Annotated in this window: 97 protein-coding genes, 2 tRNA genes, 3 rRNA genes and 2 pseudogenes (1 of these 104 running past the window's edge); 38 read left to right on the top strand and 66 right to left on the bottom strand. The window is 63.6% G+C overall.

Annotated features, from left to right (window positions below; all coding sequences use genetic code 11):
• Positions 1-692, top strand: the 3' portion of a protein-coding gene (gene cysW, locus PCLY_RS05850) for a sulfate ABC transporter permease subunit CysW (protein WP_061238345.1). 175 nt of this gene lie to the left of the window's left edge; the window shows 692 of its 867 coding nt (coding positions 176-867); its start codon lies beyond the left edge, outside the window; its stop codon occupies positions 690-692.
• A 55-nt stretch (positions 693-747) separates the two neighbouring features.
• Positions 748-1740, top strand: a complete 993-nt coding sequence (locus PCLY_RS05845; RefSeq protein WP_061238344.1) for a sulfate/molybdate ABC transporter ATP-binding protein — start codon at positions 748-750, stop codon at positions 1738-1740.
• A gap of 5 nt (positions 1741-1745) precedes the next feature.
• Here PCLY_RS05845 and PCLY_RS05840 read toward each other — a convergent pair whose 3' ends face one another.
• Positions 1746-2438: an ArsR/SmtB family transcription factor gene (locus tag PCLY_RS05840; RefSeq protein WP_061238343.1), complete on the bottom strand. Its 693-nt coding sequence runs from the start codon at positions 2436-2438 to the stop codon at positions 1746-1748.
• An 81-nt stretch (positions 2439-2519) separates the two neighbouring features.
• Here PCLY_RS05840 and PCLY_RS05835 point away from each other — a divergent pair, with 81 nt between their 5' ends.
• Together PCLY_RS05835 and PCLY_RS05830 are read left to right on the top strand one after the other, a co-directional pair.
• On the top strand, positions 2520-2879 hold the full coding sequence (locus PCLY_RS05835) for an antibiotic biosynthesis monooxygenase family protein (RefSeq protein ID WP_061238342.1): 360 nt from the start codon (positions 2520-2522) through the stop codon (positions 2877-2879).
• Entirely contained in the window at positions 2876-3613 is a 738-nt protein-coding gene (locus PCLY_RS05830; RefSeq protein ID WP_061238341.1) for a sulfite exporter TauE/SafE family protein, read from the top strand. Before PCLY_RS05835 ends, PCLY_RS05830 begins: the two co-directional genes overlap by 4 nt.
• 10 nt (positions 3614-3623) lie before the next feature.
• On the opposite strand, the gene PCLY_RS05825 is transcribed toward PCLY_RS05830, so the two are convergent.
• Complete coding sequence (locus PCLY_RS05825; RefSeq protein WP_061238340.1) at positions 3624-4025, bottom strand: hypothetical protein; 402 nt, start codon at positions 4023-4025, stop codon at positions 3624-3626.
• Between the two features lie 122 nt (positions 4026-4147).
• Between PCLY_RS05825 and PCLY_RS05820 the strand changes: the two genes are divergently transcribed.
• Positions 4148-4936, top strand: coding sequence for an MmyB family transcriptional regulator (locus tag PCLY_RS05820; protein ID WP_061238373.1), 789 nt, complete (start codon positions 4148-4150; stop codon positions 4934-4936).
• A gap of 130 nt (positions 4937-5066) precedes the next feature.
• Complete coding sequence (locus PCLY_RS05815; protein ID WP_061238339.1) at positions 5067-5813, top strand: hypothetical protein; 747 nt, start codon at positions 5067-5069, stop codon at positions 5811-5813.
• A gap of 202 nt (positions 5814-6015) precedes the next feature.
• Here PCLY_RS05815 and PCLY_RS05810 read toward each other — a convergent pair whose 3' ends face one another.
• Positions 6016-6540, bottom strand: a complete 525-nt coding sequence (locus tag PCLY_RS05810) for an Mpo1 family 2-hydroxy fatty acid dioxygenase (protein WP_061238338.1) — start codon at positions 6538-6540, stop codon at positions 6016-6018.
• A 123-nt stretch (positions 6541-6663) separates the two neighbouring features.
• Between PCLY_RS05810 and PCLY_RS05805 the strand changes: the two genes are divergently transcribed.
• Positions 6664-7347 (top strand): Crp/Fnr family transcriptional regulator, encoded by a 684-nt coding sequence (locus tag PCLY_RS05805; RefSeq protein ID WP_061238337.1) that lies wholly within the window; start codon positions 6664-6666, stop codon positions 7345-7347.
• A gap of 61 nt (positions 7348-7408) precedes the next feature.
• Entirely contained in the window at positions 7409-9361 is a 1953-nt protein-coding gene (locus PCLY_RS05800) for a metallophosphoesterase family protein (RefSeq protein WP_061238336.1), read from the top strand.
• A gap of 33 nt (positions 9362-9394) precedes the next feature.
• On the opposite strand, the gene PCLY_RS05795 is transcribed toward PCLY_RS05800, so the two are convergent.
• From PCLY_RS05795 to PCLY_RS05775, 5 genes are all read right to left on the bottom strand, one after another.
• A complete protein-coding gene (locus PCLY_RS05795) occupies positions 9395-10708 on the bottom strand; it encodes an NAD(P)/FAD-dependent oxidoreductase (RefSeq protein WP_061238335.1) in 1314 nt (437 codons plus the stop codon).
• A 125-nt stretch (positions 10709-10833) separates the two neighbouring features.
• A complete protein-coding gene (locus PCLY_RS05790; protein ID WP_061238334.1) occupies positions 10834-12201 on the bottom strand; it encodes a glutamine synthetase family protein in 1368 nt (455 codons plus the stop codon).
• A gap of 455 nt (positions 12202-12656) precedes the next feature.
• Entirely contained in the window at positions 12657-14228 is a 1572-nt protein-coding gene (locus PCLY_RS05785) for a methyl-accepting chemotaxis protein (protein ID WP_061238333.1), read from the bottom strand.
• Positions 14229-14594: 366 nt separating this feature from the next.
• On the bottom strand, positions 14595-15671 hold the full coding sequence (locus PCLY_RS05780; protein WP_061238332.1) for an FAD-dependent oxidoreductase: 1077 nt from the start codon (positions 15669-15671) through the stop codon (positions 14595-14597).
• The gene (locus tag PCLY_RS05775) at positions 15668-16681 is read right to left on the bottom strand and encodes an AraC family transcriptional regulator (protein WP_061238331.1); all 1014 of its coding nucleotides are present in this window, start codon (positions 16679-16681) and stop codon (positions 15668-15670) included. The genes PCLY_RS05780 and PCLY_RS05775 overlap by 4 nt, the downstream gene beginning before the upstream one ends.
• A gap of 103 nt (positions 16682-16784) precedes the next feature.
• Here PCLY_RS05775 and PCLY_RS05770 point away from each other — a divergent pair, with 103 nt between their 5' ends.
• The gene (locus PCLY_RS05770) at positions 16785-17843 is read left to right on the top strand and encodes a fatty acid desaturase (protein ID WP_061238330.1); all 1059 of its coding nucleotides are present in this window, start codon (positions 16785-16787) and stop codon (positions 17841-17843) included.
• A 198-nt stretch (positions 17844-18041) separates the two neighbouring features.
• A complete protein-coding gene (locus PCLY_RS05765; protein WP_061238329.1) occupies positions 18042-20921 on the top strand; it encodes an EAL domain-containing protein in 2880 nt (959 codons plus the stop codon).
• Here PCLY_RS05765 and PCLY_RS05760 read toward each other — a convergent pair.
• From PCLY_RS05760 to rpmB, 3 genes are all read right to left on the bottom strand, one after another.
• Positions 20909-22123: an HDOD domain-containing protein gene (locus tag PCLY_RS05760; protein ID WP_061238328.1), complete on the bottom strand. Its 1215-nt coding sequence runs from the start codon at positions 22121-22123 to the stop codon at positions 20909-20911. The two genes, PCLY_RS05765 and PCLY_RS05760, sit on opposite strands and share 13 nt — an antisense overlap.
• A 264-nt stretch (positions 22124-22387) precedes the next feature.
• A complete protein-coding gene (gene rpmG, locus PCLY_RS05755; RefSeq protein ID WP_003464575.1) occupies positions 22388-22543 on the bottom strand; it encodes a 50S ribosomal protein L33 in 156 nt (51 codons plus the stop codon).
• A 10-nt stretch (positions 22544-22553) separates the two neighbouring features.
• Positions 22554-22790, bottom strand: a complete 237-nt coding sequence (gene rpmB / locus PCLY_RS05750; RefSeq protein ID WP_003242523.1) for a 50S ribosomal protein L28 — start codon at positions 22788-22790, stop codon at positions 22554-22556.
• Positions 22791-23135: 345 nt separating this feature from the next.
• Here rpmB and PCLY_RS05745 point away from each other — a divergent pair, with 345 nt between their 5' ends.
• Positions 23136-24713 (top strand): ABC transporter substrate-binding protein, encoded by a 1578-nt coding sequence (locus PCLY_RS05745; RefSeq protein WP_061238327.1) that lies wholly within the window; start codon positions 23136-23138, stop codon positions 24711-24713.
• Between the two features lie 115 nt (positions 24714-24828).
• Here PCLY_RS05745 and radC read toward each other — a convergent pair whose 3' ends face one another.
• Positions 24829-25503, bottom strand: a complete 675-nt coding sequence (gene radC, locus PCLY_RS05740) for a RadC family protein (protein ID WP_061238326.1) — start codon at positions 25501-25503, stop codon at positions 24829-24831.
• 197 nt (positions 25504-25700) lie between these two features.
• Here radC and coaBC point away from each other — a divergent pair, with 197 nt between their 5' ends.
• The 4 genes from coaBC to argB all read left to right on the top strand — a co-directional run bounded on the left by coaBC (position 25701) and on the right by argB (position 30925).
• The gene (gene coaBC / locus PCLY_RS05735) at positions 25701-26909 is read left to right on the top strand and encodes a bifunctional phosphopantothenoylcysteine decarboxylase/phosphopantothenate--cysteine ligase CoaBC (RefSeq protein WP_061238325.1); all 1209 of its coding nucleotides are present in this window, start codon (positions 25701-25703) and stop codon (positions 26907-26909) included.
• A 2-nt stretch (positions 26910-26911) separates the two neighbouring features.
• A complete protein-coding gene (gene dut, locus PCLY_RS05730; RefSeq protein ID WP_061238324.1) occupies positions 26912-27367 on the top strand; it encodes a dUTP diphosphatase in 456 nt (151 codons plus the stop codon).
• A 1233-nt stretch (positions 27368-28600) separates the two neighbouring features.
• Entirely contained in the window at positions 28601-29995 is a 1395-nt protein-coding gene (gene algC / locus PCLY_RS25005; RefSeq protein WP_197432149.1) for a phosphomannomutase/phosphoglucomutase, read from the top strand.
• A 24-nt stretch (positions 29996-30019) separates the two neighbouring features.
• Positions 30020-30925, top strand: a complete 906-nt coding sequence (gene argB, locus PCLY_RS05720) for an acetylglutamate kinase (protein ID WP_061238322.1) — start codon at positions 30020-30022, stop codon at positions 30923-30925.
• A 232-nt stretch (positions 30926-31157) separates the two neighbouring features.
• Here argB and PCLY_RS05715 read toward each other — a convergent pair whose 3' ends face one another.
• Together PCLY_RS05715 and pyrE are read right to left on the bottom strand one after the other, a co-directional pair.
• Positions 31158-31760 (bottom strand): DUF4124 domain-containing protein, encoded by a 603-nt coding sequence (locus PCLY_RS05715; RefSeq protein WP_061238321.1) that lies wholly within the window; start codon positions 31758-31760, stop codon positions 31158-31160.
• Between the two features lie 20 nt (positions 31761-31780).
• Positions 31781-32422, bottom strand: a complete 642-nt coding sequence (gene pyrE, locus PCLY_RS05710) for an orotate phosphoribosyltransferase (protein WP_061238320.1) — start codon at positions 32420-32422, stop codon at positions 31781-31783.
• Positions 32423-32502: 80 nt separating this feature from the next.
• Between pyrE and PCLY_RS05705 the strand changes: the two genes are divergently transcribed.
• On the top strand, positions 32503-33282 hold the full coding sequence (locus PCLY_RS05705) for an exodeoxyribonuclease III (RefSeq protein WP_061238319.1): 780 nt from the start codon (positions 32503-32505) through the stop codon (positions 33280-33282).
• 52 nt (positions 33283-33334) lie between these two features.
• Here the strand turns inward: PCLY_RS05705 and PCLY_RS05700 are convergent, their stop codons facing one another.
• Positions 33335-33706 (bottom strand): DUF4870 domain-containing protein, encoded by a 372-nt coding sequence (locus tag PCLY_RS05700; RefSeq protein ID WP_061238318.1) that lies wholly within the window; start codon positions 33704-33706, stop codon positions 33335-33337.
• Between the two features lie 28 nt (positions 33707-33734).
• Complete coding sequence (gene rph, locus PCLY_RS05695) at positions 33735-34454, bottom strand: ribonuclease PH (RefSeq protein WP_061238317.1); 720 nt, start codon at positions 34452-34454, stop codon at positions 33735-33737.
• A 140-nt stretch (positions 34455-34594) separates the two neighbouring features.
• Between rph and PCLY_RS05690 the strand changes: the two genes are divergently transcribed.
• The 6 genes from PCLY_RS05690 to PCLY_RS05665 all read left to right on the top strand — a co-directional run bounded on the left by PCLY_RS05690 (position 34595) and on the right by PCLY_RS05665 (position 39997).
• Positions 34595-35458: a YicC/YloC family endoribonuclease gene (locus tag PCLY_RS05690; protein ID WP_061238316.1), complete on the top strand. Its 864-nt coding sequence runs from the start codon at positions 34595-34597 to the stop codon at positions 35456-35458.
• Positions 35459-35606: 148 nt separating this feature from the next.
• The gene (gene gmk, locus PCLY_RS05685; protein WP_061238315.1) at positions 35607-36224 is read left to right on the top strand and encodes a guanylate kinase; all 618 of its coding nucleotides are present in this window, start codon (positions 35607-35609) and stop codon (positions 36222-36224) included.
• 94 nt (positions 36225-36318) lie between these two features.
• Entirely contained in the window at positions 36319-36582 is a 264-nt protein-coding gene (rpoZ, locus tag PCLY_RS05680) for a DNA-directed RNA polymerase subunit omega (RefSeq protein ID WP_061238314.1), read from the top strand.
• A gap of 63 nt (positions 36583-36645) precedes the next feature.
• On the top strand, positions 36646-38757 hold the full coding sequence (gene spoT / locus PCLY_RS05675) for a bifunctional GTP diphosphokinase/guanosine-3',5'-bis pyrophosphate 3'-pyrophosphohydrolase (protein WP_061238313.1): 2112 nt from the start codon (positions 36646-36648) through the stop codon (positions 38755-38757).
• 69 nt (positions 38758-38826) lie between these two features.
• Complete coding sequence (locus tag PCLY_RS05670; protein ID WP_061238312.1) at positions 38827-39207, top strand: RidA family protein; 381 nt, start codon at positions 38827-38829, stop codon at positions 39205-39207.
• Positions 39208-39265: 58 nt separating this feature from the next.
• Complete coding sequence (locus PCLY_RS05665) at positions 39266-39997, top strand: hypothetical protein (RefSeq protein WP_061238311.1); 732 nt, start codon at positions 39266-39268, stop codon at positions 39995-39997.
• A 37-nt stretch (positions 39998-40034) separates the two neighbouring features.
• Here PCLY_RS05665 and PCLY_RS05660 read toward each other — a convergent pair whose 3' ends face one another.
• Complete coding sequence (locus PCLY_RS05660; protein WP_061238310.1) at positions 40035-40652, bottom strand: LysE family translocator; 618 nt, start codon at positions 40650-40652, stop codon at positions 40035-40037.
• A 79-nt stretch (positions 40653-40731) separates the two neighbouring features.
• Between PCLY_RS05660 and PCLY_RS05655 the strand changes: the two genes are divergently transcribed.
• Entirely contained in the window at positions 40732-41310 is a 579-nt protein-coding gene (locus PCLY_RS05655) for an AAA family ATPase (protein WP_061238309.1), read from the top strand.
• Here the strand turns inward: PCLY_RS05655 and PCLY_RS05650 are convergent.
• Together PCLY_RS05650 and PCLY_RS05645 are read right to left on the bottom strand one after the other, a co-directional pair.
• Entirely contained in the window at positions 41273-42073 is an 801-nt protein-coding gene (locus PCLY_RS05650) for a helix-turn-helix transcriptional regulator (protein WP_061238308.1), read from the bottom strand. The genes PCLY_RS05655 and PCLY_RS05650 overlap by 38 nt on opposite strands.
• Position 42074: 1 nt before the next feature.
• Entirely contained in the window at positions 42075-42932 is an 858-nt protein-coding gene (locus PCLY_RS05645) for an NAD-dependent epimerase/dehydratase family protein (protein WP_061238307.1), read from the bottom strand.
• Positions 42933-43147: 215 nt separating this feature from the next.
• Between PCLY_RS05645 and PCLY_RS05640 the strand changes: the two genes are divergently transcribed.
• The 3 genes from PCLY_RS05640 (at position 43148) to PCLY_RS05630 (ending at position 47662) form a co-directional block, all read left to right on the top strand.
• A complete protein-coding gene (locus tag PCLY_RS05640; RefSeq protein ID WP_061238306.1) occupies positions 43148-44077 on the top strand; it encodes a hydrogen peroxide-inducible genes activator in 930 nt (309 codons plus the stop codon).
• An 8-nt stretch (positions 44078-44085) separates the two neighbouring features.
• A complete protein-coding gene (gene recG / locus PCLY_RS05635) occupies positions 44086-46161 on the top strand; it encodes an ATP-dependent DNA helicase RecG (protein ID WP_061238305.1) in 2076 nt (691 codons plus the stop codon).
• A 91-nt stretch (positions 46162-46252) separates the two neighbouring features.
• Positions 46253-47662: an aminoacyl-tRNA deacylase and HDOD domain-containing protein gene (locus PCLY_RS05630; protein ID WP_061238304.1), complete on the top strand. Its 1410-nt coding sequence runs from the start codon at positions 46253-46255 to the stop codon at positions 47660-47662.
• Positions 47663-47682: 20 nt separating this feature from the next.
• Here PCLY_RS05630 and PCLY_RS05625 read toward each other — a convergent pair whose 3' ends face one another.
• From PCLY_RS05625 to PCLY_RS05535, 19 genes are all read right to left on the bottom strand, one after another.
• The gene (locus PCLY_RS05625) at positions 47683-48435 is read right to left on the bottom strand and encodes a hypothetical protein (protein WP_197432148.1); all 753 of its coding nucleotides are present in this window, start codon (positions 48433-48435) and stop codon (positions 47683-47685) included.
• Positions 48436-48517: 82 nt separating this feature from the next.
• Positions 48518-48913 (bottom strand): hypothetical protein, encoded by a 396-nt coding sequence (locus PCLY_RS05620; RefSeq protein ID WP_061238302.1) that lies wholly within the window; start codon positions 48911-48913, stop codon positions 48518-48520.
• 150 nt (positions 48914-49063) lie between these two features.
• Positions 49064-49336, bottom strand: a complete 273-nt coding sequence (locus PCLY_RS05615; RefSeq protein WP_003242571.1) for an HU family DNA-binding protein — start codon at positions 49334-49336, stop codon at positions 49064-49066.
• 188 nt (positions 49337-49524) lie between these two features.
• Positions 49525-50673 carry an FAD-dependent oxidoreductase gene (locus PCLY_RS05610; protein ID WP_061238301.1) on the bottom strand — a complete coding sequence of 383 codons (1149 nt, stop codon included), beginning with the start codon at positions 50671-50673 and terminating at the stop codon, positions 49525-49527.
• Between the two features lie 189 nt (positions 50674-50862).
• Positions 50863-51618: an outer membrane beta-barrel protein gene (locus PCLY_RS05605; protein ID WP_061238300.1), complete on the bottom strand. Its 756-nt coding sequence runs from the start codon at positions 51616-51618 to the stop codon at positions 50863-50865.
• A gap of 213 nt (positions 51619-51831) precedes the next feature.
• Entirely contained in the window at positions 51832-53172 is a 1341-nt protein-coding gene (locus tag PCLY_RS05600) for a hemolysin family protein (RefSeq protein WP_061238299.1), read from the bottom strand.
• Between the two features lie 62 nt (positions 53173-53234).
• Positions 53235-54554 (bottom strand): phosphate regulon sensor histidine kinase PhoR, encoded by a 1320-nt coding sequence (gene phoR / locus PCLY_RS05595; protein WP_061238298.1) that lies wholly within the window; start codon positions 54552-54554, stop codon positions 53235-53237.
• A gap of 36 nt (positions 54555-54590) precedes the next feature.
• Positions 54591-55280 carry a phosphate regulon transcriptional regulator PhoB gene (gene phoB, locus PCLY_RS05590; RefSeq protein ID WP_024310067.1) on the bottom strand — a complete coding sequence of 230 codons (690 nt, stop codon included), beginning with the start codon at positions 55278-55280 and terminating at the stop codon, positions 54591-54593.
• Between the two features lie 85 nt (positions 55281-55365).
• Positions 55366-56259 carry a 4-hydroxybenzoate octaprenyltransferase gene (ubiA, locus tag PCLY_RS05585; protein WP_061238297.1) on the bottom strand — a complete coding sequence of 298 codons (894 nt, stop codon included), beginning with the start codon at positions 56257-56259 and terminating at the stop codon, positions 55366-55368.
• 164 nt (positions 56260-56423) lie between these two features.
• Positions 56424-56975 carry a chorismate--pyruvate lyase family protein gene (locus tag PCLY_RS05580; RefSeq protein WP_061238296.1) on the bottom strand — a complete coding sequence of 184 codons (552 nt, stop codon included), beginning with the start codon at positions 56973-56975 and terminating at the stop codon, positions 56424-56426.
• A gap of 157 nt (positions 56976-57132) precedes the next feature.
• Complete coding sequence (flgN, locus tag PCLY_RS05575; RefSeq protein ID WP_061238295.1) at positions 57133-57579, bottom strand: flagellar export chaperone FlgN; 447 nt, start codon at positions 57577-57579, stop codon at positions 57133-57135.
• Entirely contained in the window at positions 57576-57854 is a 279-nt protein-coding gene (gene flgM, locus PCLY_RS05570; RefSeq protein WP_061238294.1) for a flagellar biosynthesis anti-sigma factor FlgM, read from the bottom strand. Before flgM ends, flgN begins: the two co-directional genes overlap by 4 nt.
• Before the next feature lie 77 nt (positions 57855-57931).
• Positions 57932-58357 (bottom strand): flagellar FliJ family protein, encoded by a 426-nt coding sequence (locus tag PCLY_RS05565; RefSeq protein WP_061238293.1) that lies wholly within the window; start codon positions 58355-58357, stop codon positions 57932-57934.
• Positions 58354-59670, bottom strand: a complete 1317-nt coding sequence (fliI, locus tag PCLY_RS05560) for a flagellar protein export ATPase FliI (protein WP_061238292.1) — start codon at positions 59668-59670, stop codon at positions 58354-58356. Before fliI ends, PCLY_RS05565 begins: the two co-directional genes overlap by 4 nt.
• Before the next feature lie 18 nt (positions 59671-59688).
• The gene (fliH, locus tag PCLY_RS05555; protein WP_061238291.1) at positions 59689-60381 is read right to left on the bottom strand and encodes a flagellar assembly protein FliH; all 693 of its coding nucleotides are present in this window, start codon (positions 60379-60381) and stop codon (positions 59689-59691) included.
• A gap of 1 nt (position 60382) precedes the next feature.
• A complete protein-coding gene (locus tag PCLY_RS05550) occupies positions 60383-61447 on the bottom strand; it encodes a FliG C-terminal domain-containing protein (RefSeq protein ID WP_061238290.1) in 1065 nt (354 codons plus the stop codon).
• Entirely contained in the window at positions 61422-63116 is a 1695-nt protein-coding gene (gene fliF / locus PCLY_RS05545; protein ID WP_061238289.1) for a flagellar basal-body MS-ring/collar protein FliF, read from the bottom strand. Before fliF ends, PCLY_RS05550 begins: the two co-directional genes overlap by 26 nt.
• A gap of 19 nt (positions 63117-63135) precedes the next feature.
• A complete protein-coding gene (locus PCLY_RS05540; protein WP_061238288.1) occupies positions 63136-63471 on the bottom strand; it encodes a flagellar hook-basal body complex protein FliE in 336 nt (111 codons plus the stop codon).
• A 12-nt stretch (positions 63472-63483) separates the two neighbouring features.
• Complete coding sequence (locus PCLY_RS05535) at positions 63484-64893, bottom strand: sigma-54 dependent transcriptional regulator (protein WP_061238287.1); 1410 nt, start codon at positions 64891-64893, stop codon at positions 63484-63486.
• Between the two features lie 479 nt (positions 64894-65372).
• On the opposite strand from PCLY_RS05535, the gene PCLY_RS05530 reads away from it, so the two are divergent.
• Genes PCLY_RS05530 through flhA form a run of 7 tightly spaced genes read left to right on the top strand, consistent with a single transcriptional unit; the run spans position 65373 to position 71643 of the window.
• Positions 65373-66212, top strand: a complete 840-nt coding sequence (locus PCLY_RS05530; protein WP_061238286.1) for a FliM/FliN family flagellar motor switch protein — start codon at positions 65373-65375, stop codon at positions 66210-66212.
• Positions 66209-66580 (top strand): flagellar motor switch protein FliN, encoded by a 372-nt coding sequence (gene fliN, locus PCLY_RS05525; protein ID WP_061238285.1) that lies wholly within the window; start codon positions 66209-66211, stop codon positions 66578-66580. Before PCLY_RS05530 ends, fliN begins: the two co-directional genes overlap by 4 nt.
• Positions 66580-67332 carry a flagellar type III secretion system pore protein FliP gene (gene fliP / locus PCLY_RS05520; RefSeq protein ID WP_061238284.1) on the top strand — a complete coding sequence of 251 codons (753 nt, stop codon included), beginning with the start codon at positions 66580-66582 and terminating at the stop codon, positions 67330-67332. Before fliN ends, fliP begins: the two co-directional genes overlap by 1 nt.
• A gap of 12 nt (positions 67333-67344) precedes the next feature.
• Entirely contained in the window at positions 67345-67617 is a 273-nt protein-coding gene (locus PCLY_RS05515) for a flagellar biosynthetic protein FliQ (protein WP_036998720.1), read from the top strand.
• A gap of 5 nt (positions 67618-67622) precedes the next feature.
• Positions 67623-68417: a flagellar biosynthetic protein FliR gene (gene fliR / locus PCLY_RS05510; protein WP_061238372.1), complete on the top strand. Its 795-nt coding sequence runs from the start codon at positions 67623-67625 to the stop codon at positions 68415-68417.
• A complete protein-coding gene (flhB, locus tag PCLY_RS05505; protein WP_061238283.1) occupies positions 68410-69543 on the top strand; it encodes a flagellar biosynthesis protein FlhB in 1134 nt (377 codons plus the stop codon). The genes fliR and flhB overlap by 8 nt, the downstream gene beginning before the upstream one ends.
• Before the next feature lie 3 nt (positions 69544-69546).
• The gene (gene flhA, locus PCLY_RS05500) at positions 69547-71643 is read left to right on the top strand and encodes a flagellar biosynthesis protein FlhA (RefSeq protein ID WP_061238282.1); all 2097 of its coding nucleotides are present in this window, start codon (positions 69547-69549) and stop codon (positions 71641-71643) included.
• 67 nt (positions 71644-71710) lie between these two features.
• On the opposite strand, the gene PCLY_RS05495 is transcribed toward flhA, so the two are convergent.
• The 10 genes from PCLY_RS05495 to PCLY_RS05450 all read right to left on the bottom strand — a co-directional run bounded on the left by PCLY_RS05495 (position 71711) and on the right by PCLY_RS05450 (position 88164).
• Positions 71711-72052: a PilZ domain-containing protein gene (locus PCLY_RS05495; RefSeq protein ID WP_061238281.1), complete on the bottom strand. Its 342-nt coding sequence runs from the start codon at positions 72050-72052 to the stop codon at positions 71711-71713.
• 457 nt (positions 72053-72509) lie between these two features.
• Positions 72510-72625: ribosomal RNA gene (rrf, locus tag PCLY_RS05490) — 5S ribosomal RNA — on the bottom strand.
• Positions 72626-72764: 139 nt separating this feature from the next.
• A 23S ribosomal RNA gene (locus PCLY_RS05485) occupies positions 72765-75657 on the bottom strand.
• Positions 75658-75916: 259 nt separating this feature from the next.
• Positions 75917-75992 (bottom strand) — tRNA-Ala (locus PCLY_RS05480).
• Between the two features lie 22 nt (positions 75993-76014).
• Positions 76015-76091 (bottom strand) — tRNA-Ile (locus tag PCLY_RS05475).
• Positions 76092-76176: 85 nt separating this feature from the next.
• Positions 76177-77713: ribosomal RNA gene (locus tag PCLY_RS05470) — 16S ribosomal RNA — on the bottom strand.
• The 16S, 23S and 5S rRNA genes sit together here with 2 tRNA genes alongside, the layout of an rRNA operon.
• A gap of 556 nt (positions 77714-78269) precedes the next feature.
• Positions 78270-80300: an exodeoxyribonuclease V subunit alpha gene (gene recD, locus PCLY_RS05465; RefSeq protein WP_061238280.1), complete on the bottom strand. Its 2031-nt coding sequence runs from the start codon at positions 80298-80300 to the stop codon at positions 78270-78272.
• On the bottom strand, positions 80297-83926 hold the full coding sequence (recB, locus tag PCLY_RS05460) for an exodeoxyribonuclease V subunit beta (RefSeq protein WP_061238279.1): 3630 nt from the start codon (positions 83924-83926) through the stop codon (positions 80297-80299). Before recB ends, recD begins: the two co-directional genes overlap by 4 nt.
• Positions 83923-87336, bottom strand: a complete 3414-nt coding sequence (gene recC / locus PCLY_RS05455; RefSeq protein ID WP_061238278.1) for an exodeoxyribonuclease V subunit gamma — start codon at positions 87334-87336, stop codon at positions 83923-83925. The genes recB and recC overlap by 4 nt, the downstream gene beginning before the upstream one ends.
• 90 nt (positions 87337-87426) lie before the next feature.
• A complete protein-coding gene (locus PCLY_RS05450) occupies positions 87427-88164 on the bottom strand; it encodes an SDR family oxidoreductase (protein ID WP_061238277.1) in 738 nt (245 codons plus the stop codon).
• A gap of 115 nt (positions 88165-88279) precedes the next feature.
• Between PCLY_RS05450 and PCLY_RS05445 the strand changes: the two genes are divergently transcribed.
• Positions 88280-89167 carry a LysR family transcriptional regulator gene (locus PCLY_RS05445; protein ID WP_061238276.1) on the top strand — a complete coding sequence of 296 codons (888 nt, stop codon included), beginning with the start codon at positions 88280-88282 and terminating at the stop codon, positions 89165-89167.
• Between the two features lie 86 nt (positions 89168-89253).
• Here the strand turns inward: PCLY_RS05445 and PCLY_RS05440 are convergent, their stop codons facing one another.
• Complete coding sequence (locus PCLY_RS05440; protein WP_061238275.1) at positions 89254-90111, bottom strand: helix-turn-helix domain-containing protein; 858 nt, start codon at positions 90109-90111, stop codon at positions 89254-89256.
• Positions 90112-90236: 125 nt separating this feature from the next.
• On the opposite strand from PCLY_RS05440, the gene pobA reads away from it, so the two are divergent.
• Positions 90237-91421 (top strand): 4-hydroxybenzoate 3-monooxygenase, encoded by a 1185-nt coding sequence (gene pobA / locus PCLY_RS05435; RefSeq protein ID WP_061238274.1) that lies wholly within the window; start codon positions 90237-90239, stop codon positions 91419-91421.
• A 43-nt stretch (positions 91422-91464) separates the two neighbouring features.
• Here the strand turns inward: pobA and PCLY_RS05430 are convergent, their stop codons facing one another.
• From PCLY_RS05430 to mhpT, 6 genes are all read right to left on the bottom strand, one after another.
• On the bottom strand, positions 91465-93174 hold the full coding sequence (locus tag PCLY_RS05430; protein WP_061238273.1) for an acyl-CoA dehydrogenase: 1710 nt from the start codon (positions 93172-93174) through the stop codon (positions 91465-91467).
• 11 nt (positions 93175-93185) lie between these two features.
• Complete coding sequence (locus PCLY_RS05425; protein WP_061238272.1) at positions 93186-94418, bottom strand: thiolase family protein; 1233 nt, start codon at positions 94416-94418, stop codon at positions 93186-93188.
• Entirely contained in the window at positions 94415-96283 is a 1869-nt protein-coding gene (locus tag PCLY_RS05420) for a feruloyl-CoA synthase (RefSeq protein WP_061238271.1), read from the bottom strand. Before PCLY_RS05420 ends, PCLY_RS05425 begins: the two co-directional genes overlap by 4 nt.
• A 131-nt stretch (positions 96284-96414) precedes the next feature.
• Positions 96415-97857 (bottom strand): aldehyde dehydrogenase, encoded by a 1443-nt coding sequence (locus PCLY_RS05415; RefSeq protein WP_061238270.1) that lies wholly within the window; start codon positions 97855-97857, stop codon positions 96415-96417.
• Between the two features lie 61 nt (positions 97858-97918).
• A complete protein-coding gene (locus PCLY_RS05410) occupies positions 97919-98749 on the bottom strand; it encodes a p-hydroxycinnamoyl CoA hydratase/lyase (protein WP_061238269.1) in 831 nt (276 codons plus the stop codon).
• Positions 98750-98938: 189 nt separating this feature from the next.
• The gene (gene mhpT / locus PCLY_RS05405) at positions 98939-100141 is read right to left on the bottom strand and encodes a 3-(3-hydroxy-phenyl)propionate transporter MhpT (RefSeq protein ID WP_061238268.1); all 1203 of its coding nucleotides are present in this window, start codon (positions 100139-100141) and stop codon (positions 98939-98941) included.
• A 296-nt stretch (positions 100142-100437) separates the two neighbouring features.
• Here mhpT and PCLY_RS05400 point away from each other — a divergent pair, with 296 nt between their 5' ends.
• Positions 100438-101736 carry an OprD family porin gene (locus tag PCLY_RS05400; RefSeq protein ID WP_061238267.1) on the top strand — a complete coding sequence of 433 codons (1299 nt, stop codon included), beginning with the start codon at positions 100438-100440 and terminating at the stop codon, positions 101734-101736.
• A gap of 239 nt (positions 101737-101975) precedes the next feature.
• On the opposite strand, the gene PCLY_RS05395 is transcribed toward PCLY_RS05400, so the two are convergent.
• From PCLY_RS05395 to PCLY_RS05380, 4 genes are all read right to left on the bottom strand, one after another.
• Positions 101976-102929, bottom strand: a complete 954-nt coding sequence (locus tag PCLY_RS05395; RefSeq protein WP_061238266.1) for an aldo/keto reductase — start codon at positions 102927-102929, stop codon at positions 101976-101978.
• Positions 102930-102998: 69 nt separating this feature from the next.
• Positions 102999-104081, bottom strand: a complete 1083-nt coding sequence (locus PCLY_RS05390; RefSeq protein ID WP_231740113.1) for a polyamine ABC transporter substrate-binding protein — start codon at positions 104079-104081, stop codon at positions 102999-103001.
• A 36-nt stretch (positions 104082-104117) separates the two neighbouring features.
• On the bottom strand, positions 104118-105446 hold the full coding sequence (locus PCLY_RS05385; protein ID WP_061238264.1) for an alginate export family protein: 1329 nt from the start codon (positions 105444-105446) through the stop codon (positions 104118-104120).
• Positions 105447-105588: 142 nt separating this feature from the next.
• Positions 105589-106860 carry a serine hydrolase domain-containing protein gene (locus tag PCLY_RS05380; RefSeq protein ID WP_061238263.1) on the bottom strand — a complete coding sequence of 424 codons (1272 nt, stop codon included), beginning with the start codon at positions 106858-106860 and terminating at the stop codon, positions 105589-105591.
• Positions 106861-107014: 154 nt separating this feature from the next.
• On the opposite strand from PCLY_RS05380, the gene PCLY_RS05375 reads away from it, so the two are divergent.
• Positions 107015-107629, top strand: a complete 615-nt coding sequence (locus PCLY_RS05375; protein ID WP_061238262.1) for a TetR/AcrR family transcriptional regulator — start codon at positions 107015-107017, stop codon at positions 107627-107629.
• 15 nt (positions 107630-107644) lie between these two features.
• Here the strand turns inward: PCLY_RS05375 and PCLY_RS05370 are convergent.
• The 5 genes and pseudogenes from PCLY_RS05370 to PCLY_RS24370 all read right to left on the bottom strand — a co-directional run.
• Positions 107645-109363: pseudogene (locus PCLY_RS05370) on the bottom strand (methyl-accepting chemotaxis protein); the annotation flags it as partial.
• Between the two features lie 507 nt (positions 109364-109870).
• The gene (locus PCLY_RS05365) at positions 109871-110989 is read right to left on the bottom strand and encodes an extracellular solute-binding protein (protein WP_061238260.1); all 1119 of its coding nucleotides are present in this window, start codon (positions 110987-110989) and stop codon (positions 109871-109873) included.
• Positions 110990-111520: 531 nt separating this feature from the next.
• Positions 111521-111889: a hypothetical protein gene (locus PCLY_RS05360; RefSeq protein ID WP_061238259.1), complete on the bottom strand. Its 369-nt coding sequence runs from the start codon at positions 111887-111889 to the stop codon at positions 111521-111523.
• A 106-nt stretch (positions 111890-111995) separates the two neighbouring features.
• Positions 111996-112310, bottom strand: a complete 315-nt coding sequence (locus PCLY_RS24375; RefSeq protein WP_082768024.1) for a YdeI/OmpD-associated family protein — start codon at positions 112308-112310, stop codon at positions 111996-111998.
• Positions 112311-112589: 279 nt separating this feature from the next.
• Complete coding sequence (locus tag PCLY_RS24370) at positions 112590-112883, bottom strand: hypothetical protein (RefSeq protein ID WP_197432147.1); 294 nt, start codon at positions 112881-112883, stop codon at positions 112590-112592.
• Between the two features lie 142 nt (positions 112884-113025).
• Here PCLY_RS24370 and PCLY_RS05355 point away from each other — a divergent pair.
• Positions 113026-114070, top strand: a pseudogene (locus PCLY_RS05355) (IS110 family RNA-guided transposase).
• Between the two features lie 270 nt (positions 114071-114340).
• Here PCLY_RS05355 and PCLY_RS05350 read toward each other — a convergent pair.
• Positions 114341-114697 carry a hypothetical protein gene (locus tag PCLY_RS05350; RefSeq protein WP_061238258.1) on the bottom strand — a complete coding sequence of 119 codons (357 nt, stop codon included), beginning with the start codon at positions 114695-114697 and terminating at the stop codon, positions 114341-114343.
• Between the two features lie 84 nt (positions 114698-114781).
• Positions 114782-115270: a hypothetical protein gene (locus PCLY_RS24795; protein WP_156458562.1), complete on the bottom strand. Its 489-nt coding sequence runs from the start codon at positions 115268-115270 to the stop codon at positions 114782-114784.
• Between the last annotated feature and the right edge of the window lie 73 nt (positions 115271-115343).

Raw genomic sequence — 115343 nt, 5'->3', positions numbered from 1 at the left:
TCCGCGAGCCGGATGCTATCTCGGCGCTGCAACTGACCCTGCTGGCCACCGCCATCTCGGTGCCGCTGAACCTGGTGTTCGGCGTCGCTGCGGCCTGGGCAGTGACCAAATTCGAGTTTCGCGGCAAGAGCATTCTGGTCACCCTGATCGACATGCCGTTCTCGGTGTCGCCGGTGGTCGCCGGCCTGATCTACGTGCTGCTGTTCGGCTCGCAGAGCGTGCTCGCGCCCTATCTCGACTCGCACAACCTGCAGATCATCTACGCCGTACCCGGCATCGTGCTGGCGACGATCTTCGTCACCTTCCCCTTCGTCGCCCGCGAGCTGATCCCGCTGATGGAGCAGCAGGGCAGCACCGAGGAAGAGGCCGCGCGCCTGCTCGGTGCCAACGGTTGGCAGATGTTCTGGCATGTCACGCTGCCTAACGTAAAATGGGCGCTGATTTACGGCGTGGTGCTGTGCACCGCCCGTGCGATGGGCGAATTCGGCGCAGTATCGGTGGTCTCCGGGCATATCCGCGGGTACACCAACACCCTGCCGCTGCATATCGAGATTCTCTACAACGAGTACAACATCGTCGCCGCCTTCAGCGTGGCGATCCTGTTGCTCGTCATGGCCCTGGTGGTGTTGCTGCTTCGCCAATGGAGCGAGGCGCGTCTGAGCCGCCAGCTACAAGCCGATCGAGAAGACTGACAGCCGTAGCGCCGCCTGAAAGCGGCCCGGCCCACGGAACCACCAGGAATAAGCCATGAGTATCGAAGTCACAGGCGTCAACAAGCAGTTCGGCCAGTTCAAGGCGCTGAACGAGATCAACCTGAGCATCCTGAGCGGCGAGCTGGTCGCCCTGCTCGGCCCGTCCGGCTGCGGCAAGACCACCCTGCTGCGCATCATCGCCGGCCTGGAAACCCCGGACAGCGGCAGCATCGGCTTCCACGGCGAGGACGTCTCCGAGCACGACGTGCGTGATCGCAATGTCGGCTTCGTGTTCCAGCACTACGCGCTGTTCCGCCACATGACCGTGTTCGACAACGTCGCCTTCGGCCTGCGCATGAAGCCCAAGCGCGAGCGCCCGAGCGAAGAGGTGATCAAGCAGAAGGTGCACGAGCTGCTCGACCTGGTGCAGCTCGACTGGCTCGGCGACCGCTACCCGGAGCAACTCTCCGGCGGCCAGCGCCAGCGTATCGCCCTGGCCCGCGCCCTGGCGGTGGAACCGAAAGTGCTGCTGCTCGACGAACCCTTCGGCGCGCTGGATGCCAAGGTGCGCAAGGAGCTGCGCCGCTGGCTGGCGCGCCTGCACGAGGAAGTGCACCTGACCAGCGTGTTCGTCACCCACGACCAGGAAGAAGCCATGGAAGTGGCCGACCGCATCGTGGTGATGAACAAGGGCGTGATCGAGCAGATCGGCACCCCGGCCGAGGTCTACGAAAACCCGGCCAGCGACTTCGTCTACCACTTCTTGGGTGACGCCAACCGCCTCTACGTCGGCAACGACCACCACGTGCTGTTCCGCCCGCACGAAGTCGACCTGTCTACCGAACCAGGGCCGGAGCACAAGGCCGGTGAAGTGCGTGACATCCGCCTGCTCGGCGCCATCACCCGCATCACCCTCAAGGTCGAAGGCCAGGACGAGCTGATCGAGGCCGAGGTAGCCAAGGATCACGTCAGCCTGGACAACCTCGCACGCGGCACCACCCTGTACTTCAAACCCAAGGGCGGCAAGCCGGTCAGCGCCCAGGCCTGAGCGGCCTAATCCAGGGCGATCGCCATGATCGCCCTGCGCCCCTGTGGGGAAACCTGCAGCGCACGCGAACCCTGGCTGCGCCGCAGCCAACCCTGGCCTTCGCACAGACTCAGCAACGCCGCGCCCAGCGCTCCGCCCAAATGCGGCTTGCGCTCGCTCCAGTCGGGGCAGGCGCACAGACGCTGGCGGCGTTGACGGCCGACCTGCTGCAGATCGATGCCCAATGCCTGCAGGCCCTGCTCGCCGCGCGCGGTCAGGGTCAGCGCAGCGCCCTCCTCGCTCAGCCAATCGGCGGCACGCATGCGCGCGAACACGCCGACTGCCAGCTCGCCGGCCAGGTGGTCATAGCAGGTACGCGCCTCGCGCATGGGCTGCGGCGTGCCGCGCGAGCTTGGTATAGCGCGAGCTTGCCGGGGCTGTGCAGCCAGTGCAGCACTGGCCAGCGCCTCGACCAGTTGCCCGACTTCCGGCCCGGCCAGGCGGTAATAGCGATTGCGCCCATGGCGCTGCTGGGCCAGCAGGCCGCCCTCTACCAGCTTGGCCAGGTGCGCGCTGGTCGACGACGGAGACAGCCCCGCCAGCAAGGCCAATTCACCGGCCGGCCGCGCGCTACCATCCATCAGTGCCCAGACCATACTCGCGCGCCCGGCATCGGCGAGCAGGGCAGCAATCGAACTGAAACCCGGTGCGTATTCCATAGTTCACCTCATGACGAAACATGGCATGCAACAAATGTGGATACTGGCAGGCAACTTCAGCCAGAGCCAGGGAGAAAGCCGATGCTCGCCGTGATCTTCGAAGTCGAGGCCAAACCGGACCAACAGCAGGACTATCTCGACCTCGCCGCAGAGCTGCGCCCGCTGCTCGCCGAACAGCCAGGTTTCATCTCCATCGAGCGCTTCCAGAGCCTTACCCTGCCAGGGAAGATCCTGTCGCTGTCGTTCTGGCAGGACGAGGCCTCGGTCCAGGCCTGGCGCCAGCGCGATGAACACCGACGCGCACAGACGGCAGGACGCGAGGAGGTTTTCAGTCACTATCGTCTGCGCGTGGCCCAGGTACTGCGCGACTACGGCATGCACGAACGCGACGAGGCGCCCGCCGACAGCCGGGCGATCCACGAACAGGGGGCTGCACGATGACCGATCATCTATCGCTGATCCTCGCCACCTTTCTGCTCGCCGGCATGGTCAAGGGCGTGGTCGGCCTCGGCCTGCCGACCATCGCCGTCGGTTTGCTCGGCCTGGTGATGGCGCCGCTGCAGGCCGCTGCGCTGCTGATCATCCCGTCGATGGTGACCAACATCTGGCAACTGTGCGACGGCCGCAGCCCACTGCCGATGTTGCGCCGCCTGTGGCCGATGCTGCTGGGCATCCTGTTCGGCACGCTGCTGATCGCCGGCCTGCTGCAGAGCCTCGATCTGCCCGGCGCCAGCCGCTGGCTGGGCGCCGCCCTGGTGCTCTACGCGCTGCTCGGCTTGGCCAAGGTGCACTTTCGCGTGGAGCGCGCCAGGGAAGCCTGGCTAGGCCCGGTGATCGGTGCGATCACCGGCGCGATTACCGCAGTCACTGGCGTGTTCGTGATTCCCGCCGTGCCCTACCTGCAGGCCATCGGCCTGGAGAAGGACGATCTGGTCCAGGCCCTGGGGTTGTCGTTCAGCGTCTCGACGCTGGCGCTGGCGGCCGCGCTCGGGCAAAGCGGTGAACTGCTGCAACCGGCGGTCCTCGGCTTCTCTGCCCTGGCCCTGCTACCCGCCTTGCTGGGCATGGCCGCCGGCCAGTGGCTGCGCAAACGCATCAGCCCGGAGCGCTTCAAACTCTGGTTCTTCATCGGCCTGTTGCTGCTCGGGGCCGAGCTGGCGTTGCGCGGCCTTTGAGCCAGGCCCATCAGATCACGGCGGCCGACGAGTGCTTGAGGCCCAGCCATTGCAATCCGGCCAGCAGTCCTACCGCCAGCGCCTGGGTGATGACGAAGCAGTAGCCGAACAGGTTCGGCGACACCCAACCGATCACTAGCAACAGCAGGCTGTCGAGCACCCAGATGAGATTGACCGCGATCACCGCCCAGATGACCTGACGGCTGATCTCGGCACGGTTGGACAACCACACCAGCAGCGCGGCGAATGGCAACAGGGCGCTGCCGGCGACCAGCAACAGCAGGCGCGGCAGTTCGAGGAAGGCGCCCAGCCAGCCGGCAGCCAGGACCAGCAGCAGGCCGGTGACACCGCTGAGCAGGCCATCGAGCAAGAGGGCGTTGCGCAGCATCGGGGTGGGTTGTAGTGCGTTCATGGCGAATCCTCCGTAAGGGCACCGGGGTGGTACCTGGCCTACAGGTTTCGCTGAAACGCTCGGGGCGTCGATTACCTCCCAGGTAATGGCTGACATGACCTGGCTGGACTATCGTGCTGGCCATGAATACGAACGCCCAGACCGCCGGCACGCTGTTGCGCCAATGGCGCCAGCGACGCCGTTTGAGCCAGCTCGACCTCGCCTGCGAGGCCGATATTTCCACGCGCCACCTGAGCTTCGTCGAGACAGGACGCGCTCAACCCAGCCGCGAGATGCTGCTACACCTCGCCGAACAGCTGGAGATCCCTCTGCGCGAGCGTAATCGCCTGCTCAGCGCCGCAGGTTTCGCCCCCCTGTATAGCCAGCATGACCTGGCCGACCCGGCGCTGGCTCCGGCCCGCCAGGCCATCGAGCAGTTGCTCCAGGCCCATGAGCCTTACCCGGCCCTGGCCATCGATCGGCAGTGGAACCTGCTGGCGGCCAACGCCTCGGTCGCTCCCTTTCTCGATGGCGTGGCGGATTTTCTGCTCGGCCCGCCGCTCAACGTGCTACGCCTGTCCCTGCACCCGCAGGGGCTGGCGCCACGCATCGTCAACCTGGCGCAATGGCGCGCGCATCTGTTGCTACGCCTGCATCGAGATGCCGAGGTCAGTGGCGACCCGCAGCTCTTCGCCCTGCACGAAGAACTGCTGACCTACCCCGCCCCCGAGGATCAAGGCGACCCGCTGGCCGAGGCGGTACTGATGCCGGTGCAGCTGCGTACCGAGGCCGGCGTGCTGAGTCTGATCAGCACCACCACGGTATTCGGCACGCCGAACGACGTGACCCTGGCCGAACTGGCGCTGGAAACCTTCTTCCCCGCTGACGCCTTCAGCACCGACTACCTGCGCAATCTGACGAAAAGCCCCTGAACGGTAGCGATTTCCGACGAAATCACTCTTTCGGGTCATGCTCCGCTACGCGTGGCGCAGTAGTCTTGGCGCTGCGTCGTTGACGCTGCCAATGCATACCTGCTCAAAACAATAACAAGGAGCACCCCGGATGCGCTGTAAAGCACTGTTGCGCCATGCTTTTGTCTGGTCGCTCGGACTCTTCGTCGGGCTCTCGCCAATGGCCTTCGCCGAGGCCGTCAGCCCACAGGAACAGATTCAGATACACGCCAGCCGCGCCACCAGCAGCCTGATGCTGTTACGTGGCGAAGGTTTCCAGAAGACTCATCAGCAGCGCCTGGACGCCGACCTGGCCGCGCTGGCCGGCGCCATGCAGAGCCTGCCGCAGGGCAACGCCGCGCTCACCAGCGCCCATCTGGCCCTCGTTACCCAACTGCGCAACGGTGTTTCCTATGGCCCCGGTGACGAGAACGTGCCCTGGCGCTTCCCCGAGGATCTCAGCCGTGCCCTGCGCGATTTTCTCAGCGCAGCCCGCGCCTTACCGGGCGCCGAAGACCAGAGTGAGCTGGCAGCCAAGGTCGAGTACCTCTGCGTGCAGTACCTCAGCCGCTCCTATCTGGGCACCTTCGAGATCGCCCGCGAGCAGCCCGGCACCTATCTCGGCCAGGACGAACGCCTGCTGCTGCCGGCCATCGATAGCGAACTGCAGGCGCTCAAGGATCAATCCGACCCGCAGGTGAGCAAGCTGCACACGCGCTGGAGCTATCTGCGCGCCGCACTGGCCGACATGAACAGCCAGAGCAACACCCTGCAAAGCGTCTCTGGCCGCCCCTTCGCCCCCATCACCGTGGACCGCCACGCGCGCGCGATGACAGCGCAGTGGATGACGATGTTCTAGCCCCGCGACCGTGCAAAGCAATCGTAGGAGCCGGCTTGCTGGCGATGCGTTTCGTCAGATCGTTACGCTACGGGGTCGCCAGCAAGCTGGCTTCTGCTTTTCATACAGAACCCAGAAAAGCTCGCGGCTAAAGCCCCTCCCACGGTCTCTCGGGATTGTGGGAAGGGTTTTAGCCGCGACGAACAGCAGAAGCGGTACGTGCTCAGGCCAGCGCCTTCTTCTCGCGGATGCAGGTCGGGCCGGCGATTTCCACCACGGCATGCTCGACCTCCTTGCGCAGGCCAAGCAGGAAGACCAGCTCAGCGACTACGAACAGCGGGCCGATGATCAGCCCCGTGATGTCGTCGACGAACGCCGGCTTGCGCCCTTCGTAGTAATGACCGACAAACTGGATGATCCAGCCGACCACGAACAGGCCAAGCCCTGCCGTCAGCCACAGGCCGGTACTCGCCAGCGCCAGCTTGGCCGCGACCCACAGGGACAGCGCCAGCAGAGCGCTCATGAGCAGGCCGAAGCGGGTATCCAGGCGCAGGTAGAACCATGCCGACGCCAGCGCCACCAAGGTCGCCGGCGCCAGCCACAGGCCGGCGAACTGGAACCCCGGGCGCGACAGCAGCACGGCGACGGCCAGCACGATCATCGGGATGCCGATGAAATGGCTGGCGATGTTGCGCCGGTCGCGGTGGTAGGCGGCATACTGCGCCAGGTGATCGACGAGGGTTTTCATGGTTATCGTCCTCACGTGTGAAACGGGCCCGAGCATCATCACCTTGCCGTGGCTCTTCGCACTGTCGGCTAGCCGACAATGGCAACGATGGCCTCGGCGCCGCGTAACCTCACAGGAGCCGCAATGCTCGATCCCCGTGACTATTTCAGCCATCTGAACCAGGGCCACTGGTTCGCCGCACTGCCCCAACCGCTTGGCCAGAGCCTGCTGGCGATAGCCCAGGTGCAACGCCTGGACGCCGGCCAGCGGCTGTTTCGCCGTGGCGACAAACCCAGCGGGCTGTATGCGGTAGTCGAAGGCGCGGTGCGCGTCGGCGCGGTCAGCGAGAGCGGCAAGGAGGCGCTGCTGACGCTGGTCGAGCCGCCCTACTGGTTCGGCGAAATTTCCCTGTTCGATGGCCTGCCGCGCACCCACGATGCCTTCGCCGAGAGCGCCAGCACCCTGCTGCTGCTACCCCAGCATGAGCTGCTCGCCCTGCTCGAACGCGAGCCGCAGTACTGGCGCGATTTCGCCCTGCTGATGAGCCACAAACTGCGCCTGACCTTCCTTACCCTGGAGGACATGAGCCTGCTGCCGGCCGCGCCACGCCTGGCCCGGCGCCTGCTGCTGATCGCCGAGAACTACGGCGAGAGCGAACCACGGCGAGTGCTGCACCTGGCCCAGGAACAACTGGCGCTGATGCTCTCGCTGTCGCGCCAGACCACCAACCAGATCCTCAAGGAGCTGCAGGCACAGGGCGTGGTGCAGCTGACCTACGGCGAAATCGAGATTCTCGATATCGAACGCCTGCGCCAGCTGGCCTCCTGAACCGCTGGCGCCCTGCCACTGTCCAACCCCTGTCAATTTTCCTGCAGGAAGCGCCGCAACGATGCCTGACAACACCCATGCCCCGCTGCCCGATGTGCTCGCCGGCCCGCTGCTGCGGCGCCTGGAACCCGGCCGCCTGGTGCTGTGGCTGGTAGCCAGTCGCGAGCTGACCCTGCAACTGTGGCTGCAACCCGAGGGCCAGGCGCAACAACGCCACAGCCTGGGTGACGAGCATTGCCAGCAGCTGCCGCTCGGCCAGCATGCCGTGCTGCACCTGATCGACCTGCCCCTCTCGCAAGCGCTGCCGCAGGACGCGCGCATCGCTTACGACCTGCAGATCGTCGACGACGCGGGCGCGAAAGGCATGCGCGACTGGGCACCGCACTTGCTGCATGACGGCGCCGAGCATGCCGATTTCGTCCTGCGCTCACGCGTCGATCAGCTGCTCCACGGCTCCTGCCGCAAGCCGCACCACGCCGCCGACGATGGCCTGCTGTGCGCCGACCGTCTGCTCGCCGAACCACACGACGCCACGCAGCGCCCGGCCCTGCTGCTGATGAGCGGCGATCAGGTCTACGTGGACGACGTCGCCGGGCCGATGCTCTGCGCCATCCACCAGTTGATCGCCCGCCTCGGCCTGTTCGACGAGTTCCTCGAAGGTGCGGTAGTCGAGAACAGCCAGTCGCTGTACGCCAACCCGGTCGGCTACTACCAGCGCGCCGAACTGCTGCCGGCGGTGAAGAGCAACCAGACCCTGCGCGACAAGTTCTTCGGCGGTGTCGAGAAGCCGGTATTCACCAGCAGCAGCGCCGACAACCACCTGGTGACCTTCGCCGAGATGATCGCCATGTACCTGCTGGTCTGGTCGCCGCTGCCCTGGACGCTGATCAGCGAAAAGCAGCCAGCGCTGGATGACGAACAGCAGCAGCGCTACGCCAGCGAGCGCGAACGTATCGATGCCTTTCGCCAGAATCTGGGCCAGGCCGCGCGGGTGTTCGCTCACCTGCCGACGCTGATGATCTTCGACGACCACGACGTCACCGACGACTGGAACCTCTCCGCACGCTGGGAGCAGACGGCCTACGGCCACCCGTTTTCCAAGCGCATCATCGGCAACGCCCTGCTCGCCTACCTGCTGTGCCAGGGCTGGGGCAACAACCCGGACGTATTCGAGGAGCCGCTGCAGGTCTTTCGCGAACTGCTTGAGCAGCGCCAGGACGACCATCTGCAGGCCACGGCACATGACGCGCTGATCGATCAGTTGCTGGCCTTCGAACAGTGGCACTACGTACTGCCGACCACCCCCGCGCTGCTGGTGCTGGACACCCGCACACGCCGCTGGCGCAGCGAAGGGCATCAGTCGAAGCCCTCGGGGCTGATGGACTGGGAGGCGTTGTGCGATTTTCAGCAGGCGCTGCTCGACCATCCCAGCTGCATCATCGTCTCGCCTGCGCCGATGTTCGGCGTGAAGCTGATTGAGGGCATCCAGAAACTCTTCACCCTCGCCGGGCACCCGCTGATGGTCGATGCCGAGAACTGGATGGCCCACCGCGGCGCAGCCAGCGTGATGATGAACATCTTCCGTCACTCGCGCACACCAGGCGACTTCGTCATCCTCTCCGGTGACGTGCACTACTCCTTCGTCTATCGCGTGAGCATCCGCCACCGTCGCGCCAGCCCGACCATCTGGCAGATCACCAGCAGCGGCATCAAGAACGAATTCCCGGCCCAGCTGCTGGACTGGTTCGACCGCCTCAATCGCTGGCTCTACGCGCCGTGGTCGCCACTCAACTGGCTGACCAAACGTCGGCGCATGCGCGTCACCCCGCTGATCCCCGATCGCAGCCGCTCAGGCGAACGACTGTGGAACAGCGCGGGCCTCGGCCAGGTGTTTTTCGACGAGCAGGGCCGCCCCACACGCATTCTTCAGCTCAATGCCGACGGCTCGCCGCCAGCCGCGTTCGTGGCCGAGCGTGAAGCGGGCGCAACAGAGGCAGCGCTGCTCAGCGAATGAGCAGCGCCACGGTCCGATCCCGGGGGCCAGCGGTCAGCGCAGCTTCTCCAGCATCTGGTAGTACCACATGCCCGCCGCCAGCATCGGGTTGCCGAGCTGATCGCCCAGCGGCACCTTGATGTGCTTGCAAGCGGCGAAGGTGTCGAACTGCTCCAGGTCGCCGGTAATCGCCTTGGCCATGATCTCGCCCATGATATGGGTGGTGGCCACGCCATGGCCGGAGTAGCCCTGGCAGTACCAGACGTTGGACGAGAGCTTGCCCAGTTGCGGGATGCGGTTCATCACGATGCCCATGGCGCAGCTCCACTGGAAGTCGATCTGCACGCCCTTGAGCTGCGGGAAGGTCCTCTCGATGCACGGACGCAGCTCGCCGGCGATGTCGCGTGAATCGCGGCCGGAGTAGTTGGCGCCGCCGCCGAACAGCAGGCGGCCATCGCCGGTGAGACGGTAGTAGTCGAGCACGAAGCGGCAGTCGTAGACCGCCAGGTCCTGCGGGTTGATCTCTTGCGCCAACTCGCCCAGCGGCGCGGTGGTGACGATGCCGCCCATGGCCGGGAAGATCATGCCCTTGAGCTTGCGCCGCTCCAGCTTGTGGTAGACGTCACCGGCCAGCAGCACCTGCTTGGCCTCGATCCGCCCGCCTGTGGTGACCACCGCCGGACGCGGGCCGTGGACGATATCCAGCACCTCGGAATGCTCGAAGATCAGCGCGCCCAGGCTCTCGGCTGCCCTGGCTTCGCCGAGGCACAGGTTGAGCGGATGCAGGTGCATGTTGCGGGTGTTCTTCAGTGCGCCGCAGTACAGCTCGCTGCCCAGTTGCGCACGCACACCGGCGGCATCGAGCAGGGAGACATCGGCCGCCATGCCACGGCGCAGCGCTTCATCGTAGGTCGCCTTGAGCTCGTCCATATGACTGGCTTTCATCGCCGTGTGCAGATGGCCGTGCTTGAGGTCGCAGGCGATGCCGTACCTGGCCACGCGATTCTTGATGATCTCGTGGCCGCGCCAGCGCAGGTGCCAGATGAAATCGTCCACCTCCTCGCCCAGGGTATTGCGCATCTGCTTGCGCATGGCCTCGTCGCCGGACAGGCTGCCGGTGACCTGGCCGCCGTTGCGCCCACTGGCGCCCCAGCCGATCTTGTGGGTTTCCACCACGGCCACCTTGAGGCCGCGCTCGGCCAGCTCCACCGCCGTGGCGATGCCGGTGAAGCCGCCGCCGATGATGGTCACATCGACGGTCACGCTGCCCTGCAGCGTCGGGTAATCGCTCTCGAAGTTGAGCGAGGCCGCGTAGTAGGACGGCGCGCGCTCGACGGCGGGTTTGACGGGTTGCTTGATCGTATTCATTGCATGTCCTTGGGGTGCGTTTGCACCGATAAATCTATTGTCGCGGCTAAAGCCCCTCCCACGAACGGGAGGTATGGGTGCCCTGTGGGAGGGGCTTCAGCCGCGACTTCTGCAAATCAGGGCCATCAGGCGTTGCTCAGGTACCAACGCCAATCCTGCTCGCCGACCTCGCCCATGAACTGGCGATACTCGGCGCGCTTGACCGCAAGAAAGACCTTGAGGAAGTCGCCACCCAAGGCTTCGCGCGCCCAGTCGGAGTCTTCCAGCGCCTGGATCGCCGCCGACCACTGGGTCGGCAGATATTCCGTGGCCTGGGCGTAGCCGTTGCCTTCGATTGGCGCACCGGGGTCGAGCTCTTCGCGAATGCCCCGGTGAATCCCGGCGAGAATCGCCGCCGCGGCGAGATAGGGGTTGGCGTCGGCGCCGCAGATGCGGTGTTCGACGTGGCGGGTATTGGCCGGGCCGCCGGGTACGCGCAGGCTGACGGTGCGGTTATCCACACCCCAGGTCGGCGCCAGCGGCGCGTAGCTGTTGGCCTGGAAGCGCCGGTAGGAATTGGCGTTGGGGCAGAACAGCAGCAGCGAGTCGAGCAGGCTGGCGAGCATGCCGCCCACTGCTTGGCGCAGCAGCGGCGTGCCTGCAGGATCTTCGCTGGCGAACAGGTTGTTGCCCTGCGCATCGGCCAGGCTGACGTGCATATGCATACCGGTACCGGCCAGGTGATCGAACGGCTTGGCCATGAAGCAGGCCTGCATGCCATGGGCATGGGCCACGCCCTTGACCAGGCGCTTGTAGCGCACCGCCTGATCCATCGCCGCCAGCGCCGGGCCGTGCTCCAGGGTGATTTCCACCTGGCCGGGGGCGTATTCGGAAATCGCCGTGCGCGCGGGAATGCCCTGCGCCTTGCAGGCGGCATAGAGATCGCGCAGGAACGGCTCGATCTGCTCCAGCTCGCGCAGGCCATAGACCTGGGTCTGCCGTGGGCGGCCACCGTCGGCGTCCAGCGCCGGCTGCGGGCGACCCTCAGCATCGCGCTTCTGGTCGAGCAGGTAGAACTCCAGCTCGCAGGCCATTACCGGGTGGTAGCCGTCGGCTTCAAGCTGCTCGATCACCCGCACCAGCAACTGCCGTGGATCGGCCGGGGTGGCCGGCAGACCTTCGCTGGGATGCATGGACACCTGCACGGCGGCGGTCGGAATCTGCCGCCAGGGCAGGCGTACCAGGCTGCCGGGCAACGGGTAGGCGCGGCAGTCGATATCGCCCACCTCCCACACCAGGCCGGTGTCCTCGACATCCTCACCCTGGATGGACAGGCCAAGCATGGTGCTCGGCAGCGGCCGGCCACTCTGGTACAGCGCCAGCAGCTCTTCGCGGTGCAACAGCTTGCCGCGTGGTACGCCATTGGCGTCGAGGATGAACAGCTCGATCAGTTCGATATCGGGGTTATCGCTCAGGAAGTTCTGAGCTTCCTGCACGGGGGCGAAACTCGTCATATTGCGCTCGCTTGCGCCAACGGGGCGCTCGGTGTCCGCACGGCCCGTTCGCTTCTCGAACGGGTTGCACAGGCAGACGAAGTGATAGCAGCGGCTGCGGGCATGGCACAGCCATCGGTATTCAGCGGGCGGGGACGACGTCCGGCGGGCGCGCGTGGCGGCAGTGCCACAAGGCCCAGAAGGCGAGAATGATGGTCAGCAGCGGGTTGAGCCGCTGCAACGGACGCCTGCGCGCCGGGGCGCGGTAGAGCGGAACATGGACTTGGCAGGCCAGGGAGATCATGGCTTGGCAGCGTCGCACAGGGTTTGACGTGCGTTAAATCGGGTTTTTCATACGCTTGGTTATGCGCTAGCTAAACAATCGTGCCGATTCAAACCACGCCGAGCGGCAGGAGGCCGTGGCGTACCGCCGCTCAAACCGCGCCACCCACGCAGTGACGGCGCGCACGGTGGCCCTATGGCTCCGGCTTGTAGCCCAGGCGCAAGCCGCCCCAATGCTTGCCCTGCACCATGATCGGCACCGACAGGTCGTGCATCAGCTCACCAGTATCGCGCATGTAGGTCTGCAGCAGCAGCGCCTGCGTGTGGCTGCCGCAACGGATGCCGGTTCGGTCATTGAACAGGCGCTTGCCACGGCTGCGGGTGGCGTCTGCCGCCGGGTCACCGCTGGGCGGATGGTTGAAGGCGGCGTTATGGGTCGGCACGTAGCCTTCCGGCGTGGTGGAAATGGCGAAGACCAACCCCTCATGGCGCTTGAGCAAGGGTTCCTGCAAGGCCGGCAGCACCTGGTCGGCATACTGGTCGAAGCGCGTGCGGTACTTCTGCGGGTGGGTGCCGGCAATCGGCTGGTAGTGGCGGTCGAACAGATCGTCGAGGCTGATGCGACCGGCCTGCAGATCGTCTTCGAATTGCGCCGCGATGGCCGCTGCGCCTTCGCGGGCCAGGTCATAGGCACGCTGGTGGTAGTCATCCAGGCCCACTTCGGCGAGCTGCTCGCTGACGGTCTCGGCCTGGCCGACCAGTTGCTCGGCAGCATCGGCCAGTTGCCGCGTCTGCCCTTCGCTGCCCTGCACATCGTCCTGCAATTGCAAGGCAGCCGCCGACAGGCTGGCCAGGCGCTGGTGGTTGTCTGCCGTACCGGCGCTGATCTGCGCCACCTGTTGCTCGACTTCCTCGGCCTGCTCGGCGATGCCGTGCAGGCCACTACCGGCCGTCTCGACCTGGCGCGCCGCCTGCTCCAGCTCGACGCTCTGGCGCTGGATATGGGCGACCACTGCCGTGCTCTGCTGGCGGATGTCGGCGATCATCTGGCTGACTTCCTCGGTGGCGCTGGCGGTGCGTGCAGCGAGGTTGCGCACCTCGTCAGCGACCACTGCGAACCCCCGGCCCATCTCACCGGCGCGGGCTGCCTCGATGGCCGCGTTGAGCGCCAGCAGGTTGGTCTGGCTGGCGATGGACTGAATCACCTGGGTGACCTGTTCGATCTGTTCGGTACGGCTGCCGAGCCCGTCGATCAGCTCACGGCTGGCCAGGGTCTGGGCGCTGAGCTGCTGCATGCGCTCGATGGCCTGGTTGAGCTCGGCCTGGCCATCGGCGCTGGCGGCCCGCACATGCTGCGCAGCGGCCAGGGTGTGCTCGGCGCGGGTGGCGCTGTCCTGCTCGGTATGGGTAATGGCTTCGGCCGCCTGGCTGACCTGCTGCACCGCCGCCAGTTGCGACTGCAGGCGCTCGGCCAGGTGCTTGACGGCATGGGCCACCTTGGCGGCCGACAGCGCGTTGTGGCAGGTGTGTCGCGACAGCCCACGGCTGAGCTCGACGAAGTCGCCGCCCAGGCTCTGCTGGGCAGCGTGCTCCGGCTCGTCGCGGCGCTGCCACGGCCCGAGCCAGGGCCATAAGGCCAGCAACAGGAAGGACACCACGCTGACATAGACCGGCAGTTGCACCTGCTGGTAGACCAGCATCAGCGCGGCCAGCCCCAGGGCGTGAAGAAGACAGGCAACGGGGGAACGGACAAAGGCAGCTTGCATGACCGACCTCAGAGTTCTTGTTCTGGTGCGCGGCGAGGCGCTGTAGGCGGACGGGGTCACGGCGGGTTCTCTCCTTGAATATCCCACGCAACCTGGGCAGCAGGCTACGTGTACGACAGGCCCGACGAAAAATCAGCGTATGCAGAACGGGCACCATGACCGGGATTCGAGCAGCTTGGAAGCGCCAGCACCATAAAACTTTGGTAGCACACTGCCACGAATTTAGACGGTCAACCTTTGGCAGGCCGAGCGCAAACAGGCCTCCAGCGCAGTCTTTGCCAGGGACCCAGCCACTGTATCGACGCCTAATCGGGTGGCATTAGCAAACCGTTGCAAAACCACGCTGGCTTTGGCCTCAACGGCAGGCTAGCCGGCCATGCGATGGCGTTTGACGAAGCGCCGGTCCAGCCAATCCTTGCAATGCCCGTAAAGTTGACCACCAGCACTCCAGTCGTGCCAACCGAGCAAGGCGCCGCCATCGCCAGTGGCCAACAGCGCCAGACTCTGCCACTGCGCCCGGTAATGTTGCAGTGGCCGCTCATGCAACGCGGCATACAGATTGGCGGCAAGCACGGGCGCCTGGCGTACGGCGAAGCGCCCACTGCGACGCATGCCATCGAGGCTGGCGCAATCGCCAACCGCGAAGATCTGCGCATGGGACTCGCACTGCAGGGTCGGGCGGATGGCGACGAAACCGGCGGTGTCCTTGGCCAGCTCACTGGCCGTCAGCCAGAGCCAGGGCCGTGCGCCGCTGGCCAGCAGCAGGCGCCGCCCGCGCCAGACCGGCTCGTCGCCGCTGAGCAACCAGTCATCCTCGATGCGCCCGATCGGACAATACTCGCGCACCTGCACGCCGCGCTGGCGCAGGTGCCCCAGCGCACGCAGCCGCAGCCCCGGCGCCAGCCCGTCGAGCAAGGAGCCGCCGCAGAATAGCGCCAGCGCCGGCACCTTGTCGGCCAGCGCCAGAGACAGCTCCACACCGCCGGCGCCACCGCCGAGAATCGCCATGCGCCGCGGCTCGGCCTGCCACTGCTGCCAGCCTTCGAGCAGCCGCTCGATGGGGCGAGCCGCCAGTACCTGCATGCCATCTCCCTGCTGCGGTGGAATGGCCATACCAGCCCCCACGTTGAGCGACAACCACTCACCCTGCAGCTGGCGGCCGTCGCCCAAGTTCAGGATGCGCGCATCGGCATCGAGCGAGGCGATCTCGCCTTCGATCAGGTCGACCTTGGCCGCCCGGCACAGCGGCTGCAGTTCAACCCGGCAGTCCGCCGCACTGAAACGGCCGCTGATCAGCCCGGGCAGCATGCCGGCGTACCAGGCTTCCGGGCCAGGACTGAGCAAGGCGATACGCCCCGGCGGACGCTCCACCAGTGCCCAGCGGCGCAGCACACCAAGGTGGGCATGGCCGGCCCCGGCCAGGATCAGGTCGTACTGGGTCATGCGTTCTTGAATCCGTCGCGGTATTGGCTCGGCGTCTGGCCGGTCCAGCGTTTGAAGGCTCGGCCGAAGCTGCTGCTATCGCTGAAGCCGAGTAGATAGGCAATTTCACTGATCGAGCAGCGCGGGTCGCGCATGTGCCGGAGCGCCAGGGCGTGGCGCGTATCACCCAACAGTTGCTCGTAACTGCTGCCCTCCTCGGCAAGGTGGCGCTGCAAGCTGCGCAGGCTCAGGTGCAGGGCCTGGGCGATGCGCTCGGCGGACGGCTCGCCATCCGGCAACTGCGCCTCCAGGCAAGCGCGCACCCGTTCGCTGCAACTGGCGGCCTGCAGTTGCTGGAGGTTGCGCCTGAGCACCGCCTCGTTGTGTTCGGCAAGCTCCGGGTTGCCATCGTCCAGGCGTTGCTCGAAGGCGGCGCGGGGGAAACGCAGCAGGCTCTCCTCGGCATCGAACTGCACAGGCGCGCGAAATACCGCCTGCCACGGCGCCGGGTCGGCTGGCCGAGGTCGTTGCAGCCGCACCAGCAATGGCGAGAAGTCGCGGCTCAGACGATTCCGGCAACTGCGCACGTAGATCGCGGCGAAGGCATCCAGCGCTTCAGGTGCGGGCGCCGGACTGCCTGGCGGTACACGAAAACGAAATTCGTAGACCTCCTCCAGCGCGCACAGCTCCAGCTGCAGCGCATCACTGACCACGCGGTGATAGCGCACGATGCGCTCGAACATCTCGCGCAGGCTACTGCTGGCAACCAGTGCATAGCCCAGGGCATGGAAGGTGGTCGGGCTGACGAACTGTGAGGTCTTCAACCCCAGCGCGGGGTCACCACTGGCGGCCACTGCCAACTGCCACAGGCGTGTGGTCAACGACAGCGGGCAGCGCGCATTGGGGTCGTCGAGCGCTGCCGGATCGAGCCCCGCCTGGCGACACAGCTCTGCGCTGTCCAGGCCAAGCGCATCGAGCTGCTTGCGCAGGGCGCGGGTCCAGCTGGCCAGGGTTGAGGGTTCGGCGGTCATGCAGATTGGCGTATCCGGTAGGCAGGTTGGCGTGCACGGTCGGGCGCTCTGACGACCGTCACGGCACAGTGAAGTCACAACCCGATAACAAGAGGATGTCGGCATGTCGCCCTCTCCCGCAAGCCTTAATGACCAGCAACGCGCCGCTTATATCCGTGAACAGGTGATGGCCCATGGCAACACCCTGCGTCAGCGCTATCCGATCCTGCAGCATCAGGACGCGTTGGGTGCCGGTATTCTGGCCTTCGCCCTGCTCGGCATGTTCGCTTCGGCGGCGCTGTATATCGGCGATTACCTACCCTGGTGGGCGTGCCTGCTGCTCAATGCGTTCTTCGCCTCGCTGACTCATGAGCTGGAGCACGACCTGATCCACTCGATGTATTTCCGCAAGCGAGCGCTGCCGCACAACCTGATGATGGCGCTGGTCTGGCTGGCGCGGCCCAGCACCATCAACCCCTGGGTACGCCGCCATCTGCACCTGAACCACCACAAGGTGTCCGGCAGCGAAGCGGATACGGAGGAGCGCGCCATCACCAACGGTGAACCCTGGGGCATCGCGCGCCTGCTGATGGTGGGTGACAACATGATGAGCTCGTTCATCCGCTGGCTGCGCGCGAAGACCCCGCAACACCGCAGGCTGATCCTCACCCGCACGCTAAAGGTCTACGCGCCGCTGGGCCTGCTCAACTGGGCGACCTGGTACCTGTTTCTCGGCTTCCATCTGCTGGACTGGGCCAGTGCCGCGCTCGGCGCTCCCATCACCTGGTCGGCCGGCACCCTGAAGGTGATGGCCGTGGTGAACGTTGCCGTGGTGGTGCTGGTAGGTCCCAACGTGCTGCGCACCTTCTGCCTGCACTTCGTCAGCTCCAACATGCACTACTACGGAGACGTCGAGCCGGGCAACGTGATCCAGCAGACCCAGGTGCTCAATCCTTGGTGGCTGTGGCCGCTGCAAGCCTTCTGCTTCAACTTCGGCAGCAGCCACGCGATCCACCATTTCGTGGTCAAGGAGCCCTTCTACATTCGCCAACTGACGGTGCCCTTCGCCCACCGGGTGATGCGCGAGATGGGGGTGCGCTTCAACGACTTCGGCACCTTCGCCCGCGCCAATCGCTGGACGCGCCAGCAAAAATCCAGAGAGGGGCGCACGCAGACCGCCTGAGCATTGCCCGAGCGCGGCGCAGCGGTGCGCCGCCGTCTCGGCCAAGCAGTCATTCGTCGCGCCATCCTGGCAGATGAGACTCGCAACGCAATCATCCCGCCAGCAGTCGGCTAGAATCCTCAAGCGCCCGAGCGCTCCCCACAAGGGGACGCGTCCACCGGACTTCGGCGCCCTCGTAGTAGCCATGAGGCGCTCTGGATGCTCCACCCGTTTCGCTCACTGCTATTTCTGCTGTGCCTGGCCTGCGCCCTACCGGCCTGGGCAGCTGGCGCGCTGCCTCTGCTAAAGCTCGGTGCAGCCGACCTGGCCGAGCCAGTGAGTATCGAGCGCAGCCTGGTGCTGGAAGACCCCAGCGGCCAACTGACGGCCAGCGAGGTGCTGCAACGCATCCGCGAGCAAGGCCATGAGGTGCAGGGCACCGCACGCATCGGCTACACGCGCAGCGCCTGGTGGCTGGCCGTGCAGTTGCAAACGCCTCCGGCCGAACGCCTGCAACTGATCATCGGCCAGACCTTCCTCGACGACCTGGAAATCTGGCTGTTCGACGGTGACACCCCGCTCGCCCCCCTGTACAGCGGGGCCACTCGTCCATTCGCCGAGCGCGGCGAGCCCTACCCGCAGTTTCTCCTCAACCTACCGCGCCTGGGCCAAGGCCCGCACAGCCTGCTGCTGCGTGTGCAGAGCCATTCGGCGATCAACCTGCCGCTGCAGGTGGTCGGTGCCGCACAGGGTCAGCAACTGATCGCCCACAGCTGGCTGCAGAGCGGCCTGTTGATTGGCGCGCTACTGGCCCTGGCGCTGTTCTATCTGGTCAAGTACAGCACCCTGCGTGAAGCGCAGCTGGCCTACTTCAGCCTCACCTCATTGTGCGTGGCGCTCTACAACGCCAGCCTGTACAACCTGGCCGGGCTGCTCTGGCCGCAGTGGCCGCTGCTGCCCAAGTTGCTGATCAATCTGCCCACCGCCGGGATGATGATCTTCAGTTCGTTGTTCATCGCCAGCGCCCTGGGCCTGCGCCTGGGGCGCCTGCGCTGGCTGCGCGACGCCTTGTTCGCGGCCACCTTGCTGGTCAGCCTTGGCGGCGTCTTCGTCGATCACCCTCAGGCCTACCAGATCCTCAATCTTCTGACGCTGGCCACCGGGCTGTATCAGCTGCTGCTGATGATCCTCGGCGTCTATCAGCGGCGCCCTTATGCACCTGGCTACCTGCTGTGCTGGAGCGCCGCGCTGGTGCTGATGCTGCTGGTGCCGCTGAGCCGCGCCGGGCTGATCCCGCTGCCCGGCGGATTCTATGCGCTGTACGCCTACTTGCCGGCCATGAGCATGCTGCTGTTCGGCGCCCTGCTCGACAAACAGCTGGAGCGGGTGCGCCGTGTGCTGCTGAGCAGCCAGGAACAGGCCATCGACAATCTGGAGCAGTACCAGGCGCTGTTCCGTCACAGCGGCGAAGGCATCTTCCGCTGCCATCGCGACGGCCGCCTGAGTGAGGCCAACCCGAGCCTGGCGCGCCTGCTCGGTAGCGAGACCCTGCCGGACGACCTCAGCAAACTGTCCCTGCAAAGCCTGGTGGGGGAAACCCAATGGCGCTGGCTGCTGTTGCAGCTCGACGTGCAGACCGGCGCAGTCAGCTGCGAGTGCCAGCTGTACGACCTCGAACAGCGGCCCCGCTGGGTTTACCTGTCACTGCACCTGCGCCCGCATCAGGAGTTCATCGAAGGCATCGTGGTCGACCTCAGCGAGCGCCGCGCGCTGGAAGAACGCCTGCAACAGCTGGCCGCCCACGACGCCCTGACCGGCCTGCTGAACCGTCGCGAGCTGGAAAGACTGCTTTCGGAAACCCTCAACGGCACAGCCAAGCGGCGCTTCAGCCACTTGCTGCTGCTGGGGCTGGATCGCTTCAAGCAGGTCAACGACCTGTTCGGCCACTCAGCAGGTGACCAGTTGCTGAAGCAGCTGGCCAGCCAACTGCTGCATCAGCTTGCCCGTCATGCCGAGCTGGCCCGCGTCGGCGGCGATGAATTCGCCATTCTCCTGCGCGAAGTCGATGACGAAGCCGCGCTGAGCCAGGCCGAGCAACTGCGCCGCGCCGTCGAGCAGTTCGTCTTCACCTGGCAGGGACGGCCGTTTCGCCTGCACGCCAGTATCGGCATGCTGGCGCTCAGCTCCGGCGTCAGCGACTGGGAAACCGCGCTGAACTGGGCCAGCAGCGCCAGCCAGCTGGCCAAGCATCAAGGCCGCAACCGCGTGCAGCAGTTCAACCCGGCCGACGGTGCGCTGCTCGAACATCAGCGCCAACTGCAATGGATCACCCGCCTGCGCGAAGCCACCGAGCGCGGTCATTTCGAGCTGTTCTTCCAGCCGGTCCAGGCACTGCAAAGCACCACCAGCGGCCTGCATTACGAAGTACTGCTGCGTTATCGCGATCCGCAGAGCGGCGAGTGGATCAGCCCGGCGCAGTTTCTCGATGCGGCGGCGCGCTACGACTTTCTCGGCGCCATCGACCGCTGGGTGATCCAGCACCTGTGCGCCTGGCTGGCCGCCAACCCGCGGCACCTGGCGCAGCTGGCCCAGGTCAACGTCAACCTCAGCGCCAGCTCGCTGCTCGACTGCAACTTCCATCGCCTGCTGCAGGACGAACTGCAGCGCTACGGCCTGCCGCCCGGCAAGCTGTGTATCGAAGTGACCGAAATGGTGGCCCTGGGCGAGCTGGGCGTCTCCGCCCAGTGGATCGAGACGCTGCGCAGCAAGGGGCTGAAGGTCGCACTGGATGACTTCGGCAGCGGCTTCGCGTCCTACGCCTACCTGCGCCACCTGCCGCTGGACATTCTCAAGATCGACGGCAGTTTCATCAGCGGCATCGAGCACGACCCGATCAACCAGGCCATGGTCGGCTCGATGCGCCAGATCGCCGGGCAACTGGGACTGCTCACCGTTGCCGAATTCGTCGAGACCCAGGCCAGCCTGGACTGCCTGCGCCGCCTCGGTATCGACTACGCCCAGGGCTACTTCGTCGGCCGTCCGCAACCCTTGCGGCAGTTGGCCGACGACGCCCGTCGCCACGGCACTCAGGAAGCCTGATAGAGCTCCGCTGGCAGGCGTTCGAGCAGCGCCGGATGCAGACGCAGCATGCGTACGCAGCGTGCCTCGACCAGGCTCGTCGGCGCTTCGCGGGCCGGCAGCGCCAGCAGCAGACCGCTGAGGTTGAGCACCAGTGCCTCGCGTGAGAAAACACCGCTGCCCAGGCCGTAGAACGCTGCGATCAGCTCGCGCAGACCGAATGGCAGACGCCAGCGAATGCGCAAGGCCGAACCGAAGCTCGCCGCCCTGCGCTGCAGGGTCTGCTCGATCTGCTCGTTGCTCAGCTCACCGCCGGCTTCCAGCCAATCCTGCAGGCTGCGCAGCAGCGCCAGCTCCCCCAGGTTGTGCAGCAGGCCGGCGGTGTAGCACAGCTCGGCATCCAGCTTCAGCTCCAACGCCAGCCAGCGCGCCAGGTCGGCACTGCGCCGCGCCTGTTGCCAGGCGTGGCTAGCCAGCTCGGCCAGGCGCGGATCACGCAGCTGTGCGTTGCGCTGCACCGCCAGGCCCAGCACCAGGTTCAGCGTGCGCGCCACACCCAGGCGATGCAGCGCCTGAGTCAGGGTATGGCAGGGCGCGCCCTGATGCTGCGCAGCGCTACTGGCCGCAGCGATCAGCAACGCGGTGATCTGCGGGTCGCTACCGAACACCGCCTCCAGCTCGCCCAGGTCCTGTTCGCCGGACTGCAGCCCCTGACTGACCGCATTGCGCACATCGCTGAGCAGCGGCGCGCCCTGCCCCTCTTCACGCAAGGTATCGAGAAAGTCGCGCAGCTCGTTCACCAGCAGCGGCTGGCGCACCACCATCGCTGACGCAGGCGAAGGCAACAGGGCCTGCAAGCGCTGACGCAGGCTTTCGGCATTGAAGGGTTTGGCCAGGTAAGCACTCGGCGCCAGTGGTCGCGCAGCGCGCACACTGCTGGCATCCAGGCGACCACTGATGAGCACGAACGGCAGTGCCGGCGTACGCGGGTGACGGCGCAGCTGACGCAGCAGCTCCAGACCATCGAGCCCAGGCAACTCGCCATCGGCAATCACCAGATCAGGTAGGCGGCGCTTGCAGCGCGCCAGTGCCGCCTGGCCATCGCTGACCTGCAACACGCGAGCATCGCCGCGCACATCGAGCACCAGCTGCTGCAACAGGTTGGAGGTCCAGGGGTCAGCCTCGGCGATCAGAACTTCCACACAATGAGCTGAAGCAGTCATGCGAGCCTCTGGGCAAATGACGAACGGAGAGTGCCCGAACTGCATGTGCCCAAATCCACCAAAAAGCTGATGGATGAGTCAGGTCCACGGCAACGCCGCAGTCTAAACCGGGGGCTTTTGTGACGTAAGTAACAGAAGGTCGAGTTGCCCATGAAACAACCGCGACCAATGGTCGCGCCGCCCAGCACACGCGAGAACAGCAGAAACGCAGGCAACAAAAAAGCCCGCCATAAAGGCGGGCTTCTTCGACAGGTAGCCGATCAATTACTTGATCTTGGCTTCCTTGTACATCACGTGCTTGCGTACGACCGGATCGAATTTCTTGATTTCGATCTTGTCGGGGGTGGTGCGCTTGTTCTTGTCGGTGGTGTAGAAGTGGCCGGTACCGGCGCTGGACACCAAACGGATCAGTTCACGCATGACTCTCTCCTTAAACCTTTTCGCCGCGAGCGCGCAGCTCAGCCAGCACTACGTCGATGCCACGCTTGTCGATGACACGCATGCCCTTGGCAGATACGCGCAGACGCACGAAGCGCTTCTCGGACTCGACCCAGAAGCGATGGTGCTGCAGGTTCGGCAGGAAACGACGACGGGTTTTGTTGTTTGCGTGGGAAATGTTGTTCCCGGTTACCGGACCCTTACCGGTAACTTGACAGACTCTCGACATGCCTCAGCCCTCTAAAACCACATGCCCAACCCGGCATGGGTTGGCCGCTTAAACTCAATGTCATTGGCGCTCAGCGCCGCGTTTCTCGAGGGTCTTACCGGGCGCACTGGATAGCGCAAGAACCGGGCCCCTAGAAAAGAGCGCTGCTTTATACCAGAAAGCCCAGGGAGCAACAAGGAAAACTGCAGGATAAAACACAAGCCCGGGCTAGCAGACCGGCCAGGGACCGGCCCCTGGGGGCCTGATCAAGATTCGACCGCTCGTCGCCTCGCCCAGGTATTCAGCGCCCGACAAATCGACTAGGGTTGCAAGCTTGCCGTCAACGCCAGGAATGAGGAATCAACCATGCGCCTGTTGCTCGCCACTCTGCTGTGCACCCCGATTCTAGCTCAGGCCGCCACCCTCAGCGTTTGCACCGAAGCCAGTCCGGAGGGTTTCGACGTGGTGCAGTACAACTCGCTGACCACCACCAACGCCTCGGCCGACATGCTGATGAATCGCCTGGTGGAGTTCGACGCCGAGCAGGGCAAGCTGCTGCCGAGCCTGGCAAGCAGCTGGTCGATCTCCGCAGACGGCCTGACCTACGACTTCAGCCTGCGCGACGACGTGCAATTTCACCACAGCGCAGACTTCACGCCCAGCCGTAACCTGGACGCCCAGGACGTGCTGTTCAGCTTCCAGCGCATGCTCGATCCGCAGCACCCCTGGCATGCAGTCGCCACCAGCGGTTATCCACACGCCCAGTCGATGCAGTGGCCGAGCCTGATCGCCAAGGTCGAGGCGCCGGATGCGCACAGCGTGCGCATCACCCTGAACCGACGCGACGCCACCTTCCTTGCCACCCTGAGCATGGGGTTCGCATCGATCTACTCGGCCGAATATGCCGACCAGCTGATGGCCGCCGGCACCCCGCAGAAACTCAACAGCGCGCCGGTGGGCAGCGGCCCGTTCGTCTTCGAGCGCTTCCAGAAAGACGCGGTGGTGCGCTACCGCGCCAACCCGGAGTACTTCGCCGGCAAACCGGGTGTGGACCGGGTGATCTTCGCCATCACCCCGGACAGCAACGTGCGCCTGCAGAAGCTGCGCCGCGGCGAATGCCAGATCGCCCTGTCGCCGAAACCGCAGGACGTACAGGCCATCGCCGACGACGCCAAGCTGAAAAGCGCGCAGACCGCCGCCTTCATGACCGCCTTCGTCGGCATCAACAGCCAGCATGCGCCGCTCGACAAGCCGCAGGTGCGCCAGGCGATCAACCTGGCGTTCGACAAGGCCAGCTACGTCAAGGCCGTGTTCGAAGGCAGCGCCGAGCCGGCCAACGGCCCCTACCCGCCGAACACCTGGAGCTATGCCAGCGAACTGCCCGGCTACGCCCATGAGCCGGAAAAGGCCCGCGCCCTGCTGGCCGAAGCGGGCCTGAAGGACGGCTTCAAGACCACCATCTGGACGCGCCCGAGCGGCAGCCTGCTCAACCCCAACCCCAGTCTCGGCGCGCAGTTGCTACAAGCTGACCTGGCCAAGATCGGCATCGACGCCGAGATCCGCGTGATCGAATGGGGAGAGCTGATCCGCCGCGCCAAGGCCGGCGAGCATGACCTGCTGTTCATGGGCTGGGCCGGCGACAACGGCGACCCGGACAACTTCCTCACCCCGCAATTCGCCTGCGCCTCGGTGCAATCGGGCCTCAATTTCGCGCGCTACTGCGACGAAACGCTGGACAAGCTGATAGCGGACGGCAAGGCCAGCAGCGACCAGGCCGAGCGCAGCCGCCTCTATCATCAGGCGCAGAAGATCATTCAGGAGCAGGCGCTGTGGGTGCCGCTGGCCCACCCCACCGCCTTCGCCCTGCTCAGCGAGAAGGTCGAGGGCTACAAGGTCAGCCCCTTCGGCCGGCAGAATTTCGCCTCGGTGCAGATCGCACCATAAGGCGCCATCGTGGCGGACTAAAGCCCAGCCTACAGATGGCAGACTACGACACGCAGGGCGGGGGCAACCCGCCGCATCGATAACGGCGGGTACACCCGCCCTGCGCCTGTCCCAGCTACATCCAGCCCAGCTCGGCCATCGATAGCGGCTCGCCATCGCCGACGATGAAATGATCGAGCACGCGCACCTCGACCAATGCCAGCGCGTCCTTGAGCCGCTGGGTCAGCACGCGGTCGGCCTGGCTGGGCTCCGACACGCCAGATGGGTGGTTATGGGTGAGGATGACGGCCGCGGCATTGTTGCCCAGCGCTCGCTTGACCACCTGCCTGGGATAGACGCTGGCGCTGTCGATACTGCCGCGAAACAGCACCTCGAAGGCCAGCACGCGGTGCTTGGCGTCGAGAAACAGACAGCCGAACACCTCATGCGGCTCGTGACGCAGCTGCGCCTTGAGGTAATCACGCACCGCCTGCGGGCTCTCCAGCGCGGAATCGCGGCGCAGGCGCTCGGCCAGGTGACGCCGCGACATTTCCAGCACCGCCTGCAACTGCGCATATTTGGCCGGGCCCAGGCCGAGGTGCTGGCTGAAGCCGGCCAGATCGGCTTCGAGCAGGGCCCTCAGGCTGCCGAACTCGCTCAGCAGATAGCGCGCCAGGTCCACCGCACTCTTGCCGGTCACCCCGGTACGCAGAAAGATCGCCAGCAGCTCGGCGTCGGTCAGCGACGCGGCGCCCTGCTCCAGCAATTTCTCCCGCGGACGCTCTGCCGCGGGCCAATCACGAATGCTCATGTACACCTCCTTGTGCGGCGCCTCTAAAAACTACCTGCGTTGTCATCCCCAGGTTTTTCAGAGGTGCCTAGTCGAGCCAGGCGCCCACTGTTCCGCTGCGGGCGCTGTGCTATCGTAGCCCATCTTTTTACACGGGGCCGGCCTGGGGAGGCGTTGGTCACGTGGCGCACATCCACCGGTATATAAAAGGCAGGCCTATGCAGCGGCTGTATCGCAAACGCATCATTGTCGGCGTAGGGGGCGGTATTGCTGCCTACAAGAGCGCCGAACTGGTTCGCCGACTCAAGGATCAAGGCGCCGAAGTCCGCGTGGTAATGACCCAGGGCGGACGCGAGTTCATCACCCCGCTGACCCTGCAGGCCCTCTCCGGGCACCCCGTGCATCTAGATCTGCTCGACCCGGCCGCCGAAGCGGCGATGGGCCATATCGAGCTGGCGCGCTGGGCCGACCTGATCCTGATCGCCCCGGCCACCGCCGACCTGATCGCGCGACTGGCCCAGGGCGTGGCCAACGACCTGCTGACCACTCTGGTCCTGGCCACCGACGCCCCCGTCGCACTGGCGCCGGCAATGAACCAGGCCATGTGGCGCGACGACGCCACCCAGGCCAATCTCGATCTGCTGCAACAGCGCGGTATGCGCCTGTTCGGCCCGGCGTCCGGTAGTCAGGCCTGCGGCGACGTCGGCCTCGGCCGCATGCTCGAACCCAACGACCTGGCCCTGCTGGCAGCCGACTGCTTCCAGCGCCAGGCGCTCGATGGCCTGCACATCCTCATCACCGCCGGGCCGACACAGGAAAACATCGACCCGGTGCGTTACATCACCAACCACAGCTCCGGCAAGATGGGCTTCGCCCTGGCCGAGGCCGCAGCCGAGGCTGGCGCGCGCGTGACGCTGGTCAGCGGCCCGGTGCACCTGCCGACGCCGGACCGGGTCAGCCGCATCGACGTGGTCAGTGCACGTGACATGCTCGCCGCTTGCGAAGCCGCGATGCCCTGCGACGTGCTGATCGCCGCCGCAGCGGTGGCCGACTATCGCCCGGAAGTGGTCGCGCAGCACAAATTGAAGAAAGACCCCACCAGCGGCGAGGGTATGCTCCTGCAAATGGTGCGCAACCCGGATATTCTCGCCACCATCGCCGGCCGTGAGGATCGCCCGTTCAGCGTGGGCTTCGCCGCCGAAACCGAGAACCTGCTGGAATACGCCTCGCGCAAACTGCGCGACAAGAATCTCGACCTGATCGTCGCCAATGATGTGGCCAACCCCAGCATCGGCTTCAATAGTGAAGAGAACGCCATCACCGTGATCGACCGTGGGTTGCAGCCAACCAGCTTCGCCCAGACCAGCAAGGGCAAGATCGCCCGCCAGTTGATCACCCTTATCGCCGAACGACTGAACAAGAACTGACCATGCACGCTCTGCAAGCCAAGATCCTCGACCCCCGCCTCGGCCAACAATTCCCGCTGCCGCAGTACGCCACGCCCGGCTCCGCCGGCCTCGACCTGCGCGCCATGCTCAAGGAGGAGATCGTCCTCGAGCCGGGCCAGACCGTGCTGATTCCCACCGGCCTGTCGATCTACATCGGCGACCCCGGCCTGGCGGCGATGATCCTGCCGCGCTCGGGACTCGGCCACAAACACGGCATCGTCCTCGGCAACCTGGTCGGCCTGATCGATTCGGACTACCAGGGCGAGCTGATGGTGTCGTGCTGGAACCGTGGCCAGACGCCGTTCACCATCGCCATCGGCGAGCGTATCGCGCAGCTGGTGCTGGTACCCGTGGTGCAGGCGCATTTCGAATTGGTCGAACAGTTCGACGAGACCCAACGTGGCGCAGGTGGCTTTGGCCACTCCGGTAGCCACTGACTCATCCCACCGTAGGACGACCCGCCGAGGAGCACCGACGTGAAACTCTTCAAGCGTAGCGCCAAGGAAGCCGACACTGCCGCCAGCCCGGCGCCGAGCAAGTCCAGGAGCAAGGCCGCCCAACTCTCGCTGGGCCCGCTCCTGCCTGGCCTGCTGGCCGCACTGCTCGGCGTCGGCGCAGGGGGCGCACTGCTGTGGTTCGCCGATAGCAGCGGCAGCCAGGCGCGCCAGGCCGAACTGACCCAGGCCATCGGCAGCAACCAGGCCGCTGCAGTGCAACAGGCACTCAAGCAACTGCAGGCCGACAGCCTCGCGGCGGCGCGCAACCCGGAACTGCTGCAGGCACTGCAAAGCGGCGACAACCTGCAGGTCAGCGAAGCGGAACGGCGCCTGGGCTATTGGGATGGCGTGATCGATGCCCACCTCAATCGCCGTGGCGAAGCCGTCCAGAACACCTCGCGCGCCGCGCCGATGAACTTCGCCGGTCTGGATATGCTGCGCCGCGCCGAAAGCGGTCAGCAGCCGGCTGTCGAAGCCTATCGCGTCGGCAAACGCTGGTTGGCCTACAACGCCGTGGTGCTGCGCACCAGCGACAGCCAACCGCCCCAGGGCACGCTCATGCTGGCGTTCGACCTGCAACGCCTGCTCGCAGCCCTGCCGGCGCTTCCTGCCGAGTACGGCCAGGTGCAGCTGGTGCAGCAGTTCGCCAACACTCCGGCACAAATCCTGCTGCAACGCGGCCAACCAGGCGAGGGGACTACGCAGACCTTCACCACCGGCAACCCCTACTGGAAGCTCAGCTTCACCCCGGGTCCCGGCCTGACAGGGGGCGGCCTTCCGCTACCGCTGCTCGGCCTTGCGGCATTGCTGGCGCTCGGCGGCGCCCTGATCGGCCTGATTCTGGTGCAGGGTGCCCTGCAACGGCGCGTCAATGGCGATGCCCAGCAGCTTGGGCAGATGCTCAAAGAACTCTCTGCCGGTAAGAACGTCAAAGCCTTCAGCCTCAGCGTCCCGGCGCTCGATGTCCTGGCCCAGAGCCTGGCAAGACTGCCGCGTCGTAGCAGCCCTGAAGGCAGTAGTACCCCCGTTAAAGGAACAGCAGCGGCCCCCGCCGCTCAGCCGGCCGCCAAACCGGCCGAGCTGGTCGACCCGCTGTTTCAGGACACCGATATCCTCGATATCGACATTCTCGATGAAGACCAGGATCTCCTGGGACTGGAGCAGAGCCCCGCAATGAGCAAAAGCCAAAGCGCCCCGAAACTTCCCGCCGACATCTTCCGCGCCTACGACATTCGTGGCGTGGTCGGTGACACCCTGACCGCCGAATACGCCTACTGGATTGGCCGCGCCATCGGTTCGCAAAGCCTGGCCCAGGGCGAACCCAAGGTCATCGTCGGCCGTGACGGTCGCCTGTCCGGCCCGGAACTGCTGCAACAGCTTGTGCAAGGCCTGCTCGACTGCGGCTGCGAAGTCACCGATATCGGCATGGTGCCAACCCCGGTGGTGTACTTCGCCGCCAACGTGCTGGAAGGCCGCTCGGCCGTGATGCTCACCGGCAGCCACAACCCGCCGGACTACAACGGTTTCAAGATCATCATCGCTGGCGACACCCTGGCCAACGAGCAGATCCTCGCGCTGAAGAGCCGCCTGGACAACAACGACCTGGCCAGCGGCGTCGGCAGCGTGCAGCAGGTCGACGTGCTGCCGCAGTACTTCAAGACCATCCGCGACGACATCGCCCTGGCCAAGCCGCTCAAGGTGGTGGTGGACTGCGGCAACGGCGCCGCCGGCGTGATCGCCCCGCAACTGATCGAAGCCCTGGGCTGCAGCGTGATTCCGCTGTTCTGCGAAGTGGATGGCACCTTCCCCAACCACCACCCGGATCCGGGCAAGCCGGAGAACCTGGTCGACCTGATCGCCCGCGTCAAATCCGAGAACGCCGACCTGGGCCTGGCCTTCGACGGCGACGGCGACCGCGTCGGCGTGGTGACCAACACCGGCAACATCGTCTATCCGGATCGCCTGCTGATGCTGTTCGCCAAGGACGTGGTCTCGCGCAACCCTGGCGCCGACATCATCTTCGACGTCAAATGCACCCGTCGCCTGACCCCGCTGATCAGCGGCTACGGCGGTCGCCCGGTGATGTGGAAGACCGGCCACTCGCTGATCAAGAAGAAGATGAAGGAAACCGGCGCCCTGCTGGCCGGCGAAATGAGCGGCCACATTTTCTTCAAGGAGCGCTGGTACGGTTTCGACGACGGTATCTACAGCGCGGCCCGTCTGCTGGAAATCCTCAGCCTCGAAAAGCGCAACGCCGAGCAGGTGTTCAGCGCCTTCCCCAACGACATTTCCACGCCGGAAATCAACATCAAGGTCACCGAGCAGACCAAGTTCGGCATGATCGAACGCCTGCAGCGTGAAGGCCAGTGGGGCGAGGCGAACATCACCAGCATCGACGGTGTACGCGTCGACTATCCCAAGGGCTGGGGCCTGATCCGCGCCTCCAACACCACACCGGTGCTGGTGCTGCGCTTCGAAGCCGAAACCCAGGAAGAGCTGGAGCGCATCCAGGACGTGTTCCGCGCGCAACTGCTCAAGGTCGCCCCCGACCTGCAACTGCCCTTTTGACCTATTTGTTCCAGGAGCCCCTGCATGACCCTCGAGCGTGACGCCGCCGCCCAGGTTGCCAAGGTACTGTCCGAAGCCCTGCCCTATATCCGCCGCTTCGTCGGCAAGACCCTGGTGATCAAGTACGGCGGCAACGCCATGGAAAGCGAGGAGCTCAAGCAGGGCTTCGCCCGTGACATCGTGCTGATGAAGGCAGTCGGCATCAACCCGGTGGTGGTACACGGTGGCGGCCCGCAGATCGGTGATCTGCTCAAACGCCTGAGCATCGAGAGCCACTTCATCGATGGCATGCGCGTCACCGACACCGCCACCATGGACGTGGTGGAAATGGTACTCGGCGGCCAGGTCAACAAGAGCATCGTCAACCTGATCAACCAGCATGGTGGCAGCGCCATTGGCCTGACTGGCAAGGACGCCTGCCTGATCCGCGCGAAGAAACTCAAGGTCAGCCGCCAGACGCCGGAGATGACCCAGCCGGAAATCATCGATATCGGCCATGTCGGCGAAGTCACCGGAGTCAACACCGACCTGCTCAACATGCTGGTCAAGGGTGACTTCATCCCGGTCATCGCGCCCATCGGGGTCGGCCCGGACGGCGAGTCTTACAACATCAACGCCGACCTGGTGGCCGGCAAGGTGGCCGAGGCGCTGAAAGCCGAGAAGCTGATGCTGCTGACCAACATCGCCGGCCTGATGAACAAGCAGGGTGACGTACTCACCGGCCTGAACACCGAGCAGGTCAACGAGCTGATCGCCGACGGCACCATCTACGGCGGCATGCTGCCGAAGATCAAATGCGCCCTGGAAGCCGTGCAGGGTGGCGTGACCAGCTCGCACATCATCGATGGCCGTGTGCCCAATGCGGTGCTGCTGGAAATCTTCACCGATGTCGGCAACGGCACCATGATCAGCAATCGCAAGCGCCCTTAACAGCGGCCGCTACGCGGCCTTCTGATGCCCCTCTCCCGCTCGCGGGAGAGGGCTTGGCAAACATAGCGATGCGCATACTCGGGCCCATCCGCGCGACGGCGAACTGCTGACCAGCGGTGAAATCGTCTATGTATACGCTGATAGCGCGACACGCGGCAGCGCTGGCTCAGTGGCTCAGTGGCTCAGGGAAAAGATCAAGAACGTCGAGAAGGTTGCGCCGCAGAACTGAACGTCAGGGTTTGCTCTGCGGCTCGCCGAACAACTCCGCCAGACGTGCGCGATCAGCGGCGAAACTGGCCTCCGCTTGGGCGCGTGCGTCCTTGTAACGGGCGATATCACGCAGCAGACGCTGCTGTTCTTCCTTGAGGTTGTTGATCTGCGCCAGCAGGTGCTCCGGTACCTGGCGCCCGGCACGCTCATGATCGGCGGCCTGGCTCTGCAGATTGGCCTGCTGGGTACGCACCGACTGCAGATTGCCGCGAGCGACGCTGGTGACGCCATCGAGCTCGGACAGCTTGCGTTCGCGAGCGCGGTCGACATCATCGAGATTGGTGTACAGGCGCAGCAGTTGGGCATCGTTGCTGGCGCGAACCTTGTCCGCCTGCATGCGGGCGAACTCTTCCGGCGTCGGTGCAGGCGGAATCACTCGCACCACCCGGCCCTGATCGTTGAGCACCTCGTAACCCTTGCCGATGAGCTCCGGCGGCACGCCCTGACGACTGAGCACCGTCACGCCCTTGTTATCGACATAGCGATACAGCTCGGCAGCCACTCCAGACAACGGCAGTAGCAGGCTACAGAGCAGCGTACAGCGGGTCAGGAGCGGTGCAGGCATAGGACAACCTTGTGCTAGGGCTAGATTCCGTACTCGGCGCGATAGGCTTCGACAGCCGGCAGATATTGCTTCAGTTCAGCATCCCCTGCCAGATATTCCAATACCTGTTCGAGTGACACGATGCTCACTACCGGCATACCGAAGTCGCGCTCGACCTCCTGAATCGCGGAGAGCTCGCCCTGGCCACGCTCCTGGCGGTTCAGCGCGATCAGCGTGCCGGCAGCCTGGGCGCCCTGGCCCTGGATGATCTGCATCACTTCGCGGATGGCGGTGCCTGCGGTAATCACGTCATCGACGATCAGCACACGGCCCTGGAGTGGCGCGCCGACCAGAGTGCCGCCTTCGCCGTGATCCTTGGCTTCCTTGCGGTTGAAGCACCAGGGCAGATCGCGCTGATGATGCTCGGCCAGCGCGACGGCAGTGGTCGCCGCCAGCGGAATGCCCTTGTAGGCCGGGCCGAACAGCACGTCGAATTCGATGCCGCTATCGACGATAGCCGCCGCATAGAAACGCCCCAGCTGGGCCAGCGCCAGGCCGCTGTCGAACAGGCCGGCGTTGAAGAAATAGGGGCTGGTGCGCCCGGACTTGAGGGTGAACTGACCGAAACGCAGAACTCCGCGCTCGATGGCAAAACGAATGAAATCGCGCTGGTACGCTTGCATGAAAAGTCCCGGACGGCACGGATTTAGCTAATTGAAGTGAGCTCGGGTATCATACATGCATGTGTTTTTGGGGGCCATTTATGCGGATCATCAGTGTGAACGTGAATGGTATTCAGGCTGCGGCCGAGCGAGGTCTGCTCAGCTGGCTGCAAGCCCAGAATGCCGACGTGATCTGCCTGCAAGACACCCGTGCCTCCGCCTTTGAAATGGACGACCAAGCCTTCCAGCTGGATGGTTATTTCCTCTATGCATGCGACGGTGAAGTGCCCAGCCAAGGTGGCGTGGCGCTCTACTCGCGATTGCAACCCAAGGCGGTGATCAGCGGCCTCGGCTTCGAGATGGCCGATCGCTACGGGCGCTACCTGCAGGCAGATTTCGACAAGGTAAGTATCGCCACCCTGCTTCTGCCAAGCGGGCGGGACGGTGACGAGAGCTTGAATCAGAAATTCAAGTTCATGGACGACTTCACCCACTATCTGGACAAGCAACGGCGCAAGCGTCGCGAGTACATCTACTGCGGCTCGCTGCACGTGGCGCACCAGAAGATGGACGTGAAGAACTGGCGCGATTGCCAGCAATCACCGGGCTTCCTGGCGCCCGAACGCGCCTGGATGGATGAAGTGGTCGGCAACATGGGCTATGTCGACGCCCTGCGCGAAGTCAGCCGCGAAGGGGACCAGTTCAGTTGGTGGCCGGACAACGAACAGGCCGAGATGCTCAACCTGGGCTATCGCTTCGACTACCAGTTGCTCACTCCGGGCATGCGCCGCAGCGTTCGCAGCGCCCGCCTGCCGCGTCAGCCGCGCTTCTCCCAGCATGCGCCGCTGATCGTCGATTACGACTGGATTCTCAGCATCTGATCGACAGATACGAAAAAGCCGGCTTATCGCCGGCTTTTTCTTGCACGCAGCTTTACTTCACCAGGCGCCAGCTGAAGGGGTAGCGATAAGCCTGCCCCTCGTTGGCCTTGATCCCGGCGATGATGGTCAGCACCAGCGCGGCCAGGCCCAGCAGCATCAGCAATGGGAAGCCGATTACCACCACCATCAGAATGAAGCAGACGACAGCGGCCAGCGCCACGCTGATCTGGAAGTTCAGCGCTTCCTTGCCCTGAGCGTCGACGAAGGGGTCCATGTCCTTCTTGATCTGCCAGATGATCAGCGGCCCGAGCAGATTACCGAACGGGAACACCAGGCCGAGAAAGGCGGCGAAGTGACAGAACATCGCCCACTGACGTGCTTCCTGGCTGGGCGTCGGAACCGGGTCTTGCATATCGTCATTCATGCGGGTGCTCCTTGCGCGGTTGAAGATCTCAGTCGACCAGAGCGGCCTTCTGCAGTTCAAAGATCTCGTTCATACCCTTCTGCGCCAGCGCCAGCATGGCGTTGAACTCGTCAGGCTGGAACGGCGCACCTTCGGCGGTGCCCTGCACTTCGATGAAGCCGCCGGCGTTGGTCATCACCACGTTGAGGTCGGTCTCGGCGGCGGAATCTTCCAGGTAATCCAGATCCAGTACCGGCTCACCCTGGTAGATGCCGACCGACACGGCTGCGATCATCTGCTTGAGCGGCTCGCCTTTCAGCGCACCACGCTTCTTCAGCACCTTCAGCGCGTCGATCAGCGCCACCATGGCCCCAGTGATGGACGCGGTACGGGTACCGCCGTCGGCCTGGATCACGTCGCAGTCGACGTACAGGGTGTTCTCGCCCAGCTTGGTCATGTCCAGCGCAGCGCGCAGCGAACGGCCGATCAGGCGCTGGATTTCCAGGGTACGACCACCCTGCTTGCCGCGGCTGGCCTCACGCTGGTTACGCTCGCCGGTGGCGCGCGGCAGCATGCCGTACTCGGCGGTCAACCAACCCTGGCCCTGGCCCTTGAGGAAACGCGGCACGCCGGACTCGACGCTGACGGTACAGATCACCTTGGTATCGCCGAACTCCACCAGCACCGAGCCCTCGGCGTGCTTGGTGTAGTTGCGGGTGATGCGAATCGAGCGCAACTGATCGGCGGCGCGGCCACTGGGACGTTTCATCGAGCGATACCTACTTCGTTAAGTGAAAACAGTCCGCATTATAGGGGCCGGGCGGCTGTGGCGACATGCCGAATTGGGTCGGGTCGATTCACTGCGCTACAATCCTGCGTTTTTCGACGCCGACTTCCACGAGGTATCCCATGGTTCACAGCATGACGGCCTTTGCCCGCAACGAGCAGGCAACCGCCCACGGCACCCTGAGCTGGGAACTGCGCTCGGTCAATCACCGCTATCTCGAGCCGCATCTGCGCCTGCCCGAAGCGTTTCGCGACCTCGAAGGCGCCGTGCGTGAAGCACTGCGCCAGGGCCTGTCGCGCGGCAAGGTGGAATGCACCCTGCGCTTCGCCGAAGAAAGCGCCGGTAAACAACTGCAGGTCGACAGCGAGCGCGCTCGCCAACTGATCAGCGCCGCCGAGCAGGTCGCGGCGCTGATTCAGCAACCGGCGCCACTCAACCCACTGGAAGTGCTGGCCTGGCCAGGCGTGCTGGTAGCCGACTCGGCCGACCCGCAAGCCCTCAACGCGGCCGCGCTGAAGCTGTTCGACCAGGCGCTGGGCGAGCTCAAGGCCGGCCGCGCCCGTGAAGGCGCGGAACTGGCCAAGCTGCTCAACGAGCGCCTCGACAGCATCCTCGACGAAATCGCCGCCTTGCGCCAACTGGTGCCGCAGATGCTCGCCGGCCAGCGCCAGAAGATCGAAACCCGCTTCGCCGAGATGCAGGCCGAGCTCGACCCGCAACGCCTGGAACAGGAGCTGGTGCTGCTGGCGCAGAAGAGCGACGTGGCCGAGGAACTGGACCGCCTGAGCACCCACGTCAGCGAAGTGCGCCGCGTGCTCAAGGCTGGCGGCGCCGCGGGTCGGCGCCTGGACTTCCTGATGCAGGAACTCAACCGCGAAGCCAACACCCTCGGTTCCAAAGCCTTCGACCCGCGCAGCACGCAAGCGGCAGTCAACTTGAAAGTCCTGATCGAGCAGATGCGCGAGCAGGTTCAGAATATCGAGTGAAGATGGCTACGCTAGGCTATACCGCGTACAAATCAGGTTCGAAATGCTCATTTACAGTCGTAAACTCCGCTTTCTCACCTGATTTCGCCTTGCCCAGCCGTCGCTCGCTACGTTTTCACGTCCACCAAGATTCGCTCAGGAAGCTCTAATGGCCACCACCGGCACCCTCTACATCATTTCCGCACCTTCCGGCGCCGGCAAGACCAGCCTGGTCAAGGCCCTGATCGACAGCGAAGCGCAAATTCGCGTCTCGGTTTCGCACACCACGCGTGCCATGCGCCCGGGCGAGCAGGACGGGGTCAACTACCACTTCGTCGAGCATGCGCACTTCAGCGCCATGATCGAGCGCAGCGAGTTCCTCGAGCATGCGCAGGTCTTCGACAACTTCTACGGCACCTCGCAGAAGTGGGTCGAACAGACCCTGGCCGAAGGTTTCGACCTGATCCTGGAGATCGACTGGCAGGGCGCGCAGCAGGTGCGCAAGCTGATGCCGCAGGCCAAGTCCATCTTCATCCTGCCGCCGACCCAGGAGGCCCTGCGCCATCGCCTGACCAATCGCGGCCAGGACAGCGGCGAGATCATCGAGCGGCGCATGCGCGAGGCGGTCAGCGAAATGAGCCACTACGTCGAGTACGACTACCTGGTGATCAACGATGACTTCAACCACGCCCTGAGCGACCTGAAAGCCATCTTCCGCAGCAATCAGTTGATCCAGCAGCAACAGCAGCAGCGCCATGCCGGCCTGCTCAGCGAACTGCTGGCGTAAAACAGCGCTTCCATTGTCGCTGGTGATTTTTTAGACTATTCAGTCCGCTCGCCCGCTCGGGCCAAGCTTATCCGCACAAGTTACGAGGAACACCATGGCTCGCGTTACCGTCGAAGATTGCCTGGACAACGTTGATAACCGCTTCGAACTGGTCATGCTCGCGACCAAGCGTTCGCGCCAGCTGGCCACCGGCGGCAAAGAGCCGAAAGTGGCTTGGGAAAACGACAAGCCCACCGTAGTGGCCCTGCGCGAAATCGCGGCTGGCCTGGTGGACTATGAAGTGATCGCCCAGGACGACATCGTCGAGGAAGAGCCGCTGTTCGCCGCCTTCGAGGAAGAGGCCAACGAGCCTCTGTAAGTCGATGATGCCGGGTCGAAGTCGCGCGGCGTGTAGCCAAGCCAGCCCTGAGGGGGATACCCCATGGCAGGCATAGACGCTCTCGCCGACCGACTTTCGGCCTACCTCGGCCATGACCAGGTCAACCTGGTACGCCGAGCCTACTTCTACGCCGAACAGGCGCACGATGGCCAACGCCGCCGCAGTGGCGAAGCCTACGTGACCCATCCGCTGGCCGTGGCCAGCATCCTCGCTGAAATGCACATGGATCATCAGAGTCTGATGGCCGCCATGCTGCACGACGTCATCGAAGACACCGGCATCGCCAAGGAAGCGCTCAACGCGCAGTTCGGCGAAACCGTGGCCGAACTGGTCGACGGGGTCAGCAAGCTGACCCAGATGAACTTCGAGACCAAGGCCGAGGCGCAGGCCGAGAACTTCCAGAAGATGGCCATGGCCATGGCCCGCGATATCCGCGTGATTCTGGTCAAGCTCGCCGACCGCCTGCACAACATGCGCACCCTCGATGCCATGCCGCACGAGAAGAGCCGGCGCATCGCCAAGGAAACCCTGGAAATCTACGCCCCCATCGCCAACCGACTGGGCATGCACAACATGCGCGTGGAGTTCGAAGACCTGGGCTTCAAGGCCATGCACCCGATGCGCTCCGAGCGCATCCGCGCCGCCGTGCGCCGTGCTCGGGGCAACCGCAAGGAAATCGTCGCCAAGATCGAGGAATCGATCCAGGTCTGCCTGCAACACGAAGGCATGGAAGGCGAGGTGATCGGCCGCGAGAAGCACCTCTACAGCATCTACCAGAAGATGCGCGGCAAACGTAAGGCGTTCAACGAGATCATGGACGTCTACGCCTTCCGCATCATCGTCGACAAGGTCGACACCTGCTACCGCGTGCTTGGCGCCGTGCACAACCTGTATAAACCCTTGCCCGGGCGCTTCAAGGATTACATCGCGATTCCCAAGGCCAACGGCTACCAGTCGCTGCACACCACGCTGTTCGGCATGCACGGCGTGCCCATCGAGATCCAGATCCGCACCCGCGAGATGGAAGAGATGGCCAACAACGGCATCGCTGCGCACTGGCTGTACAAGTCCAACGAGGACGAAGTGCCGAAGGGCAACCACGCCCGCGCGCGCCAGTGGGTCAAGGGCGTGCTGGAGTTGCAGCAACGTGCCGGCAACTCGCTGGAATTTATCGAGAGCGTGAAGATCGACCTGTTCCCGGACGAGGTCTACGTGTTCACGCCCAAGGGCCGCATCATGGAGCTGCCGAAAGGCTCCACGGCGGTCGACTTCGCCTATGCGGTGCACACCGACGTCGGCAACACCTGCATCGCCTGCCGCATCAACCGTCGCCTGGCGCCACTGTCGCAGGCGCTGGAAAGCGGTTCGACGGTGGAAATCGTCACCGCCCCGGGCGCACGGCCGAATCCGGCCTGGCTCAACTTCGTGGTCACCGGCAAGGCGCGCACGCATATCCGCCATGCGCTCAAGCAGCAGCGCCGCTCGGAATCCATCAACCTCGGCGAACGCCTGCTGAACAAGGTGCTGGCCAGCTTCGATACGCATCTGGAGAAGATCGCTCCCGAGCGAGTGCAAGCCGTGCTGGGCGAGTATCGCCAGGAAGTCATCGAGGACCTGCTCGAAGACATCGGCCTGGGCAACCGCATGGCTTACGTCGTGGCCCGTCGCCTGCTGGCCGAAAGTGGCGACGAAACCCTGCCCGGCAGTGAAGGGCCGCTGGCGATTCGCGGTACCGAGGGCCTGGTGCTGAGCTACGCCAAGTGCTGCACACCGATTCCGGGCGATCCCATCGTCGGCTACCTGTCTGCCGGCAAGGGCATGGTGGTACACATGGAAAGCTGCCGGAACATCGTCGAAATCCGCCACAACCCGGAAAAGTGCATCCAGCTCAACTGGGCCAAGGACGTCACCGGCGAATTCAACGTCGAACTGCGCGTCGAGCTGGAGCACCAGCGCGGCCTGATCGCCCTGCTGGCCAGCAGCGTCAATGCTGCCGATGGCAACATCGAGAAGATCAGCATGGACGAACGCGATGGTCGCATCAGCGTGGTACAACTGGTGGTCAGCGTGCATGACCGCGTACACCTGGCCCGCGTGATCAAGAAACTGCGCGCGCTCAAAGGCGTGATGCGTATCACCCGAGTACGCGCCTGACACAATCCCCCTATTTCCAGTCTGTAGGCTGGGTGCCTCGACCCAGTCAGTTCTCATAAGGAGCGATTCATGAGCAAGACCGTCATCAGCAGCGACAAGGCCCCCGCCGCCATCGGCACCTACTCCCAGGCGATCAAGGCCGGCAATACCGTCTACATGTCTGGCCAGATCCCGCTGGATCCGGTGAGCATGGAGCTGGTCGAAGGTTTCGAAGCGCAGACCGTACAGGTGTTCGAAAACCTCAAGGCCGTAGCCGAAGCAGCCGGCGGCTCGTTCAAGGACATCGTCAAGCTCAACATCTTCCTCACCGACCTGTCGCATTTCGCCAAGGTCAACGAGATCATGGGCCGTTACTTCGAACAGCCTTACCCGGCGCGTGCGGCCATCGGCGTTGCCGCCCTGCCGCGTGGTTCGCTGGTGGAAATGGACGCGATTCTGGTTCTGGAATAAGCGCCACAGCGGGGCCTCACGCCCCGCTCTTCCCTCCTCACGTAGCATGGAGATCACCATGCGTCTGCTTTCCCTGCTGCTCTGCGCGACCCTGCTGGCCGGCTGCGCCAGCAAGCCGAACAACGACCCGAGTGGAACCTGGATCAACCAGGCCGCCATCGACGCCGCCCGTGAAAGCGGTCGTCTACGCGAAGCCCTGCTCGCCTATGGTCCCAACCTCGAATGGCATATCGCTCCTGACCGTCAGCAAGCCAGCTACAGCAATGGCTTCGAGCTGGCCGAAGGCAAGCTGCAGAGCGCCGCAGAGGGACGCTGGCAGGTCACCTTCTATGGCGATTACCAGGAACAGCTGAGCGTGCAGAATGGCGAACTGGTGCAGATCGCCAGCGACTACTGGCCCGAGCAGCACTTCACCCGCGTCGATGGCGCGGGCGAACCCAAGGCTCTGGGCAGCAGCTTCGAACAGGCGCTATACCGCGACTACCTGGGCGGTGACTGGCTGATCGAGGAAGGCCAAGGCCAGGGCGGCCTGGTGCGTTTCGACAGCGACGGCCAGGTGCATGGCCTACCCGGCGCCGAGCGCTTCGCCCTGTGCCTGGCGGGCGACTGCGCCGCCATGAGCGGCGAGCACGACAGTATCTGGCTGCAGGCGGGCGATCAGGGTAGCCCCTGGCTGTTCGTCCACGAGGGCAACCAGTTGCGCATCTTCGAAGCGCACAACCGCGCCCAGTTCGACGAGATGCCCGAGTACCAGCCCGGCCCGCAGCGCTGGCTGCTCAAGCGCCGCTGACGTGGGATGCGCCGACTCCGGGCAGGAGCGGCGCCAGCTAAAAAGCCCCCAGCAGCAACCAGACACCCAGCGCCAGCAACAACCCGCCGCAGCCGCGATCCAGCCAGCGTACCCGGCGCTGCAACCAGGCGCGCCAGCGCGCCTGATCGAGCAGGCGTACCAACGCCAGATCCCAGCACAGCACCACCAGGGTCATCCACGCCATCGCCAGGCCCAGCCCCCATGCCGGCATCGCGGACTCGCGCAACACCCCGAACAGCCCGGCGTAGAACAGCGGCAGCTTGGGGTTGAGGCTGCTGGCCAGCAAGCCCTGGCGCATACCCTTGCACAACCCGCCCAGCCTCAGCTGGTCGCCCTGCGGCAGCAGCAGATCCCGCCGCGAGGCCAGCGCCTGCAGACCGATCCAGGCGAAGTACAAGCCGCCGACAAGCTGCATACCGCGCCACAACCAACTGCCCTCGGCGGGTAGCAGCGCCATGACGAACAGCACCAGCAGCATGCTCAGCAGGTTGGCCAGCGCGATGCCACAGGCGCAACCGTCGGCCTGACGCCGGCCTTGCGCCAGCGCGGTACGAATCAACAGAAAGAAATCCGGCCCTGGCGACAGCAGGGCCGCGAAATGAGTACCGGCAACCAGTAGAAACAGCGCGAACATGCAACCTCCGTTTGGCGGAGGCAGTGTCGGCAACTACCGCTAGCGATGTATTGGAAAAAACTCAGAGGAACTCACCCTGATGCCATGCCCTCCACCTTTCCACGTCCTCACCGGCGGCCCCGGCAGCGGCAAGAGCAGTCTGCTGGCAGCTCTGGCGCAGGCCGGCCACAGTACTTGCGAGGAAGCCGGCCGGGCGATCATTCGCGAGCAACAGGCCATCGGCGGCGCCGGCCTGCCCTGGCGTGACCCGAAGCTGTTCGCCGAACTGATGCTGGCCTGGGAGCTCAGGGTTCATCGCCAGGCACTGACGATGAAGGGGCCGGTGTTCTTCGACCGCAGCCTGATCGACATCATCGGCTACCTGCGCCTGAACGACCTGCCGGTCGGCGAACACCTGTTGCAGGCGGCGCGCCAGTTGCGCTACCAGCGGCAAGTGTTCCTGCTGCCCCACTGGCCACAGATCTACCGCAACGACCCTGAGCGCCGCCAGGATGCGGCCGAGGCCGAACGGACCTGCGCGGTGATGCGCGAGGTCTATGCCGAAGCGGGCTATCAGTTGCTCGAGGTCCCACCGGCGAGCCTGGCGCAGCGCCGCGACTTCGTCCTGCGGTGCTGCGTGCTCAGCCCTGCGCCAGCGTGCGAAAGCGCCCCGGAGTGACCCCGGTGAAGCGGCGAAACACACCGTTGAAGTGCGCCTGGTCATAGAAACCCAGCTCCAGCGCCACCTCGGCCAGCGCCTGCCCTTGCAGCAACCTGCGCTTGGCTTCGCGCACCCGGCGCTGCAGCAAGTAGGTGTGCGGCGGCACGCCATAGGCCCGGCGAAACGCCTCGATCAGGTGTCGCGGGTGACGCTGCACCAGGCCGGCCAAGCGTTCCAGACTGACGGCCTCGGCGTAGTGCGCCTCCAGATAATCCCGCAGGGCCGCCGTCACCCCGCTGTCGCGACGGGCCGGGCGCGCCTCGCGCAAGCCACCATGACGGACGAATACCTGCTCCAGCAGCCCCAGGAGCTCGCTTTCCAGCCCCAGCGCATCGCTGCGTTCGAAGGCATCCGCCAGGCGCGCCAGGCGCATCGCGACCTGTCCATCATCGGCCGGATTGAGTTCACGAAATCCTTCGGGCAGCCGCTTGCGGCCAAGCAACGTGGGCAGGCGCGACTCCTCGATATAGAGCATGCGATAGACCACGCGCTCGGACTCGGCATGCCCGGTGTGCGGCTCCTCGGGGTTCATCAGCGACAGCGTGCCGGCAGGCAGTGCATAGCGCTGGCCACGGCATTGATAGCCGCCCACCCCATGCACGATGGCGCCGATCGCGAAGGCATCGTGGCTGTGCCGACCGAATGCCTGCCCGGAGAAATCGGCGTGAAACAGCTCGACGCCCGGCAACCACGGCTTGGCCAGCAGGCTATTGGCGTCCACCTCAGTGCCCGCCGATGATCGCCGCATAGCCCTCGCGATAGCTGGGGTACTGCGGCGCCCACCCCAGCGCACGGGCGCGGGCATTGCGGCAGCGCTTGCTGCCAGCACGGCGCACACGCTGTTCATCGCTCCAATGGCTGACGCCCAGTTGCTCGCGCAGCCAGCCCACCACCTCATGCAGCGGCGCCGGCTCATCGTCGACACCCAGATAACAGTCGGCCAGAGAGGCACCCTCGGCGTCCGCCTGCAGCAGCGTGGCGAACAGGCCTGCAGCGTCATCGACATGAATGCGATTGCCATACAGCGGCGGCGTCTCACTGACCCGATAGCCTCCACGTACCTGGCTCAGCAGCCATTCACGACCGGGGCCGTAGAGCCCGGTCAGGCGCACCGTGGTCGCGGCCAGGCCGCTGTCGAGCGCGACGCGTTCGGCCTCACGCATGATCACGGCGGAAAAGCTCTGGGCCTCGGCTGGAGCGTCTTCATCGATCCATTCGCCTTGCTGCTGCCCATACACGCCGCTGCTGGACGCGAAGAAAATACGTCGCGGGCGCTGGCCATGCTGTGCCAGCCAGCCCAGCACACGGCGCAGGCCATCGATATAGGCCGCGCGGTAACCGGCCTCGTCGTGCTCGATAGCGGCGGCGCAGTAGACGAGATAGTCCAGCGGCCCCTGCGGCCAGCCCGGCGGACAGGCATCGGCATGCAGATCACCCGCCAGCGGCTCGATGGCGGCCGGCAGCGCAGCCACGTTGCGCCGCATGCCCAGCACACGCCAGCCCTGGTCGGCCATGCGCAGACCCAGACGGCTGCCGACGTCCCCGCACCCGGCGATCAGCAGACTTTTGCTTCCCGACATGCTTTTCTCCATGACCTTTACGCAAAAACGCAGTGTAACAGGCCGTCCCAGAGCGCTGGCGAGGCAGCCGGCGCCAGGCGGCAACGCGACGACGCCTGGGTGAAGGCGCGCGCAGCAGGCGCCAAAGTCGCGATAGTTGTGCAACAGCCTGTTAGCCCGGTTGGTTCATCTGTTTGCAAAGGCTATGCTTGGCGGCAACTTAATGGATAAACACTATGACCCTCACCGAACTGCGCTACATCGTCACCCTCGCTCAGGAACAGCATTTCGGTCGCGCCGCCGAACGCTGCCATGTCAGCCAGCCAACCCTGTCGGTCGGTGTGAAGAAGCTGGAGGACGAGCTCGGCGTACTGATTTTCGAGCGCAGCAAGAGCGCCGTGCGCCTGACCCCGGTCGGTGAGGGCATCGTCACCCAGGCGCAGAAAGTGCTGGAGCAGGCCCAGGGCATTCGCGAACTGGCTCAGGCCGGCAAGAACCAGCTGACTGCACCGCTGAAGATCGGCGCCATCTACACCGTTGGCCCTTATCTGTTCCCGCACCTGATTCCGCAGCTGCACCGGGTCGCTCCGGACATGCCGCTGTACATCGAGGAAAACTTCACTCACATCCTGCGCGACAAGCTGCGCACTGGTGAGCTGGACGCCATCATCATCGCCCTGCCGTTCCAGGAAGCCGATGTCCTGACCAAGCCGCTGTACGACGAGCCCTTCTACGCGCTGCTGCCAGCTGGCCACCCCTGGGCGGCGATGGACACCATCGACACCAAGTTGCTCAACGACAAGAGCCTGCTGCTGCTCGGCGAAGGCCACTGCTTCCGCGATCAGGTACTGGAGGCCTGCCCCACCCTGCGCAAGGGCGGCGACGACCACGGCAAGCACACCACGGTCGAATCTAGCTCGCTGGAAACCATCCGTCACATGGTCGCCTCCGGCCTTGGCGTGTCGATCCTGCCGTTCTCGGCGGTGGACAGCCACCACTACGCGCCGGGCGTGATCGAAGTGCGTCCGCTCAGCGCGCCGGTGCCCTTCCGCACCGTGGCCATCGCCTGGCGCGCCAGCTTCCCGCGGCCCAACGCCATCGAAGTGCTGGCTGACTCCATCCGCCTCTGCTCGGTCGCCCGCAGCCCGCAGACCAAGAGCGCCTGAGGCCGGACGTGAGCGAGCTGTCAGCGATTTCCGTCACCGCGCTGAAAGGCGTAGGCGCCGCGCTGGCGGAAAAACTCGCCAAGGTCGGTCTGGAAAACCTGCAGGATGTGCTGTTCCACCTGCCGCTGCGCTACCAGGACCGCACCCGCATCACCCCCATCGGCGCGCTACGCCCGGGGCAGGATGCGGTCGTCGAGGGCATCGTTGCCGGTGCTGACGTGGTCATGGGCCGTCGCCGTAGCCTGCTGGTGCGCCTGCAGGATGGCAGCGGCACCCTCAGCCTGCGCTTCTTCCACTTTAGCCAGGCGCAGAAGGACGGCCTGAAGCGCGGCACCGCCCTGCGCTGCTATGGCGAAGTACGCCCCGGCGCCACCGGCCTGGAGATCTACCACCCGGAATACCGCGCGCAGAGCGGCGACGAGCCGGTCCCGGTTGAGCAAAGCCTGACGCCCATCTACCCGACCACCGAAGGACTGACCCAGCAGCGCCTGCGCCAGCTCAGCCAGCAGGCGCTCGCGCGCCTTGGCCCGCGCAGCCTGCCGGACTGGCTGCCCGACGAGCTGGCCCGCGACTATCGCCTGGCGCCGCTGAGCGATGCCATCCGCTACCTGCACCGGCCACCACCGGACGCCGATGTCGAAGAACTCGCCGAGGGCCGCCACTGGGCGCAGCATCGCCTGGCCTTCGAAGAACTGCTGACCCATCAGCTGTCGCTGCAACGCCTGCGCGAACAGGTACGCGCCCAGCAGGCGCCAGCCCTGCCGCCGGCGAAAAAACTGCCACAGCTGTACCTGCAGAACCTCGGCTTTGCCCCGACCGGCGCGCAGCAGCGCGTCGGCGCCGAGATCGCCTATGACCTGGCGCAGAGCGAACCCATGCTGCGTCTGGTGCAGGGTGACGTCGGCGCCGGCAAGACGGTGGTCGCCGCCCTGGCCGCCCTGCAGGCGCTGGAGGCCGGTTACCAGGTAGCGCTGATGGCGCCGACCGAGATCCTCGCCGAGCAGCACTTTCTCAATTTCAGCAAATGGCTGGCGCCGCTCGGTCTGGACGTGGCCTGGTTGGCCGGCAAGCTCAAGGGCAAGGCACGTGCCGCCGCACTGGAGCAGATCGCCGCCGGCTGCCCGATGGTGGTCGGCACCCACGCCCTGTTCCAGGACGAAGTGAAGTTCAAACGCCTGGCCCTGGTGATCATCGACGAGCAGCACCGCTTCGGCGTGCAGCAACGACTGGCGCTACGCCAGAAAGGCATCGACGGACGCCTCAGCCCGCACCAGTTGATCATGACCGCCACCCCCATCCCGCGCACCCTGGCGATGAGCGCCTACGCCGATCTGGACACGTCGATCCTCGACGAACTGCCGCCCGGACGGACGCCGGTCAACACCCTGGTGATTGCCGACAGCCGCCGTATCGAGGTGGTCGAGCGGGTGCGCAATGCCTGCCAGCAGGGGCGCCAGGCGTACTGGGTATGCACCCTGATCGAAGAGTCCGAAGAACTCACCTGCCAGGCTGCCGAAACCAGCTTCGAGGAGCTTTCTGCGGCGCTTGGCGAGTTGCGTGTCGGGCTGATCCACGGACGCATGAAGCCCGCCGAAAAGGCGGCGGTGATGGACGAATTCAAGCAGGGCAACCTGCAGCTGCTGGTGGCCACCACGGTGATCGAAGTCGGCGTCGACGTGCCCAACGCCAGCCTGATGATCATCGAAAACCCCGAGCGCCTGGGCCTGGCCCAGTTGCACCAGTTGCGCGGCCGGGTCGGGCGCGGCAGCGCCGCCAGCCACTGCGTCTTGCTCTACCATGCGCCCCTGTCACAACTGGGGCGCGAGCGCCTGGCGATCATGCGCGAGACCACCGACGGTTTCGTCATCGCCGAGAAGGATCTTGAACTGCGCGGCCCCGGCGAAATGCTCGGCACCCGGCAGACCGGCCTGTTGCAGTTCAAGGTCGCTGACCTGATGCGCGATGCCGACCTGTTACCCGCCGTGCGCGACGCCGCGCAAGCTCTTTTGGAACATTGGCCGCAACATGTGGCTCCATTGTTGGAGCGCTGGTTGCGTCACGGCCAGCAATACGGTCAAGTGTGAACCTGTTCACAGGACAACCGTCGCCACGAACCTTTGCGCAAATCCTCGCTGGTTATACTCCGGGGCACATGCGCCAACGCTGGATATCGATATGACTGAAGCAGCCTTCGCCGCCAATCCAACTCCGCAACCACCTGCCGTGATCGTGCAACTGCTGGAGAAACTCGCCGTGCCCTACCAGGTGCGTGCGGAGCGACCGGGCCAGCCAAGCGAAGCACGCCTGCAAGCCGTGCTGTTGGACGACGCCGTCGGTGCCCTGCTGGTGCTCTACCCGCGCAGCCAATTGCTCGACCTGTCGCGCCTGGCCGAACTGACCGGGCGCCAGCTCACCGCGGTCAAACCGGAGCGCCTGGAGCGCATGCTCGGCAAGCACAACCTGGCCGCCCTGCCCGGCCTGCCACCGCTGACCAGCTCGCCTTGCCTGTATGAGGAACGCCTGCTGCTGGCCCCCAGCCTGCTGATCGATTCCGGCCAGCCTGGCGTGCTGCTGGAAATCCCCACCGACGCATTCAAGGCGCTGCTGAGCAAGGCCAGCGCGGCGCGTTTCGGCGAGCCGGTCAGCGCGATCAAACCGAACCTCGATCGCCCGCATGACGACCGCGCGGAAATCACCCAGGCGGTACAGGCTTTCACCGCGCGGCGCATCCAGCAGCGCCTGGAAGAAACCATCGAGATTCCACCGCTGCCGGAAACCGCGCAGAGAATCATCAAACTACGGGTCGACCCCAATGCCACGGTGGACGACATCACTGGCGTGGTGGAAACCGATCCGGCGCTGGCCGCCCAGGTGGTCAGCTGGGCGGCCTCGCCCTACTACGCCGCACCCGGCAAGATTCGCTCGGTGGAGGACGCCATCGTTCGCGTGCTGGGCTTCGATCTGGTGATCAACCTGGCCCTCGGCCTGGCCCTGGGCAAGACCCTGAGCCTGCCCAAGGACCAGCCCCAGCACGCCACGCCCTACTGGCAACAGGCGATCTACACCGCTGCGGTAATCGAAGGCCTGACCCGCGCCATGCCGCGCGCGCAGCGCCCAGAAGCCGGCCTGACCTACCTCGCCGGCCTGCTGCACAATTTCGGCTATCTGGTTCTGGCGCACGTCTTCCCGCCGCACTTCTCGCTGATCTGCCGTCATCTGGAGGTCAACCCGCACCTGTCGCACAGCCATATCGAGCAACACCTGCTGGGCATCACCCGCGAGCAGATCGGTGCCTGGCTGATGCGCCACTGGGACATGCCCGAAGAGCTGTCCAACGCCCTGCGCTTCCAGCACGACCCGTCCTATGCCGGCGACAACGCCGCCTTCCCCAACCTGGTGTGCCTGGCGGTCAGCCTGCTGCGCAACCGGGGTATCGGTGCCGGCCCGCAGAACGAGATTCCTGACGAGCTGTTCGAGGCCCTGGGCCTGAGCCGGGAAAAGGCCGACGATGCGGTGAGCAAGGTGCTCAGCGCCGAGGTTGCCCTGCGTGAACTGGCGGCGCAGTTCCAACAGCCGCAACACTGAGTAGTCGTGAGCGCGGCTGTCTAAGGTTCGATAGCCGCCTTGCGCAGCTGCTCGCGGCGCTCCGCGAACAGCTGTGGCAACAGGTCAAGGCTGGTGCTGAGCAACTGGCTGACGCTGGGATGCTCGTACAGCGCCGCATACTCGGCGAGCTGGTCGCTGGGCATCTGCCGATAGGCATAGAACATGAAGGTCTCCACTGCCTGCTCGCTGGATTGGCGAATGGCATCCGCCTGTGCCTGCGTCTGTGCCTGCAACTCAGCCTCACCGAGATTCTCGCCACGCGCCCTCAGCGCCAGTAACGCCTGAGTCTTGCCGACTTCATAGCGCAGCAGGCTGGCCAGTTCGGTCGTATGCGCGGCGGCATCGAGACGCTTGACCAGTTCCAGACGCGAGCCTCGTGGCGGCTGCTCCTGCAGCCGCTGGCGGTACTCGGCCAGACCCTCGGGTTGCTCGCCCACCGCCCGCTCGGCCGCGGTGAAACGCTGCGCCAGCGCGCTATCGAGACGCTCACGGGCCTGCTCGCCCTGCACCGCATCGAAGCGGGTCGCGACCCGCGTCGCCAGCTCCAGACAGAACGCCTCGCCAGCGAACAGCTGAGCGAGGCGCTGCTGTTCGGCTTCAGCCTGCCCACGCTGCAGCAACGGCGCACTCTGTTCGCACAGCAGATGGATACCGGCGAGTTCGAACAGAGGCAGCAGGGCTTTGGCAGAAGCCGGCTCGGCCCGCACAGTGGTCGCGCTCAGCAATAGCAGGGGGAGCAGGAAAAGACGCATGGCCAGGTTTTCCACAGGAACGTGCCTGGCAGCCTAACCAAAGCGCAGCGTTGCGGCCAGCCGCGACGCCTGTCGGTGTCGCTCAGGCAGCCTTTTTCGGCGCCTCGATCTTCTTCTTCGGCATCAGGTACTTGGTCAGCCCCTGGAACCACATCACCAGCGCCGGGTTGCCCTGGATCTGAATGTCCTTGTTCTGGATACCCTGCATGAAGGCCAGCTGCTTGTTCTTCGCGGTCATGGTTTCGAAGCCAAAGGCGGCATCCTTGAAACCGATGGCGAAAGCGGGGTCCGTGGCGGTGCCGCGCTTGCTGGTCACACGCTGACCGGCAACGATGAAATGGCGGGCGACCTTGCCGTCGAGGGTGTGTAGCTGGAACACCATATCGCGGCCTTCGAGTTGCTGACGGAACGCCGGGTTCTCACGACTGGCCTTGGCCATCAGGCGGCCCAGCATCCACAGAAGAAAACGGAATTTCATGCACAGGCCCTCGTGATCGAAGATGATGGGCGCGCATTGTAGTGGTTTTCTTGCAAGACTACAGCCTGTCTAAAGCACGGCCGTAGCAGCGTGGGGCGCAGTATGCCTGCGCAGGGGGACCCCGGAGCCGAACGGCCCCGGGTAAGGGGCTCAGTTGACCGCGTCTTTCAGGGACTTGCCCGGTTTGAAGGCGACGGTATTGCTGGCCTTGATCTTCACCGGCTGACCGGTTTGCGGGTTCTTGCCCGTGCGGGCGCCACGATGGCGCTGGACGAAGGTACCGAAGCCAACCAGCGTCACACTGTCCTTGCGGTTCAGTGCACCGGTGATTTCTTCCAGTACGGCGTTGAGTACACGATTGGCCTGATCCTTGGTCAGATCAGCCTTTTCGGCGATGGCGGCGGCGAGTTCCGGTTTACGCATAGATGCCTCTTTGACGGTTTTTTGTTGTTGTGTCCGTGCTGTTCTTCCAGAACAGCGCCCAAGGCGCCGCAACAGCTCTGCGCTGCGGCAGACCCAAGGGAGAATGGCACGCCGCACCGCGCGGCGCCAGTCTCGTCGGACGGTTTAACCGGGCAATTTCGTGGCGTATCCGACAGAACGGCAGGCAATCATGCCAGCAGTGCTGGTAATTCCTTGTTCAGGGCCAGTTTCTCCTGCACGGCTGCGCCGGTCAGCGCGTAACCGAGCAGCGTTCCGCAAGCCTCGCGGCAGAGCGCTTTGATGTCGCTACCGCTGCCTTCGACCGTCCACTCGCCCTCGCGGCCACGCGGTGGCGGCGAAACCACCAGCGGGCATGCCGGGGTCTTCACCGTCACCGGCATCGGCCCGTAGCTGACAGCCGTGGGCTCGCCGGCCAAGGTCTTGGCCAGCGCCCGGGCGCAGGCCATCAGCGGCATGACGTACAGCAGGTTGAGACCATCGACCTCGGCGCAATCGCCCAAAGCGTAGATATTGGCGTGCGACGTGCGCAGCTGGCGGTCGACCATCACCCCACGGTTGACGTCGAGCCCTGCCGCCGCGGCGAGCGCGATGCGTGGACGCAGGCCGACAGCCGAAACCACGGCATCGCACTGGATCAGGTTGCCGTCGGACAGCGACGCCTGCAACGCATCACCCTGGCGGTCGAGGCTGGCCAGCACCGGCCCCAGGTGGAATCGCACGCCCAGGCCCTCCAGACCCGCTTGCACGGCAGAGGCCGCCGCCGGATGCAGCAGGCCGGGCATCACCTGCTCGCAGGGCGCCAGCACCTCGACCTGGTAGCCGCCGGCACTGAGGTCGTTGGCGAACTCGCAACCAATCAGGCCTGCGCCGAGAATCAGGACGCGGCGCTTGCCAGCCACGGCGCAGCGAAAGCGGGCGTAGTCCTCGAGATCGTTGATCGGCAACAGCGCGTCCTGGGCATCACCTTCGACCGGTACGCGAATTGGCTCGGCGCCCCAGGCCAGGATCAGGTCGCGGTAGGCCACAGCCTCCTCACCGATCCACAGACGCTTGTGGCCTGGGTCGATACCGGTGACGCGGGTGTGAGTGCGGACTTCCGCATTGAGCTGCTCGGCCATGGCACCGGCTTCGGCCATGACCAGGCCGTCGGCATCCTTGTTCTTGCCAAAGCCGGTGGACAGCATCGGCTTGGAGTAGGAGCGGCCGTCGTCAGCGGTGATCAGCAGCAAGGGCGTCTGCGTGTCGAGCTTGCGCCACTCCTTGGCCAGGTTGTAGCCGGCCAGGCCGGTGCCGATGATGACGACGGGTGCACTCATGCGCTCTTTCCTCACAATGAAAACGACACGACGGCACAGCGGCCGCCTCCCGAGATGGCGGGATGACACCCTACTGGATCGAGCAAGCGCTGGCCAGATCGCGTGCAGCCCGCCATTCGGAGGTTGGGGAGGATGTGAGCGGGGGAATCACGGCAGACCGCCCGGCATGCCAGGCGGTCCGCGCGGCGCTTAGAACGCCAGACCTACACGCAGGCCAACCTGCTCCTGCTTGAGCTTGCTGCGCTCGGCAATCTCGCTGTTGCTGTCGAGCTCGTAACGGGTCTGGGTGTAGTACAGGCTGGTGCTGACCGGCAGGCTGTTGATGCCCTTGTTCCACAGCACGGTCAGCTCGCCGTAGGGATTGACCTTGTCCTTGAGGTCCACGGAGTCGCTGTCGCCATCGACCTTCAGGCGCGCTTCGGAGTTGATGGAATAGCGCGCCCCCACTTCCAGGCGCAGGGTGTAGTCCGGCGTTAGGTAGTTGTAACCGAGCCCGGCCTTGGCGAAAGGCGATTTGCTGGTCAGCTTGACGTTGCTGTCGAGCGGGCCGACGTCGTCCTGCTCGATGCGACCCCAGTCATAGCCGCCGCCGACGATCAGGTCGACGTAGTTGTTGGTGCTCAGCGCCGCGCGCAGGCCAAGGTCGATGTCGGCACGTGCGGACTTGTATTCCACGTCGTCCTTGTCACGGTACTGACCTTCGATCCCGGCCTGGTAGATGAAGCCTTCCTGCCCGGTCAGCTTGTTGCCGAAGTGGTAGAACAGACCGCCCTGGTTGAGGCGCTCCTTGTCACTTTCATCGTCCACGGTGAGCTTGTACTGGTTGTGCGAAGCGATGACACCGAAGGTCGAGATGGGGTCGGTGACCGAGTCTGCATAGGCCTGCGAGGCGCCCGCCAGGCACAGGGCGAGTGTTGCTTTGGGGGTGATGCTGGACAGCTGCATGACGATTTCCTTGGCAATGAGTGGATACCCCGCCCCACCGGGAGATGGGACGCAAGTACCTAGACTTCCCTTGCCAACGGCTATTCGACAAACCGGATAAGCGGTCGCGAAACTGAACAGGCCCTGAATGGGCCTGGCTTGAAGGAGAAAAAGCTGACCGAACGAACAGCGATCTTCACCGGCTGAGACGCCGTCCGTTGGCGCCTTGCCGACTCAGTCCAGCTTGACCACTTTGGCCAGCACCACCTTCGGCCCCTTCATCTTCTTGACGATGATGCGCAGGCCATCGGTGTCGAGCACTTCCTCTTCATCGGGCATGCGCTTGAGCGTCTCGTAGATCAAGCCGGCGAGCGTCTCGGCCTCGATATGGTCGAGGTCGACGCCAAGCAACCGCTCGACCTTGGCCAGCGGCGTGTCACCACGCACCAGCAGCTTGCCCGGCTGGTACGCGAGAATGCCGCGCTCTGTCTTGCGGTGCTCGTCCTGAATGTCGCCGACCAGTGCTTCGAGCACGTCTTCCATGGTCAGGTAGCCGATCACCTTGCCATCGGCCTCCTCGACCAGGGCGAAGTGCGCACCACCCTGGCGGAACTGCTCGAGCAGCTGCGACAGCGGCATGTGGCGACTGACGCGCTCCAGCGGATGCATCAGATCCCCCAGCTTGAGCGCTGACGGCAACATCTCCAGCAGCGACAGATGCAGCAGCAGATCCTTGATGTGCAGCACGCCGACGAACTCGCCCTTGCTCTCGTCGAAGATCGGATAGCGGCTGTACTTGTGCCGGCGGAAGGTGGTGAACACCTGATCCAGGCTGGCGTTGAGTTCGAGAAAGACCAGGTCCTCACGGGAGTTGGCCCAGTCCACCACCTCCAGCTCACCCAACTCGACCGCCGAAGCCAGCACCCGCAGGTCCTGATCGTTGTCGCTGGTGGCGCGGCTGGAGTGCAGGATCAGCTTGAGCTCTTCACGGCTGTAGTGATGCTCGTGATGCGGCCCCGGCTCACCCTGCCCGGCGATACGCAAAATGGCGTTGGCGCTGGCATTGAGGACGAAGATCGCCGGGTACATCAGCCAGTAGAAGGCGTACAGCGGCGCGGCCGTCCACAGCGACAGCAGCTCCGGCTTGCGGATTGCCCAGGACTTGGGCGCCAGCTCACCGATGACGATGTGCAGGTAGGAAATGATCGAGAACGCGGCGAAGAAGGCGATGCCGTGAATCAGTGCCGGCGACTCGACGCCGACCGCTACCAGCAGCGGCGTCAGCAACTCGGCGAAAGCTGGCTCACCGACCCAGCCAAGGCCCAGCGAAGCCAGGGTGATACCCAACTGGCACGCCGATAGGTAGGCGTCCATCTGGTTGTGCACGGTGCGCAGGATGTGCCCGCGCCAGCCATGGGCCTCGGCCAGGGCATCGACCTTGGTCGCGCGCAGACGCACGATGGCGAACTCCGCGGCGACGAAGAAGCCGTTGAGCAGAACCAGAAACAGGGCGAACAACATGAGGCCGAAATCGGCGATATAGGCAGAAGCGGGAAGACTCGTGGAGGGGTCCATGAAGGTTCGGGTTGGCCAGTGATCGCTAGAGGTTGGAGCTTCACCGCGGCGAATGCAAGCACTCAGCGCGCGCGCTGCACCACCTGCGCCGCGGCGAAATGGCAGGTAAAGGTACTGCCCTTGCCGGGAACGCTGCTGATCTCCAGATTGCCACGATGGCGCAGCAGCACATGCTTGACGATGGCCAGGCCCAGACCGGTGCCCCCTGTGTTGCTGGCACGGCTCGAATCCACGCGATAGAAGCGCTCGGTCAGGCGTGGCAGGTGTTTGGCCTCGATGCCCATGCCGGTGTCGCTGACGGCCAGGTGCGCGCCCTGCTCGTCGCCCCACCAGCGAATGCGAATGTCGCCACCGGCCGGGGTGTACTTCACCGCGTTGAACACCAGGTTGGAGAAGGCGCTGCGCAGCTCCGCCTCGCTGCCCTTGAGCTTGATATGCGCATCGGCCTCCAGGCTGATGCGGTGCAACTGATCGCCAGACAGCGCCTGGGCATCGTTCTTGATCGACAGCAGCATCAGATCCACCGCCACCGGCTGGTTGTCCGAGGGGTAGTCGGTGGCTTCCAGCTTCGCCAGCAGCAGCAGGTCATTGAGCAGGGTCTGCATGCGTGCGCCCTGCTGCTGCATCTGCTGCAACGCCCGCAGCCAACGCGGGTTGACCGCCTCGACGTTGTCCAGCAGGGTTTCCAGATAGCCGGCGATCACCGTCAGCGGCGTGCGCAGCTCGTGGGAGACGTTGGCGACGAAGTCCTTGCGCATCTGCTCCAGCTGATACAGGCGGGTGACGTCGCGCACCAGCAGCAAATGCTCGCGATTGCCATAACGGGTGATATGGAACTGCAGGCGACGCCGGTCGTTGGCCGGAGAGGGAATCTCCAGGGCATCGGCATAGTTGCCGCGCTCGAAGTACTCCTTGAAGCGCGGGTCGCGCACCAGATTGGCCAGTTGCTGGCCGCTGTCCTGCGGCGTCTTCAGGCCGAGCAGGGTCTCGGCGGCGCGGTTCCACCACTCCAGGTTGCCCTGGCTGTCGAGCATGATCACCGCATCCTTGAGCGCCGCGGTGGACTCCTGCACGCGGTCGATCACCGCCTGCAGACGGCCGCGGGCCTTCTGGTTACGCCGTTGCAGGTGGTAGATGCTGTCGAATACCTCGCCCCACAGGCCGTAGCCATCCGGCGGCGGCTCATCGGATTTGTGCTCGCGCAGCCATTTGTGCAGACGCAGCAGTTGGCTGAGCGTCCAGCCCAGATGGATGGCCAGGCCGCAGGCCAGCACCCAGGCATATTCGCCGGTGATGAAGCCCAGCAGCAGGCAGGCACCCACCAGCAGCAACAGCCGACGCACCACGGCGCCACGCCAGTCTTGATTCACGATGGAGCGCATCCTTGTCGAGCGGCTGGCGCGAATTCGCGCCAGCGATTAACCCTTGGTGGAGAAACGATACCCAGTCCCGCGCACGGTTTGTACCAGGTTTTCGTAGGCATCACCGAGGGCCTTGCGCAGGCGGCGGATATGCACGTCGACGGTACGCTCCTCGACGTAGACATTGCCGCCCCAGACCTGATCGAGCAACTGGCCACGGGTGTAGGCGCGCTCCTGATGGGTCATGAAGAACTGCAACAGACGGTATTCGGTCGGGCCCATCTCGGCCGGCTTGCCGTCGATGGTCACGCGGTGGCTGATCGGGTCGAGCAACAGGCCGCCCACCTCGATCGGCGCCTCACCGTCACTGGGGCCGGCACGACGCAGCACGGCCTTGAGGCGGGCGACCAGCTCGCGCGGCGAGAACGGTTTGGTGATGTAGTCGTCGGCACCGACTTCCAGCCCCTGGATCTTGTTGTCCTCTTCGCCCTTGGCGGTGAGCATGATGATCGGGATATCGCTGGTCAGCTCGTCGCGCTTGAGGCGGCGAGCCAGCTCGATGCCGCTGGTGCCGGGCAGCATCCAGTCGAGCAGAATCAGGTCAGGTTTACGGTCGACGATAACGGCGTGGGCCTGCTGGGTATTCTCCGCTTCCAGGCACTCGTAACCGGCCATCTCCAGGGCCACCGCGATCATCTCGCGGATCGGTGCTTCGTCATCGACGATCAGGATGTTCTTGCCAACCATGGGGCCTTAGCCTCTATTCGTTCTCTGTCTGCGCCGCATTAGATAACGAAATTATTGCAGCGATATGACAGGCGCGCGGCACGGCTCAACGTAGCGCGTAGTCCAGCACGATGCCAACGAAGATCGCCAGGCCCGCCCAGTGGTTGTGCAGGAAGGCCTTGAAGCATACCAACGGCTCACGCCGGCGGGTCACGTGGAACTCCCAGGCGAAGCAGGCAGCGGCCACCAGCAGGCCGAGGTGGAAGTACAGGCCCAGCTCGAAGCGCGCGCCGGCCAGGAACAGGCACAGCAGCGCCATGCCCTGCAGGGTGGCGATGATCAGGCGGTCGGCATCACCGAACAGGATGGCGGTGGACTTCACCCCGATCTTCAGGTCGTCCTCACGGTCGGCCATGGCGTAGTAGGTGTCGTAGGCCACGGTCCACAGCAGGTTGGCGATGTACAGCAGCCAGGCCTCGGGCGGCGGCAGCTCGCCGGTGACGGCGCTGAAGGCCATCGGCATACCCCAGGAGAACGCGGCACCGAGCACCACCTGCGGGTAGAAGGTGTAGCGCTTCATGAAGGGGTAGCAGGCGGCCAGGGCCAGGCCGCCGAACGACAGCCAGATGGTGGTGGCATTAGTGAAAAGCACCAGCACGAAGCTCAGCGCCACCAGCACGGCGAACAGCACCAGCGCCTCGCGCGGCTGGATCTTGCCACTGGCCAGCGGCCGCAACTGGGTGCGGCTGACGTGGCCGTCGAAGTTGCGGTCGGCGTAATCATTGATCACGCAGCCAGCAGCCCGCATCAGGATCACGCCGGTAACGAAGATGAACAGGTTCTTCACGCTCGGCATGCCATCGGCCGCGACCCACAGCGCCCACAGGGTCGGCCACAGCAACAGGTAGATGCCGATGGGCTTGTCCAGGCGCATCAGCTGGATGAAGTCCCAGGCGCGCGGGTGCAGGCGGGTGGTCGATTGCAGCAGGCGGGTGTACATCGCGGCGTCTCCGTGCAGGTTGCGCGGATTATACGAGGGTTGCTGGCGTAGGGTGGACCGGGGCGAGTATTCATCCACAATCACAGCCGCGAATTGCGGCGGCGCCTTCGGATCGTGGCACGTCGCGCAGATGGCTGATGGAAAACGCTGCGCGGTTTTCCGCCCTAGGCGTCAATACCCGCTGCCGGCCAGAACGCCGGCAGAAATACCTCGACGACCAAGACACCGAGCGCACCGCGACTGAAGCAGGAGCGCCGCGCCCAGAGGCGCTCTTCGCGCACCTCGTCCGGCAGCCAGGCCGCCGGATAACGGCAGGCCTGCAACTCGCCACGGTCGAAAGCCCGGTCACTGAACAGCAGCTCACCTAGCGAGCGACTGCCCAGCTCCGCCAGATTCAACCCGGAACCTTCCAGCACGCTGCGCGCGGCGACACTGCGGGCGAATACCCAGGGTTGCTCATTGCCGCGCAGATACACCTCACGCACCCAGCCCTGGCTGCCATCGGCCACGCCGAGCAGCGCGCATTCGTCATTGCGCAGGCGCTGCCAGCCTTCGTGCAGTGGCGTCACCGAGAAGCCGTCGTGCGACAGCGCGGTCAGGCGCCGGGTCAGTGAATCCTCGTTGAACAGCCAGTCGCGCACACCGGCAACCGGCTGCGGATGCAGCTGGGCATGGGTGAGCCAGCGCGGCGGATGGGCGAGAGCGGCGTGAGGCACGGCAAGAAGTCACTACAGATCGAAAGCGCGCGAGTCTAGCACGGCGCGATAGTCGCTTTTTGCACAAGGAGGCAGTCGCCGCTGAAGCGCCTCCCACAGTGCAGCCCCCGACTCAGATGCTGGCACTCGCCCATGTGGGAGGGGCTTTAGCCGCGACTCAATACGGCTGCGGCGCGTACAGCTGCGCCGAGCCAGGCTCGCCGAGCAACTGTTCGAGAATCTCGTTATGCATGGCCAGCAGCTTGCCGTTGCGCTCGTTGAGGCGCTTGCACTGGCCGGCCAGCTGGCCGAGTTGCTCCCAGGTGAGGGCGAGGTGATTGCGCTGGGTTTGCGGATAGCGCGCCAGCAGCTTGTGCATGGCACTGTGGCCGCTGCCCAGTTGGAAAGCAGCCAGGACCTTGCTGCGGCGCTCGGCCCGCGCCTTGGCCTGATCCACCAGTGGCAGGATCTGCTCGTTGAGCAGATCGATCTGCCGGCTGTCGCGCTTGAGCAACTGCTGATACAGCTCCTGCATCAGCCCGCGCAGGGCGAGGTAGTCGGCGCAGTCCTGGTGCAGATCCTGCTCGACCACCTGAAGCAGCTGTTGCTCACGCGCAGTGGTCACGCATCGCTACCGCTGTGATAGGTCAGCATGCTGCCGGCCAACGCGGCCGGATCGCTGCTCAGTTCGCCGCGCGCGAGGGCGGCCTTGAGCTGGGCAACCTTGTCCAGGTCGACGTCCGGCAGGTTGCGCAGGGCGTCTTGCAGTTGCTCCAGGCGTGGTTCCTCGCTGGCACTGCTGCGGGCATTGCCACTGTGCTGCGGGCGGGCGCTCTGCACCTGCGCCGGCGCATCGCTGGGCAGGTTGAGACTGGGCTTGAGATGCCGGCTGATTTCCATGATTCGAATCCAACTCGCGTGGTGTTATGACTCAAGAGCGACCGAGGGCGGCGAGAACTTAAACACGCCGCCGAAAATTAACTGACCCGGGTTCGCCACCAGGCCTGCGCGGCCAGACCATCCTGAATCTTCTGTTCCTGGCGGGCAAGCAGGTCCTGCCACTCGCCCATCTTGCCCTCGAGAAACTGGGTGATGACCTTTTCGCTGCGCATCGCCGCGAGCAACTCGCGCTGAATGCGCGCCAGGTTCTCCTCGGCCAGCGCCAGCTCGCGGCGCTGCAGCTCGACCATCTTGTACAGGGTCGCCTTGTAGCGCTGCTGATTGTCGCGCTGCAGTGGCGTGGTCATCGGCACGCTGAAACCGCACAGGCGGCTGAGGCCGGTGATGTTGTTGCGATAGCGCTGACAGAGATTCTGCTGATAGCTGACCCGTCCGAGCATCTGCTGCACGCGGTTGCCACGCAGGCTGGCCAGGCGCCCAAGCACTTCTAGCTGCTCTTTCATTTGATGATGCTCTGCAAGGTGGCGATGCTGGCACCGAGTTCGGCACTGGCGCCGACCTCCTGGCGCAGGAAGCGTTCGAGGCTGGGCGCCAGTTGCACGGCGCGATCGGTCTTGGCGTCCATGCCCGGGGTGTAGCCACCCAGCGGGATCAGTTCCTTGATCTTCTGGAAGGTGCTGTAGAACTCCTTGAACTGGCGCCCGGCCGCCAGGTGCGCGGGTTCGCCGACCTGACTCATGCAACGGCTGACCGAGGCCGAGATGTCGATGGCCGGATAGTGGCCAACATCGGCCAGGCGACGCGACAGCACGATATGGCCGTCGAGGATGGCGCGTGCGCAGTCGACGATCGGATCCTGATGATCATCGCCCTCGGCCAGCACGGTGTAGATGGCGCTGAGGCTGCCACTGCCGCTCTCGCCATTGCCGGCGCTTTCCACCAGCTCCGGCAGCATGCCGAACACCGAGGGCGGATAGCCCTTGGTCGCCGGCGGTTCGCCAAGCGCCAGGGCGATCTCGCGCTGGGCCATGGCGTAGCGGGTCAGCGAGTCGACCAGCAGCAGCACGTCCTGGCCCTGATCACGAAAATAGGCGGCGATGCTGTGGCACAGCTCGGTGGCCTTCAGGCGCATCAATGGCGATTCGTTGGCCGGCGCCACCACCACCACGGCCTTGCGCAAGCCCTCCTCACCCAGCGAATGAAGGATGAACTCCTGCACCTCGCGGCCGCGCTCGCCGATCAGCCCGACCACCACCACATCGGCCTTGGTCTGCCGGGTGATCATCCCCAGCAGCACGCTCTTGCCCACACCGGAGCCGGCGAACAGGCCAACGCGCTGGCCCTTGCCCAGAGTCAGCAGGCCGTTGATGGCTCGCACGCCGACGTCCAGCGCCGCCTCCACCGGACGCCGCTTGAGCGGATTGACCGCAGGCAGCCCGACCGGCAGCGGGTCGCGCCCACTGAGTCTGCCGCGTTCGTCCAGTGGCTCGCCGAGGCCGTTGACCACACGCCCCAGCCAGGACTCGTCGATCTGCAGCACGGCTTCGTCCTTTGCCGGAAACACCCGCGAACCGGCGGCCAGACCGACCGGCTTCTTGAACGGCATCAGGTAGGTGATATCGCGGTTGAAACCGACCACCTGGGCATCGAGCAGGCTGCCATCGGCCTGCTCGACGCGGCAGCGCTGGCCGGTGCTGCGCTGGCAGCCGAGGCTCTCCAGCAGCATGCCGGAGACCCGCACCAGGCGCCCGGCCACCTTGGCCAGCTGCACGCCTTCGAGCGAGCGCAGCGCTTCGTCGAGTTTGTAGTCGAGCATGCGGGCGAGGGCTCCGGGTCAGGCTTCGGTCAGGTGCAGGTGATCGGCCAGGGTCTCGATGCAGGCGTCCAGACGCTGCTGGCAGCCGACATCGGCTTCGGCCTGCGGCGTGACCACGCGGCACTCGCCCAGGGCCAGGCGCTCGTCGGCGACCAGCTTCCAGCTCGCCGCGCGCTCCGGCGCCAGCGCCTTGATCCGCGCGTATTCCTCGGGGCTGAGCAGCACCTGCACCTCTTCGGGCTCGCCGGGCATGCTGGCCAGGGCCTCTTCGACCAGCGCCAGCAGCTGCGTCGGGTGCAAGGTAAGCTCGCAGCGGATCACCTGCTGCGAGACCTTCTCGACCAGTTCCAGCAGCTCCTGACGACGCTTGTGCTCCAGCTCGCCCAGGTACTGCTCGATCTTCTCGCTGATCTGCTGCAACGGCTGCGCGGCCTGTTCGAACTCGCTGCGGCCCTCACTGCGGCCTTCATCCCGGCCGATTTTCAGCCCTTCGTTGCGGCCTTGCTCGAAGCCGGCCTGACGCCCGGCCTCTTCGCCCTGCTGCAGTCCATCCTGGTAGCCCTTCTCGATACCCTGCTGGAAACCATCGGCCATGGCCCGCTGCAAGCCGGCCGGATCCGAACTCCAGTCCACTTCCGGCTGGCTGCTGCGCGGCGGGAAGCGGTAGGCACGCCACGCACGGGCGTCGCCGCTGATCACCTTGACCGTCATCTCATTCCACCGTCTGTTCGCGGAACAGCTGCACCTGCAGCTCGCCATTGGCCGACATTTCGCGCACCACGGCCATGATGTCCTTGCGCACCTGCTCGACGCGACTCAGCGGCACCGGGCCCTGACGGCGGTTGATCGATTCCATCTGCTGCGCCTGACGCTTGGGCATGGCGCCCTGGATCGCACGCACCAGTTCCGGCTCGGCGCCCTTGAGGGCGACCACCCATTCTTCCAGCGGCACGGCTTCGAGCAGCGCCTGCAGCACGTCCTGGTTCTGCCGCGAGAGGATGAAGAAGTCGTACATTTCATCCTCGATGCGCTCGACCAGCTGGTCGTCATGGGCGCGCAGCAACTCGAACATCTGCCCGCGGTCGCCCTTGAAGCGGTTCATGATGTCCGCCGCCTGCTTGATCCCGCGCACCTGCGAACCCTGGGTACTGAGCACGGCCAGGCTGCGCTCGATCAGTTGCTCCAGTTCGGCGATGACGTCGCTGTTGACCTCGCTGAGGTTGGCGATGCGGTACAGCAGCTCGTCCTGGCGCTCCCTGGGCATGCATTCGAGCACGTCGCTGGCCATGCCCGGCGGCAGGAAGGCGAGGAACACCGCCTGCATCTGCGCGTGCTCCTTGGCGATCAGCGCGGCGAACTGCTTGGGGTCGAGCCATTCCATCTTGGCCATCTTGGCGCGGATTTCCTCGCCATAGATGCTGTCGAGCAGCGAGCGGGTGATCTCGCTGCCCAGCGCCTTGCTGAGCATGCCGTCGAGGTAGCCACGCGAGGCGCCCTTGATGCTGCTCTGCTCCTTGTAGTCCTCGAAGAAGCGGCCAATGACGTCGGACACCATCGGCTGCTTGACGTTGGACAGGCGCGCCATGGCCTGGCTGATGCTGACGATCTCCTCACGCGAGAAGTGCTTGAGCACCCCGGCAGAAATCTCGTCGCCCATGCTCAGCATGAGGATGGCGGCCTGCTCGGAAGTGCTCAGCGAACGCTTCTGCACGCGCAGGCGCATTTCCTTGGCGGTGGAGCCACCGCGGCCGTCAGGCTGGGTTGAGGTCTCGTTCATTGCGCCCTATCCACTGTTTGATGACTTCCGAGACGCGCTCGGGATCGTTCTTGGCCAGCATCTGCAGGTGTTCGATCTGCAGTTCCAGGCCCGAGCCAGGCGCCGGCAGGCGAATCTCCGACAGCGGGCTGAGTTCGCCGAGCACGGTGGCGCCCGGGGCATCGCCGCCGACCCGGGCCAGCAGGCGCTCAGCCGCACGTTCGCCGTGCAGCGCGAGCTGATCATCGCCTTCCCCCGGGGCGGCCAGAGTGGACTGGCTGCGCTGGCTCAGACTACGCACGGCGGGGCGAACCACCATCAGCAGCAGCAACAGACTGATCAGCGCGAACACGCCAAGCTTGGCCAGGTCATGCACCTTGGGGTTTTCCCACCAGGGCAGCAGATCCTCACCGGCACCGCCGATACCAGCATCGGTGAAGGGGAAAACGCTCAGCGTCAGCAGGTCGCCGCGCGCCTGGTTGAAGCCCACCGCACTCTTGACCATGGCCGTAAGCTCCTCGCGCGCCTCGGGCGTCCAGCCGCCTTCCGGGGCCACGGCGGCATTGAGCACCACGGCAATGCTCTGCTGGCGCAGGCTGAACGGCGCATGCTTGACGTGAGTGATGCTCTGGTCGTAATCGAGTTGGCGGTTGGATTCCTTGCGCAGCGAAGTCGCCGCCTGGTTGGCGTTGTCGCCCTGGGCAGCCGCCTGCGCCTGCTGGTTGGCGGGCTGATTGGCCGGTGGCGCCGGTTGCGGCGGACGATTGGCCAGCGAACCCGGCACGCCGAGGGCCAGCTGGTCGAGCACGCTTTCGTCGCGCAGCACTTCGTTGCGCAGACGCGGGTTCTCGCCATAAGCCTGGAAGGTCTCTTCCTTCTGGCTGAAATCGATATCGGCCGACACGCTGATGCGATAGTTGCCGCCACCGAGCACAGGTGCCAGCACCGCTTCGGCATTGGCCACGGCCTTGCTCTGGTAGTCATCGACCACCTGCCAGTTCTGCACCGGACCACCCAGGGTGTCGATACCGCGCGACAGCAGTGCACCGTACTGATCGACCACCTGCACGTTGCCGGCATCGAGCTGCGGCACGCTGCCGGCTACCAGATTGACGATGGCGCTGACCTGCTCCGGCGCCAGCTTGTAGCCAGGCGCCAGCTGCAACATCACCGAGGCCTTGCCTGGCTCGCGCTTGCCGACCACGAAGGAACTGCTCTCCTGCAGCGCCAGATGCACGCGGGCGCCTTCCACGCCCTTGAGCGCCATCACCGTGCGCGCCAGCTCGCCTTCCAGGCTGCGCTTGAGGCGCACGTCCTGAACGAACTGGCTGGTACCCAGCGGCTCGTCCTTGTCGAACAGCTCGTAGCCGGCCGGCACCTTGACCTGCACGCCCTTGGCCGCCAGCAGCATGCGCGCACGACCGATCTGGTCCTCACGCACCAGCATCTGGCCGCTCTGCGGGTGCAGGCGATAGCTGATGGCGTCGCCATCGAGCACCTGCATCACCTCGGCCGCCGGATACGCTTCACCCGTGCCATACAGGGGGCGGAAGGAGCCCTGGTCGCGCCACAGGTAGAACACCACGCCAACCGCCAGCAACGCAGCGATCAGCGCCAGGCCGATCAGGGTCATGCGCGGATCGAGTTTCAGCCCGGCTTCGGGCAGCTTGCTTCTTATGGTCTGCAGCACACGTCAGCCCTCGATCCGCTTACAGCGGCATCTTCATGATGTCGTCGAAGGCGCTGGACAGCTTGTTGCGCACCTGCATCAGCGCACTGAACGAGACGCTGGCTTTCTGGCTCTCGATCATGGCCCCCACCAGGTCATCGCTCTGGCCGCTGTCGACCGCGGCCATCAACTCGCCGGAACGATGCTGCTGGGCGTCGACCGCGCGTACCGCATCGTCGAAGGCCGTCGCAAAACCTGGCTCGCCGGTCTGCACGGCGAATGCCTGTGCGGGTTTGATCGGCGTCGCTTCGCCGATACCCTTGAGCTGCTCCATTTGGCCCAGCAGGTTCTGCTGCACCTGGCTAATCGGGTTCATCCTTTGCTTCTCCTAGACGGGAATCTGAACGCCCTGCTCGCGCATGGCGTTGAGGCGATAACGCAGTGCGCGCGGGGTCATGCCGAGGCTTTCGGCGGCCTTGGTCTTGTGCCCGCCGAAACGGCGGATGGTGTCGATCACATGTTGGTATTCGGCCCACTTGCCGCTGGCGCGTAGCGCGGCCTTGCCGCCCTCGAGCGACTGTGGCTGCAGGCGCGGTGCCGGTTCCGGAACGCTGCTGGGTGGCAGGTTCAGGCCCAGATCCTGAGCCTGGATGTACAGGCCGTTGCGCAGGATCAGCGCACGCTGCAGACAGTTCTCCAGCTCGCGCACATTGCCCGGCCAGTCATGCGCCAGCAGCGCGCGGCAGGCATCTTCGGTCAGCAGTTCGTGACGAGCGTCCTGCGGCGCGTACTGGCGAATGAAGCGCCGCGCCAGGGCCAGCACATCTTCCTTGCGCTCACGCAACGGGCTGATATGCAGCGGCAGGACGTCGAGGCGGAACATCAGGTCGGCACGAAAGCGTCCTTCTGCTACCTCCAGCTGCAGATCACGGTTGGTGGCGGCGATGATGCGCACGTCCAGGGCGATCTCGCGGCGCCCGCCCAGGCGCTCGACACGCTGTTCCTGCAACACGCGCAGCAGCTTGGCCTGCAGACCCAGCGGCAGCTCGCCGATCTCATCGAGCAACAACGTGCCGCCATTGGCCAGTTCGAACTTGCCGGGCTGGGCGTTCACCGCACCGGTGAAGGCGCCCTTCTCGTGGCCGAAGAGAATGGATTCAAGCATCTGCTCGGGAATCGCCGCGCAGTTCACCGCGATGAAGGGCGCATCATCCTGCGCCGAAAAACGGTGGATATAGCGCGCCATCAGCTCCTTGCCGGTACCGGTCTCGCCGGTAATCAGGATCGGCGCACGGGTCATGGCCACGCGCTGGGCCATGGCCAGCAGGCGGCGGCCGGCCTGCGAGCAGGACACAAATCCTTCTTCGCCTGCATTGGCCGACTCCTGACGACGCAGCAGCGCGCTGAGCTGGGCCTCACTGAACGGAGCCAGCAGGTAATCGACGCAGCCCAGTTCCAGCAGCGCAGCTGCTTTTTCCTGGTCGGCATACTCCACCACCGGCACCACACCGATGCGACCGACCTGGCGCAGAATGGCGCCGACCTGTGCATAAAGGGTATTGCCCGCGAGGCTACTGACGAAAACCAGCACCAGGCTGGCGCTCTCCAGAGCACGCGGGTCCAGCTCCAGGCAACTGGCGAAGCGGCGCACCTGAAAACCCTGGCGTAGCAGACCGCCGGTCAGCAAGCGCTCACTGGCAGCATCGGCCTGCCCGACCACGACGATGTGTTGCTGCCCCAGTTGTTCATCGAACAACTCGTCGCAGGCGTAACTTACCGTTTGAGTTGAATGCTTCAAGGTAAATCACCCGTTGTCTTTCATGAGCCCGACGGCGGCATTCGACCCCGTGTTCAAAACTGCCAAACAGATGACAGATTTTTTTCACATGGCCCCTTAATCTTTCGAAACTTCCCGTCGCCTCTATTGGTCAACTTCAGCAGCACTTGGCGGCGCGCCTTATCTACGTGCGACGGATCACGGCGCGAACGTTAACAAGCGCACAGAAAATCGCCGAATTACTTGCTGTTATTTCCTATCAATGCCGGCCATTCGCTGTCAAAAACAGCATTTGATATCTATTGATTTAATTTTCTGCCCTCCCCCTGCCTAGACTCCTCCCCGTCATCACTGGCCTGCAGCACTGTGCCCGGATGAATCCGACGCCCTGGCCCAGGCGCTGCTGCTAACGCCCGCCGGCACATCAAAACACCCTCTGCACGCCCAGCGGACTGCTCGATGGCGCACTTGCAGTTACAACCAGGAATACAGCCCACAACATGAGCGGGATTAAAAAAGTCCTTCATGGCGTGCCCGCCGACAGTCTGACCCGGTTGAAACCGCAGAAACTTGGCCGGCACTATCACAAGATTCCTCACTATATTCGCGAGTTCTCCAGCAAGTACCCGCGCATCATCAGCGACTACTTTCTACGCAACTATCGAATCAATCTCGAACTGCTTCGGGTCGATGTTCATGAGCACCTGGACAAGGATGCCGAGTGCCTGTATCGCTCGGCACTGGGCAAGGTCGGCTTCGCCATGGACCGCGCCCTGCTGACCGAAGCACTGGAGTGCTATTACGGCGGCACCTGCCTGCCCAACCATGAAGCCACCCCGGTGAGCACCTCGGAACAGCGCATGCGCACGCGCCTGGGCCTGGATGTCAGCCAGTTGTTCGCCCGTTCGCTCCTCGCCGGCCAGACCTTCGGCAAGCTCGAGCCGTTCGACAATGCCTATGAAGAAGCCGACTGGGAGTACGTGGCGGAGTTTCACTTCACCAGCCACATCACCGGCAGCCAGGCATCGATCTTCATCTACCTGGATACGCAGCTGGTCGATGAGCTGACCAACCGCCTCACCCCTCCAGCGCCCCTCATGCAAAGCGGCAACTCGTTCAACCAGATTCGCCAGCTGCCGGTGCACCTGGACTGCGTAGTGGCCAGCCTGCAGATGCCGCTGTCGCAAGTGCTGGCCTTGCGCCCGGGCGACATCCTGCCGATGCGCCTGCTGGAGCGCTGCGACGTACAGATCAACCAGCAGAAGCTGTTTCGCGGCGCCATCTTCGAAGAGGACGGTTGCTTGTTCCTGACTTCTCTTGAGAGCGTGAAGACCCCATGAGCAGCCCCATTTCCGATAACGATTTCGACAGCCTGATCAATGACGCCGGCCTCGATCTGAATGACTCCGCCAAGGAGCCCGCGCCGGCAGAAGTCCCGCCCGGCCTGCCGCAGCAGGACCTGAGCTTCTTCGGCAAGATCCCGGTCAACGTCACCCTGGAAGTGGCCTCCACCGAGATCACCCTCAAGGAGCTGATGGACGTCGACGCCGGCAGCGTGATCGCCCTCGACAAGCTGGCCGGCGAGCCGCTGGACGTGAAGGTCAACGGCGCCCTGTTCGCCAAGGCCGAAGTGGTGGTGATGAACGGCAACTACGGCCTGCGCATCGTCGAGCTGTCCGGCAGCGGCCTCAGCGGGCTGGGCGTGTGATGCTGCGTCGGCTGCTGCAATCCGGCCTGCTGCTGGCGGCCCTGTGCTGCCCGCTGCTGGTCCACGCGGCGGGCGGCGACATCACCCTGTTCAACTTCAACGACACCGCAGACGGCCAGACCCTGAGCGTCAAGCTGCAGATTCTGCTGATCATGACGCTGCTGGGCTTTCTCCCGGCCATGCTGATGATGATGACCTGCTTTACCCGCTTCATCATCGTCCTGGCGATTCTGCGCCAGGCCATCGGCCTGCAGCAGAGCCCACCTAACCCGGTACTGATCGGCATCGCCCTGTGCCTGACCCTGCTGGTGATGCGCCCGGTGTGGCAGGAGATGTACACCGAAGCCTATGTACCGTTCGAGGCCGACCAGATCAGCCTCGAACAGGGTATGGGTGAAGGCAAGCGCATCCTCAGTCAGTTCATGCTGGCACAGACCAGCAAAAACTCGCTGGAAACCCTGGTCAGCCTGGCCGGCGAGGAGATGCCCGAGGACCTGGCCCAGCTGGACTTCTCCCTGCTGCTGCCGGCCTTCGTGCTCAGCGAGCTGAAGACCGCCTTCCAGCTCGGCTTCATGATCTTCGTACCCTTTCTGGTTATCGATCTGGTGGTGGCCAGCGTGCTCATGGCGATGGGCATGATGATGCTCTCGCCGATGATGATCTCGCTGCCGTTCAAGCTGATGATCTTCGTCCTGGTCGATGGCTGGACGCTGCTGGTCGGCACCCTCACAACCAGTATTCAGCCCTATTAGCGAGGCTTCGCGATGCTCACGCCGGAACACGCCGCCGAGCTGGTGGCCCATGCGGTCTATGTCACCGGCATCATCGTCTGCGTGCTGGTGGTGCCAAGCCTGCTCGGCGGTCTGCTGGTGAGCATTTTCCAGGCCGCGACGCAGATCAACGAACAGATGCTCAGCTTTCTCCCGCGCCTGCTGATCACCCTGGCCATGCTGGTATTCGCCGGCCACTGGATCCTGCGCACCCTGGGTGATCTGTTCATCGAAACCTTCAAGCAGGCCGGCCACCTGGTCGGCTGATGCCCATGCACGAGCCACTGCTGCAAACCAGCCAGTATCTGAGCAGCCTGCAGGCTTACTGGTGGCCGTTCTGTCGCATCGCCGCCCTGTTCAGCATGGCGCCGCTGTTCAACCACAAGGCGGTGTCGGTACGCGTACGCATCCTGCTGGCCCTGGCGCTGACGGTGGCGCTCGGCGCAGCCCTGCCGGACATGCCGCAGATCGACCCGCTGTCAGCCAAAGGCCTGCTGACCGCGCTGGAGCAGATCGCCTTCGGCGTGCTGCTGGGCCTGACCCTGCAACTGGTGTTCACCATCTTCATGCTGGTGGGCGAGGTGGTTTCGACCCAGATGGGCATGAGCATGGCCCGCTACAACGACCCGGTGAACGGGGTGTCGTCGTCCTCGATCATCTATCAGCTGTATTTCATCCTGCTGGTCCTGCTGTTCTTCGCCATCGACGGCCACCTGGTCACCGTCAGCGTGCTGTATCAGAGCTTCCTGTTCTGGCCGGTAGGCAGCGGGCTGAATTACCTGGGCGCGCAGAGCTTCATCCAGGCTTTCGCCTGGGTGCTGGCGGCGGCCGTGCTGGTGACCCTGCCGATCGTGTTCTGCCTGACCCTGGTGCAGTTCTGCTTCGGCTTGCTCAACCGCATTTCGCCGGCGATGAACCTGTTCTCTCTGGGTTTCCCCATCAGCATCCTGATGGGCCTGCTGTGCATCTACCTGACCTTGCCGAACCTGCCCGACAACTACCTGCACCTGACCCGCGAGCTGCTCAACGGCATCGGTCTGATTCTGCGCGAGGGCGGCGATGTCTGAGCACAACAGCGGCCAGGAAAAAACGGAAGAAGCCTCCGCGCAAAAACTGAAGAAGAGCAAAGATGATGGCCAGGTCGCGCGCTCCAAGGACCTGTCGACCACCATCTCGCTGATCGCCACCCTGTTCATCCTCAAGTTCAGCGCCGGGCTGTTCCTCGAAGGGCTCAGCGACAGCTTCCGCCTGTCGTACATCCAGTTCGGCCACAGCGAGATCGACCTGGATGATCTCGACACCCTGCTTGGCTACAACATGCTGGTGTTCATCAAACTGCTGTCGCCCCTGCTGCTCACCTCAGTGCTGGTGGTAGCGCTGTCGCTGGTGCCTGGCGGCTGGGTGTTCTCGGCGAAGAACTTTGCCCCGAAACTCAGCAAGCTCAACCCCATCACCGGCCTGGCAAGAATCTTCTCGGCACAGAACTGGAGTGAACTGCTCAAGTCGATCCTCAAGGTGCTGGTGCTGCTCGGGGTCGGCTATCTCCTGGTGCGCGCGGCCCTGCCGGAGCTGATCGCCCTGCAGCGCGGCAACGTGCTCGAGGCGATCTCGGCGGCCTTTGACCTGACCTTCAATCTGACCCTGTGTCTGATGCTGATCTTCGTGCTGTTCTCCTTCATCGACATCCCGCTGCAGCGCTACTTCTTCCTCAAGAAACTGCGCATGACCAAGCAGGAGCGCAAGGAGGAACACAAGAACCAGGAGGGTCGCCCGGAGGTCAAGGCGCGCATCAAGCAGCTGCAGCGGCAGATGCTGCAACGGCAGATCAGCAAGGTGATCAAGAACGCTGACGTGGTCATCACCAACCCGACGCACTACGCAGTCGCCCTGAAGTACGACACCCGGAAGGCCGCCGCGCCTTTCGTGCTGGCCAAGGGTGTCGACGAAACCGCGCTGTACATGCGCCAGATGGCCAGCAAGCACGAGCTCGAAGTGGTGGAAATCCCGCCTCTGGCCCGTGCCATCTACTTCACCACCCAGGTCAACCAGCAGATACCGGCACCGCTCTACACCGCAGTCGCCCACGTGCTGACCTACATCCTGCAGCTCAAGGCCTGGCGCCAGGGCCGCAGAAGCAAGCCGCAACTGGCGAGCAACCTTCCGATTCCCGACAGCTTGGCCAACAGGGGCTGATCCATGAACCTACTGCAGCAACTCGCGCCCACCTTCCGCAGCGGCCGCATCGGCATCCCGGTGCTGATCCTGTCGATCCTGGCCATGGTCATCCTGCCACTGCCGCCCGTGCTGCTCGATGCCCTGTTCACCTTCAACATCGCCATGGCGATCCTGGTGCTGCTGGTCAGCGTATCGTCCAAGAGCCCGCTGGATTTCTCCCTGTTCCCCACGGTGATCCTGATCACCACGCTGCTGCGCCTGTGCCTGAACGTCGCCTCCACGCGTGTGGTGCTGCTCGAGGGGCATACCGGCACCGGCGCGGCGGGCAAGGTGATCGAGTCGTTCGGCGAGGTGGTGATCGGCGGCAACTTCATCGTCGGTCTGGTGGTGTTCGTGATCCTCATGATCATCAACTTCATCGTCATCACCAAGGGCGGCGAGCGCATCTCCGAAGTCACCGCGCGCTTCACCCTCGACGCGCTGCCCGGCAAGCAGATGGCCATCGACGCGGACCTCAATGCCGGCCTGATCGAACAGCACGAGGCCAAGCGCCGCCGTGCCGAAGTGGCCAAGGAGGCCGACTTCTACGGGGCCATGGACGGCGCCTCGAAGTTCGTCCGGGGTGATGCCATCGCCGGCATCCTGATTTTGCTGATCAATCTGTTCGGCGGCTTCGCCATCGGCCTGTTCGTCTACGATCTGAGCGCCGGCCAGGCGTTCCAGCAGTACGCCCTGCTGACCATCGGCGACGGCCTGGTCGCGCAGATTCCGGCGCTGCTGCTGTCCACCGCGGCCGCCATCATCGTCACCCGGATCAACGAGTCGTCCGAGATCACCGACCAGGTACACCGCCAGTTGCTCGCTCAGCCGGCGCTGCTCTATACCGTGGCCGGCATTCTCTTCACCCTCGCGCTCGTGCCAGGTATGCCACATCTGGCCTTCATCAGCTTCGCCGCGCTGGTGGCGTTCATTGCCTGGATGGTGGCGCGCAATGGCCCCCCCAGGGAAGCGACCAGCCTCGAGCAGGTCGAAGCGCTGGGCAAGGCAATGGAGCAGGAGCGGGTACAGAATCTGGCCTGGGAAGACATACCGCTCGTCGAGCGCCTGTCGGTTTCACTGGGCTACAAGCTGGTGGGCCTGGTCAACGAGGCCGCCGGTGCGCCGCTGACCCAGCGCGTGCGCGGAGTCCGCCAGAACCTTTCGGAAAGCCTGGGGTTTCTCCTGCCGGAAGTGCATATCCGCGACAGCCTGCGCCTGAAGGCGTCGCAGTACAGCATCCAGATCAATGGCGAGAAGATCGACAGCGCCGAGCTGCATGCCGATCGCATGATGGCCATCCCCTCGCCGGAGCTGTATGGCGAGATCGACGGCATCCTCGGCGTAGACCCGGCCTATCGCATGCAAGTGGTGTGGATTCAGCCGGAGGACAAGGCCCGCGCACTCAACCTTGGCTATCAGGTGATCGACTGTGCCAGCGTGATCGCCACGCACCTGAACAAGGTCATCCGCGAGCACCTGCCGGACGTGTTCAAGCACGATGACGTCGACCATCTGATGCAGCGCCTGCAGGTACAGGCGCCGAAACTGGCGGAGAGTCTGAAGAGTCAGCTCAGCTACACGCAGCAACACCGCGTCTACCGCCAACTGCTGCAGGAGCAGGTGCCGCTCAAGGATATCGTCACCATCGCCACGACCCTGCTCGAAGCCAGCGAATCGACCAAGGATCCGGTATTGCTGGCCTCCGACGTGCGCTATGCGCTGCGTCGCAGCATCGTCGGCATGATCGCCGGTGAACGCCAGGAGCTTTCGGTCTTCATTCTCGAGAACGCACTGGAGAACACCCTGCTCAATGCCCTGGCCATCGCCCAGCAGGCCGGCCCGGTAAGCCTGGACAACATCCCGGTGGAACCCAGTCTGCTCAACCAACTGCAGAACACCATGCCGGTGGTGAAAGAGAAGCTGCGCAAGGATGGCCATCCACCAATCCTCACCGTCATGCCGCAGCTACGCCCACTGCTGGCTCGCTATGCCCGCGTCTTCAGCCCCGGCCTGCATGTGCTGTCACAGAACGAGATTCCGGACAGAGTAGGCGTCAACATCCTCGGCACCCTCGGCTGAGCCTGACGCACTGATGACGGCGGCGGGTGCGGCCCTCCGCCTCCACCAACACTGCCACGCAAGAGCGCTACGCCTTCTCCTTGCGCAGTTTGCGCATGCCTTCGATCAGCCGGACATACTCGGTCGAGTCGCCCTGCAGAGCCAATCCAGCCTCGAAGAAACCTGTGCGGACATTCTCCAGTGACCACTGGCAGATCATGTCCACATCTACCTGACGCATCTCGCCCAGACGATCGCGCATGCGCACCCGCAGCCTGAGCTCTGTCGAGGGTTCGACGGGTGTATCGCTCAGCAGCTTCATCCCGCATTCGGAAACATCGCCTGCGTAACCGATCAGAGTGTCGCTGTCTCGATCACTGATCTTGATGCGAAAGGTGGAACGGAAGGTGATACGGCTCGATTGACGCATAAGAGAATGCCTTAGTGCTCGCCACGTCTGGTTGGATCACGAAGATCAGGTGCTATCAATCGAAGTCATGCGAACAGGACGTACGCGTTGATAACCTGTGATTCATCAACGCAAGGCGACCGATAGAAGGGATTACTTAAGTTCGCTTGCAGAGCGACCCAGGCGCGGCGATCACCGCATCGCCCGCAGCGGTGGACTACAGGGATTTCGTCGCACTCAGACCCAGGCTGAGTACCGTAGGAGTGGCTTCAGCCACGATAACCTGCAAGACCGAAGCACTCGCACAGCAGTCTGCCAGCTAACCGCCCCGTAGGAGCCGGCTTACCAGCGATCAGCTGCTCACCCGCAAGCAGGCCCTGCAGCTTGACCCTCCAGCCCCGCCGCAGGCCTGTACGACTTTCTTCCGCACAAAGAAGAAACCCCAGACCGCGTTAGCGATCTGGGGTTTCGTATAGGAGCTTGACGATGACCTACTCTCACATGGTGAAGCACCACACTACCATCGGCGATGCGTCGTTTCACTACTGAGTTCGGGATGGGATCAGGTGGTTCCAACGCTCTATGGTCGTCAAGCAATTCGGTTGGGAGATCGTCGTGAGACGCGCTCCCTTGGATACGTGATAGATAATTTGTAGTTCTTGCAAATTTTCGGCTTTCTGTCGACTTCACCATCGACACCCTCTGCTTTGAGGGCAGATTGTTTGGGTGTTATATGGTCAAGCCTCACGGGCAATTAGTATTGGTTAGCTCAACGCCTCACAGCGCTTACACACCCAACCTATCAACGTCGTAGTCTTCGACGGCCCTTTAGGGAGCTCAAGGCTCCAGTGAGATCTCATCTTGAGGCAAGTTTCCCGCTTAGATGCTTTCAGCGGTTATCTTTTCCGAACATAGCTACCCGGCAATGCCACTGGCGTGACAACCGGAACACCAGAGGTTCGTCCAACCCGGTCCTCTCGTACTAAGGTCAGCCCCTCTCAAATCTCAAACGTCCACGGCAGATAGGGACCGAACTGTCTCACGACGTTCTAAACCCAGCTCGCGTACCACTTTAAATGGCGAACAGCCATACCCTTGGGACCGGCTTCAGCCCCAGGATGTGATGAGCCGACATCGAGGTGCCAAACACCGCCGTCGATATGAACTCTTGGGCGGTATCAGCCTGTTATCCCCGGAGTACCTTTTATCCGTTGAGCGATGGCCCTTCCATACAGAACCACCGGATCACTAAGACCTACTTTCGTACCTGCTCGACGTGTCTGTCTCGCAGTCAAGCGCGCTTTTGCCTTTATACTCTACGACCGATTTCCGACCGGTCTGAGCGCACCTTCGTACTCCTCCGTTACTCTTTGGGAGGAGACCGCCCCAGTCAAACTACCCACCATACACTGTCCTCGATCCGGATAACGGACCAGAGTTAGAACCTCAAGGTTGCCAGGGTGGTATTTCAAGGATGGCTCCATGAGAACTGGCGTCCCCACTTCAAAGCCTCCCACCTATCCTACACAAGCAAGCTCAAAGTCCAGTGCAAAGCTATAGTAAAGGTTCACGGGGTCTTTCCGTCTAGCCGCGGATACACTGCATCTTCACAGCGATTTCAATTTCACTGAGTCTCGGGTGGAGACAGCGCCGCCATCGTTACGCCATTCGTGCAGGTCGGAACTTACCCGACAAGGAATTTCGCTACCTTAGGACCGTTATAGTTACGGCCGCCGTTTACCGGGGCTTCGATCAAGAGCTTCGCTTGCGCTAACCCCATCAATTAACCTTCCGGCACCGGGCAGGCGTCACACCCTATACGTCCACTTTCGTGTTTGCAGAGTGCTGTGTTTTTAATAAACAGTCGCAGCGGCCTGGTATCTTCGACCGGCATGGGCTTACGTAGTAAATACTTCACCCTCACCGGCGCACCTTCTCCCGAAGTTACGGTGCCATTTTGCCTAGTTCCTTCACCCGAGTTCTCTCAAGCGCCTTGGTATTCTCTACCTAACCACCTGTGTCGGTTTGGGGTACGGTTCCTAGTTACCTGAAGCTTAGAAGCTTTTCCTGGAAGCATGGCATCAACCACTTCGCATTCTAAAAGAACGCTCGTCATCAGTTCTCGGCCTTGATCTCCCGGATTTACCTAAGAAATCAGCCTACCACCTTAAACACGGACAACCAACGCCGTGCTGGCCTAGCCTTCTCCGTCCCTCCATCGCAGTAACTAGAAGTACGGGAATATTAACCCGTTTCCCATCGACTACGCATTTCTGCCTCGCCTTAGGGGCCGACTAACCCTGCGTCGATTAACGTTGCGCAGGAAACCTTGGTCTTTCGGCGTGCGAGTTTTTCACTCGCATTGTCGTTACTCATGTCAGCATTCGCACTTCTGATACCTCCAGCAAGCTTCTCAACTCACCTTCACAGGCTTACAGAACGCTCCTCTACCGCTCATCCAAAGGATGAACCCGTAGCTTCGGTGTATGGTTTGAGCCCCGTTACATCTTCCGCGCAGGCCGACTCGACTAGTGAGCTATTACGCTTTCTTTAAAGGATGGCTGCTTCTAAGCCAACCTCCTAGCTGTCTAAGCCTTCCCACATCGTTTCCCACTTAACCATAACTTTGGGACCTTAGCTGACGGTCTGGGTTGTTTCCCTTTTCACGACGGACGTTAGCACCCGCCGTGTGTCTCCCGTGCTGACACTTGCTGGTATTCGGAGTTTGCATCGGTTTGGTAAGTCGGGATGACCCCCTAGCCGAAACAGTGCTCTACCCCCAGCAGTGATACACGAGGCGCTACCTAAATAGCTTTCGAGGAGAACCAGCTATCTCCGAGCTTGATTAGCCTTTCACTCCGATCCACAGGTCATCCGCTAACTTTTCAACGGTAGTCGGTTCGGTCCTCCAGTCAGTGTTACCTAACCTTCAACCTGCCCATGGATAGATCGCCCGGTTTCGGGTCTATACCCAGCGACTAAAGCGCCCTATTAAGACTCGCTTTCGCTACGCCTCCCCTATTCGGTTAAGCTCGCCACTGAATATAAGTCGCTGACCCATTATACAAAAGGTACGCAGTCACCCAACAAAGTAGGCTCCCACTGCTTGTACGCATACGGTTTCAGGTTCTATTTCACTCCCCTCTCCGGGGTTCTTTTCGCCTTTCCCTCACGGTACTGGTTCACTATCGGTCAGTCAGTAGTATTTAGCCTTGGAGGATGGTCCCCCCATGTTCAGACAAGGTTTCTCGTGCCCCGTCCTACTCGATTTCATTGATAAGAGCGTTTCGTGTACGGGGCTATCACCCACTACGGCGGCACTTTCCAGAGCCTTCCACTACACTCAAATCAACTTAAGGGCTAGTCCCCGTTCGCTCGCCACTACTTAGGGAATCTCGGTTGATTTCTTTTCCTCAGGGTACTTAGATGTTTCAGTTCCCCTGGTTCGCCTCTTGCACCTATGGATTCAGTACAAGATACCCGGCTTATGCCGGGTGGGTTCCCCCATTCAGAGATCTCTGGATCACAGTCTGTTTGCCGACTCCCCAAAGCTTTTCGCAGGCTACCACGTCTTTCATCGCCTCTGACTGCCAAGGCATCCACCGTATGCGCTTCTTCACTTGACCATATAACCCCAAGCAATCTGGTTACTGTCTCAATCGTGAAGACGACATTCGCCGAAAATTTGCGTCTTGAGAACTACAAATTTTACCTTGACCAGATCAATTGCCAGTGAAAGCAATTAATCAGTCACTTCTATCACATATCCAAATTTTTAAAGAACGATATTCGTACCGGTCAAAAGACCAGAAATCAGCACTCAACAGGCCAAACCTGAAGCGCTCATTTCTGAACTCTTTCTCTTGCAACGTAACGCGTAGAGAGTGGTGGAGCCAAGCGGGATCGAACCGCTGACCTCCTGCGTGCAAGGCAGGCGCTCTCCCAGCTGAGCTATGGCCCCGTATTCTTCTGCACCAAGCAATTGGTAGGTCTGGGCAGATTTGAACTGCCGACCTCACCCTTATCAGGGGTGCGCTCTAACCAACTGAGCTACAGACCTATAACAGGGTCGCGTTACAGCATCGTCTTCGACTATGAATCAAGCAATTCGTGTGGATACTTATGAAGAAGCTGATGTCTTCGATTAAGGAGGTGATCCAGCCGCAGGTTCCCCTACGGCTACCTTGTTACGACTTCACCCCAGTCATGAATCACTCCGTGGTAACCGTCCCCCCGAAGGTTAGACTAGCTACTTCTGGAGCAACCCACTCCCATGGTGTGACGGGCGGTGTGTACAAGGCCCGGGAACGTATTCACCGTGACATTCTGATTCACGATTACTAGCGATTCCGACTTCACGCAGTCGAGTTGCAGACTGCGATCCGGACTACGATCGGTTTTATGGGATTAGCTCCACCTCGCGGCTTGGCAACCCTTTGTACCGACCATTGTAGCACGTGTGTAGCCCTGGCCGTAAGGGCCATGATGACTTGACGTCATCCCCACCTTCCTCCGGTTTGTCACCGGCAGTCTCCTTAGAGTGCCCACCATAACGTGCTGGTAACTAAGGACAAGGGTTGCGCTCGTTACGGGACTTAACCCAACATCTCACGACACGAGCTGACGACAGCCATGCAGCACCTGTGTCTGAGTTCCCGAAGGCACCAATCCATCTCTGGAAAGTTCTCAGCATGTCAAGGCCAGGTAAGGTTCTTCGCGTTGCTTCGAATTAAACCACATGCTCCACCGCTTGTGCGGGCCCCCGTCAATTCATTTGAGTTTTAACCTTGCGGCCGTACTCCCCAGGCGGTCAACTTAATGCGTTAGCTGCGCCACTAAAATCTCAAGGATTCCAACGGCTAGTTGACATCGTTTACGGCGTGGACTACCAGGGTATCTAATCCTGTTTGCTCCCCACGCTTTCGCACCTCAGTGTCAGTATCAGTCCAGGTAGTCGCCTTCGCCACTGGTGTTCCTTCCTATATCTACGCATTTCACCGCTACACAGGAAATTCCACTACCCTCTACCGTACTCTAGCTCGCCAGTTTTGGATGCAGTTCCCAGGTTGAGCCCGGGGCTTTCACATCCAACTTAACGAACCACCTACGCGCGCTTTACGCCCAGTAATTCCGATTAACGCTTGCACCCTTCGTATTACCGCGGCTGCTGGCACGAAGTTAGCCGGTGCTTATTCTGTCGGTAACGTCAAAATTGCAGAGTATTAATCTACAACCCTTCCTCCCAACTTAAAGTGCTTTACAATCCGAAGACCTTCTTCACACACGCGGCATGGCTGGATCAGGCTTTCGCCCATTGTCCAATATTCCCCACTGCTGCCTCCCGTAGGAGTCTGGACCGTGTCTCAGTTCCAGTGTGACTGATCATCCTCTCAGACCAGTTACGGATCGTCGCCTTGGTGAGCCATTACCTCACCAACTAGCTAATCCGACCTAGGCTCATCTAATGGCGCGAGGTCCGAAGATCCCCCGCTTTCTCCCGTAGGACGTATGCGGTATTAGCGTCCGTTTCCGAACGTTATCCCCCACCACTAGGCAGATTCCTAGGCATTACTCACCCGTCCGCCGCTCTCAAGAGAAGCAAGCTCCTCTCTACCGCTCGACTTGCATGTGTTAGGCCTGCCGCCAGCGTTCAATCTGAGCCATGATCAAACTCTTCAGTTCAATACTGCTTGGGTTTTGAGAAAACCCTAAACTTGGCTCAGCAATCGCAAATAAACTCTCGAATTCACGAGTGTTACTTGTGATGCTGATAATCACTTGACTATCAGTCTTACCTCACAAGCACCCACACGAATTGCTTGATTCAGTTGTTAAAGAACAGTTGGTTAAGTCTTTCGTCTCAACCGAGGCCGCGCATTCTACAGCAGCCTTTCTTTCTGTCAAGCTGTTTTTCGAAGAATTTTTTCTTTCTACTCAACAACTTGCGCCTTCGATCAGAACTTCTTCTCTCCAGCGGGAGGCGCATTCTACAGCGTTCAAAACCGCTGTCAACCACCTCTTTCAACCGCTTTCGATCCACTCGACCGAAGCATCAACAGGACCTGACCAGCACCCTGTCGACCGGTGCGCATTCTACACACCGCCTTCAGCTTTGCAACCCCTCTTTTAAACTTAACTTATTGATTAACAAGAAGTTTTTGAAGAGCTTCATCGCTGAAGTGGCGCGCATTCTACCGCCAGCAGAATGCGCGTCAAGCTTTAATTGCAGTTTTGTTACTTATAACGATTCCAGTGCCTCGCGCAGGCCACTACGGCGCTGCACCCGGCGCTGCACCGCCTGCTCGAAGATACCGGCGCGAGCCTCGATGAGACTGAACCATTGGCGCGCCCTTGTGATGCCGGTATACACCAGCTCCTTGGTCAGCACCGGATTGAGGCTATCCGGCAGGATCAGTGCGCAGTGGGCGAACTCGGAGCCCTGCGATTTGTGCACGGTCATGGCGAACACCGTCTCCACCGCGCTCAGGCGACTCGGCAGGATATGGCGCAGGGCGCCGCTGCCATCGTTGCGCGGGAATACCACCCGCAATACCTGGCGCACAGCTTCCCCCGGAACCTCAGGCGGCTCAGGCAAGCGCAGGGCAATGCCGATATCGCCATTCATCAATCCCAGGCTGTAGTCGTTGCGCGTCACCAGGACAGGCCGACCTTCATACCAGCCATGGGCTTGCTCGAGCAGACCGCGCCGTTCCAGGGCCTCAGCGATACGCTCGTTGAGTGCTTCCACGCCCCAGGCGCCCTTGCGTACGGCGCATAGCAAGCGGAACTGATCGAATGCCGCCAGAACCGTACCTGCCCAATCATCCCAGGCTTGCTCATTGGCATCAGGCGCCGGACGCAGTGCCTGCATCCGCTGCAGGTAATGGGCATATCCCTGCGGACACGACTCGCCACTGCCCTGCCCTTCTATTAGTAGTCGCTCCAGCGCACGATCCTGCTCACCCGACAGACGCAGCACATGCAGATCATCCGCACCGGCGGCCAGAGTCTCACGAGCGGCCTGGGCATCCCCCAGGTTCACCGCACGTGCCAGGCGGCCGATACCCGAACCGCCGCCGAAGCGGCGCGAGTGGCGCAGCATGACAATATGCTGCGCCAGCGCCTGATCACCCACGACCAGTGCCGAATCCTCCAGGCGTTCACCTGTCTGGCTCTCCAGCCGGGTACGCGTCGCCTCGCTGTAGCCACCGCTTTCCGCTTCTCGACAGAGATCCCCCAGCACTGCACCGGCCTCCACCGACGCGAGCTGATCCTTGTCGCCCAGCAAAATCAGACGCGCATGCGCCGGCAGTGCATCCAGCAGGCTGGCCATCATTTCCAGGTCGATCATCGACGCTTCATCGACCACCAGTACGTCCAGTGGTAACGGGTTGGCGCAATCGTGACGAAAATGACGGCTGCCCGGACGACTCCCGAGCAAGCGGTGCAGCGTCGTCACCAGCGTCGGAATCTGCTCTCGTACCGACTCGTCCATTGCCAGCGACTGCACTTGCGCACCAATGGATTCGGTCAGCCGCGCGGCAGCCTTGCCGGTGGGCGCCGCCAGACTCAGGCGCAGCGGCTCACCAGTAGCCATGGCCGCCTCCTGCAACAGCGCTAGCAGGCGCACCACCGTCGTCGTCTTGCCCGTGCCGGGCCCACCGGTGATCAGGGTGAAGCGCCCCTGGGCGGCCATGGCGCAGGCCAGCTTCTGCCAGTCGGTCAGGCGCTTGCCGTCCACTACCAGTGCATCGGGAAAGAGCGAGGCCAGGCGCTTGGCCAGATCTTTCGGCGCCTCCGCGCTCGCCTGCAGGCGCTGGGCGATATTGCCGGCCACCTGGCGCTCGTAGTTCCAGTAACGCCTCATATATAAGCAGGCACCACTCAGCACCAGCGGCGCCCCCTCGAACTCCAGCAGCGCACTGCCTGCACAGGCTGCCAACCAGGATTCCAGACTGAGCCCGGCCAGCACCTGCGATGGCAGGATCATCGCTTGCTGCGCATCCTCGCCTTCCGGCGGCAGGGACAGGGTGAAGTCCGGCTTGGCCAGGGTGGCCGCCAGGTCGAGGCAGACATGCCCCTGGCCCAACTGGTGGCTGGCCAGTGCAGCGCCGAGCAACAGCAGGGGCGAAGCGTCTGGATCCAGCTCGGCGAACAACTGCGCCAGCGACCGATCCAGCTCACGCAACCAGCCACGTTCGCTCCAGGCAGAGAGCAGGCAAAAGAGTTCTGCGCGATCACGCAGCGCCGGCGCCAGGGAAGCAGTCATGCCCTGCCCTCCTTGGCTTCGCCCATGAACAGCGCATCCAGCCGCTCGATCAGCTCACGCGGCGGACGCGCCAGGTAGGCGCCCTGCTGCGGCGCGCGCAGGAACAGATAGAGCGCGCCCCCCACATGCTGGTCATAGTCGTAATCCGGCAGGCGCAGACGCAGTTGCCGGTGCAACGCCAGCACGTAGAGCACGTATTGCAGGTCATAACGGTGGGTGGCGATGGCTGCCTCCATCGCTTCACGGGTGTAGGCGCTGTCGTCGCTGCCGAGCCAGTTGGACTTGTAATCGGCCACGTAGTAACGCCCCTGATGTTCGAATACCAAATCGATGAAACCCTTGAACATGCCATTGAGGGTGTCGGCACGCAGCGGCTGCCTGGCCACACCGGGTAACTCATACTGCTGTACCCACTGATCCAGCAGCCTGACGTCCACCCCACGCGCTTCGAACCAGAACTCCAGTTCGGGCTGATACTGCGTCAGTTGCGCCAGCACGACGCTATCCGCAGCGTCCAGAGGGAGCGGCTCAGACAGTAACGCCAGCAACCAGTCCTGCAACGGCTCGATCCAGCTTTGCAGACCGCGGCGCTGGCAGCGCCGGGCCAGCGCTTCGCGAAGTTTCGGTGGATCCTGCACAAGCGCCGCGAAGCCTTCCTGAGCCGCCATCTCCAGCAGACCATGGAGGAAGGTGCCGGGATTCGGCCCGCGCGGAAAACGATGCAGCCCTTGAGCCGATGCCGGCAGCGGTGCCATGGCCAACAACGGATCCTCATCGTCGATGGCGTTCTGCATCGCCGGACTGTCGGGTGCGGCGTCCTCGTGGCGGCTGAGCTGGCCGGGCGCGTCCTCGTCCAGGCGCAGAGCGCTGTAGGAGGCGATCCACCAGTGCTCGGCGGCGCGCCGTAGCGGCGTACGCCAGTGCGGCTCGAACCGCTCATTTTCGATCATGCGATAGCGCTGCTCGCTGGCGGCCGGCAGCGGCGCCACGGTGCTTTCCAGCCCGGCGGCAAAGGGCGCGAGCCAGCTGGCGAGTTCAGCACTGGCAGCCAGCGGCTCGCCGCCGCCAAGCAGATAACCCAGGGCCGACTCGTGCAGGCGCGACTTCTTGCCGTTACCGATCTTCAAGTCTGCCACGCCCAACCAGCAGGCATGACGGGCACGGGTCAAGGCTACATAAAGCAGGCGCAGATCTTCACCCAGTCGCTCACGCTCAGCGCGCGCCAGGCTGTCGTCATCGGCCTTGAGCACCAAGCGGCGGCGTTCGCCGTCGTGGATCTGCAGCGGTTTCTTGTCATCCACCGTGCGGAAGGCGCAGATGAATGGCAGGAATACCAGGGGATACTCCAGGCCCTTGGACTTGTGAATGGTCACCACGCGCACCAGCGCCTCGTCGCTCTCCAGGCGCAGCACCTGCTCGTCGGCCGCCTGGCCCTCACCGCTAAGCAACTCGCTCAGATGCCGAATCAGCGCCAGTTCACCGTCAAGCTCGGCGGCAGCCTGCTGCAGCAGCTCGGCCAGATGCAGCAGGTTGGTCAGCACCCGCTCGCCATCGTCACGCCCCATCAGCCGTTGTGGCAGTTCGAAGTCCTGCAGCAGTTGCCGCAGCATCGGCAGCACGCCCTGGCGCTGCCAGCGCTGACGGTAGTCGCGAAACTGCATGACGCGGCGCTCCCAAGTGCGCTCGTCGAGGTTGAGCTGCTCCAGCTCGCTCAGCGCCAGCCCCAGCGTCGCACTGGCCAGCGCCGCACGCAGCGGCCGGTCCTGATCCGGCTCGGCACAAGCACGCAGCCACAGCAGCAGGTCGCACGCCTCCTGGGCGGCGAACACCGAGTCCTTGTCTGAGAGATAAACGCTGCGTACACCGCGCGCGGCGAGCTCGCCGCGAATGGCCTGCGCCTCATTGAAGTCACGCACCAGCACTGCGATGTCGCTGGGACGCAGGGCACTGAGCGCGCCCGCCTTGCTGAAACCGGCCAGGCCGCGCTGGCCCAGATCCAGCAGACGCACGATTTCGCTGGCCGCACCGGCCGCCATGGCATCCAGATAGGCGCCCTTGGCAAGCGGTTCTTCGCTCGCCAGTTGCCACACCGTCAAGGCTGGCTGCGCCTGACCTTCGACACTCCAGCCTTCGCCCCGCCCCTGCGCACCCACCTCAATGAACGGCAGATCATCGCGCAGCAGGAACGCGCCCTCACCGCCGTCACGCTGTTCGGCCCGCAGGAAAACGCCATTGACGGCATCGACCATGGCCTGACTGGAACGAAAGTTCTTCTCCAGGTTGTAGTGCCGGCCGAACGTGGCCCGGCGCGCGCGTAGATAGGTGTGAATATCGGCGCCACGAAAGGAGTAGATGGCCTGTTTGGGGTCGCCGATCATGAACAAACCGCAGTCGGCGCGATTAGCCTCGACCTCGTAGAGCGTATCGAAGATGCGGTACTGCAGCGGGTCGGTATCCTGAAACTCGTCGATCATCGCCACCGGGAACTGGCGGCGAATCACCTCGGCCAAGCGTGGACCATTGCTGCCTTGCAGGGCGGCGTCCAGGCGCACGAGCATATCGTCGAAGCCCATTTCCGCGCGCTGGCGTTTCTCCCAGTCGAAGCGCTGACGAACCCAGGCCGCGGCCTGGCGCAAAGCGGCGTCAGCGGGGTCAGGCAAGGCATCGAGCTGCGCCTTGAGCGTAGCCATGGCCGCCAATGCCGGATGATCCGGTGGCGCGCCCTTCCAGGCTTCGGCCAGGCCGTCGGGGGTCAGGCGAGTGAACCCAGTGCCCAGGTCGAGACGCGACTCTTCGCTGGCGGCCCAATCACGTAACTTGGCCAGCCAGGGGTTGTAGAAGCGTGCCTGGATTTTCTTGCCGTCCACCTGCTTGGCCGCCACCGCTGCATCCAGCAACAGCTGCAGCTCATCGGCCCAGGCCAGCCAGGGCGACTTGAGTTCGGCAAGCGCTTGCTCGCGCTGCAGCAGCGAGCTGTCGAGCAGCTCAGCCAGCGACTGCGTCGGTACTTCCCCCTCCTCTCCCAGTAGAGGACGCAGCCTGACGCCAAGGCCGGCGGGGGTGCCCCAGACACTTGCCGCCCATTGCAGCGCGGCGCCCTGCAGCGGATAGCAGTGCTGTCGCCAGTAGTCGCGCACCACTTCGGCCAGCAGCTCGCTGTGATCGGTCTCCAGGGTCTGGCTGAACAGGCTGCCGCTGTCGAAGGCGTGCTCACGCAGCATGCGCTGACACCAGCCGTGGATGGTGGACACGGCAGCCTCGTCCATCCACTGCGCCGCCAGCTCGAGGCGGCGAGCGCACTCGTCCCAATGTGTCTGGGCGTAATCCGCGCGCAACTCACGCAGCAGGTCATCGCCCTGCGCGTCGCCACGAAACACAGTCGCCGCCTCGACCAGGCGCGCGCGAATGCGGTCGCGCAGTTCGCGGGTGGCCGCGTCGGTGAAGGTCACCACCAGAATCTGCGGCGGCAGCAAGGGCTCGTGGAACGCGGCGTCGCCGCCATGGCCGAGAATCAGCCGCAGGTAGAGCGCAGAAATGGTGAAGGTCTTGCCCGTACCGGCGCTGGCCTCGATCAGACGGCTGCCGTGCAGGGGAAAGGTCAGGGCCAAGGGGCGCTGTCGACTCATGCTGCGTCCTCCTCGAGCGCCTGCGGATGGCTCTCGAGCAACGGCTGGTAAAGCCGCTCGCTCCAGGCCGGGAACTGGCCGTCAGCAGTGAGCACGGTGTAGTCCGGGAACTCCCGGGCCAGGCTGGCGCTGCCCTGGACTTCACCGGTGAGGTTGTAGCTGCCTTCGTAGACACTGCGGGCCTTGTCCTCGTTGTTGTCCTGCAGCCAGGCCAACGAGGTTTTCACCGCGACCGGCAGCGGCGCCTGCATGCCGGCATTCCAAGCTTCCAGCCAGGCGCCAAGTACCTTGGACGCGTGCTCGGCTTGCAGAGGCTCGAACGCCAGACTGCGATCCTCGCCGACCAGCAAGGTGGTCAGCGGCGCACCGCAGGCCGCTGCGATGACGTGCAGCGCGTAGGGCCGCAGCAGGCGATGCCACTTCCAGCTTTTATCCTTGTGCAGCGCCCCCGGCAGCAGCTCCAGGCGCGCCAAACTGCCATCGGCCTTCTGCCGCAGCCCGGCGAGCCAGCCGTCGAGTTCAACACCGGCTGCGCTGAACAACAGGCGCAGCGGCGACTCCACCAGGTTCGGCCAGCACAGGCAGAGCCCCTGATAACGCTGCAATTGCGCCGGCAAAGGCTCCAGCAAGGCGTTGCGATACTGCTCGCCGAAACCGGCCAGCGGCAGCACACCGCTACGTTGCAGGCGATCAGCTGCCGCCCTCAGCGCATCTTCACTATCCCCCTCGCCTGCGACCGCCGCCTTGAGCAAGGTTTCCTGCAACTGATAGCGCTGCAAACCATCGAGGGCGAATGGCTCGCTGTCGAGCTGCGCCTGCTCTTGCTCATCGAGAAATACCTTGAGGCGGCGAGTGAAGAAACACTTCACCGGATCACGCAGGAAGGACTGCAACAGCTCAGGCGTGAGCTGCTGTCCGTCCTCCCAGGCCGGCAGCGGCACCGCGCTCTCGCCCACCGCGGCCTGGCCATACAGCGCGGCCCATTCGTGGGCATAACTGAACAGCTGCCCCTGCCCATCGAAGTAGCGGCGACTGAACGGCTGCAAGGGATGCTCGGTGGTCAAGCCGTGCAGCAGGTCGCCGCCACCGGCCAGCGTCCAGGCACTGGACAGATGGTCGCGCAACTGGCCGACCAGCACGGATGGCGGGCGCTCGCTGTTATCGCGAATGCTGCGCCCTACCCAGCTGATATAGAGACGATCGCGCGCTGCCAACAGCGCTTCCAGCAGCAGATAGCGATCATCCTCGCGGCGCGAACGGTCACCGGGGCGGTAATCACCGGCCATCAGATCGAAATCCAGCGGCGCCTGGCTGCGCGGGTAGTCGCCATCGTTCATGCCCAGCAGGCAAACCTGGCGAAACGGGATCGCGCGCATCGGCATCAGGGTGCAAAAATTCACTGCACCGGCGAGAAAGCGCTGACTCAGCCGCCCCTGATCAAGCCCGCCCAGCCAGGCTTCACGTACCACCGGCAGGGTCAGCGCCTCGTCCAGCGTCGCGGCCTCGCACAGCTCCAGCCAGCTCTCCAATGCATCGAACAACTGGGTGGCGAGCACCTCTTCACGATCGTTCTGCGCCAGGAAGAAGTCATCGAGCACGCCGCGCAAGCGTTCGCCCCACTGCGTCGGCGTGGCCGGCTCGCGCAGTTGCTGCAGATGCAGGTCGAGGGTTTCCAGCAGGCGCGTCACCGGGCCGATCAGCGCGGCATCCAGCCCGCCGATCTCATCATAGGGCTCGATACCGGCAAAGGCGTCGGCCGTACCCACGGCATAGCCCAGCAGCATGCGGCGCAGGCCGAAGCGCCAGGTGTTCTGTTCCAGGTTCTCGCCGAGGCCGAGCGACTGCCGCTGAGTCGCGTCCAGCCCCCAACGCACACCGGCACCCTCCAGCCAGCGGCGCAATGTCGGCAGCTGATCCTCGGCGATGGCGAAACGTTCGCGTAGTGCCGCGACATCCAGCAGATCGAGAATCTCGCTGACGCTGAAACGGCTCTCCGGCAGGCGCAGCAGGTGCTCCAGGGCGATGACCAGCGGCTCCTTGCCACGCAGCCCCTGGTCGGCCAGGGTGAAGGGAATGAAACGCGGGTCGTCGCTGGCGAACTGGCCGAACACCGCCTGGATATGCGGCGCATAGGCATTGACGTCGGGCACCATGACGATCACGTCGCGCGGCCTTAGCGTGGTGTCCTCGCTGAAGCTGGCCAGCAACTGGTCGTGCAGCACCTCCACCTCGCGCTGAGCGCTGTGGGCGACATGAAAGCGCAGCGAATGATCAGCCTCGGGATCGACCGGCGGCCAGGTATTGCGCGTTTCCGCCAGCGGGCGCAGGTCGAGGATGTCGTTCTGCAACTGGCCGAGCAGACAGCGCTCGCTGGCCGGGCTGAACAGGTCGATACGCTCGAACTGCTCGCGGTAGCGCTGCGGCTCGTCGTACTGATCCAGCAGGTTGATGTAGTCGCGCCCCTGTTTGCCCCAGGCGGCCAGCAGTGGCTGCCCGTGCTGATGCATGTCTTCCTGCTCGAACAGGCCGATCTGGGCGCTTGGTCTGCCCTTGCGCTGCTGACGGCGGTACTCGTGGCGCAGCAGGTCCTTGTCTTCGACGATATCGCCCCAGTGGTGCTGACAGGGGTTGTGCACATAGAGCATGACCTGGCTGAAACGCGCCATGGCCGCCAGCGCCTCCAGCACCTGGGCCGGCAGCGAGGAAATACCAAAAACGGTGATGCGCCGTGGCAGCCCGGGGGGCGGCGCATCCAGTTCGCCCATGCGGGCGACGAAGCGCGGATGCACACCGGCGCGGCTCTCGGCCAGATGCTGCTCGCCGACATCCGCCAGCAAGGCGCGCCACAGCGCCGGCTGCCAACGGGAATCAGCGTCCAGAATCCGCTCGCCACCGCGCGAGGTACGCAGACGGTCCTGCCCTGCGGCCCAATCGGCCAGCCAGTCGGCGCGATAGACCTGATACTGGTCGAACAGATCGGCCAGGCGCTCGGCCAATTGGTGACGCTTGCGCAGATCCTGGTCATCGGCGAGAAAACGCCGCAACGGAGCGAACGCCTCCTCGGCCAACAGCCCCGGCAACAGCCGCATCAGGCGCCAGGTCAGCGGTGCCTTGTCCAGCGGCGACTGCTGCGGGATCGCCTCCTTGCCCAGCACGTTGCGATACGCCTGCCAGAGAAAGCGCGCCGGCAGGTCGACGTCCAGCGCCGCAGCAATCCCGCAGCCGTCACGCTCGGCCAGCGCCAGCTTGAGCCACTGGGCGATGCCGTTGCTCTGCACCAGCAGCACTTCATTCTCCAGCGGCCGCAGCGGATAGCGCCGCATCCACTGCACCGCCAGCGCACGCAGCTCCTCGAGGTGGTTACCGTGAATGACGATAAGGCCGGGGGACAACTCCGGGCTGGCGGGCATCGACTGGCTCCTGTCGAAAATCGAAGCGCAAGTTTGCCAGCATTTGGCGACAAGGTGCGTCATCCATCGCTGCGGCGCAGCACGCTCGCCTCAGACCAACCCGCCATTGGCGCGCAATACCTGGCCGTTGATCCAGGCCGCATCCGGCCCGGCCAGAAACGACACCACCGCCGCGATGTCTTGCGGCTGGCCCAGACGCTCCAGCGGCGGCATCTTGGCGAAGTGCTCGATCTGCTCCTCGCTCTTGCCGCTCAGAAACAGCTCGGTCGCCACCGGGCCCGGCGCGACGGCATTGACCGTGACGTGACGGCCACGCATCTCCTTGGCGAAGACACGCGTCAGTGTCTCCACCGCTGCCTTGCTCGCGCCATACAGGGCGTAGCCTGGCAGGTTCAGCCCGAGCACCGACGTGGAGAAGTTGATGATGCGCCCACCGGCGTTCAACCGTGTGCCGGCCTCACGCAGTGTGTTGAAGACGCCCGCAAGATTCACGGCCATGGTCCGTTCGAAAAGCGCATCGTCGGTGTCCGCCACTGGCAGCGCCTTGAAGATACCCGCGTTGTTGACCAACACATCGACCTTGCCCAGCCGCCGCTCGGTTTCCTCGAACAGCTGCCGTACCTGCTGCGCATTGGCCACGTCGGCCTGCAAGGCGATGGCATGGCCGCCCTGTTCGCAGATATCCGCTACCAGGGCGTCGGCCTCGGCGGCACTGCAGGAATAGTTGACGACCACCGCCATGCCGTCACTGGCGAGACGCCTGGCCAGCGCAGCCCCTATGCCTCGGGACGCGCCGGTAATGATGGCGATTTTCTGGATCGTGCTCATGCTGAACCTCTCGCTGGAAGAAATTGACCAGCACAGGCTCACATGAGCATGAATCCAGATAAATACGCCAAAATTGCCTTTACTATTCAAAAACCATCAACAATAGGAGTGCGCAGTGGATCAGGTAAAAGCCATGAAGGTGTTCGCTCGCATCTACGAGCGCGGTAGCTTCACCCGCGCAGCCGAAGACCTGGAAATGCCTCGCGCCACGCTCACTCACACCATGAACCAGCTAGAGGCCTGGCTGGGCACCCGTTTGCTGCAGCGCAGCACGCGCCGGGTCCGCCCCACCGAGGACGGCGAAGCCTACTACGGGCGCTGCGTACAGTTGCTCAGCGAACTTGAGGAAGCGGCTCAAGCCTTCCGCAGCGGCGCCCCCAGCGGTCGCCTGCGAGTGGACATGCATGGCACGCTGGCGAAGTTCTTCGTCATCCCGGCACTGCCCGAGTTTCTTGCCCGCTACCCCGACATCACGCTGAACCTCAGCGAATCGGACAGGCTCGTCGACCTGATCGAAGAAGGCGTCGACTGCGTACTGCGCGCCGGCACGCCGAGCGACTCCTCACTGATCAGCCGGCGCCTGGCCGACCTGCCCCAGGTCACCTGCGCCAGCCCCGGGTATCTGCGTCAGTTCGGTACACCGCAAGGCATCGATGATCTGCTCAACCACCGAGCAGTGAACTACCACCCGAAAACGGCCGCGCGTTGCTACCCCTTCGAGTTCACCTGCAAAGGCCAGGTAACGCAGGTCGAAATACCCGGCTCGGTCACCGTCTTCGGCGCAGAAATCTACGCGGCCTCGGCCATCGCCGGGCTTGGCCTGATCCAGGTGCCACGCTACCGAGTGGCGGCGCAGATCGAGCAGGGCCTGCTATGCGAGATCATGACGGACAGCCCGCCGCCACCGATGCCGATATCGGTGTTCTATCCGCGCAATCGGGTCATGTCGAAGCGGGTCAGGGTCTTCGTCGACTGGCTGGTCGAGCGCTTTGCAGCGGCCTGAAGCCCGGCGTGAGCCAGACAAACGCCAGCACCACGCCCTGCTGAAACCGCTGCAAACGATGCAGGACGTGATGAGAAGCGGGCCTGTCATCGCTGATTGCGGAAATCTCTGGGCGAGATGCCCGTACCGCGCCGGAAGAACCGGGAGAAATAGGCGGCCTCGGAAAAACCCAGGCTGTCGGCCACCTGGGCAATGGTCATGGAGGTGTAGACCAGGTTGCGCTTGGCTTCGAGCATCAGCCGCTGGTGGATCAGCTGCAGGCCGGACTGCCCGGCCAGGCGCCGGCACAGGCTGTTGAGGTGGGCCACGCTCAGGCCCAGTTGCGAGGCATACCAGTCCAGCGGGCGATGCTCGCGATAGTGCTGCTCGACCAGCCCCTGCAAGCGGCGCAAATGATTGCGCCCGCGATCATTGATGAACGCCTCGGCGCGCTCGCCAGCCAGAGCCTGACGCGCCAACCACACCAGCAGCGCACTGATCAGTGACTGCAGCATCAGTTCGCGCCCGGCCTCGTGCTGCCCGTACTCATGGGCCAGAGTCGCGAACAGCATGTCCAGACGCGGCCGCTGGTCCGTGACCAGATAACAGACCGGCTGACTCAAGGGCGGCCTTTCCAGGGCGGTGCCGAGGTGCTCGACCAGCGGCTGGGCCAGGGTCAGCACGTGGCCCTGAATGTCCTCGGAAAAGCGAAAGGCATGCACGCACAGCGCCGGTACCACCTGCACCGCCGACTGATCGAGCACCCGCGCCTGACCGTCGATCTCCACCTCGGCGTGTCCGCTCTGGATGTACAGCACCTGCAGCAGATCACTGTGCAGGTGAGCACTGATTTCCCAGCCGTGCAGGCGGCTGCGCTCGGCGATCGATTCGCAGTGGATGAGGTCCGGCGTCGGCCAAGCGCGATCCTCGCCATAGAGTTTGAACACGGGAACCTGGCCGGTCATGAGCGATCCTCGAAAAGTCCAACTAACCAAGCAAATAGTGCCTTCATACGCCATGCCGACGCATCAAAAATACTGCTTCCAGCCTCAGTGTCTTGCATACGGCTGTCACCCAAGGGATAACAACAATGAACACCCAAGTTGCAATCATCGGCGCCGGTCCGTCCGGCCTGCTGCTCGGCCAGTTGCTGCACAAGGCCGGCATCGACAACGTCATCATCGAACGCCAGAGCCCGGACTACGTGCTCGGCCGCATCCGCGCCGGCGTGCTCGAACAGGGCATGGTCGACCTGCTGCGTGAAGCCGGCGTCAGTGCGCGCATGGATCGTGAAGGCCTGGTCCACGATGGCTTCGAGCTGGCCTTCGATGACCGCCTTGAACGCATCGACCTGCGCGGCCTGACCGGTGGCAAGACGGTCATGGTCTACGGCCAGACCGAAGTCACCCGCGACCTCATGGACGCCCGCGTGGCCAGCGGCGCGCCGAGCTTCTACAACGCCAGTGAGGTCGAGTTGCACGCGCTCAAGGGCGAGCAGCCCTATGTCACCTTCGTTCACGCAGGCCAGCGCATGCGCCTGGATTGCCAGCAGATCGCCGGCTGCGACGGCTTCCACGGCGTATCGCGCCAATCCATTCCCGACGGCGTGCTCAAGGAGTTCGAACGGGTCTACCCCTTCGGCTGGCTCGGCGTGCTGGCCGATACTCCACCGGTTCACGAGGAGCTGATCTACGCCAACCACGAACGCGGTTTCGCCCTGTGCAGCATGCGTTCGCCGACACGTACCCGCTATTACGTGCAGGTCAGCAGCGAAGAGAAGGTCGAGGACTGGTCGGACGAGCGTTTCTGGGACGAACTCAAACGCCGCCTGCCAACGCAGACCGCGGCCAAGCTGGTCACCGGCCCGTCCATCGAGAAGAGCATCGCGCCGCTGCGCAGCTTCGTGGTCGAGCCCATGCAGTATGGTCATCTGTTCCTCGTCGGCGACGCCGCGCACATCGTTCCGCCCACCGGCGCCAAGGGCCTGAACCTGGCCGCCAGCGACGTCAACACGCTGTACCGCATCCTGCTCAAGGTGCACCGCGAAGGCCGCACGGAGCTGCTGGAGAAATACTCGGAAATCTGCCTGCGGCGCATCTGGAAGGCCGAGCGCTTCTCCTGGTGGATGACCTCGATGCTGCACCGCTTCCCCGACACCGACGCTTTCAGCCAGCGCATGCAGCAGACCGAACTGGACTACTTCGTCGGCTCCGAGGCCGGACGCCGCACCATCGCCGAAAACTACGTTGGCCTGCCGTACGAGGCCGTGGAGTAACGAGGCAGGCGGTGGATCGCCTCTCGATCCACCGCCGTCGCCCTCAGTCCAGGGCCAGGTAAAGGCGATGCCAGGCCTCCGGAAACAGGCGGCGGAAGAAGAACCGCGCAGCGACCTCACGCGCCTCCCCCAGCCCACGCTCACGGCTGATACGCGCCGCACGCAACCAGGCGTAACCGAGCAACAGCCAGGCGGTCACCTGCAGCATGTCCACGGCGGCCTCGTAGGGGCGCTGCGGCGCACTGTCCTGGCTTTCGCGCAGTTGCGCCAGCGCGCCCTGCCACTCGTCCAGCAGCTCGGCCAACGCTTCGGCCTGCGCCTGCAGGGAAGATCCTTCGGCGCGCTGGCATTCCCCAGTGACCTGCCGCAGCAGTATCGGCACACCAGGCGCAGCGACAGGCAACAGCTTGCGCAGCAGCAGGTCGTTGGCCTGAATCTCGTTGGTGCCTTCGTAAATCATGGCGATGCGGCTGTCGCGCAAGGTCTGCTCGATGGGGTATTCGCTGCAATAGCCGTAGCCGCCGAACACCTGCAGCGCCTGGCTGGCGAGCTGGAAGCCCTGCTCGGTGAAGCTGGCCTTGACCACCGGCGTCAGCAGCGACGCCAGAGCCTCGGCCTCGTCGCGTTGCTGCTCGTCCACCGCCTGCTCGGCGATGTCCAGCAGGTGCGCGGCCCAGTAGCCCAGCATGCGCATGCCCTGAGTCTGCACCTCCAGGCTCTGCAGAATGCGCTGCATGGCCGGGTGCGCGGCGATGGCATCAGCCTCGCCGCTGGCCCCGGCCGGGCGCGGCACGGCGCGCATCTGCCGGCGTTCGGCGGCGTAGGCGCTGGCCTGCTGGTGGGCAAACTCGGCGTGCCCCAGCCCTTGCAAACCAACGTGCAGGCGCGCGCCATTCATCATCACGAACATCGCCGCCAGGCCCTGGTTCGGCTCACCCAGCAGCCAGCCCCGCGCGCCCTCGAAGCGCAGGCTACAAGTGGCGCTGCCACGGATGCCGAGCTTGTGTTCGAGGCCATCGCAGAACACCCCGTTGGCCTGCCCGTGCAGCTCCCGCGGCACCAGAAACAGCGAGATGCCACGAGTGCCGGCGGGTGCATCAGGCAGGCGCGCCAGCACCAGGTGGACGATGCTCTCACCCAGGTCGTGGTCGCCACCGGAGATGAACAACTTGCTGCCGTGCAGGCGGTAGCTGCCCGCCTCCGCCGGTTCGGCGCGGCAGCGCAGCAGGCCGACGTCGCTACCGGCCTGCGGTTCGGTCAGGCACATGGTGGGCACGCAGGTGCCGTCCACGAGTCCTGGCAACCAGGCAGCCTGAAGCTCTACGCTGGCGAAACGGCGCAGCACCTCGTAGGCGCCGTGGGCGATGCCCGGGTACATGGCCCAGGCATGGTTGGCGGCGTAGAGCATTTCCAGCACACCGACGTTGAGCAACTGCGGCAGGCCCTGGCCGCCGTATTCGGGGGCGCAGGCCAGCGACGGCCAGCCACCGTCGACGAAGGCTTGGTAAGCATCGGCGAAACCGTCCGGGGTGATCACCCGGCCATTCTGCAGACGGCAGCCCTGGCGGTCGCCGGGGGTGTTCAACGGCGCCAGGCGATCCTCGGCGAAGCGCGCGGCCTGCTCCAGCACCTGGGCGGCCAGGCCGTGATCCAGCTCGGCGAAAGCCGGCAGCCGCGCCCAGTCCTGTTCGGCGTCCAGCCAGTGTTCGATGACGAAGCGCATGTCATCCAGCGGGGCACGGTAGTGCGTCATAGGCGAATCCTTCAACGATGAGCAGGGTTTTCCAGTAGCAGAGCCATGCCCTGACCGCCGCCAATGCAGGCAGCGGCGATGCCGTAGCGGGTGCCACGCGCCGCCAGTTGGCGGGCAACACTATGCGCCAGGCGCAGGCCGGTGGCGGCCAAAGGATGGCCGAGGGCGATGGCGCCGCCATGGCGGTTCAGGCGCGCCGCATCCAGCTCCAGCTCGCGCTGCACCGCCAGCACCTGGGCGCCCTGGGCTTCGTTGATTTCCAGGCTGTCGATGGCATCCAGGCTCAGGCCGGCACCGTCGAGCAGCAGACGGATCGCCGGGGCCGGGCCGATGCCCATGATCTCCGGCGGCACGCCAACCACCGCGCTGGCGCGCAGCAGCGTCAAGGGCGACTCAGCGCTTCGTGCATCGCCCACCAAAATGGCAGCGGCGCCATCGACCAGCGCGCAGCTGTTGCCGGCGGTCTGCACCGAGCCAGCGCTGACTGGCGAGAGCGCAGCCAGGGCCTCGGCACTGGTCTGCCGGGGATGGCTGTCACGCTGCAGATCGTTGATCTTGCGCGGTAGCTTGAGGTGCCGCGGCTGATAGCCGGCCAGCTCGAAACGGCTACTGGCCACTGGCGCGATCTCGGCGTCGAACCAACCCTCGGCCTGCGCCGCCAGCGCCTTGTCGAAACTGCCCAGGGCAAAGGCATCTACCTCCTCGCGACGCAGGCCGTAGCGCTGGGCGAGGTTCTGCGCAGTGTCGATCATGGTCTGGGCAATGGCCGGATCGAGCAGCGCCTCCCAGAGAAAATCCTTGAAGCCCACCGGCGCGCCGAGGCGAAAACCGCCCCGGTGCTCGTAGCTGGCGATGGGATTGCGCGACATCGACTCTGCCGCCACGCACAGCGCCAGGCTGGTGCTGCCGCGTTCGAGCTGGTTGCCGGCCTGGCGCAGCAGCTCCAGGCCGGTACCGCAGATGCGCTGCACCGCCAGCGCCGGTACCTCGATCGGCACACCGGCGTACAGGCCGATATGCCGGGGCAGCATGTAGGCATCGAAACTGGCCTGGGCCATGCTGCCGGCCAGCACGCTGTCGACCTGCTCGCCACCAATGCCGGCGCGCGCCAGCACGGCGCGGGCGACATGGATGCCCAGGTCGATGGGCGACACCTGGGCCAGTGGCCCGCAGTAGTCGATCCAGGGCGTGCGCGCGGCGGCCAGCAGTGCCACCTGCTCGAAGGCCTCGAACTGGCCCTTCATGGCCGCGCCTGCGCCATTACGCAGTGCGCGGCTGGGTCGGCGTAGAGGCGCTCGATCAGCTCGGCGCGGCGGCTGAGCACCGCGCGCTGGTTGAGCGAGCCCTTGTCGGTGATCTCACCGGCGTCCAGGCTCGGCGCCTCACTCATCAGGCAGGCCCAGGCGATGTGCGAGGCCAGCCCGGTGGCTTCGCGGTTGAGCTCTTCCAGCAGCCCGGCCAGCCACTGCCGCACGGGCTCGGCGGCCATTACCGCTTCGACGCTGGCATCGCTCGCCAGCCCGGCCAGGGCGCGGCAGGCCGGTACGCTGGGGAACACCAGCAGGCCGATACGCTGACGATCCGGCCCGGTGACCACCGCGTCCTGCACGTAGGGCGAGCCCTGCAGGATGACGCGGGTGCGCAGTGGCCCGACGCTGACGAATACGCCGGTGCTGAGCTTGAAGTCCTCGGCGATACGCCCGTCGAACATCAGCCCCCAATGCGGGTTTTGCGCATCGGCAAAGCGCAAGGCATCGCCGGTGCGGTAGTAACCTTCCTCGTCGAAGGCCTCGTTGTTGAGTTCGGCCTGGCGCCAGTAGCCGGGCATCACATGCGGGCCACGGAAGCGCGCCTCCAGCTTGCCGTCGACCGGCGTCAGCTTGACCTCGCAACCTGGCGCCGGCAGGCCGACATAGCCGGCCAGCGACAGCGGCCCGGTGGTGAAGGTGCACGACGGCGCCGTCTCGGTCATGCCCAGGCCAGCCATCATGCGGATGCGCTCGCCACAGTGCTGCTCGGCGACCCGGTCGAGGCGATCCCAGATCGGCTGGCTGAGGCCGGCGCCGGCGAAGAAGAACAGCTTCATGCGCGCGAAAAAACGCTCGCGCAACTCGCCATCCTGCTCCAGCGCCGCCACCAGTTCCTCCCAGCCCTTGGGCACGGTGAGGTAGGCGGTGGGCGAGATGTCCTTGAGGTTGCGCAGCGTCTCGCCGAACAGTTGCGGCGTCGGCCGGCCATCGTCGAGGTACAGGCTGCCGCCGTTGTACAGCACGATGCCGACGTTGTGGCTGCCGCCGAAGGTGTGATTCCACGGCAGCCAGTCCACCAGCACCGGCGGCTCCTCACCGAATACCGGGAAGGTCTGCAACAGCATCTGCTGGTTGGCGCAGAGCATGCGCTGGGTGGTCACCACGGCTTTGGGCAGCTTGGTCGAGCCACTGGTGAAGAGGAACTTGGCGATGCTGTCCGGCCCGGTGCGGGCGAAGGCGGCGTCGGCGGCAGCCGGGTCGCGCGGCGCCAGTAATTCATCGAAGCGCTGGGCAGCACGCCCCGCCACCTCGCCCTGCACCAGCAGCAGGGGCATGTCGGCCGGCACCACGGCCTCGATGGCGCGACTGAAGGCGGCGCCATCGGCGGCCATCACCAGGCCCGGGCGCAGCAGGTCGAAGATGTGCTGCAGCTTGGCGTAGTCGCGGGCCACGGTGGAATAGGCCGGCGACACCGGGCAATAGGGCACGCCGATGTACAGGGCGGCCAGCGCCAGTTGCAGGTGTTCCAGGTCGTTGCCGGAGAGGATCACCAGCGGGCGCTCCGGGCTCAGGTCATGTTCGAGCAGGTGCGCGGCGATGCAGCGCACGCGCGCCAGCATCTCGCGGTAGCTGATGCGCTGCCATTGCCCATCACCGCCACGACGGGCGACGAAGGTGTGCTCACCGCGCACTTCGGCCCAGTGCAGCAGGCGGTCGAGCAGGCGTGGCGGCAATTCGCTCAGCGGCTCTCGCGCGTTGAGATAGACGCTACCGGCACGTTCCTCGATGTGCACATCCGGCGAGCCCAGGGCCACCGGACGATAGCGGGCAGCGAGCGATTGGGAGGGTGCATTGTTCACTTGTTATCACCTCCGGTCCTGCCCGTTCGGGCACGACGCGACGCCGGGGCTTTCCGGCAAACTCGATTCGGGGCGCTCACAGCCCGCTCAAAGACTCACGGGCTGGAGCTATGCAAGGCGTTTCCGAACGTTCAGATCGGGTAGTGGCGCGGGCCATTCTGCAGCGTCACCCAACGCAGCTGGGTGAAGTGCTCGATGCTCGCGCTGGAGCCGAAGCTGCCGTAGCCGCTGGACTTCACCCCGCCGAAAGGCATCGGCGCCTCGTCGTGCACGGTCGGTCCGTTGATATGACAGATGCCCGACTCCACCCGCTGTGCCAGATTCAACGCACGCGACACATCACGGCTGAAGATCGCCGAGGACAGGCCGAACTCCGAATCGTTGGCCAGGCGCAGCAGCTCTTCGTCGCCCCGCCCTCGCAGGATCACCGCCACCGGGCCGAACGACTCCTCGCGGTACAGGCGCATGGCCGGGGTGACGCGGTCGAGCAGCACCGGCTGCATCACGCTGCCGTCGATCTGTCCGCCGGCCAGCAGCACGGCGCCCTTGTCCACCGCGTCCTGCACCAGGCTCATGATGCGTTCGCCAGCGGCAGCATCGATCAGCGAACCAAGCACGGCCTCACCCGGCAAACCGGCCTTGAGCGTGGCGACCTTGGCGGCCAGGCGCGCGGCGAAGTCGTCGGCGATGCGCTCGTCGACCACCAGGCGCTCGGTGGACATGCAGATCTGCCCTTGGTTGAAGTAGGCACCGAAGGCCGAGGCGGCCACCGCCTGATCCAGGTCGGCATCGTCCAGCACCAGCAGCGGCGCCTTGCCGCCCAGCTCCAGCACCGCCGGTTTCAGGTGTTTCGCCGCAAGCTGGCCGATGATGCGCCCGACATGGGTGGAGCCAGTGAAGTTGACGCGGCGCACCGCCGGGTTGGCCACCAGCCGCTCGACGATGGCGGCGGCATCGGCCGGCGCGTTGCTGATGACGTTGACTACGCCATCGCCAAGACCGGCCTGCTGCAGCACCTCGCCGATCAGCGCGTGTACCGCCGGGCTGTTCTCCGAAGCCTTGAGCACCACGGTATTGCCGCAGGCCAGGGGCATGGCCAGGGCGCGGGTGCCAAGGATTATCGGCGCGTTCCACGGGGCGATGCCCAGTACCACGCCGCAGGGCTGACGCAGCGCCATCGCGAAGCTGCCCGGCACGTCGGAGGGAATCACCTCACCCTTGATCTGCGTGGTCATGCCAGCGGCATCGCGCAGCATGTTGGCCGCCAGCTTGACGTTGAAACCGTACCAGTCGGCGGTGGCGCCGGTTTCGACGGCCATGGCCATGAAACGGTCGCGGTTGGCCTCCAGTAAGCGGGCGGCCTCCAGCAGGCGCGCACGGCGCTCGCCCGGCCCCAACGCGGCCCAGGCCGGAAAGGCCGCCTGCGCGGCAGCCACAGCGGCATCGGCGTCTTCCAGGGTGGCGGCGGCCACACGGCTGACAGTCTCGCCGGTGAAGGGACTACGGCGCTCGAACACTGCGCCGCCCGTGGCCGGGCGCGCCTGCCCGGCGATCAGCAAAGGCACTTCGAACATGGTCTGGCTCCATCTTGTGATTGTTATACGGGGGGGCGGGCACGACCGCCCCTGGCACAGCTCAGCGTTTGTAGGCTTGCAGGCCCGGCTTGATGCTCTTGTCATCAAGGAACTGCTTCATGCCCTGCTCGCGGCCACCTTCCTTGTCCAGCAGGCGCGACTGATCGAGCTTGGCGTACAGGTAGTCTTCGTTCTGCTCCCAGGTCAGCTCCCGGCAGCGCTTGAAGCCGATCTTCGCTGCACGCATCACCACCGGGTTCTTCTCCAGCAGGTTACGCGCCAGTTCGATGGTGGTCTCGCGCAGTTGCGCCAGCGGCACGCTTTCGTTGACCAGGCCCATCTCGGCGGCCTTCGGCCCGCCAAAGGTCTTGCCGGTCATGATGTAGTACAGCGACTGGCGATGGCCCACGGTGTCGGCCATGGCCTTGCTCACCAGGTTGCCCGGCGGGATGCCCCAGTTGATTTCCGACAGGCCGAAGGTCGCCTCGTCGGCGCAGATGGCCAGGTCGCACGCCACCAACGGGCTGAAACCACCGCCGAAGCACCAGCCATTGACCATGGCGATGGTCGGCTTGGCATACATGCGCAGCAGCTTCCACTGCCAGGTCGAAGCCTCGCGGCGAATCTTCTCCTGAAGGATCTCCGGGCCGGCGTCGACTTCACGGAAGTACTCCTTCAGATCCATGCCCGCAGTCCACGACTCGCCTGCGCCGGTCAGCACCAGCACACCGACGTCGGCGTCCTGCTCCAGGGTTTCCAGCACATCGACCATCTCGCGGTTGAGGGTCGGGCTCATGGCGTTGCGTTTTTCCGGACGATTGAGGATGACCCAGCCGATGCCCTCTTCGACTTCGACCTTGACGGTTTGCCAGCGTGCTTCGTACTTGCTCATGGGGGTGTCCTGCATGTGTTGGGTAGATGAGCTCAAGGTAGGTCGCGCAAATAGTTATGTCAATTAACTATTTGCGCGAAATGTTCGATCACCGCACCGATGAAGTCGATGGATACAGCAACATCAACGACATGATTATTCTGATTAACTAAAAATCACGAGCGGCGACCTGATCAACCAGCTCAAACCTCAGGCCGGAGCCGCCGCGCGGCGCTCGCGGCTGCCCATCGCGACCACCACCAGGGCAGCCACCAGCAGCCCCGGCGCGGCCGCCATCAGCACCCCGGCCGTGCCGGCGCCAGCGGCCAGGATGTGTCCGGCGGCCAGCGGCCCACTCACCGACCCCAGGCGGCCGACGGCCACTGCAGCGCCCACGCCGGTAGCCCGCACCTGCGTCGGGTAATAGGCCGGCGCCAGGGCGTAGAGCACCAGTTGCGCAGCCATCACGAAGACTCCGGCCGCGAAGCCCGCCGCTGCCATGCTCGCCAGGTTGGTGGAGAAACCGATCCCGGCCAGCGCCAACAGCAACCCGAGGTAGATGCACAGCACCACTGGCGTGCGCTGGAAGCGGTCGAGCAGCACACCGCCGAGCAGCGAGCCGAGTGCGCCGCCGATGTTGAAGACCATCTGCACCGTACCGGCCTGCGGTTTGCTGAATCCCAGCTCCAGCAGCAGCGACGGCAGCCAGTTGAGCAGCATGTACATCACGGTGAGGGTGAAGAAGTAGCTGATCCACAGCGACAAGGTGATGCGCGTGCGGCCATCACCGCACAGTGCTTCCACGGTGGACGGCCGACCCTGCGTGGCACGCGCCTGCTGCTGGTGGAATGCCGACGACTCCGGCAGCAGCCACAGCATCAATGGTGCGATGGCCAGCGGCGCGACGCCACCGACGATGAACACCCATTGCCAGGCCTCGCCGGCCAGCATGCCGATCACCGCCGCCGCCGCGCCGCCGAGAGGAACACCGCAGTACATGATGCTGATAGCCGTGCTGCGCTGGCGTTCCTCGACTGCCTCGGCGCACAGGGCAATCAGGTTGGGTAACGCCGCCCCCAGACCAAGACCGGTGAGAAAGCGCGCCGCCAGCAGGCCGGACAGGCTGCTGGTATAGGCCGTCCACAGGGAAAAGATGCCGAACAGCACCACGGCGGCCACCAGCACCTTCTTGCGGCCGATGCGATCGGCAACGTAACCACCGAGGAAAGCACCAGGGAGCAGGCCGATGATGCTGGCGCTGAACATCCAGCCCATCATCCCTGGGTCCAGGTTGAAGGCAGCACGAATACCGGCCGCGGCGATGCCGGCCGACTGCAGGTCGAGCCCTTCGATCAGAGCGACGATGAAACAGATGACGATGGTCAGCCGGGAACGGCTTGATGGGGTTTGCATGGCGGAGTCTCGCTCTTGTTGTTTTTGTTCGGGAGTGGTGACGAGGTCCAGTTCTCGTCGCAAGAAGATTAACAAACAGAACTAAAAAAACACCCCCAGGCAAAACGCCAGGCTCGAGCCATTCATTCCCTTCAGAAACAATCAGTTAGATCACCCACAAAGAATTCATTACGAATTAGTTAATGATTTTAACGTTCGTTAATCGGCCACTGCCATTTGATAAGCCCAGTGCGCACTCTCATCCTCTGTGCGCAACGGCGATCCGCCGGACAACAACAAAAATAAGGATATCGAGCATGCCTACACGGTTTCTTCGTACTGCATTCGTGCGCAGCCCCCTGCCCCATGCCATTGCTCTATGCAGCCTTGGCATGTCCTGCGCCGCTCAGGCCCAGGGCTTCATCGACGACAGTCATGCCAGCCTGACCCTGCGCAACTATTACCTGGATCGCGACTTCCAGGACGACGGCGCCAAGTCCGAAGCCCGGGAGTGGGCACAGGGCTTCATCCTCAAGTTCCAGTCCGGTTTCACCGAAGGCCCGGTGGGCTTCGGCCTGGATGCCACTGGCCTGCTGGGCCTGAAGCTGGATTCGTCGCCGTCGCGCAGCGGCACCGAACTGCTGCCTGTATCGCCCAGCAGCGGGCGTGCAGCGGACGAGTACTCGCGCCTTGGTCTGACCGGCAAGATGAAGATCGACAAGACCCTGTTGCAGGCCGGTGATCTCAACCTGGCCCTGCCGTCGGCTCTCTCCAGCCCGTCGCGCCTGCTGCCGCAGACCTTTCGCGGCGGCTACCTGAGCTCCACGCAGATCGACGGCCTGACCCTGCACGGCGGCTACGTCGACCGCATCGCCAAGCGCAACTCCACCGACTACGAGGCCATGACCGTCGCCTCGCCCAACGGCCGCTTCAATGGCCGTGCGACCACCTCGCACATGGCCTTCATCGGCGGCGACTACGCCCTGAGCCCGGAGCTGACGCTCAAGGCCCACTACCTGGAAGTGGCCGACCTATATGAGCAGGGCTACCTCGGCGCCCTGCACAAGACCAGCCTCGGCCCCGGTACCCTGAGCACCGATCTGCGCGCCTTCTTCAGCGGCGAGAACGGCAGTGCCGATGCCGGCAAGGTGGACAACCAGCACCTGTCCCTGCAGTTCGCCTACGGCCTGAACGGCCACCGCTGGACCCTCGGTTACGCCCACCAGGGTGGCGACACCGCCACGCCCTACATCTCCGGCACCGAGCTGATGGGCATCAGTGAAATGACCATGAGTTCCGACTACCTCAACGCCAGGGAGCGCATGTGGCAGGCCATCTGGGACTACGATTTCGCGGCCGCTGGCGTGCCCGGCCTGACCGCGCGCCTGCGCTACGTGCGCGGCGACAACATCGAGCTGGCCGCCTTTGGCATCGATGACCGCAAGGAACGCGAAGCGCAGTGGGAAATGGGCTACGTGATCCAGGACGGCCCGCTGAGCGGCGTCGGCCTGCGCGTGCGGCAGTCGTTCTACCGTAACGACTTCCCCACCGGCGCCGCCTTCCGCGATGAAAACCAGACACGCCTGATGGTCACCTACAACCTGCCGATCTGGTGACCCGCCACACAGCCGCATCGCCTCGCGGTGCGGCCGGCGGCGAACCAGGGGTTGAACGAAAAGTCGTCGAGCGAAGGTCAGGCGATACCGATGGCGACCCCAAAAAAACGAGCGAGGAACGGACTGGGGCCCGCACTCGAGTTTACGAGCTGTAAATGAGCATTCGACCGGACTGGCGTTCCAGCCCGCTTTTAACGAAGCATCACCGAGCGCAGGCACTTTTCGTACAGAGCCTGGATTCACCAGGCGCTGGCCTGGCGCAGTACCTGCAACGACGCCTCGTCCAGCTCCAGCGTCATGGCTGCCTGCAGCGCACGCAACTGCGCCAGGCTGGTGGCACTGGCGATCGGTGCGCTGATGCCCGGCTGAGCCATCAGCCAGGCCAGCGCGATGCTGGCCGGGCTGGCATCGAATTGCTCGGCGAGCTGTGCCAGCGCGTCCAGAATGCGCTGGCCGCGCGGGTTGAAATAGCGCTCCAGGTCCTCGGCCCGCGCGGCTTGCCGGATATCGGCAAGCGTACGGTACTTGCCGCTAAGAAAACCCGAAGCGAGGCTGAAATAGCTGACCACGCCGAGCCCACGGGCCTGGGCGTATGCCTGCAGCCGCGTTTCGTAGTCCTTGCGGTCGTACAGGTTGTATTCCAGTTGCAGCACGCCATAGCTCGGCAAACCGGCGTCGACGCCAATCGCCAGGGCGGCCTCGAGCTGTTCGCGGCTGTAGTTGGAGGCGCCGATGGCGCGCACCTTGCCACTGGCGATCAGGCTTTCGTAGGCGCGCAGGGTTTCCTCGTGCGGCGTCTGCTCGTCGGGGTAGTGGGAAAAGTACAGGTCGATGTAATCGGTGCGCAGGCGACGCAGGGAATCCTCCACCGCACGCACGATCCACTGGCGCGACAGCCCACCGCCCTCACCCATCGGGGCGCCGACCTTGGTGAACAGGGTCAGGCGATCACGCAGAGCGGGATTGGCGGCCAGCCACTGACCGATGATCTGCTCGGACTCGCCCCCGACGTGCCCCTCGACCCAACTGGAATACATATCGGCCGTGTCCAGGGTGGTGATCCCGGCCTCGAAGGCTGCACTCAGCAACTCGCACGAAGCGCGCGCATCCAGCGTCCAGCCGAACACGTTGCCACCCAGCACCAGTGACGAAACCCTCAAACCGGTATTACCCAAAGCCTTGCTCGCGGACATACCCGCTCCTTCTCGCGCTCATTCGAGGGCAACCGGCGCGGCAGGCAGAGCCCGCCGCGCCGCTGCCGTTCACTTGCCGGTACGGATGCTGTTCCAGGTACGCACGCGGATACGCTCGGCCTTCAACGACAGAGCCTTGAGTGCATACAGTGAGCTCATCCTGTCAGCCGGAATATACATGTTGGGATTGTTGCGAACCTCCGGAATGACGAACTCCGTGGCGTCCTTGTTGGGGTTCGGATAACCGATGGCGTTGCTGGCCTTGGCGATCACTTCCGGACGCAGCAGGTAGTTGATGAAGGCATGCGCCTCATCGACGTTCTGCGCGCCCTTGGGGATGACCATCACGTCGGACCACAGCGGCGCACCTTCCTTGGGCAGGAACATGTCGATCTTCACCCCCTTGCCAGCCGCCACCCCCATCTTGCGCGCCAGCTCGATGCCACCGGACCAGCCCACCGCCACGCAGATCTCGCCATTGGCCAGGTCGTAACCGTAGCGCGAGGAGTTGAAGTAGGTGATGTAGGGGCGGATCGTCATCATCAGATCCTGTGCCTTGCGATAATCCTCGGCTTTCTCGGAGTTTGGATCGAGGCCGAGATAGGCCAGAGCAATGGGCAGGATATCGCTCGGCGAGTCGAGGAAGCCCACGCCGCACGAAGCGAGCTTGGAGAGGTTCTCCGGCTTGAAGATCAGGTCCCAGCTATCGAGCTTCGCATCCGGGCCCAGCACTTCGCGCACCTTGTCGACGTTGTAGCCGATCAGGTTGGTGCCCCACATGTAAGGCACCGCGTACTGATTGCCGGGATCGCCACTATTTGCCAGCTCGGACATGAAGCCTTCGTCCAGACGGCTCCAGTTGGGCAGCTTGCTGCGATCGAGCTTGTCGAAGGTACCGGCACCGATGAAGGTGGCCAGCATCGCACTGCCTGGGAAGGCGACGTCATAACCCGAGTTGCCCGTGAGCAACTTGGATTGCAGGGTTTCAGGGCTGTCGAACACGTCATACACCGGGCGGATGCCGGTTTCGGCCTCGAAGCCCTTGAGGATCTCAGGCGGCATGTACTCGATCCAGTTGTAGATCCTCACCGTGCGTTGCTCGGCCTGAACCTCAACGGCGCCGAACAGGGCCAGGGTCATGGCAGCGACCATAGGTAGTGCTTTCATCGCAATGTCTCCTGGCACGGCTTAGTAACGGTAGGTGAAGTAGAGTTCGAGCGCGGTGAAGCGGTCATCGTCTCCGAACACCTGCTTGGCCGCCGACTTGGCGTCGACCCAGTTGTAGGCCAGCGAAGTGTACACACGCTCGGTAGGCGTCCAGTCCAGGTACACCACGTTCTCGTTGGCGAAACGACGGTCGTCGACGGCGATGCCCTGATAGTTGTCCTTGTCCAGCCAGAATTGGTAGTGAATCGCGCCCAGGGTGAGGGTTTCGCTCAGACGGGTCTTGATCGAGAACTGCTGCACGCGCTGGTTGGTGTTGAACAACACGTAGTTGCCCATCACATCACCGATCAGCCAGGTGCCCCAGTCGGTGAAGCCCTTGCTCAGGGGATCCCAGGATTGCTGGGTGTTGTCGGCCAGGTTGTCGTCACCGGAAAACAGTGCGTAGCGATAGCCCAGCACCGGAGTCAACGGCAGCGACTCGAAGGTGTAATCGGCCTGCGCGTACCAGGCCTTGGCATCGTACTTCATGCCGTCACCGCTGCCGCGTTGCACCGCGTATTCACCGTTGAGGGTCAGCGCATCGAGGCCCGGCAGTTGCCCACGCAGGGCGCGGAAGTTGTAGACCTGCATACCGTCGCGGCGCAGTGGCGTGGCGTAGGTGTTGGTCTGCGAATCCACCTTCATGGCCATGGCGCCGAGGGTCACCTGATCGGCCAGGTTGTAGTCCAGGTTGGCGCCGTTGAGGCGGAAGTCACCCAGGTGCGAATCAGTGCGCAGGCTGAAAGCCTGCGCCTTGAGCGCGCCATGGTCCCAGGCCAGCACGGCCGAGTCGCGGAAAGCGCTGCGCGGCCCCAGCCAGTAGGCGCCGTCGCCCTGGGAGTCGAGGTTGCCGTCCATGACGATGAAGCCGTTGCCGACCAGGTAGTTCTGCCGGCCTGCGGTGAAGGTCCATTCCCCGGCACGCAAGCCCGCGTAGGCCTCCTCCATCGCGGTGTAGCCATCGGAACTGCGGCTGAAGCCACCGGCATCGCCGTCGCCGAAGGTCTTGGCCGAGACCACCGAGCCGCCGGCAATCAAGTCGAAGTCGGGATCGATGGCGTACTTCAGGGTCACGCCCGGCTTGAGATAGAACTCTTGCCAGTCGACGCGGGTGCCGATGTTGCGGCCATTGCGCTGATCGACGCCGCCGGCGCCGAAGTTGACGTTGCGCGTGGACACGGTCGAACCGCCGACCGTAAGCGTGGCCTCGCCGGAGAGGTTGCCTTCTTCGAAGGAATAGCCGGCCATGGCCTGTGAGCTGCTCAGCACGGCGACGGCCAGCAGAGCGGGAGTGTGGGGAACGCGGATCATGAAATGCTCCTGGGTGATTTGTTTTTGTGTCACAGGGCAGTTGCAAAGCAGACCGGCAGGCACGGAGGCCGCCCGGCTGCGAACCGGCAGGCCTGCCTACGCAGGCCACCAGATTTTTCTTGTTCCTTGTCAGGTGGCGCGCTCAGTCGCGTAGATGAGCGGCCAGCGCACGCAGCGCACGAACGTTGTCGACGTCGAAGATCCCCACCGCCTCGGGCAGCGAAGACTGCTTGGCAATGACCACGTCCGCCTCGAAGTCGACGAACAGGTACTGGCCATGGATGCCACCGGCGACGATGGCGCAGCTGTGATCGTTGAAGACGTACCACTGGCTGCGGTACGAAGCGCCCGGCATCCACTGGGCGAACTCCTCGTCCTGGGCGTAGATAGCCGGATCGGCACCAGCGGCGATGGCGTCGATGACCTCAGCTGAGAGCAGCGTCTGGCCCTGATGCTGGCCGCGATTGGCCAGCAGCAGGCCGAAACGCGCCATGTCGCGCAGCGTCGCGCTGAAGCCGGCACCGGCCACGCCACGGCCCCAGGGATCGGCCATGAAATAACCGTCACGCTGGCAGCCAAGCGCCGTCCAGATCGGCGCCAGGCGCTCGTGGCAGGCTTGCCCGCAGGCACGCTCCATCACCCAGGCCAGCGCTTCGGTGGTTGCCGTGACGTAATGGAACAGCCCGCCATGCTCGCCGCACTTACGCAGCGATGGCAGGAACTGGTACAGCGAGGCGTACTGGGCGAACTCTGGCGGCGCCGGCATGAAACCGCAGGCATAGCCGAACTGAGAGCTTTCCGAGGCCGGGTCGTCGTACTGCTCGGTGTAGGAAATGCCCACGGCCATATCCAGCAACTGGCGCACGGTCGCATCGAAGTAGGCGCCACCGGCGAACTCCGGCACGTAATCACCAGCCAGGCGCTCGGGGTCGAGCGTGCCTTCATGGATCAACTGCTCGGCGAGCGTACCGATCAGCGACTTGGTCACCGAGAACATGATGTGCCGATCATTGGCGGTATGGCCGTTGAAGTAGCGCTCGTACACCACCTGCCCCGATTTCAGCACGATGAAGCCATCGGCGTGACTGGCCAGCAGGTGCTCGTCCAGGCGCACGCTCAGGCCGCACTCGCTGGCGAAGGTGAACGCATCCAGGTCCTGAAGAGCCTCGGACAATGCCTGTGTAGCATCACCGCACGGCACGCTGATGCTTGGGCGCAGACGCCCCAGGTGACGAAAACCCCATTTGTTGAAAGGCGGACGCATCCAGTTGTCCCAGGTGACCCGCTTTGCCTCGACCGGGGGGAAACCGACCATGAAGGGTGTCGACGCCTGGGCGCGCTGCAGGGCATCGTGAGCATCGGCGTACTGACGAGCCAGGAGGCCGGCGACCGGAGCATGTGCGAGGGAATTCATGAACCTCTGTCCTTTCTTCTAAGAAGCCCTGCACGCGGCAGGCGTGCGATAATAATTGCCTTAATAAAATGTTTTAGTCAATAAGACATTTACTTATGAAAACCTATTTCCGTTATGCTCCCGATGCACACCATCAGGACGAGGAGGAACATCAGTGAGCGGTCTGCGCGAACGTCAGAAAGCCATGCGCCGCAAGGCGATCGGTGACGCCGGTGTAGCTCTGTTCGAGCGGCAGGGGTTCGATAACACCACCATCGAGCAGATCGCCCGGGAAGCGGGCGTCTCGGCGCCCACCGTGTTCAAGTACTTCGGCTCCAAGCAGGAGATCCTTCTGGAGATGCTGCAGAAGGCCGACGAGAGCGCCTTGCAGGACGCCCGCGAGCACATGGCCGAGCTGGATGACCCGCTCGACGCACTGTGCTACCTGGAGCAGGTGCTGGTGGATCATGCGTTGAGCATGCTGCCCGCGCCGATCTGGCACGAACTGCTGCTGCATGTACTTGGCGGCGACCGCAGCGACCTGCCGGAACAGTACAAGCGCCACAACGAGGCCCTGCAGCACGAGATCGCCAGCCTGCTGCGCGACCTGCAGGCACGCGGCAAGCTGCGCGACGATCTGGACGTCGAGCTGGCGGCCTTCCTGCTCAATGACTATTCGCACCTGCAACTGCTGCGTCTGACCGGTAGCGAGCCGCTGGACCTCGAACAGCACCGCCGCCAGGTTCGTCTGACCAGCGGCCTGATCCTGCAGGGCATGATCGCCCGCTAGCCAACGTCATGCGCCTCAGCAGTGGAAGCGCCTGAGAACCTGCCCCTGCTGCGACACCTGCTCCTGGACAATCCGCGTTTGCAACGCGGCCGCGCGTACGCTGTCGGTGAGTTCATCGCTCACCTGGCGCACACGCCCCAGGGCACTGTCGACCGAATCCACCACCACTGCCTGCTCGCGCGCCGCCGTGGCGATCTGCGCGCTCATGCCCACCAGCGCATCCACGCCACGGCCGATGCCATAGAGCGACTCGAGCAGCTCACCGAACAATGCCTGCGCCTCACCTACGCGCTGCTGATTGACCTGCATGCTGTCGACCAGGGCCTGTGTGTCGCCCTGCAGCGTGCCGATGATCTCGTCGATTTCCTGGATCGATCCCTGCGTCCGCTGCGCCAGGTTGCGCACCTCGTCGGCGACCACGGCGAAACCACGCCCGTACTCACCGGCACGCGCCGCCTCGATGGCAGCATTGAGGGCCAGTAGATTGGTCTGCTCGGCGATGTCGCGAATCAACCGCAGCACCACGCTGATGCGCCCGCTCTTGTGCGACAACGCCACCACCTGCTGCGCCGTACGCTGCAGGTCCTGGCCCTGCTGCTCGACGATGGCCACGGTACGTTCGATCAGCGGCGTGCCCTCCTCTATCGCCTGCAGCATCCCGCCAGTGGTATCCACGGCAGAGGCCGTGTTGTGTTCGATGTCGTGGGCCGCCGCGCTGACCTGACGCATGGCATGGGCCACCTGGTCGATATCGGCCCGCTGCCGCTCGGTCGCCGCCAGATTGCCGGTCGCCTCGGAGGCGCTGCGGTCGGCGGCCTCGTCGAGCCTGTCCAGCGAATGGCGCAGGCTATTCATGATGCCCTGCAGGGAGCCCAGAAAACGATTGAGCACGCGGCTGACTGCGCCCATCTCATCATTGCGCGTCTCATCCAGACGGCGGGACAGATCGCCGCCACCATCGGCCAGCGCCTCGACCATACGCGCCAGAAGACGCAACGGCTGAACCACGGAACGCGAAGCCAGCGCCAGAATCAGCAAAGCCAGGGCAGCCGCCAACAGCCCGTACAGCAGCTGCCAGCCGATGGCCTGCTGCAGTTGTCGATCCAGCTCATTGCGCAGTTGCGCGACCGGCGCGAAGGCGGCGCTGGCCGGCACTTTCACGCCAACCCGCCAAGGCGCAGCGCCGGCAATCGGGGCGAAGCGCTCCTCGGCCTGGAAGTCGTCGGCCTGCGCCCAACGCTCAGCCTGCCAGGGCTGCCCAAGCTGCGCGGCATCCCCGGTGTAGGCAGCCAGATTACCCTGTGCACTGGCCAGCATGACCTGGGCTTCGGGCAAGGCTGCTCGGGCCTTCTCGGCCAGGGCCTGGAGCTGGTCGAGCAGGATGTCCACGCCGAGCACAGCGACGACCTTGCCGTTGCTGCGCACCGGTACGGTCAGCGAGGTACTCAGCAGTGGCGTGCCGGACACAGCGTCCAGATAAGGTTCGAGCAGGCAGGCACCTGCGGTTTGCAACGGGCAATCGAACCACTGCCGCGCTGCCGCGCCCGGCTGAGTCGCCTGCAAGGTCTGCTCGGCCATGTTGACCAGTTCGTAGTCCTGACCCGGATGACGGAACCAGACCGGGGCAAAGCGCCCGCGCTCGTTGCTGCCCAGATCGGTGCGGCCAGCGAAGTCGGCGTCGCGTCCATCCAGAGCATCATCGAGAAACACCAGGTAAACGCTGAGCAGCGCGGGATCGCGATCGACCACCGCACGGATCTGACGGGTCAGCTGTCGCCTCACCCGCTCGGCATCCAGGCCGGTATCCTGCGCCAACTCGAGCGTGCGCTCGACCTCCTCGGCGCCCCGCTCAGCGGCGTCCTGCGTCTGCTCGAAAAACCTCTGGATACCGGACGCCTGGAAGCGCACCGAATCGCCCAGACGCGCGTTGATCGACGCCCGCAGTTCCTGCGCCGTACGCTCCTGCGCCTGGCTAGCCAGCGTGCGCATCTGGCTGATGGAGACCAGGATCAGCGCACTCGCCAACCCCAGCAGGCAGGCACCGAAAAGCAGGATGACCTTCAGGCGCAACGTGATATGCATGACTCAACCCTCGAAAAAGAGACGACCTCCCTGTCGCCGATAAAGGAGCCACGGATGCAACGTGGGAAGGCCTGCCGGGCCGGCTAATGGCCTGCCAGCAGGACAAAACAGTGGATCAGCACAACGCGAGCAAAACGGCGTGCGCACAGACAAGGCGGTTCAAGGCTGGATGTCCTGCCCGGCCTGAAGACTGCGCCACACTCGTGCCCTGACCCGCTCGACAGCCTCGGGAACCGGCGTGATGGTGAAGAAACGCTGCTGCTGTGCGGCTTGCAGCAGTTCCTGGCGTGAGTCGTCGGCTGCAGCGGGCTGGGCCAGCAAGGCGCCGTTCGGGGCGGGATACCCCATTTGCTGACTGATGCGCGCGATCACATCCGGGCGCAGCAGGTAGTCGATGAAGGCATGCGCTTGATCCGGGTTCGGCGCCTTGGTGGCGACGACCATCACATCCGACCAGAACGGCGCGCCCTCGGGCGGCACGAGCATCTTCAGGCGCAACTGGCGTCCGGCGGCCGCAGCCATCTGCCGCGCCTGCACGAAGCCACCCGACCAGCCCACGCCCAGGCAGATCGAGCCATTGGCCAGGTCGTCGCCGTACCGCTGCGAATCGAAGTAGCGCACATAAGGACGAATGCCCTGCAGCAGTTGCTGGGCAGCGCGGTAATCGGCGCGGCGGTGGCTATTGGGATCCAACCCAAGGTGATGCAGCCCGATAGGCAGGATTTCGTCCGGCGCATCGATGATGCCCACCCCGCAACCGGCCAGACGCCGCAGATTCTCTGGCTTGAACAGCAGATCCCAGGATGACGGAACGTTGCCGTCGAACAGCGGCTCGACACGATCCGCGTCGTAACCGATCAGCGTGGCGCCCCACAGATAGGGCACGGCATAGCGATTGCCAGGGTCGCCGGCGGCTTCCAGGCCTTGCAGAAAGGCGCCGTCCAGATGGCGCATGTTACTGAGTCGCTCGCGTTGCAGCGGCTGCACGGCGCCGGCGACGATCAGCTTGCGCAGACTGCTGCTGCCGGGGAAAACCACGTCATAGCCGGAGTTACCCGTCAGCAGCTTGTTCTCCATCGTCTGCACCGAATCGAATTCGACGTAGTACGGATGAATGCCGGTCTCCTGCTCGAAGTCCCGCAGCACCTGCTCGGGCAGGTAGCGCAGCCAGTTGTAGACACGCACCTCGCCAGCAGCAGGCGCCGCCTGAGCCGTGCTCACCAGAGTCAACAGCCATGCCAGAAGCAGCAAGCGCCCCCAACCAGATTCCGCGCCCATGATCCGCGCTCCCCTCGATTTATTGTGATTCGCACGGCTGAGGAATCGCCGTACGCGTATGCCCCCGCTGGAGGGACTGGGCATTATTTAATTCTATTAACTTTTTAAGTCAATAAAATAAATAGCACGCAAACGTGCTCACGCGTGATGGACCACCGCAAGGCCAGCGTCGCCTTGGCCAACGAGCGGGTACGCATCTGCTGGACGGTGTGGAGCCACGAGCGGCGCGTCAGTGCCAATCGGCACAGCGCAAAGCCCGCCTCCCGGCAGGTAGCCAGGTACGTATTTCTTGTGGTGGTGGTGAATAGCGGCGCGGTCGGAACAGGCAAGCCCTGCAGCGGAACAAGGCCGATAGCAATGACGATCCTGGGATCACTTGAACGCTTGGCCCCGCTGCGCGGGCTGCAGAATGGCCAGGGTGGTAGCGCCCAAAGCAGGCCGAATATACGAATGCACCCGCGCTGACGACCGGATCGAAAAGCTATTGCTTACTGCTTGCGACGGGAGTTTATTTACGCACTGTTAGTGCATTCAGATAATGATTGCCGGGAGCTCTTCATTGGAGAAATAAATTTGCATTGATTCATATTGATCTGAGCTGTCATGCAGCTGCAGCGTCAAGTCATTTGTAAACTGGATTTGTATTAGCTGGTCGTGTGGTACTGAAAAACTCTCTACAGTTTGATTAAGTAGGCGCTGAAACGATAGAGATGACCAATTACTCTCGTCATCCCATGTAGCTATTTCCATACCGTTTTGTAAAAGCGTTGCTTTGCTTTGAAGGCAAATTATGGCTTTGGCATCAAAGCTAAACTGCACGTCATACCGACCCAAACTTATTATATTTAAGTCAGCCCCCAAAATGCTCGTGAAGTCTAGATCCTCTGGAACTCGATACATATTGACACACCTAACACCCCACAATTTGCCGCATAAAGCGCAGCGCAATGCGGTCAAATTGATTGATTAATTTGTTATGCACTGGCCTCATTGCACTGGCCTCATTCTACTTTGGCATCGGCTTTTTCTTTTTATCTATCAAAACATCCTGCTGCCATTTACTAGGCTTCTTGTCAGTACGGTGTATACACCCTACCCAGCAGCAAGGTCGCTTTTTTCCCTCTAAAAGTTCTTCTGTAGCTCGTGCTATCCGTTTCGCTCTAGTTTTCTCTTGCTTGGCATCTTCAACCCAACAAATAAATTCATTACGACCAATTGCAGACAGGCCCTCCCAAGTATTGTTGAGATCTTCCTCAGTTAATGCCACGGCAAAATCGACGGGCAATTCATGCACCAGGCCTCCGGAAAGTTTTGGCTTCATACCTGACCTCCTAATTCCTGAGTCTGCAGACCAACTATTTGAAGTACATAACGTTTGGTTAAGGGGCGGGCTTTAGCCCGTCCCAGTGAGCGAAGCGAACGATTTGAGCCATTTGTTAGAGGCACTACCCAAAGAATAGGTGTTCAATTTTTAATGATGATTTGTTGACCTTTAAAAGGTAGGCTCTTGCTGTGGTCAAGTTTATGGCCGGATCTTTATAGTTTGCCTTGAACATGAAAAGTAAATTGTTGTCGTCGCCATTTTGGAGGACCTCAATATCTACAAGGTTGTTCCAAATGTGTTCTGGCTCACTACTCGATGAGCAGGGTTGGTAAAATGCCGAGTTATTTGACCAGTATTTAGCATGGATTGCTTTTTTCTTTCGATAAATGGCGTTAATTCATCATGCTTGTAATTTTCATTTGCCATGACGGTTGCTTCGTTCAGTTCTACTTCTAGTATTTCAGAGTAGTAGTTATTCATAACCGCATATACGACTCTTTCCATCTGATCATATATTTCAGGAAGGTTTTCAAGTCGCTGTATTAGCCTGAGCGCTTCATTGATTTCCATATGTGCCTCTAACGATTAAGCTAAGGGGCCGGCTTTAGCCGGTCCCAGTGAGCGAAGCGAACGATTTGAGGGCTGTAATGGACTCTCCCCACCCCACAGTTCTATACCAAGGTGTCGAGGATTTTTGAGCGGGAGAGTCGTTATGAAGCGCATTGCCGTTGATCTGGCCAAGTCCGTTTACCAAGTTGCCGAGAGTGCCCGTTCCGGCCAGGTGGTGCAGCGCAAGCGGCTGAACCGAGAGGCGTTTCGCCGATATATACAGGAGCAGGCCGAGCCGGTCGAGTGGGTGATGGAAGCCTGTGGCACTGCGCACTATTGGGGGCGGCTGGCGCAATCGCTCGGTCATCAAGTGAAGCTGATCCATGCGCGCTATGTCCGCCCCTATCGACGGCGCAACAAGACCGACCGCAACGACTGCGATGCGATGCTGGAAGCGGCGCGCTGCAAGGATATATACCCGGTGCCGGTGAAGAGCCACGAGCAGCAGTTGCTACAGCAACTGCACGGGCTACGGGAAACCTGGAAGAAGAGCAGAACCCAGTGCATCAACCTGTTACGCGGCATCCTGCGCGAGGCGGGTATCGAAGCACCGGCGTCCACCGTTGCGTTTATGCGTGCCGCCCACGAGCTGGTTGACCGAGCAGAACTGGCTCCCTTGCGCCATCAACTGCATATCGTCCTGGCGGAAATCAACCTGTACGAACAGTGCATGGCCGAGTGCGAGCAGCAGCTCAAACGTTGGCACGCCGACGATGAAGTGGTGCGTAAACTCGATGAAGTCAGCGGTATTGGCCTGCTGACTGCAAGTGCCCTGACCACCGCTGTCGGCAAGCCTGAGCGCTTTGCTAACGGTCGCCAGCTCAGCGCCTGGCTGGGCATGACGCCAAGCGAATACAGCAGTGGCGAACGCCGACGGCTTGGGCGGATCAGCTGCAAAGGCAACATCTATGTGCGCACGCTATTTATCCATGGCTCGCGAGCGGCCTTGCTAGCGGCATCAGCGATGCCAGGCACGCACGCCAGAAAAACTGACCGAGTTACAGCGCTGGGCCGTCGAGACAGCAGCCCGTATTGGCCACAACAAAGCGGCTGTGGCGCTGGCCAACAAATTGGTCAGGATCTGCTGGGCGGTGTGGTGTCATGAGCGGCGCTTCAATGGCAATTGGCAGAGCACAAAGCCCGCCTAATGGCGGGGGTAATCAGTAAGGAAGATGGTTTTCTTGTGGTTGTGGTGAACTGCAGCTCTGTCGGAACAGGCGAGTCCTGCAGCGGAATAAGGCCGATAACAATGATGATCCCCGTGATCGATTGAACGCTTGGCCCCCGCTGCGCGAACTACAGAATGGCCAGGGCGGAAAAGCCCAACACAGGCCGGATATACGAATGCAACCGCGCTGACGACAAGTGCAAAAGAAAAGCTTTGCTCACTACTTGTGGGGAGAGTCCATATACACTAGTTAGGTGCAATGGTTATCGGTATTGCAGACGGGGCAAACTACCTTTTTGGCGACACTCACTAGTTCCACCTTACACTGCTTGCAGTTGCCACTTTGGCTGAGGCTCCCGCCCCAGTTTACATTTCTGACGGATTTTGCAGGTAGTGCCACTAGCTGGGTTGTACTCTCCTGATCAGGAACACCCTCCGAGCCTCCATAAATTGTTCTAGCTAAGCAAATCTTCTCTTGGTAGAAATCCCCGTTCTCATAGACCTCTTTCACTATGAGATTAGAGGAGGCCTGATAGAAAAGCTCGGCAAGCTCTCCTTCGGTAAGAGTCTCTAGATACTCCCTGACTTGTTCAGCCTTGACGACCATGTGAGCCTCTTTACACCTAACGTTTGGTTAAGGGGCGGGCTTTAGCCCGTCCCAGCGAACGAAGTGAGCGATTTGAACCACTAGTTAGAGGCACGACACGCCGGCCTCTACAGTCTTGGTGTGAAATTTAAAGCCGTTTTCGTCAAGCGCATTGAAAATTTCCAAGCTACCACCGCCTGTGAAATGAATTAGCAAGCGCGTCCAAATTTCTATTTCGCTGCTGCCTACTGTCATCTCTCCTTGTGCTAAAGAAACTGACTCAACGGTACGTCCAATAGCAGCGTCAAGATGGATATTTCCGCTATCTATCCAGCGCACTTTGCTCCCGCAAAGTGAAAAAGGCAGAATGCGACCGACCTCTATAGCGAGCTCATCAAATTTTTGCCATGAGATAGAGAGCTCACCTGAACCAACTGCTAAAAATACTGGAAGGTCATTCCACTCGCTCCAAGCGGCGGCTTCCTCACACCAGATTTGCGCTAACTCATAGCCTACAATTGCTTTGCCAATCAGCTCGGAAAATTGGTGGTGAACCAAGTCTGTTTTTTCTCTAAGGCTGGAGAAATATTTCATGTGCTTCTAACGATCGAAGTGAGCGACACGAAGTGTTCGCTCTAGTGAGTTGTTATCCGATGATTTGCACGCT

The sequence above is a fragment of the Ectopseudomonas composti genome, assembly GCF_001567565.1.
GTDB classification, from domain to species: domain Bacteria; phylum Pseudomonadota; class Gammaproteobacteria; order Pseudomonadales; family Pseudomonadaceae; genus Aquipseudomonas; species Aquipseudomonas composti_A.
The sequence above is the reverse complement of the archived record's forward strand: the minus strand, read 5'-3'. Positions and strand labels throughout refer to the sequence as shown.

What these genes read in the sequence shown, in the direction of transcription:
- PCLY_RS05605 (WP_061238300.1), bottom strand. Translation starts at nt 51,618, where the DNA reads ATGCAGCTGTCCAGCATCACCCCCAAAGCAACACTCGCCCTGTGCCTG.
- PCLY_RS05805 (WP_061238337.1), top strand. Translation starts at nt 6,664, where the DNA reads ATGCTCGATCCCCGTGACTATTTCAGCCATCTGAACCAGGGCCACTGG.
- PCLY_RS05410 (WP_061238269.1), bottom strand. Translation starts at nt 98,749, where the DNA reads ATGAGCAAGTACGAAGCACGCTGGCAAACCGTCAAGGTCGAAGTCGAA.
- PCLY_RS05380 (WP_061238263.1), bottom strand. Translation starts at nt 106,860, where the DNA reads ATGAATTCCCTCGCACATGCTCCGGTCGCCGGCCTCCTGGCTCGTCAG.
- PCLY_RS05690 (WP_061238316.1), top strand. Translation starts at nt 34,595, where the DNA reads ATGGTTCACAGCATGACGGCCTTTGCCCGCAACGAGCAGGCAACCGCC.
- PCLY_RS05745 (WP_061238327.1), top strand. Translation starts at nt 23,136, where the DNA reads ATGCGCCTGTTGCTCGCCACTCTGCTGTGCACCCCGATTCTAGCTCAG.
- radC (WP_061238326.1), bottom strand. Translation starts at nt 25,503, where the DNA reads ATGAGCATTCGTGATTGGCCCGCGGCAGAGCGTCCGCGGGAGAAATTG.
- PCLY_RS05610 (WP_061238301.1), bottom strand. Translation starts at nt 50,673, where the DNA reads ATGAGTGCACCCGTCGTCATCATCGGCACCGGCCTGGCCGGCTACAAC.
- flhB (WP_061238283.1), top strand. Translation starts at nt 68,410, where the DNA reads ATGTCTGAGCACAACAGCGGCCAGGAAAAAACGGAAGAAGCCTCCGCG.
- PCLY_RS24375 (WP_082768024.1), bottom strand. Translation starts at nt 112,310, where the DNA reads ATGAAGCCAAAACTTTCCGGAGGCCTGGTGCATGAATTGCCCGTCGAT.
- PCLY_RS05765 (WP_061238329.1), top strand. Translation starts at nt 18,042, where the DNA reads ATGCTCCACCCGTTTCGCTCACTGCTATTTCTGCTGTGCCTGGCCTGC.
- rpmB (WP_003242523.1), bottom strand. Translation starts at nt 22,790, where the DNA reads ATGTCGAGAGTCTGTCAAGTTACCGGTAAGGGTCCGGTAACCGGGAAC.
- PCLY_RS24370 (WP_197432147.1), bottom strand. Translation starts at nt 112,883, where the DNA reads ATGGAAATCAATGAAGCGCTCAGGCTAATACAGCGACTTGAAAACCTT.
- PCLY_RS05660 (WP_061238310.1), bottom strand. Translation starts at nt 40,652, where the DNA reads ATGTTCGCGCTGTTTCTACTGGTTGCCGGTACTCATTTCGCGGCCCTG.
- PCLY_RS05705 (WP_061238319.1), top strand. Translation starts at nt 32,503, where the DNA reads ATGCGGATCATCAGTGTGAACGTGAATGGTATTCAGGCTGCGGCCGAG.
- fliP (WP_061238284.1), top strand. Translation starts at nt 66,580, where the DNA reads ATGCTGCGTCGGCTGCTGCAATCCGGCCTGCTGCTGGCGGCCCTGTGC.
- PCLY_RS05395 (WP_061238266.1), bottom strand. Translation starts at nt 102,929, where the DNA reads ATGTCCGCGAGCAAGGCTTTGGGTAATACCGGTTTGAGGGTTTCGTCA.
- PCLY_RS05350 (WP_061238258.1), bottom strand. Translation starts at nt 114,697, where the DNA reads ATGGTCGTCAAGGCTGAACAAGTCAGGGAGTATCTAGAGACTCTTACC.
- PCLY_RS05800 (WP_061238336.1), top strand. Translation starts at nt 7,409, where the DNA reads ATGCCTGACAACACCCATGCCCCGCTGCCCGATGTGCTCGCCGGCCCG.
- phoB (WP_024310067.1), bottom strand. Translation starts at nt 55,280, where the DNA reads ATGGTTGGCAAGAACATCCTGATCGTCGATGACGAAGCACCGATCCGC.
- recC (WP_061238278.1), bottom strand. Translation starts at nt 87,336, where the DNA reads ATGCCCGCCAGCCCGGAGTTGTCCCCCGGCCTTATCGTCATTCACGGT.
- PCLY_RS24795 (WP_156458562.1), bottom strand. Translation starts at nt 115,270, where the DNA reads ATGAAATATTTCTCCAGCCTTAGAGAAAAAACAGACTTGGTTCACCAC.
- spoT (WP_061238313.1), top strand. Translation starts at nt 36,646, where the DNA reads ATGGCAGGCATAGACGCTCTCGCCGACCGACTTTCGGCCTACCTCGGC.
- PCLY_RS05385 (WP_061238264.1), bottom strand. Translation starts at nt 105,446, where the DNA reads ATGATCCGCGTTCCCCACACTCCCGCTCTGCTGGCCGTCGCCGTGCTG.
- dut (WP_061238324.1), top strand. Translation starts at nt 26,912, where the DNA reads ATGCACGCTCTGCAAGCCAAGATCCTCGACCCCCGCCTCGGCCAACAA.
- PCLY_RS05700 (WP_061238318.1), bottom strand. Translation starts at nt 33,706, where the DNA reads ATGAATGACGATATGCAAGACCCGGTTCCGACGCCCAGCCAGGAAGCA.
- PCLY_RS05400 (WP_061238267.1), top strand. Translation starts at nt 100,438, where the DNA reads ATGCCTACACGGTTTCTTCGTACTGCATTCGTGCGCAGCCCCCTGCCC.
- gmk (WP_061238315.1), top strand. Translation starts at nt 35,607, where the DNA reads ATGGCCACCACCGGCACCCTCTACATCATTTCCGCACCTTCCGGCGCC.
- PCLY_RS05775 (WP_061238331.1), bottom strand. Translation starts at nt 16,681, where the DNA reads ATGACCGCCGAACCCTCAACCCTGGCCAGCTGGACCCGCGCCCTGCGC.
- PCLY_RS05440 (WP_061238275.1), bottom strand. Translation starts at nt 90,111, where the DNA reads ATGACCGGCCAGGTTCCCGTGTTCAAACTCTATGGCGAGGATCGCGCT.
- PCLY_RS05795 (WP_061238335.1), bottom strand. Translation starts at nt 10,708, where the DNA reads ATGAATACGATCAAGCAACCCGTCAAACCCGCCGTCGAGCGCGCGCCG.
- PCLY_RS05365 (WP_061238260.1), bottom strand. Translation starts at nt 110,989, where the DNA reads ATGGGCGCGGAATCTGGTTGGGGGCGCTTGCTGCTTCTGGCATGGCTG.
- phoR (WP_061238298.1), bottom strand. Translation starts at nt 54,554, where the DNA reads ATGCGCTCCATCGTGAATCAAGACTGGCGTGGCGCCGTGGTGCGTCGG.
- PCLY_RS05415 (WP_061238270.1), bottom strand. Translation starts at nt 97,857, where the DNA reads ATGTTCGAAGTGCCTTTGCTGATCGCCGGGCAGGCGCGCCCGGCCACG.
- rpoZ (WP_061238314.1), top strand. Translation starts at nt 36,319, where the DNA reads ATGGCTCGCGTTACCGTCGAAGATTGCCTGGACAACGTTGATAACCGC.
- mhpT (WP_061238268.1), bottom strand. Translation starts at nt 100,141, where the DNA reads ATGCAAACCCCATCAAGCCGTTCCCGGCTGACCATCGTCATCTGTTTC.
- PCLY_RS05825 (WP_061238340.1), bottom strand. Translation starts at nt 4,025, where the DNA reads ATGAACGCACTACAACCCACCCCGATGCTGCGCAACGCCCTCTTGCTC.
- flhA (WP_061238282.1), top strand. Translation starts at nt 69,547, where the DNA reads ATGAACCTACTGCAGCAACTCGCGCCCACCTTCCGCAGCGGCCGCATC.
- ubiA (WP_061238297.1), bottom strand. Translation starts at nt 56,259, where the DNA reads ATGTACACCCGCCTGCTGCAATCGACCACCCGCCTGCACCCGCGCGCC.
- pyrE (WP_061238320.1), bottom strand. Translation starts at nt 32,422, where the DNA reads ATGCAAGCGTACCAGCGCGATTTCATTCGTTTTGCCATCGAGCGCGGA.
- recB (WP_061238279.1), bottom strand. Translation starts at nt 83,926, where the DNA reads ATGAGTCGACAGCGCCCCTTGGCCCTGACCTTTCCCCTGCACGGCAGC.
- fliI (WP_061238292.1), bottom strand. Translation starts at nt 59,670, where the DNA reads ATGCTCGACTACAAACTCGACGAAGCGCTGCGCTCGCTCGAAGGCGTG.
- PCLY_RS05360 (WP_061238259.1), bottom strand. Translation starts at nt 111,889, where the DNA reads ATGTATCGAGTTCCAGAGGATCTAGACTTCACGAGCATTTTGGGGGCT.
- PCLY_RS05770 (WP_061238330.1), top strand. Translation starts at nt 16,785, where the DNA reads ATGTCGCCCTCTCCCGCAAGCCTTAATGACCAGCAACGCGCCGCTTAT.
- PCLY_RS05810 (WP_061238338.1), bottom strand. Translation starts at nt 6,540, where the DNA reads ATGAAAACCCTCGTCGATCACCTGGCGCAGTATGCCGCCTACCACCGC.
- PCLY_RS05540 (WP_061238288.1), bottom strand. Translation starts at nt 63,471, where the DNA reads ATGAACCCGATTAGCCAGGTGCAGCAGAACCTGCTGGGCCAAATGGAG.
- algC (WP_197432149.1), top strand. Translation starts at nt 28,601, where the DNA reads ATGAGCAAAAGCCAAAGCGCCCCGAAACTTCCCGCCGACATCTTCCGC.
- rpmG (WP_003464575.1), bottom strand. Translation starts at nt 22,543, where the DNA reads ATGCGTGAACTGATCCGTTTGGTGTCCAGCGCCGGTACCGGCCACTTC.
- PCLY_RS05530 (WP_061238286.1), top strand. Translation starts at nt 65,373, where the DNA reads ATGAGCGGGATTAAAAAAGTCCTTCATGGCGTGCCCGCCGACAGTCTG.
- PCLY_RS05615 (WP_003242571.1), bottom strand. Translation starts at nt 49,336, where the DNA reads ATGCGTAAACCGGAACTCGCCGCCGCCATCGCCGAAAAGGCTGATCTG.
- fliH (WP_061238291.1), bottom strand. Translation starts at nt 60,381, where the DNA reads ATGACGGTCAAGGTGATCAGCGGCGACGCCCGTGCGTGGCGTGCCTAC.
- PCLY_RS05600 (WP_061238299.1), bottom strand. Translation starts at nt 53,172, where the DNA reads ATGGACCCCTCCACGAGTCTTCCCGCTTCTGCCTATATCGCCGATTTC.
- PCLY_RS05820 (WP_061238373.1), top strand. Translation starts at nt 4,148, where the DNA reads ATGAATACGAACGCCCAGACCGCCGGCACGCTGTTGCGCCAATGGCGC.
- fliN (WP_061238285.1), top strand. Translation starts at nt 66,209, where the DNA reads ATGAGCAGCCCCATTTCCGATAACGATTTCGACAGCCTGATCAATGAC.
- PCLY_RS05715 (WP_061238321.1), bottom strand. Translation starts at nt 31,760, where the DNA reads ATGCCTGCACCGCTCCTGACCCGCTGTACGCTGCTCTGTAGCCTGCTA.
- PCLY_RS05670 (WP_061238312.1), top strand. Translation starts at nt 38,827, where the DNA reads ATGAGCAAGACCGTCATCAGCAGCGACAAGGCCCCCGCCGCCATCGGC.
- PCLY_RS05620 (WP_061238302.1), bottom strand. Translation starts at nt 48,913, where the DNA reads ATGAAATTCCGTTTTCTTCTGTGGATGCTGGGCCGCCTGATGGCCAAG.
- rph (WP_061238317.1), bottom strand. Translation starts at nt 34,454, where the DNA reads ATGAAACGTCCCAGTGGCCGCGCCGCCGATCAGTTGCGCTCGATTCGC.
- fliR (WP_061238372.1), top strand. Translation starts at nt 67,623, where the DNA reads ATGCACGAGCCACTGCTGCAAACCAGCCAGTATCTGAGCAGCCTGCAG.
- PCLY_RS05840 (WP_061238343.1), bottom strand. Translation starts at nt 2,438, where the DNA reads ATGGAATACGCACCGGGTTTCAGTTCGATTGCTGCCCTGCTCGCCGAT.
- PCLY_RS05430 (WP_061238273.1), bottom strand. Translation starts at nt 93,174, where the DNA reads ATGACGCACTACCGTGCCCCGCTGGATGACATGCGCTTCGTCATCGAA.
- PCLY_RS05630 (WP_061238304.1), top strand. Translation starts at nt 46,253, where the DNA reads ATGACTGAAGCAGCCTTCGCCGCCAATCCAACTCCGCAACCACCTGCC.
- PCLY_RS05760 (WP_061238328.1), bottom strand. Translation starts at nt 22,123, where the DNA reads ATGACTGCTTCAGCTCATTGTGTGGAAGTTCTGATCGCCGAGGCTGAC.
- pobA (WP_061238274.1), top strand. Translation starts at nt 90,237, where the DNA reads ATGAACACCCAAGTTGCAATCATCGGCGCCGGTCCGTCCGGCCTGCTG.
- PCLY_RS05785 (WP_061238333.1), bottom strand. Translation starts at nt 14,228, where the DNA reads ATGCAAGCTGCCTTTGTCCGTTCCCCCGTTGCCTGTCTTCTTCACGCC.
- PCLY_RS05390 (WP_231740113.1), bottom strand. Translation starts at nt 104,081, where the DNA reads ATGGTCGCTGCCATGACCCTGGCCCTGTTCGGCGCCGTTGAGGTTCAG.
- PCLY_RS05845 (WP_061238344.1), top strand. Translation starts at nt 748, where the DNA reads ATGAGTATCGAAGTCACAGGCGTCAACAAGCAGTTCGGCCAGTTCAAG.
- PCLY_RS05780 (WP_061238332.1), bottom strand. Translation starts at nt 15,671, where the DNA reads ATGACCCAGTACGACCTGATCCTGGCCGGGGCCGGCCATGCCCACCTT.
- argB (WP_061238322.1), top strand. Translation starts at nt 30,020, where the DNA reads ATGACCCTCGAGCGTGACGCCGCCGCCCAGGTTGCCAAGGTACTGTCC.
- PCLY_RS05790 (WP_061238334.1), bottom strand. Translation starts at nt 12,201, where the DNA reads ATGACGAGTTTCGCCCCCGTGCAGGAAGCTCAGAACTTCCTGAGCGAT.
- coaBC (WP_061238325.1), top strand. Translation starts at nt 25,701, where the DNA reads ATGCAGCGGCTGTATCGCAAACGCATCATTGTCGGCGTAGGGGGCGGT.
- PCLY_RS05835 (WP_061238342.1), top strand. Translation starts at nt 2,520, where the DNA reads ATGCTCGCCGTGATCTTCGAAGTCGAGGCCAAACCGGACCAACAGCAG.
- PCLY_RS05495 (WP_061238281.1), bottom strand. Translation starts at nt 72,052, where the DNA reads ATGCGTCAATCGAGCCGTATCACCTTCCGTTCCACCTTTCGCATCAAG.
- PCLY_RS05830 (WP_061238341.1), top strand. Translation starts at nt 2,876, where the DNA reads ATGACCGATCATCTATCGCTGATCCTCGCCACCTTTCTGCTCGCCGGC.
- PCLY_RS05645 (WP_061238307.1), bottom strand. Translation starts at nt 42,932, where the DNA reads ATGTCGGGAAGCAAAAGTCTGCTGATCGCCGGGTGCGGGGACGTCGGC.
- PCLY_RS05655 (WP_061238309.1), top strand. Translation starts at nt 40,732, where the DNA reads ATGCCATGCCCTCCACCTTTCCACGTCCTCACCGGCGGCCCCGGCAGC.
- PCLY_RS05550 (WP_061238290.1), bottom strand. Translation starts at nt 61,447, where the DNA reads ATGAACGAGACCTCAACCCAGCCTGACGGCCGCGGTGGCTCCACCGCC.
- PCLY_RS05450 (WP_061238277.1), bottom strand. Translation starts at nt 88,164, where the DNA reads ATGAGCACGATCCAGAAAATCGCCATCATTACCGGCGCGTCCCGAGGC.
- PCLY_RS05665 (WP_061238311.1), top strand. Translation starts at nt 39,266, where the DNA reads ATGCGTCTGCTTTCCCTGCTGCTCTGCGCGACCCTGCTGGCCGGCTGC.
- PCLY_RS05425 (WP_061238272.1), bottom strand. Translation starts at nt 94,418, where the DNA reads ATGAAGGGCCAGTTCGAGGCCTTCGAGCAGGTGGCACTGCTGGCCGCC.
- PCLY_RS05815 (WP_061238339.1), top strand. Translation starts at nt 5,067, where the DNA reads ATGCGCTGTAAAGCACTGTTGCGCCATGCTTTTGTCTGGTCGCTCGGA.
- flgM (WP_061238294.1), bottom strand. Translation starts at nt 57,854, where the DNA reads ATGGAAATCAGCCGGCATCTCAAGCCCAGTCTCAACCTGCCCAGCGAT.
- PCLY_RS05565 (WP_061238293.1), bottom strand. Translation starts at nt 58,357, where the DNA reads ATGAAAGAGCAGCTAGAAGTGCTTGGGCGCCTGGCCAGCCTGCGTGGC.
- recD (WP_061238280.1), bottom strand. Translation starts at nt 80,300, where the DNA reads ATGACTGCTTCCCTGGCGCCGGCGCTGCGTGATCGCGCAGAACTCTTT.
- PCLY_RS05640 (WP_061238306.1), top strand. Translation starts at nt 43,148, where the DNA reads ATGACCCTCACCGAACTGCGCTACATCGTCACCCTCGCTCAGGAACAG.
- PCLY_RS05515 (WP_036998720.1), top strand. Translation starts at nt 67,345, where the DNA reads ATGCTCACGCCGGAACACGCCGCCGAGCTGGTGGCCCATGCGGTCTAT.
- PCLY_RS05625 (WP_197432148.1), bottom strand. Translation starts at nt 48,435, where the DNA reads ATGCGTCTTTTCCTGCTCCCCCTGCTATTGCTGAGCGCGACCACTGTG.